Source organism: Cupriavidus taiwanensis (genome assembly GCF_900249755.1).
In the GTDB taxonomy this organism is placed as follows: domain Bacteria; phylum Pseudomonadota; class Gammaproteobacteria; order Burkholderiales; family Burkholderiaceae; genus Cupriavidus; species Cupriavidus taiwanensis_D.
Genome location: NZ_LT976853.1, coordinates 2,560,157 through 2,673,170 on the forward strand (window position 1 = coordinate 2,560,157; position 113,014 = coordinate 2,673,170).

General features: G+C 67.2%; 96 protein-coding genes, 2 tRNA genes and 2 pseudogenes (1 of these 100 only partly in view). 49 read left to right on the top strand and 51 right to left on the bottom strand.

The genetic code is table 11. The features are described 5' to 3' along the window. Positions 1-65 precede the first annotated feature (65 nt). The 7 genes from gltA to CBM2594_RS11740 form a co-directional block, all read right to left on the bottom strand. The gene (gltA, locus tag CBM2594_RS11710) at positions 66-1,367 is read right to left on the bottom strand and encodes a citrate synthase (protein ID WP_116356962.1); all 1,302 of its coding nucleotides are present in this window, start codon (positions 1,365-1,367) and stop codon (positions 66-68) included. Between the two features lie 43 nt (positions 1,368-1,410). Next, a complete protein-coding gene (locus tag CBM2594_RS11715) occupies positions 1,411-1,698 on the bottom strand; it encodes an FAD assembly factor SdhE (protein WP_012353370.1) in 288 nt (95 codons plus the stop codon). Between the two features lie 79 nt (positions 1,699-1,777). Beyond that, positions 1,778-2,479 (bottom strand): succinate dehydrogenase iron-sulfur subunit, encoded by a 702-nt coding sequence (locus tag CBM2594_RS11720; RefSeq protein ID WP_010814619.1) that lies wholly within the window; start codon positions 2,477-2,479, stop codon positions 1,778-1,780. A gap of 34 nt (positions 2,480-2,513) precedes the next feature. Then, a complete protein-coding gene (gene sdhA, locus CBM2594_RS11725; protein WP_116356963.1) occupies positions 2,514-4,292 on the bottom strand; it encodes a succinate dehydrogenase flavoprotein subunit in 1,779 nt (592 codons plus the stop codon). Between the two features lie 3 nt (positions 4,293-4,295). Beyond that, on the bottom strand, positions 4,296-4,661 hold the full coding sequence (sdhD, locus tag CBM2594_RS11730) for a succinate dehydrogenase, hydrophobic membrane anchor protein (RefSeq protein ID WP_116356964.1): 366 nt from the start codon (positions 4,659-4,661) through the stop codon (positions 4,296-4,298). A gap of 11 nt (positions 4,662-4,672) precedes the next feature. Next, a complete protein-coding gene (sdhC, locus tag CBM2594_RS11735; RefSeq protein WP_116357775.1) occupies positions 4,673-5,083 on the bottom strand; it encodes a succinate dehydrogenase, cytochrome b556 subunit in 411 nt (136 codons plus the stop codon). A gap of 278 nt (positions 5,084-5,361) precedes the next feature. Next, the gene (locus tag CBM2594_RS11740; RefSeq protein ID WP_116356965.1) at positions 5,362-6,267 is read right to left on the bottom strand and encodes a GntR family transcriptional regulator; all 906 of its coding nucleotides are present in this window, start codon (positions 6,265-6,267) and stop codon (positions 5,362-5,364) included. Between the two features lie 413 nt (positions 6,268-6,680). Here CBM2594_RS11740 and CBM2594_RS11745 point away from each other — a divergent pair, with 413 nt between their 5' ends. The 7 genes from CBM2594_RS11745 (at position 6,681) to CBM2594_RS11775 (ending at position 15,480) form a co-directional block, all read left to right on the top strand. Further along, positions 6,681-7,664, top strand: coding sequence for a malate dehydrogenase (locus CBM2594_RS11745; RefSeq protein WP_012353375.1), 984 nt, complete (start codon positions 6,681-6,683; stop codon positions 7,662-7,664). A gap of 129 nt (positions 7,665-7,793) precedes the next feature. Further along, the gene (locus tag CBM2594_RS11750) at positions 7,794-8,774 is read left to right on the top strand and encodes an HpcH/HpaI aldolase/citrate lyase family protein (protein ID WP_116356966.1); all 981 of its coding nucleotides are present in this window, start codon (positions 7,794-7,796) and stop codon (positions 8,772-8,774) included. Between the two features lie 48 nt (positions 8,775-8,822). Further along, positions 8,823-10,037, top strand: a complete 1,215-nt coding sequence (gene prpC, locus CBM2594_RS11755) for a bifunctional 2-methylcitrate synthase/citrate synthase (protein ID WP_116356967.1) — start codon at positions 8,823-8,825, stop codon at positions 10,035-10,037. Between the two features lie 173 nt (positions 10,038-10,210). Beyond that, on the top strand, positions 10,211-10,792 hold the full coding sequence (locus CBM2594_RS11760; RefSeq protein ID WP_116356968.1) for a hypothetical protein: 582 nt from the start codon (positions 10,211-10,213) through the stop codon (positions 10,790-10,792). A gap of 282 nt (positions 10,793-11,074) precedes the next feature. Next, positions 11,075-13,780, top strand: coding sequence for an aconitate hydratase AcnA (gene acnA / locus CBM2594_RS11765; protein WP_116356969.1), 2,706 nt, complete (start codon positions 11,075-11,077; stop codon positions 13,778-13,780). Between the two features lie 233 nt (positions 13,781-14,013). After that, the gene (locus CBM2594_RS11770) at positions 14,014-14,169 is read left to right on the top strand and encodes a hypothetical protein (protein ID WP_198048121.1); all 156 of its coding nucleotides are present in this window, start codon (positions 14,014-14,016) and stop codon (positions 14,167-14,169) included. A gap of 108 nt (positions 14,170-14,277) precedes the next feature. Next, entirely contained in the window at positions 14,278-15,480 is a 1,203-nt protein-coding gene (locus tag CBM2594_RS11775; RefSeq protein ID WP_116356970.1) for a DUF2863 family protein, read from the top strand. A gap of 85 nt (positions 15,481-15,565) precedes the next feature. On the opposite strand, the gene trmB is transcribed toward CBM2594_RS11775, so the two are convergent. Next, positions 15,566-16,243, bottom strand: a complete 678-nt coding sequence (gene trmB, locus CBM2594_RS11780) for a tRNA (guanine(46)-N(7))-methyltransferase TrmB (protein WP_116356971.1) — start codon at positions 16,241-16,243, stop codon at positions 15,566-15,568. Between the two features lie 124 nt (positions 16,244-16,367). On the opposite strand from trmB, the gene CBM2594_RS11785 reads away from it, so the two are divergent. Further along, on the top strand, positions 16,368-17,993 hold the full coding sequence (locus tag CBM2594_RS11785) for an ABC transporter substrate-binding protein (RefSeq protein WP_116356972.1): 1,626 nt from the start codon (positions 16,368-16,370) through the stop codon (positions 17,991-17,993). A gap of 261 nt (positions 17,994-18,254) precedes the next feature. On the opposite strand, the gene CBM2594_RS11790 is transcribed toward CBM2594_RS11785, so the two are convergent. The 6 genes from CBM2594_RS11790 to CBM2594_RS11815 form a co-directional block, all read right to left on the bottom strand. Then, entirely contained in the window at positions 18,255-19,127 is an 873-nt protein-coding gene (locus tag CBM2594_RS11790) for a spermidine synthase (protein WP_116356973.1), read from the bottom strand. A gap of 57 nt (positions 19,128-19,184) precedes the next feature. Then, positions 19,185-19,937, bottom strand: a complete 753-nt coding sequence (locus tag CBM2594_RS11795) for a tetratricopeptide repeat protein (RefSeq protein WP_116356974.1) — start codon at positions 19,935-19,937, stop codon at positions 19,185-19,187. 214 nt (positions 19,938-20,151) lie between these two features. Then, on the bottom strand, positions 20,152-20,589 hold the full coding sequence (locus CBM2594_RS11800; RefSeq protein ID WP_116356975.1) for a universal stress protein: 438 nt from the start codon (positions 20,587-20,589) through the stop codon (positions 20,152-20,154). A 232-nt stretch (positions 20,590-20,821) separates the two neighbouring features. After that, positions 20,822-21,325, bottom strand: coding sequence for a DNA-deoxyinosine glycosylase (locus CBM2594_RS11805; protein WP_116356976.1), 504 nt, complete (start codon positions 21,323-21,325; stop codon positions 20,822-20,824). Positions 21,326-21,583: 258 nt separating this feature from the next. After that, positions 21,584-23,485, bottom strand: coding sequence for a molecular chaperone HtpG (htpG, locus tag CBM2594_RS11810; protein WP_116356977.1), 1,902 nt, complete (start codon positions 23,483-23,485; stop codon positions 21,584-21,586). A gap of 117 nt (positions 23,486-23,602) precedes the next feature. Next, a complete protein-coding gene (locus CBM2594_RS11815; RefSeq protein ID WP_116356978.1) occupies positions 23,603-25,156 on the bottom strand; it encodes an aminotransferase-like domain-containing protein in 1,554 nt (517 codons plus the stop codon). 84 nt (positions 25,157-25,240) lie between these two features. Here CBM2594_RS11815 and CBM2594_RS11820 point away from each other — a divergent pair, with 84 nt between their 5' ends. The 7 genes from CBM2594_RS11820 (at position 25,241) to CBM2594_RS11850 (ending at position 30,745) form a co-directional block, all read left to right on the top strand. Further along, positions 25,241-25,918, top strand: coding sequence for a VOC family protein (locus tag CBM2594_RS11820; protein WP_116356979.1), 678 nt, complete (start codon positions 25,241-25,243; stop codon positions 25,916-25,918). A 32-nt stretch (positions 25,919-25,950) separates the two neighbouring features. Next, the gene (locus tag CBM2594_RS11825) at positions 25,951-26,664 is read left to right on the top strand and encodes an alanyl-tRNA editing protein (protein WP_116356980.1); all 714 of its coding nucleotides are present in this window, start codon (positions 25,951-25,953) and stop codon (positions 26,662-26,664) included. Next, positions 26,661-27,314: a LysE family translocator gene (locus CBM2594_RS11830; RefSeq protein ID WP_116356981.1), complete on the top strand. Its 654-nt coding sequence runs from the start codon at positions 26,661-26,663 to the stop codon at positions 27,312-27,314. The genes CBM2594_RS11825 and CBM2594_RS11830 overlap by 4 nt, the downstream gene beginning before the upstream one ends. A 30-nt stretch (positions 27,315-27,344) precedes the next feature. Then, complete coding sequence (locus tag CBM2594_RS11835) at positions 27,345-28,319, top strand: DMT family transporter (RefSeq protein ID WP_116356982.1); 975 nt, start codon at positions 27,345-27,347, stop codon at positions 28,317-28,319. An 11-nt stretch (positions 28,320-28,330) separates the two neighbouring features. After that, a complete protein-coding gene (locus tag CBM2594_RS11840) occupies positions 28,331-28,798 on the top strand; it encodes a RidA family protein (RefSeq protein WP_116356983.1) in 468 nt (155 codons plus the stop codon). A gap of 79 nt (positions 28,799-28,877) precedes the next feature. Further along, positions 28,878-30,062 carry an aminotransferase-like domain-containing protein gene (locus tag CBM2594_RS11845; RefSeq protein ID WP_116356984.1) on the top strand — a complete coding sequence of 395 codons (1,185 nt, stop codon included), beginning with the start codon at positions 28,878-28,880 and terminating at the stop codon, positions 30,060-30,062. Between the two features lie 38 nt (positions 30,063-30,100). Then, a complete protein-coding gene (locus CBM2594_RS11850) occupies positions 30,101-30,745 on the top strand; it encodes a glutathione S-transferase family protein (RefSeq protein ID WP_116356985.1) in 645 nt (214 codons plus the stop codon). Positions 30,746-30,797: 52 nt separating this feature from the next. On the opposite strand, the gene CBM2594_RS26825 is transcribed toward CBM2594_RS11850, so the two are convergent. Next, positions 30,798-30,968, bottom strand: coding sequence for a hypothetical protein (locus CBM2594_RS26825; protein ID WP_232346602.1), 171 nt, complete (start codon positions 30,966-30,968; stop codon positions 30,798-30,800). 287 nt (positions 30,969-31,255) lie between these two features. On the opposite strand from CBM2594_RS26825, the gene CBM2594_RS11860 reads away from it, so the two are divergent. Both CBM2594_RS11860 and CBM2594_RS11865 read left to right on the top strand, forming a co-directional pair. Continuing rightward, the gene (locus tag CBM2594_RS11860; protein WP_116356986.1) at positions 31,256-32,938 is read left to right on the top strand and encodes a lactate permease LctP family transporter; all 1,683 of its coding nucleotides are present in this window, start codon (positions 31,256-31,258) and stop codon (positions 32,936-32,938) included. Between the two features lie 206 nt (positions 32,939-33,144). Continuing rightward, the gene (locus CBM2594_RS11865; RefSeq protein ID WP_116356987.1) at positions 33,145-34,974 is read left to right on the top strand and encodes an ABC transporter ATP-binding protein; all 1,830 of its coding nucleotides are present in this window, start codon (positions 33,145-33,147) and stop codon (positions 34,972-34,974) included. 68 nt (positions 34,975-35,042) lie between these two features. Here the strand turns inward: CBM2594_RS11865 and parC are convergent, their stop codons facing one another. The 3 genes from parC to CBM2594_RS11880 all read right to left on the bottom strand — a co-directional run bounded on the left by parC (position 35,043) and on the right by CBM2594_RS11880 (position 40,362). After that, positions 35,043-37,382 carry a DNA topoisomerase IV subunit A gene (gene parC, locus CBM2594_RS11870; RefSeq protein WP_116356988.1) on the bottom strand — a complete coding sequence of 780 codons (2,340 nt, stop codon included), beginning with the start codon at positions 37,380-37,382 and terminating at the stop codon, positions 35,043-35,045. 81 nt (positions 37,383-37,463) lie between these two features. After that, positions 37,464-38,282, bottom strand: a complete 819-nt coding sequence (locus CBM2594_RS11875; RefSeq protein ID WP_116356989.1) for a lytic transglycosylase domain-containing protein — start codon at positions 38,280-38,282, stop codon at positions 37,464-37,466. 76 nt (positions 38,283-38,358) lie between these two features. Then, positions 38,359-40,362, bottom strand: coding sequence for a DNA topoisomerase IV subunit B (locus CBM2594_RS11880; protein WP_116356990.1), 2,004 nt, complete (start codon positions 40,360-40,362; stop codon positions 38,359-38,361). Positions 40,363-40,707: 345 nt separating this feature from the next. On the opposite strand from CBM2594_RS11880, the gene CBM2594_RS11885 reads away from it, so the two are divergent. Together CBM2594_RS11885 and CBM2594_RS11890 are read left to right on the top strand one after the other, a co-directional pair. Further along, on the top strand, positions 40,708-41,919 hold the full coding sequence (locus CBM2594_RS11885; RefSeq protein WP_116356991.1) for an MFS transporter: 1,212 nt from the start codon (positions 40,708-40,710) through the stop codon (positions 41,917-41,919). Beyond that, positions 41,919-42,059 (top strand): hypothetical protein, encoded by a 141-nt coding sequence (locus CBM2594_RS11890; protein ID WP_198048122.1) that lies wholly within the window; start codon positions 41,919-41,921, stop codon positions 42,057-42,059. The genes CBM2594_RS11885 and CBM2594_RS11890 overlap by 1 nt, the downstream gene beginning before the upstream one ends. Before the next feature lie 123 nt (positions 42,060-42,182). Here the strand turns inward: CBM2594_RS11890 and CBM2594_RS11895 are convergent, their stop codons facing one another. Beyond that, complete coding sequence (locus tag CBM2594_RS11895; RefSeq protein WP_116356992.1) at positions 42,183-44,117, bottom strand: ATP-binding cassette domain-containing protein; 1,935 nt, start codon at positions 44,115-44,117, stop codon at positions 42,183-42,185. A gap of 340 nt (positions 44,118-44,457) precedes the next feature. On the opposite strand from CBM2594_RS11895, the gene CBM2594_RS11900 reads away from it, so the two are divergent. Beyond that, a complete protein-coding gene (locus tag CBM2594_RS11900) occupies positions 44,458-45,636 on the top strand; it encodes a benzoate/H(+) symporter BenE family transporter (RefSeq protein WP_116356993.1) in 1,179 nt (392 codons plus the stop codon). A 16-nt stretch (positions 45,637-45,652) separates the two neighbouring features. On the opposite strand, the gene CBM2594_RS11905 is transcribed toward CBM2594_RS11900, so the two are convergent. Next, on the bottom strand, positions 45,653-46,162 hold the full coding sequence (locus tag CBM2594_RS11905; RefSeq protein ID WP_116356994.1) for a hypothetical protein: 510 nt from the start codon (positions 46,160-46,162) through the stop codon (positions 45,653-45,655). Positions 46,163-46,417: 255 nt separating this feature from the next. On the opposite strand from CBM2594_RS11905, the gene CBM2594_RS11910 reads away from it, so the two are divergent. Then, the gene (locus tag CBM2594_RS11910) at positions 46,418-46,750 is read left to right on the top strand and encodes a DMT family transporter (protein WP_012353408.1); all 333 of its coding nucleotides are present in this window, start codon (positions 46,418-46,420) and stop codon (positions 46,748-46,750) included. Here the strand turns inward: CBM2594_RS11910 and CBM2594_RS27065 are convergent. Further along, complete coding sequence (locus CBM2594_RS27065; protein WP_345775024.1) at positions 46,698-47,333, bottom strand: DUF2188 domain-containing protein; 636 nt, start codon at positions 47,331-47,333, stop codon at positions 46,698-46,700. The two genes, CBM2594_RS11910 and CBM2594_RS27065, sit on opposite strands and share 53 nt — an antisense overlap. On the opposite strand from CBM2594_RS27065, the pseudogene CBM2594_RS11920 reads away from it, so the two are divergent. Together CBM2594_RS11920 and CBM2594_RS11925 are read left to right on the top strand one after the other, a co-directional pair. Then, positions 47,265-47,752, top strand: a pseudogene (locus CBM2594_RS11920) (DNA cytosine methyltransferase); the annotation flags it as partial. The gene CBM2594_RS27065 and the pseudogene CBM2594_RS11920 sit on opposite strands and share 69 nt — an antisense overlap. Positions 47,753-48,129: 377 nt before the next feature. Next, a complete protein-coding gene (locus CBM2594_RS11925) occupies positions 48,130-49,062 on the top strand; it encodes a class I SAM-dependent methyltransferase (protein WP_116356996.1) in 933 nt (310 codons plus the stop codon). Here CBM2594_RS11925 and CBM2594_RS11930 read toward each other — a convergent pair. The 4 genes and pseudogenes from CBM2594_RS11930 to CBM2594_RS11945 all read right to left on the bottom strand — a co-directional run bounded on the left by CBM2594_RS11930 (position 49,049) and on the right by CBM2594_RS11945 (position 54,379). Next, positions 49,049-50,818: a glycosyltransferase family 4 protein gene (locus CBM2594_RS11930; RefSeq protein WP_116356997.1), complete on the bottom strand. Its 1,770-nt coding sequence runs from the start codon at positions 50,816-50,818 to the stop codon at positions 49,049-49,051. The two genes, CBM2594_RS11925 and CBM2594_RS11930, sit on opposite strands and share 14 nt — an antisense overlap. Beyond that, positions 50,812-52,746, bottom strand: a complete 1,935-nt coding sequence (locus CBM2594_RS11935; RefSeq protein ID WP_147310419.1) for a glycosyltransferase family 4 protein — start codon at positions 52,744-52,746, stop codon at positions 50,812-50,814. The genes CBM2594_RS11930 and CBM2594_RS11935 overlap by 7 nt, the downstream gene beginning before the upstream one ends. A gap of 269 nt (positions 52,747-53,015) precedes the next feature. Then, positions 53,016-54,137: pseudogene (locus tag CBM2594_RS11940) on the bottom strand (tyrosine-type recombinase/integrase); the annotation flags it as partial. 167 nt (positions 54,138-54,304) lie between these two features. Continuing rightward, positions 54,305-54,379: transfer RNA gene (locus tag CBM2594_RS11945), tRNA-Arg, on the bottom strand. A 152-nt stretch (positions 54,380-54,531) separates the two neighbouring features. Between CBM2594_RS11945 and CBM2594_RS11950 the strand changes: the two genes are divergently transcribed. Next, the gene (locus CBM2594_RS11950; RefSeq protein WP_116356998.1) at positions 54,532-55,263 is read left to right on the top strand and encodes a PP2C family protein-serine/threonine phosphatase; all 732 of its coding nucleotides are present in this window, start codon (positions 54,532-54,534) and stop codon (positions 55,261-55,263) included. Between the two features lie 823 nt (positions 55,264-56,086). Further along, positions 56,087-58,006, top strand: a complete 1,920-nt coding sequence (locus CBM2594_RS11955) for a DEAD/DEAH box helicase (protein ID WP_116356999.1) — start codon at positions 56,087-56,089, stop codon at positions 58,004-58,006. Between the two features lie 81 nt (positions 58,007-58,087). Here the strand turns inward: CBM2594_RS11955 and CBM2594_RS11960 are convergent, their stop codons facing one another. Further along, positions 58,088-59,344: an SUMF1/EgtB/PvdO family nonheme iron enzyme gene (locus CBM2594_RS11960; protein WP_116357000.1), complete on the bottom strand. Its 1,257-nt coding sequence runs from the start codon at positions 59,342-59,344 to the stop codon at positions 58,088-58,090. 130 nt (positions 59,345-59,474) lie between these two features. Continuing rightward, positions 59,475-60,569: an L-histidine N(alpha)-methyltransferase gene (egtD, locus tag CBM2594_RS11965; protein WP_116357001.1), complete on the bottom strand. Its 1,095-nt coding sequence runs from the start codon at positions 60,567-60,569 to the stop codon at positions 59,475-59,477. Between the two features lie 525 nt (positions 60,570-61,094). Here egtD and CBM2594_RS11970 point away from each other — a divergent pair. From CBM2594_RS11970 to CBM2594_RS11980, 3 genes are all read left to right on the top strand, one after another. Next, the gene (locus CBM2594_RS11970; protein ID WP_116357002.1) at positions 61,095-61,802 is read left to right on the top strand and encodes a TerC family protein; all 708 of its coding nucleotides are present in this window, start codon (positions 61,095-61,097) and stop codon (positions 61,800-61,802) included. Between the two features lie 140 nt (positions 61,803-61,942). Then, the gene (locus tag CBM2594_RS11975) at positions 61,943-62,737 is read left to right on the top strand and encodes a thymidylate synthase (protein ID WP_116357003.1); all 795 of its coding nucleotides are present in this window, start codon (positions 61,943-61,945) and stop codon (positions 62,735-62,737) included. Continuing rightward, positions 62,734-63,234, top strand: coding sequence for a dihydrofolate reductase (locus tag CBM2594_RS11980; RefSeq protein WP_116357004.1), 501 nt, complete (start codon positions 62,734-62,736; stop codon positions 63,232-63,234). The genes CBM2594_RS11975 and CBM2594_RS11980 overlap by 4 nt, the downstream gene beginning before the upstream one ends. A gap of 63 nt (positions 63,235-63,297) precedes the next feature. On the opposite strand, the gene pmbA is transcribed toward CBM2594_RS11980, so the two are convergent. Next, positions 63,298-64,665, bottom strand: coding sequence for a metalloprotease PmbA (gene pmbA / locus CBM2594_RS11985; RefSeq protein ID WP_116357005.1), 1,368 nt, complete (start codon positions 64,663-64,665; stop codon positions 63,298-63,300). A gap of 50 nt (positions 64,666-64,715) precedes the next feature. On the opposite strand from pmbA, the gene yjgA reads away from it, so the two are divergent. Together yjgA and mog are read left to right on the top strand one after the other, a co-directional pair. After that, on the top strand, positions 64,716-65,336 hold the full coding sequence (gene yjgA, locus CBM2594_RS11990; protein ID WP_116357006.1) for a ribosome biogenesis factor YjgA: 621 nt from the start codon (positions 64,716-64,718) through the stop codon (positions 65,334-65,336). Next, positions 65,333-65,971, top strand: coding sequence for a molybdopterin adenylyltransferase (mog, locus tag CBM2594_RS11995; protein WP_116357007.1), 639 nt, complete (start codon positions 65,333-65,335; stop codon positions 65,969-65,971). The genes yjgA and mog overlap by 4 nt, the downstream gene beginning before the upstream one ends. Before the next feature lie 61 nt (positions 65,972-66,032). On the opposite strand, the gene CBM2594_RS12000 is transcribed toward mog, so the two are convergent. Then, positions 66,033-66,914, bottom strand: a complete 882-nt coding sequence (locus tag CBM2594_RS12000; protein WP_116357008.1) for an AEC family transporter — start codon at positions 66,912-66,914, stop codon at positions 66,033-66,035. Positions 66,915-66,995: 81 nt separating this feature from the next. Beyond that, positions 66,996-67,682: an oligoribonuclease gene (orn, locus tag CBM2594_RS12005; RefSeq protein WP_116357009.1), complete on the bottom strand. Its 687-nt coding sequence runs from the start codon at positions 67,680-67,682 to the stop codon at positions 66,996-66,998. Positions 67,683-67,903: 221 nt separating this feature from the next. Between orn and CBM2594_RS12010 the strand changes: the two genes are divergently transcribed. The 3 genes from CBM2594_RS12010 to CBM2594_RS12020 are packed head-to-tail and all read left to right on the top strand — an operon-like array spanning position 67,904 to position 70,468. Then, positions 67,904-69,151 (top strand): M48 family metallopeptidase, encoded by a 1,248-nt coding sequence (locus CBM2594_RS12010; RefSeq protein ID WP_116357010.1) that lies wholly within the window; start codon positions 67,904-67,906, stop codon positions 69,149-69,151. Continuing rightward, positions 69,148-70,119, top strand: coding sequence for a ribosome small subunit-dependent GTPase A (gene rsgA / locus CBM2594_RS12015; RefSeq protein WP_116357011.1), 972 nt, complete (start codon positions 69,148-69,150; stop codon positions 70,117-70,119). The genes CBM2594_RS12010 and rsgA overlap by 4 nt, the downstream gene beginning before the upstream one ends. Before the next feature lie 43 nt (positions 70,120-70,162). Beyond that, positions 70,163-70,468 carry a putative signal transducing protein gene (locus CBM2594_RS12020; RefSeq protein WP_116357012.1) on the top strand — a complete coding sequence of 102 codons (306 nt, stop codon included), beginning with the start codon at positions 70,163-70,165 and terminating at the stop codon, positions 70,466-70,468. A 52-nt stretch (positions 70,469-70,520) separates the two neighbouring features. Here CBM2594_RS12020 and CBM2594_RS12025 read toward each other — a convergent pair whose 3' ends face one another. Both CBM2594_RS12025 and CBM2594_RS12030 read right to left on the bottom strand, forming a co-directional pair. Then, positions 70,521-71,525, bottom strand: coding sequence for a CobD/CbiB family protein (locus CBM2594_RS12025; RefSeq protein ID WP_116357013.1), 1,005 nt, complete (start codon positions 71,523-71,525; stop codon positions 70,521-70,523). A 191-nt stretch (positions 71,526-71,716) separates the two neighbouring features. Continuing rightward, complete coding sequence (locus CBM2594_RS12030) at positions 71,717-72,415, bottom strand: pirin family protein (protein WP_116357014.1); 699 nt, start codon at positions 72,413-72,415, stop codon at positions 71,717-71,719. A 152-nt stretch (positions 72,416-72,567) separates the two neighbouring features. On the opposite strand from CBM2594_RS12030, the gene CBM2594_RS12035 reads away from it, so the two are divergent. Together CBM2594_RS12035 and gluQRS are read left to right on the top strand one after the other, a co-directional pair. Then, entirely contained in the window at positions 72,568-73,488 is a 921-nt protein-coding gene (locus CBM2594_RS12035) for a LysR family transcriptional regulator (protein WP_116357015.1), read from the top strand. A gap of 11 nt (positions 73,489-73,499) precedes the next feature. Then, positions 73,500-74,444 (top strand): tRNA glutamyl-Q(34) synthetase GluQRS, encoded by a 945-nt coding sequence (gene gluQRS / locus CBM2594_RS12040; protein ID WP_116357016.1) that lies wholly within the window; start codon positions 73,500-73,502, stop codon positions 74,442-74,444. A gap of 58 nt (positions 74,445-74,502) precedes the next feature. On the opposite strand, the gene CBM2594_RS12045 is transcribed toward gluQRS, so the two are convergent. Next, positions 74,503-76,005, bottom strand: a complete 1,503-nt coding sequence (locus tag CBM2594_RS12045; RefSeq protein WP_116357017.1) for a DEAD/DEAH box helicase — start codon at positions 76,003-76,005, stop codon at positions 74,503-74,505. Between the two features lie 357 nt (positions 76,006-76,362). Here CBM2594_RS12045 and CBM2594_RS12050 point away from each other — a divergent pair, with 357 nt between their 5' ends. Then, positions 76,363-76,527 carry a hypothetical protein gene (locus tag CBM2594_RS12050; protein WP_198048124.1) on the top strand — a complete coding sequence of 55 codons (165 nt, stop codon included), beginning with the start codon at positions 76,363-76,365 and terminating at the stop codon, positions 76,525-76,527. A 36-nt stretch (positions 76,528-76,563) separates the two neighbouring features. Here CBM2594_RS12050 and CBM2594_RS12055 read toward each other — a convergent pair whose 3' ends face one another. Both CBM2594_RS12055 and CBM2594_RS12060 read right to left on the bottom strand, forming a co-directional pair. Beyond that, entirely contained in the window at positions 76,564-77,562 is a 999-nt protein-coding gene (locus CBM2594_RS12055; protein WP_116357018.1) for a Bug family tripartite tricarboxylate transporter substrate binding protein, read from the bottom strand. Between the two features lie 176 nt (positions 77,563-77,738). Then, complete coding sequence (locus tag CBM2594_RS12060; protein WP_116357019.1) at positions 77,739-79,394, bottom strand: acyl CoA:acetate/3-ketoacid CoA transferase; 1,656 nt, start codon at positions 79,392-79,394, stop codon at positions 77,739-77,741. Positions 79,395-79,586: 192 nt separating this feature from the next. Between CBM2594_RS12060 and CBM2594_RS12065 the strand changes: the two genes are divergently transcribed. Then, positions 79,587-80,366 carry an IclR family transcriptional regulator domain-containing protein gene (locus CBM2594_RS12065; RefSeq protein ID WP_116357020.1) on the top strand — a complete coding sequence of 260 codons (780 nt, stop codon included), beginning with the start codon at positions 79,587-79,589 and terminating at the stop codon, positions 80,364-80,366. Positions 80,367-80,890: 524 nt separating this feature from the next. On the opposite strand, the gene CBM2594_RS12070 is transcribed toward CBM2594_RS12065, so the two are convergent. Further along, a complete protein-coding gene (locus CBM2594_RS12070; RefSeq protein WP_116357021.1) occupies positions 80,891-81,244 on the bottom strand; it encodes a DUF1428 domain-containing protein in 354 nt (117 codons plus the stop codon). Positions 81,245-81,428: 184 nt separating this feature from the next. On the opposite strand from CBM2594_RS12070, the gene CBM2594_RS12075 reads away from it, so the two are divergent. From CBM2594_RS12075 to CBM2594_RS12085, 3 genes are all read left to right on the top strand, one after another. Continuing rightward, positions 81,429-81,938 carry a nucleoside deaminase gene (locus CBM2594_RS12075; protein ID WP_116357022.1) on the top strand — a complete coding sequence of 170 codons (510 nt, stop codon included), beginning with the start codon at positions 81,429-81,431 and terminating at the stop codon, positions 81,936-81,938. A gap of 141 nt (positions 81,939-82,079) precedes the next feature. Then, on the top strand, positions 82,080-82,277 hold the full coding sequence (locus tag CBM2594_RS12080; protein WP_116357023.1) for a hypothetical protein: 198 nt from the start codon (positions 82,080-82,082) through the stop codon (positions 82,275-82,277). A 37-nt stretch (positions 82,278-82,314) separates the two neighbouring features. After that, the gene (locus tag CBM2594_RS12085; protein ID WP_116357024.1) at positions 82,315-84,561 is read left to right on the top strand and encodes a phosphocholine-specific phospholipase C; all 2,247 of its coding nucleotides are present in this window, start codon (positions 82,315-82,317) and stop codon (positions 84,559-84,561) included. 74 nt (positions 84,562-84,635) lie between these two features. On the opposite strand, the gene CBM2594_RS12090 is transcribed toward CBM2594_RS12085, so the two are convergent. Next, a tRNA-Ile gene (locus tag CBM2594_RS12090) sits at positions 84,636-84,714 on the bottom strand. Between the two features lie 10 nt (positions 84,715-84,724). Then, complete coding sequence (gene rpoD / locus CBM2594_RS12095) at positions 84,725-87,001, bottom strand: RNA polymerase sigma factor RpoD (protein ID WP_232346603.1); 2,277 nt, start codon at positions 86,999-87,001, stop codon at positions 84,725-84,727. Here rpoD and CBM2594_RS26830 point away from each other — a divergent pair. Next, positions 86,991-87,350 carry a hypothetical protein gene (locus CBM2594_RS26830; RefSeq protein WP_232346604.1) on the top strand — a complete coding sequence of 120 codons (360 nt, stop codon included), beginning with the start codon at positions 86,991-86,993 and terminating at the stop codon, positions 87,348-87,350. The two genes, rpoD and CBM2594_RS26830, sit on opposite strands and share 11 nt — an antisense overlap. A 161-nt stretch (positions 87,351-87,511) precedes the next feature. Here CBM2594_RS26830 and dnaG read toward each other — a convergent pair whose 3' ends face one another. The 4 genes from dnaG to CBM2594_RS12115 all read right to left on the bottom strand — a co-directional run bounded on the left by dnaG (position 87,512) and on the right by CBM2594_RS12115 (position 91,705). Further along, a complete protein-coding gene (gene dnaG, locus CBM2594_RS12100) occupies positions 87,512-89,323 on the bottom strand; it encodes a DNA primase (RefSeq protein ID WP_116357026.1) in 1,812 nt (603 codons plus the stop codon). Positions 89,324-89,522: 199 nt separating this feature from the next. Next, positions 89,523-89,972, bottom strand: coding sequence for a GatB/YqeY domain-containing protein (locus tag CBM2594_RS12105; RefSeq protein WP_116357027.1), 450 nt, complete (start codon positions 89,970-89,972; stop codon positions 89,523-89,525). 126 nt (positions 89,973-90,098) lie between these two features. Continuing rightward, the gene (gene rpsU / locus CBM2594_RS12110; RefSeq protein WP_012353470.1) at positions 90,099-90,311 is read right to left on the bottom strand and encodes a 30S ribosomal protein S21; all 213 of its coding nucleotides are present in this window, start codon (positions 90,309-90,311) and stop codon (positions 90,099-90,101) included. 134 nt (positions 90,312-90,445) lie between these two features. Beyond that, the gene (locus tag CBM2594_RS12115; RefSeq protein ID WP_116357028.1) at positions 90,446-91,705 is read right to left on the bottom strand and encodes an NAD(P)/FAD-dependent oxidoreductase; all 1,260 of its coding nucleotides are present in this window, start codon (positions 91,703-91,705) and stop codon (positions 90,446-90,448) included. 155 nt (positions 91,706-91,860) lie between these two features. Between CBM2594_RS12115 and tsaD the strand changes: the two genes are divergently transcribed. Continuing rightward, the gene (gene tsaD, locus CBM2594_RS12120; RefSeq protein WP_116357029.1) at positions 91,861-92,895 is read left to right on the top strand and encodes a tRNA (adenosine(37)-N6)-threonylcarbamoyltransferase complex transferase subunit TsaD; all 1,035 of its coding nucleotides are present in this window, start codon (positions 91,861-91,863) and stop codon (positions 92,893-92,895) included. 151 nt (positions 92,896-93,046) lie between these two features. On the opposite strand, the gene folE2 is transcribed toward tsaD, so the two are convergent. The 4 genes from folE2 to CBM2594_RS12140 all read right to left on the bottom strand — a co-directional run bounded on the left by folE2 (position 93,047) and on the right by CBM2594_RS12140 (position 97,190). Then, positions 93,047-93,850: a GTP cyclohydrolase FolE2 gene (gene folE2 / locus CBM2594_RS12125; protein WP_116357030.1), complete on the bottom strand. Its 804-nt coding sequence runs from the start codon at positions 93,848-93,850 to the stop codon at positions 93,047-93,049. Positions 93,851-94,061: 211 nt separating this feature from the next. Further along, positions 94,062-95,978, bottom strand: coding sequence for a 1-deoxy-D-xylulose-5-phosphate synthase (gene dxs / locus CBM2594_RS12130; protein WP_116357031.1), 1,917 nt, complete (start codon positions 95,976-95,978; stop codon positions 94,062-94,064). A gap of 25 nt (positions 95,979-96,003) precedes the next feature. Then, positions 96,004-96,888, bottom strand: a complete 885-nt coding sequence (locus CBM2594_RS12135) for a polyprenyl synthetase family protein (RefSeq protein ID WP_116357032.1) — start codon at positions 96,886-96,888, stop codon at positions 96,004-96,006. Beyond that, positions 96,885-97,190 carry an exodeoxyribonuclease VII small subunit gene (locus tag CBM2594_RS12140; protein WP_116357033.1) on the bottom strand — a complete coding sequence of 102 codons (306 nt, stop codon included), beginning with the start codon at positions 97,188-97,190 and terminating at the stop codon, positions 96,885-96,887. Before CBM2594_RS12140 ends, CBM2594_RS12135 begins: the two co-directional genes overlap by 4 nt. 387 nt (positions 97,191-97,577) lie before the next feature. Here CBM2594_RS12140 and CBM2594_RS12145 point away from each other — a divergent pair, with 387 nt between their 5' ends. The 3 genes from CBM2594_RS12145 (at position 97,578) to CBM2594_RS12155 (ending at position 100,708) form a co-directional block, all read left to right on the top strand. Next, entirely contained in the window at positions 97,578-98,681 is a 1,104-nt protein-coding gene (locus CBM2594_RS12145; RefSeq protein WP_116357034.1) for an aromatic ring-hydroxylating oxygenase subunit alpha, read from the top strand. A gap of 187 nt (positions 98,682-98,868) precedes the next feature. Further along, positions 98,869-99,792 carry a DMT family transporter gene (locus CBM2594_RS12150; protein ID WP_116357035.1) on the top strand — a complete coding sequence of 308 codons (924 nt, stop codon included), beginning with the start codon at positions 98,869-98,871 and terminating at the stop codon, positions 99,790-99,792. A 58-nt stretch (positions 99,793-99,850) separates the two neighbouring features. Beyond that, positions 99,851-100,708 carry a sulfurtransferase gene (locus CBM2594_RS12155; RefSeq protein ID WP_116357036.1) on the top strand — a complete coding sequence of 286 codons (858 nt, stop codon included), beginning with the start codon at positions 99,851-99,853 and terminating at the stop codon, positions 100,706-100,708. A 2-nt stretch (positions 100,709-100,710) separates the two neighbouring features. On the opposite strand, the gene CBM2594_RS12160 is transcribed toward CBM2594_RS12155, so the two are convergent. The 4 genes from CBM2594_RS12160 to polA form a co-directional block, all read right to left on the bottom strand. Continuing rightward, positions 100,711-101,592: a ZIP family metal transporter gene (locus CBM2594_RS12160; RefSeq protein WP_116357037.1), complete on the bottom strand. Its 882-nt coding sequence runs from the start codon at positions 101,590-101,592 to the stop codon at positions 100,711-100,713. Positions 101,593-101,702: 110 nt separating this feature from the next. Then, positions 101,703-102,581 carry a dienelactone hydrolase family protein gene (locus tag CBM2594_RS12165; RefSeq protein WP_116357038.1) on the bottom strand — a complete coding sequence of 293 codons (879 nt, stop codon included), beginning with the start codon at positions 102,579-102,581 and terminating at the stop codon, positions 101,703-101,705. A gap of 133 nt (positions 102,582-102,714) precedes the next feature. Then, positions 102,715-104,040 carry an NAD(P)/FAD-dependent oxidoreductase gene (locus CBM2594_RS12170; protein WP_116357039.1) on the bottom strand — a complete coding sequence of 442 codons (1,326 nt, stop codon included), beginning with the start codon at positions 104,038-104,040 and terminating at the stop codon, positions 102,715-102,717. Between the two features lie 191 nt (positions 104,041-104,231). Next, positions 104,232-107,051, bottom strand: a complete 2,820-nt coding sequence (gene polA / locus CBM2594_RS12175; RefSeq protein ID WP_116357040.1) for a DNA polymerase I — start codon at positions 107,049-107,051, stop codon at positions 104,232-104,234. Between the two features lie 4 nt (positions 107,052-107,055). On the opposite strand from polA, the gene CBM2594_RS12180 reads away from it, so the two are divergent. From CBM2594_RS12180 to CBM2594_RS12195, 4 genes are all read left to right on the top strand, one after another. Further along, positions 107,056-108,003, top strand: a complete 948-nt coding sequence (locus CBM2594_RS12180; protein ID WP_232346605.1) for a TIGR00730 family Rossman fold protein — start codon at positions 107,056-107,058, stop codon at positions 108,001-108,003. A 223-nt stretch (positions 108,004-108,226) separates the two neighbouring features. Beyond that, a complete protein-coding gene (locus CBM2594_RS12185; RefSeq protein WP_116357041.1) occupies positions 108,227-108,652 on the top strand; it encodes a hypothetical protein in 426 nt (141 codons plus the stop codon). Between the two features lie 129 nt (positions 108,653-108,781). After that, positions 108,782-109,786: a homoserine kinase gene (locus CBM2594_RS12190; protein WP_116357042.1), complete on the top strand. Its 1,005-nt coding sequence runs from the start codon at positions 108,782-108,784 to the stop codon at positions 109,784-109,786. Positions 109,787-109,791: 5 nt separating this feature from the next. Further along, positions 109,792-110,589 carry a BPSS1780 family membrane protein gene (locus CBM2594_RS12195; RefSeq protein ID WP_116357043.1) on the top strand — a complete coding sequence of 266 codons (798 nt, stop codon included), beginning with the start codon at positions 109,792-109,794 and terminating at the stop codon, positions 110,587-110,589. Positions 110,590-110,841: 252 nt separating this feature from the next. On the opposite strand, the gene CBM2594_RS12200 is transcribed toward CBM2594_RS12195, so the two are convergent. Then, positions 110,842-113,014: the 3' portion of a UvrD-helicase domain-containing protein gene (locus CBM2594_RS12200; RefSeq protein ID WP_116357044.1), read on the bottom strand. It continues 176 nt past the right edge of the window; only the last 2,173 of its 2,349 coding nucleotides appear in the window; its start codon lies beyond the right edge, outside the window; the stop codon is at positions 110,842-110,844.

Consider the following 113,014-nt stretch of genomic DNA (forward strand, 5'->3'; position numbering starts at 1 on the left):
CCAAGACAAACGCCCCGGCGGGGCCGGGGCGTCTGGATTGCTGCACTGCGCAGCGGCGGGCCAGCTTAGCGCTTGGCCACGTCCGGCACGTCGCGGGTGGCGGCGCCGACGAACAGCTGGCGCGGACGGCCGATCTTGTATTCCGGATCGGTGATCATCTCTTCCCACTGCGAGATCCAGCCCGGGGTGCGGGCCAGCGCGAAGATGCAGGTGAACAGCGAGGTCGGGATGCCCAGCGCGCGCTGGACGATGCCCGAGTAGAAGTCGACGTTCGGGTACAGCTTGCGGCTGACGAAGTACTCGTCTTCCAGCGCGATCTTTTCCAGCTCCATGGCCAGCTTGAACAGCGGGTCGTTGTGCAGGCCCAGCTCGTTCAGCACTTCATGGCAGGTTTCGCGCATCAGCTTGGCGCGCGGATCGTAGTTCTTGTACACGCGGTGGCCAAAGCCCATCAGGCGCACGCCCGAGTTCTTGTCCTTGACCTGCTTGATGAACTCGCTGATGTTGTCGACGCTGCCGATTTCTTCCAGCATCTTCAGCGCGGCTTCGTTGGCGCCGCCGTGGGCCGGGCCCCACAGGCAGGCCACGCCGGCGGCGATGGCTGCGAACGGGTTGGTGCCCGACGAACCGGCCAGGCGCACGGTCGAGGTCGACGCGTTCTGCTCGTGGTCGGCGTGCAGGATGAAGATGCGGTCGAGCGCGCGCTCCAGCACCGGGTTCACGGTGTACGGGGCGCACGGCGTGGCGAACATCATGCGCATGAAGTTGCCCGAGTAGGACAGGTCGTTCTGCGGGTAGATGTACGGCTGGCCGATGTTGTACTTGTACGCCATGGCGACCAGGGTCGGCATCTTGGCGATCAGGCGGATGGCCGAGATCTCGCGCTGGTGCGGATCGTCGATGTCCATCGCGTCGTGGTAGAACGCGCTCATGGCGCCGACCATGCCGGTCAGCACGGCCATCGGGTGCGCATCGCGGCGGAAGCCGCGCATGAAGAACTGCATCTGCTCGTGGACCATGGTGTGGTTCATCACATGGCCGACGAATTCTTCCTTCTGCTTGGCGTTGGGCAGCTCGCCCTTGAGCAGCAGGTAGCAGGTCTCGAGGTGGTCGCACTTCTGCGCCAGCTGCTCGATCGGGTAGCCGCGGTACAGCAGCTCGCCCTTGTCGCCGTCGATATAGGTGATCTTGGAATTGCACGAAGCCGTCGACATGAAACCGGGGTCGTAGGTGAACTTACCGGTTTGTCCGTACAGCTTGCGAATGTCGATCACGTCCGGGCCAACCGTACCCTTGTAGATCGGCAGCTCAACGCTGGGGGAACCATCGGAGAACGATAGCGTGGCTTTCACATCGGACGGCGTCATGTCGGATCCTTCAAATGCTGTGAATAATAATGTTGACCAAAACTCAGACCGTACGCAGCAGGGCAATCACTCGCTGCATCGGGGGCGTGTCGAGCTCACCGTCCAGCTCCTTGCGCGCAAGCAGCAGGTCCATCAACTCGTTGTCGCTGAGTTCGAACAGCTGGCTCAGCGCAGCCACGTCCTCGTCGGACAGGCTCTCCTCGTAACGGTTGAAAAAACGTTCGACGATGATGTCGTTCTCCAGCAGGCCGCGGCGGGCGCGCCAGCGCAGACGTGCGCGCTTGTGCGGGTCGGCCTGATGCGAGAAGGTGGTGGCAGGACTCTCAGTCATGGCTTCCTACTTTCGGCGCGCCAGCCAGATATAGCCGCTCTGGCTGACGCGCCGCTTACTACTGCAGACAGCCGCAGGATCAGACCGCGCGGCGGACCATCAGCTCCTTGATCTTGCCGATGGCCTTGGTCGGGTTCAGACCCTTCGGGCACACGTCGACGCAGTTCATGATGCTGTGGCAGCGGAACAGGCGGTACGGGTCGTTCAGGTTGTCCAGGCGCTCGTTGGTGGCCTGGTCGCGGCTGTCCGCAATAAAGCGGTAAGCCTGCAGCAGGCCGGCCGGGCCGACGAACTTGTCCGGGTTCCACCAGAACGACGGGCACGAGGTCGAGCAGCTGGCGCAGAGAATGCACTCGTACAGGCCGTCCAGCTCGTCACGCTCTTCCGGCGACTGCAGGCGCTCTTTCTCGGGCGGCGGCTCGTCGTTGATCAGGAACGGCTTGATCGAGTTGTACTGCTTGAAGAAGTTCGTCATGTCGACGATCAGGTCGCGCACCACCGGCAGGCCGGGCAGCGGACGCAGCACGATGCGGTCCGGCAGCTCGCGCATATTGGTCAGGCAGGCCAGGCCGTTCTTGCCGTTGATGTTCATCGCGTCCGAGCCGCACACGCCTTCGCGGCACGAACGGCGGAACGAGATGGTCTCGTCCAGCTTCTTCAGCTTCACCAGCGCGTCCAGCAGCATGCGCTCGTGACCGTCCAGCTCGACCTCGTAGGTCTGCATGCGCGGCGCCGCATCCTTGTCCGGATCGTAGCGGTAGACTTCGAAAATACGCTTCATTTCTGTGGGTCCTGTTGTCTCTACGATGCGGTGCTCAGAAGGTACGAGCCTTGGGCGGCACGCTTTCCACCGTCAGCGGCTCCATCTTCACCGGCTTGTAGTCGAGGCGGTTGCCTTCGCTGTAGAACAGCGTGTGCTTGAGCCAGTTCTGGTCGTCGCGGTTGGGGAAGTCGCTGTGCGCGTGGGCACCGCGCGATTCCTTGCGGGCCGCGGCCGAGATCATGGTGGCCTTGGCCACTTCCACCAGGTTGGCCACTTCCAGGGCTTCCACCAGCGCGGTGTTGAAGACCTTGGACTTGTCCTTCAGGTGGATGTTGGCGGCACGCTCGCTCACTTCCAGGATGCGCTCGACACCCTCGTCCATCAGCTTCTGGGTGCGGAACACGCCGGCATGCGACTGCATGTTCTTGCGGATGTCGTTGGCGACGTCCTGCGTGTACTCGCCCGACGACGACGACTGCAGCTTGGCCAGGCGCGACAGCGCCAGGTCGGCGGCATCGGCCGGCAGCGGCTTGTGCTCTTTCTGCTTCAGGTTCTGCGCGATGATGTGGTTGCCGGCGGCGCGGCCGAACACCACCAGGTCGAGCAGCGAGTTGGTGCCCAGGCGGTTGGCGCCGTGCACAGACACGCACGAGCATTCGCCGATCGCGTAGAAGCCGTTCAGCACTTCGTTCGGGTTGCCGTTCTTCGGCACCACGACCTGGCCGTGATAGTTCGTGGGGATGCCGCCCATCTGGTAGTGGATGGTCGGGACCACCGGAATCGGTTCCTTGATCGCGTCGACGTTGGCGAACTTCAGGCCGATTTCGCGGATCGACGGCAGGCGCTTCATGATGGTCTCGGCGCCGACGTGGGTCAGGTCGAGCAGCACGTAGTCGCCGTTCGGGCCGCAGCCGCGGCCTTCCTTGATTTCCTGGTCCATCGAGCGCGAGACGAAGTCGCGCGGCGCCAGGTCCTTCAGCGTCGGCGCATAGCGCTCCATGAAGCGCTCGCCGTCCTTGTTGCGCAGGATACCGCCCTCGCCGCGCACGCCTTCGGTGATCAGCACGCCCGCGCCGGCCACGCCGGTCGGGTGGAACTGCCAGAACTCCATGTCTTCCAGCGGCACGCCGGCGCGCGCTGCCATGCCCAGGCCGTCACCGGTGTTGATGAAGGCGTTGGTGGAAGCGGCGTAGATGCGGCCGGCACCGCCGGTCGCGAACAGCGTGGTCTTGGCCTCGAGGATGTAGACCTCGCCGGTTTCCATTTCCAGCGCGGTCACGCCCAGCACGTCGCCGTCCTGGTCGCGGATCAGGTCCAGCGCCATCCATTCGACGAAGAAGTGGGTCTTGGCGCGCACGTTGCGCTGGTACAGCGTGTGCAGCAGCGCGTGGCCGGTACGGTCGGCCGCGGCGCAGGCGCGCTGCACGGGCTTTTCACCGTAGTTGGCGGTGTGGCCGCCGAACGGGCGCTGGTAGATGGTGCCGTCGGGGTTGCGGTCGAACGGCATGCCGAAGTGCTCGAGCTCGTACACGACCTTCGGGGCTTCACGGCACATGAACTCGATCGCGTCCTGGTCACCCAGCCAGTCCGAGCCCTTGATGGTGTCGTAGAAGTGATAGTGCCAGTTGTCCTCGCTCATGTTGCCGAGCGAGGCACCGATGCCGCCCTGCGCCGCCACGGTGTGCGAGCGGGTCGGGAACACCTTGGACAGCACGGCCACGTTCAGGCCGGCTTCCGCGAGCTGGAGGGATGCGCGCATCCCGGCGCCGCCAGCACCGACGATGACCACGTCAAAGCGGCGACGCGGCAATCCAGTCTTGACTGCGACCATTTATTACACCCTCCAGAGAATCTGAGCAGCGTAGCCCGCGCAACCGACGAGCCACAGAATCGTAAGAACTTGCAGCACGAGGCGAACCGCCATCGGACGCACATAGTCCATCCAGATATCGCGCACGCCGATCCAGGCGTGATACAGCAGCGACAGGATGGTCAGGAACGTGAGGATCTTCATCCACTGGTTGGCGAAGAGCCCTGCCCACGCTTCGTACGAAGCGCCGTTCGACAGCAGGAAGGCAATGGCCAGGACCACGGTGAAGACCACCATGACCACGGCCGTGACGCGTTGCGCGAGCCAGTCTTTCAGGCCGTAGTGCGCACCGACGACAAGACGCTTGGGACCGATATTGTTATTTGCCACCTTGATTCTCCTCAGAACAGGCCGAACAGCTTCAGGCCGAAAATCAGGGTAAGCAGCAGGCTGACAACCAGCACGCTGATGGCAGACTTGGCCGAGGCGGGCTTGGAGACACCAACGTGCACATCCAGCAGCAGGAAGCGGATACCAGCGCAGAAGTGATGCAGATAACCCCAGATCAGGGCCAGCACAACCAGCTTGACAAAGCCGCCGGACATCAGGGCCGAGAACTTTGCGAAGCTCAGTTCGGAGGTGATGCTCTGCTCAAACAGATACAGGACGAAGGGAAGGAGGAGGAACATCAATGCACCGCTCACGCGATGCAGGATGGATACCTTGCCGGCCCAGGGCAACCGGTATTTCGCGATCTGCGAAATACCGATATTCCGGAACTCCGGCCTGGCTTGTTTGACGGCTTCAGCCATGCGAGACCCCATTAGCGGTAAACAAAGAAACGAAACTGCCATTGCCTGCATGCAACGGGATGCACTAGGGCAAATCCATGAGATTTTAGCGCCTTTGTTGCGCGCTGCACCAATAATTTTCAGCTATCACGACCCGACAAGCGCCGCCCGACAATCGCACACAAAGCACATTCGCCGACCCGCGCCACGCGACAACCACCGCGCCGCGCAACAGCCCGCATGACCATGGCCAAAGCCACAATAATCGGCGCGCGCGCCCATGGCGCGGGGCCGTTATTTCAGCTCAGGTCGTTCTGGTAATAGTGCCGCGTGGTCACGTACAGCCCGCGGCGCACTTCCACGGGGCGATCGCCATAGGTGTAGGAAACGCGCTCGACCGACAACAGCGGCGAGCCCACCGGCACCGACAGCAGCTCGGCCGCGGTTTCATCGGCGGGCACGGCGCGGATTTTTTCCGAGGCGCGAATCATGCGCGTACCGAATTCGGCCTCGAACAATGCATACATGGGCCCCTTCCACTCGGTCAGCTTTTCCGCGGTCAGGCCCTTGAAGTTGGCGCCGAGCAGCCAGATTTCATCCAGCACGGTCGATTCGCCCGAGAAAGTCAGCACGCGGCGGATCTGCACCACGCTGTCGCCGGTGCGGATGTCGAGCAGCCGAGCGATTTCAGCGGGGGCGCGCAGGCGCTTGCATTCCAGCACATGGCTGGCGCCATAATGGGGTTCACCCTCGTCCGGGACGAGGCGCAGGAAGCGAAACTTGACCACGTCTTCATGGTGCGTGGTCACGAAGGTGCCCTTGCCCTGGCGGCGCGCCACCAGGTTGTCGGCGGCGAGTTCGTCGATGGCCTTGCGCACCGTGCCCTGGCTGACCTTGTAGCGCGACGCCAGCTCCATTTCGCTGGGAATCATCTCACCCGGCTTCCATTCGCCGGATTGCAGGCTGCGCGTGATCAGCGCCTTGATCTGCTGGTAGAGCGGGCTGAACGTGGGCGATGGCACTGACTGCAGACCAGGAGCGGGCCCCGCGGCGGGGCCGGTTGGCGGGGCGGCCTGCGGCGCGGCGGCCGGCGCGGACGGCGCAGGCGGCGAATGCGGCTGCGTCCCGGCGCCAGGCGTGGCGGCGCCAGATTCCTGCGCGCCGGGGGTGGCTGCGCCGGTCAGGGACGTAGGCAGGGAGGACATAGCGCGATTTCACCACAAAAGGGCGCGCAACGTCCAGCCTTACGTTAATTGTCTTATGTCTTATATAAGACATATGAATTGACAGACCGGAGAGGCCGGGCCTACACTCGCGCTGGTCCACGCCCGCGATGGCCCGCCCTCACCGGCCCGCCGGCTGCCGCCCATGGCGCAAATCTGCCGCGCCGGCGGCAACCCGCTCTGGAAAAGGCGCCTCGCTTCGCAGTAGACTAACGCTTTGTTGCATCACCATGACCCGTTGTGGCTCTCCCCCACCGGCCCCGCCACCTGGCTCCGGCGGACGGCCGCTCCCCGCTGTGGCGACAACCAGCACCCGGTGACACACCGCGCGCCTCTGTCTGGCGCCGGCGCGCCGCCGACCGGCATCCCCCCTTCTATCGTTTGGAGATTTACTCATGGCTAAAGCCCCAATGCGCGTCGCAGTGACCGGCGCCGCTGGCCAGATCGGCTACTCCCTGCTGTTCCGCATCGCCAACGGCGACATGCTGGGCAAAGACCAGCCGGTCATCCTCCAACTGCTCGACCTCCCGCAAGCCCAGCAAGCCGTCAAGGGCGTGGTGATGGAACTGGAAGACTGCGCCTTCCCGCTGCTGGCCGGCGTGGTCATCACCGATGACCCCAAGGTCGCCTTCAAGGATGCCGACGTGGCCCTGCTGGTGGGCGCCCGTCCGCGCAGCAAGGGCATGGAGCGCAAGGACCTGCTCGAAGCCAACGCCCAAATCTTCACCGTGCAGGGCAAGGCACTGGACGAAGTCGCCAGCCGCAACGTCAAGGTGCTGGTGGTCGGCAACCCGGCCAACACCAACGCCTACATCGCCATGAAGTCGGCCCCCAACCTGCCGCGCGAGAACTTCACCGCGATGCTGCGCCTGGACCACAACCGCGCGCTGTCGCAGATCGCCGCCAAGACCGGCAAGCCGGTGTCGTCGATCGAGAAGCTGTTCGTGTGGGGCAACCACAGCCCGACCATGTACGCCGACTACCGCTACGCCACCGTCGACGGCCAGAGCGTCAAGGACCTGATCAACGATCCGGTGTGGAACAACGACGTGTTCCTGCCGACCGTCGGCAAGCGCGGCGCCGCCATCATCGAGGCCCGTGGCCTGTCGTCGGCCGCCTCGGCCGCCAACGCCGCCATCGACCACGTGCGCGACTGGGTGCTGGGCAGCAACGGCAAGGTCGTCACCATGGGCATCCCGTCCAACGGTGAATACGGCATCCCGGCCGACACCATGTTCGGCTACCCGGTGACCACCGCCAACGGCAAGTACGAGATCGTCAAGGGTCTGGAGATCGACGCCTACAGCCAGGAAAAGATCAACATCACCCTGAAGGAACTGGAAGAAGAAAAGGCCGGCGTGCAGCATCTGCTGGGCTGATCTTCCGAACGCTCGAGCAAAGGCCGGGGTTCCGCAACGATTCAAGAATCGGCGCGGACCCCGGTTTTTTCATAGGCAGCGGCCATGGCGGCCCTGCCCTGTCCGCCAACTTCAACTTTCCGAATCAACGTGCATCCTTCCGAGGTCTTGTTCCAGGGCGAAGCCATCCCGGTCCAGTTGCCGGTGTGTGACCATTACGCGGGCAGCGAAAAGCTGATGCGCAAATCGCTGGCCCTGCAGCAAGAGCTTGGTCCCGTCTTCGACATCACCTTCGACTGCGAGGACGGCGCCGCCGTCGGCCACGAGCGCGAGCACGCCGAACTGTGCGCGCAGCTGGTCAACGGCCCGCTCAATGCGCACAACCGCGTCGGCGTGCGCATCCATGACCCGGCCCATCCCAGCTGGCGCCAGGATGTCGACGTGCTGGTGCGCGCCGCCGGCGCGCGCCTGGCCTATGTGGTGGTGCCCAAGGTCACCGACGTGGTCGAGGTGGCGCGCGTGACCGACCATGTCAACCAGGTGGCGCGCAGTGCCGGCATTGCGCGCCATATCCCGATCCATGTGCTGATCGAAACCCACGCCGCCCTGGAGCAGGCCTTCGATATCGCCGCGCTGGTGCAGGTGGAATGCCTGAGCTTCGGCCTGATGGACTTTGTCTCGGCCCACCATGGCGCGATTCCGGGCGATGCCATGCGCTCGCCGCAGCAGTTCGAACACCCGCTGGTGCGCCGCGCCATGCTGGAAATCTCCGCCGCCTGCCACCGCCACGGCAAGGTGCCGTCGCACAATGTCAGCACCGACGTGCAGGCGCCGCAGCGCGCCGGCGACGATGCGCTGCGCGCGCGCAGCGAATTCGGCTACCTGCGCAAGTGGAGCATCCACCCGGGCCAGATTGCCCCGATCGTCGCGGCGTTCCGTCCCGGCGCGGACGAGATCGGCGCGGCCAGCCAGATCCTGCTGGCGGCGCACGAGAACAACTGGGCGCCGATCCGCCATGAAGGCCAGCTGCACGACCGCGCCAGCTACCGCTATTACTGGTCGCTGCTGCAGCGCGCGCAGGCCACCGGCACGCCGCTGCCGGCCAACGTGGAAACGCTGTTCTTCGGCTGAAGCCGGGTCCGCCCACCCTCACCATCCGCAGTGCCCAAGGAGACACGGATGTCCGCCTCGAAGCTCGCCGCAAGCGACACCGCAACTGAAGCCGCAACCGAAGCCGCAACCGGCGCCGGCACGCCGGCCGCGCCGCGTGCCAAGAAATCCGTCGCGCTGTCGGGCGTGACCGCCGGCAACACCGCGCTGTGCACCGTCGGCCGCACCGGCAACGACCTGCACTACCGCGGCTACGACATCCTCGATATCGCCGAGACCTGCGAGTTCGAGGAAATCGCCCACCTGCTGGTGCACGGCAAGCTGCCGACCAAGTCCGAACTGGCCGCGTACAAGGCCAAGCTGAAGTCGCTGCGCGGCCTGCCCGCCAATGTCAAGGCCGCGCTCGAATGGGTGCCCGCCAGCGCGCACCCGATGGACGTGATGCGCACCGGCGTGTCGGTGCTCGGCACGGTGCTGCCGGAGAAGGAAGACCACAGCACCCCGGGCGCGCGCGATATCGCCGACCGCCTGATGGCCAGCCTCGGTTCGATGCTGCTGTACTGGTACCACTACAGCCACAACGGCCGCCGCATCGAAGTAGAAACCGACGATGATTCCATCGGCGCCCACTTCCTGCACCTGCTGCACGGCGAGAAGCCGTCGGCGCTGTGGGAGCGCGCCATGAACACCTCGCTCAACCTGTACGCCGAGCACGAGTTCAACGCGTCGACCTTCACCGCGCGCGTGATCGCCGGCACCGGCTCCGACATGTACTCGTCGATCGCCGGCGCGATCGGCGCGCTGCGCGGCCCCAAGCATGGCGGTGCGAACGAGGTCGCGTTCGAGATCCAGAAGCGCTACGACAACCCCGATGAGGCCCAGGCCGACATCACCCGCCGCGTCGAGAACAAGGAAGTCGTGATCGGCTTCGGCCACCCGGTCTACACCACCGGCGACCCGCGCAACCAGGTGATCAAGGAAGTGGCGAAGAAGCTGTCGAAGGATGCCGGCTCGATGAAGATGTTCGACATCGCCGAGCGCCTGGAAACGGTGATGTGGGACATCAAGAAGATGTTCCCGAACCTGGACTGGTTCAGCGCGGTGAGCTACCACATGATGGGCGTGCCGACGGCGATGTTCACGCCGTTGTTCGTGATCGCGCGCACGTCGGGCTGGGCCGCGCACATCATCGAGCAGCGCATCGACAACAAGATCATCCGCCCCAGCGCCAACTACACCGGGCCGGAGAACCTGAAATTCGTGCCGATAAAGCATCGCAAGTAAACCGCGCAAGTGAACCCGGCCCAACAGCGGCGCCGATTATGTAACCAAAGCCCAGAGCAGTACGCCGCCCTGGGCAAATCGTAGAGAATAGCGGCGGCAATGATCCCAGCGCCGCCCGCTGCCGGCGGCACATGACCATAACTCGATTTCAGTATCCGAAAGGCACTCACAAAATGAAACATCTTGTCCTTGCCGCCTGCATCGGCGCCTTCAGCCTGACCACTGCCACCGCCGTGATGGCGCAGGAACCTGCCAAGAAGACCACCACCAAGAAGAAGTCATCGACCAAGAAGAAGGCCGCCGCCGGCGCGGCCGCCGCGGCCGGCACCGCTGCGGCGGTGGCCCCGAGCGGCGAGAAGTGGCAGTGCGAGCTGGGCAACAGCCTGTATATCGCCGGCGACATGCTGCGCGACGAAATCCTGACCGTGCACTGGCAAGGCCGCGACTACAAGCTGCCGCGCCAGCCCACCGTGACCGGCGCCGACCGCTACTACGACGCCCGCACCGGCCTGGACCTGGTGGTGATCCCGAGCAAGGCCATGCTGTTCAACAAGAACCTGGGCCAGCGCCTGGCCGACGACTGCCAGAGCGCCGCCATGCAGGCCGGCGCCGCGGCGCCGACGCAGGCCGGCGGCCTGCGCGCGCCGGCGACCACGCCGCTGCTGGTCACGCCCCCGGGCGGCCCGACCCAGGTGCCGGGCGGTCCGCTGCTGCAGACCGAAGGCAGCCAGCAGCCGACTTCGCCCAAGCAGTAAGTCCTTGATGGGGGCGCTGGCGGCCGCATGCACGGCCGCCAGCGCCCTTTTTGCCTTGCCGGGGCGGTCTTCCCTGGCCGGGCAGGCGGTCGCGCCGGGGCAGTTTTTTGGCCGGCCGGTTGCCGCGCCGGGTGGCGGCGACGCCGCGCGGCGGTTAGAGTATGCAGTTGCAGTGCGCTGCCGGCCTCGGACCGCGGTCAAAAGACCGCGGCAGCGCACCGGGGGTCCCGATTCAGGTCCGAGCCAAATGCCATCGCATCATCCTTCGATCGGAGTACGGCAATGCCCCACAACCTCAAGAACACGCTAAAAGAATTCAGGATCGGCTCTTCCGGCAAGGGCCAGTATTACTCCCTGCCCCAGCTGGGCGAGGCGCTGGACCTGGACATCGGCCGCCTGCCGGTGTCGATCCGCGTGGTGCTGGAATCGGTGCTGCGCAACTGCGACGGCAAGAAGGTCACCGAGGAACACGTCCGGCAGCTGGCCAACTGGAAGCCCAACGCCGATCGCGTCGACGAGATCCCGTTCGTGGTCGCGCGCGTGGTCCTGCAGGATTTCACCGGCGTGCCGCTGCTGGCCGACCTGGCGGCAATGCGCAACGTCGCCGAGAAGATGGGCAAGAACCCCAAGCAGATCGAACCGCTGGTGCCGGTGGACCTGGTGGTCGACCACTCGGTGCAGGTCGACCACTTCCGCGAAAAGAAGGCGCTGGACCTGAACATGCAGCTGGAATTCCAGCGCAACAACGAGCGCTACCAGTTCATGAAGTGGGGCATGCAGGCCTTCGACACCTTTGGCGTGGTGCAGCCGGGCTTCGGCATCGTGCACCAGGTCAACCTGGAATACCTGGCACGCGGCGTGCACAGGAAGGACGGCGTCTACTACCCTGACACGCTGGTCGGCACCGATTCGCACACCACCATGATCAACGGCATCGGCGTGGTCGGCTGGGGCGTCGGCGGCATCGAGGCCGAGGCCGGCATGCTGGGCCAGCCGGTGTACTTCCTGACCCCTGACGTGGTCGGCGTGGAACTGAAGGGCCGCCTGCGCGAAGGCGTCACCGCCACCGACCTGGTGCTGACCATCACCGAGATGCTGCGCAAGGAGAAGGTGGTGGGCAAGTTCGTCGAGTTCTTCGGCGAAGGCACCGCCAGCCTGGCCCTGCCCGACCGCGCCACCATCGGCAACATGGCGCCCGAATACGGCGCCACCATGGGCTTCTTCCCGGTGGACGAGAAGACCATCGAATACTTCCGCGGCACCGGCCGCACCGACGAAGAAATCGCCGCATTCGAAGGCTATTTCCGCGCGCAGGACATGTTCGGCATCCCCAGGGCCGGCGAGATCGACTACAGCAAGGTGGTGACGCTGGACCTGGGCACGGTGGCGCCGTCGCTGGCGGGGCCGAAGCGTCCGCAGGACCGCATCGAGATCGGCAACGTCAAGAGCACCTTTGCCTCGCTGTTCAGCAAGCCGGTGGCCGAGAACGGCTTCAACAAGGACCCCGCCGAGCTCGAGCGCAGCTACAGCACCGCCGACGGCATCGAAGTCCGCAACGGCGACGTGCTGATCGCCGCCATCACCTCCTGCACCAACACCTCCAACCCCAGCGTGCTGCTGGGCGCCGGCCTGCTGGCCAAGAAGGCGGTCGAAGCCGGCCTGAGCGTGGCGCCGCACATCAAGACCTCGCTGGCGCCGGGCAGCCGCGTCGTCACCGAATACCTGAAGGCCGCGGGACTGCTGCCGTACCTGGAAAAGCTGGGCTTCGGCGTGACCGCCTACGGCTGCACCACCTGCATCGGCAATGCCGGCGACCTGACCCCGGAACTGAACGAGGCCATCACCAGCAACGACCTGGTCGCCGCCGCGGTGCTGTCGGGCAACCGCAATTTCGAGGCCCGCATCCACCCGAACATCCGCGCCAACTTCCTGGCCTCGCCGCCGCTGGTGGTGGCCTATGCCATCGCCGGCAACGTCACGCGCGACCTGATGACCGAGCCGGTCGGCAAGGGCAAGGGCGGCCGCGACATCTGGCTGGGCGACATCTGGCCGAGTTCGGAAGAAATCCATGCGCTGATGAAGTACGCGATGGACGCCAAGACCTTCAAGGGCAACTACGAGCAGGTGAAGAAGCCGAGCAAGCTGTGGGGCGCGATCCAGGGCACCAAGGGCCAGGTCTACGACTGGCCCAAGTCGACCTATATCGCCGAGCCGCCGTTCTTCCAGGACTTCAGCATGGAGCCGTCGGCCGCCTCGGCCAGCGTGCGCGGCGCGCGCGCGCTGGGCATCTTCGGCGATTCGGTGACGACCGACCATATCTCGCCGGCCGGTTCGATCAAGGACACCTCGCCCGCCGGCAAGTACCTGCTGGCGCACGGCGTGCTCAAGGCCGACTTCAACAGCTACGGCTCGCGCCGCGGCAACCATGAAGTGATGATGCGCGGCACCTTCGCCAACGTGCGCATCAAGAACCTGATGATCCCGCCGACCGCGGACGGCGCGCGCGTGGAAGGCGGCATCACCCTCCACCAGCCCACCGGCGAACAGATGTCGATCTATGACGCGGCGATGAAGTATGTCGCCGAGGGCACGCCCACGGTGGTGTTCGGCGGCGAAGAGTACGGCACCGGCTCGTCGCGCGACTGGGCGGCCAAGGGCACGCAGCTGCTGGGTGTGAAGGCCGTGATCGCGCGCAGCTTCGAGCGCATCCACCGCTCCAACCTGGTCGGCATGGGCGTGCTGCCGCTGCAGTTCAAGGGCAGCGACAGCGCCCAGACGCTGGGCATCACCGGCAACGAGACCTTCGACATCGAAGGCATCGAGGGCGACCTGAAGCCGCAGCAGGACGTGGTGCTGGTGATCAAGCGCGCCAACGGCGACGTGCAGCGCGTGCCGGTGCTGCTGCGCATCGATACGCCGATCGAGGTCGACTACTACAACCACGGCGGCATCCTGCCGTTCGTGCTGCGCCAGCTGCTGGCCGCCTGAGCGCGCTGGGAGCCTTCAGCGCCGTGAACGCCGCCCGCGCCATGTCCCTTCGGGGCCGTGAGCGGGCGGCGCTTTTTATTGGCGCCTGCGACCCGGGCATCACCCGCGGCACCGTGCGGCGCGTGTAAGCTCCACGCAAGCCATCGCTGTCAAACTGTGTCGCACAACAACGCGGCCGAAAGAATGAATGGCTGCAAGCCGGACCCCGGCATCACCCAGAACCAGGAGACACCATGGTCAAGATCCTTATCGCATTCATCGTGGTCGCCGGCGCGGCCCTCTACCTGCTGACCAAGGGCGGCAGCGACGTGTCGATGTCCGGCGAGTCGCACAGCGTCGAAAGCCACGCGCCCGCGGCCGCCGCAGCCTCCGCCCCCGCCGAGAAATAATCCCCTCGCAGGCAGCAGCGTTCACAGCGGTCGCACGCATATAGCGATCTCCCTGTCAACGCAACGAGTAGAATACCGTTTTACGCAAAAAACGGACGGTTTCTTTCTATGGCAGGTTTTCGCCCCAAGGCTTCCCCGCGACTCTCTCCCGACGCCGAGCGTCTGGTGGCCGATGCGCTCGCTCTCGACGCATCGGGCAGCCGCATGGAGGACGGATACTGGGAGCGGCGGCTTTCGCAGCGCCTTGGCCGCCTGCTGAAGAACGGTAGCCAGACCGCGCTCGACGCGGCGCTGGAGCACCTGTTCAAGCACAATGCCGACGCCTCCGACGTGCTCGCCGAACAGGCCGAGACGCTGGCCGAATCCGCCACCATCGAGGTCGACGGCCAGCCCTATGACGCGCTGCTGATCGCCGCGCCCATCCTCGCGCACACCCGCTACGCGATCCCGTCCGGCGCGCTCAAGCCGGAACTGGCGCAGACGCTGGCCGTGCACCTGCAGGCACACGTGCTCGCCAACGGCACCAAGGTGTCGTTGTCGCCTTATCTTTACAGCATCGACCAGCTGCCGCGCACGCACAGCGACACCTTCGCGCTGACGCACAAGCTGGCCGCGGCGGCGCTGGCCGGCACCGTGCCCAAGGTCGACTTGCGCGACCTGCCCGAGACCGCGCCGATCCTGGCCGACCCGCGCTACCTGCTGGCGGTGGTGGTGGCGCCGCGCGAACAGGCGCTGTTCCGCTGGCAGGAAGACGCCAAGGACCACCACGCCGAGCGCTCGACCTGCCTGGAGCAATGGCGCAGCCAGGTGCAACCGTCGGTGGCGCTGCTGCTGCCGGGCTGCGAGTTCGAGCTGCTGCTGCCGGACGCGTTCTTCCTGTCGTGCCGCGAGTCCGACAAGAGCATCCGCCCGCTGACCGTGCGCGCCGCCGTCAACTACCTGTGCGGCACGCTCGATATTTCCGCGGGGCAGCTGGCCGCGGTGGTCGCCGCGTTCGGCGAGGAAGTGGTCGAGGAATACCGTGTCGGCTTCACCATGCGCGGCGAGAAGGATGTGATCTACGGCATCGTCTGGCCGGTCTACGGCCGCGAAGCCGGCGAGGTCGACGCCGACGAAAAGGGCAATCCGCTCGAGCAGATCTGCGAGGAACTGCGCAACGCCGGCGTCGAGGATATCTTCCGCCACGCCGCGCTGTTCGACCCGGAATACTGCGAAGACTGCGGCACGCCGCTGTACGCCGACCGCAATGGCGAAATCGTGCACGCCGAACTGCCCGAGGACGCGCCCACGCAACAGCCGCTGTTCCACTGACGCGCACTGGCCCCGCCAGTTGGCAGAACGGCCCGCATCGCGGGCCGTTTTCCTTGGGCGCTCACATCGGACGTTCACATTGGGCTCAAGCGGGCTGCCGCTCGCTGACGCAGCGCCACAAGCCGTGGCCGGAGGCCGCGTACTTGCGCTCGAACGGCGTCATCGGCTGCGCCGGCGCCCAGGCCTCGACCCGCGCCGGGCGCCCCGCCAGCGCCAGCGCCTGCGCGAACTCGTCGATATAGATGCGCCAGTTGCTGCGGCATTCCAGGTAGTCGCCGCACGCGGCCAGCGCCGGGAACACCGCGTGCCCCTGCCAGCGCCGCCCCAGGTGCCCGATCTTCGGCCACGGGTTCGGGTACAGCACATAGTGGCGCGCCACCGGCACCGCATCCGCCTGCAGCAGCCGCCAGACATCGACCAGGTCGGCGCGGGCCCAGCAGAAATTGGCCGGCATCGGCGCGTCGCCCCACCAGTCCTTGCCCGCGGCGAGGCGCTTCTCGGACTGGTCGACGCCGATCACGAAGTGGTCCGGAAACTGCGTGGCCAGGCGCAGCGTGCTTTCGCCCACGCCGCAGCCGGCATCGAGGACCAGCGGCGCGCCGCCGGCCTGCTGCCAGCGCTGCAGCGCCGCGGCCAGCTCGCGTCGGCTGGGCTCGCCGATGGGCTTGCGGAAGGGCTCGGCCAGGTGGCGCGCGACGCGCGCGGCCAGGTGTTCGTGGACATCGGACTGCGCCGAGACGATGGTGCGGGAATTGGCAAACATGCGCGCATTTTACCGGGCGGGCCTGGCGCGAAGGCTGCAACCATGCCACTTTAGCGGCACAATGCGGGACAAACCCGTCTGAGCACCGTCCGCGCCCGCGCTGACCCGTACCAGGAGCCCGTCCATGAAACCGATTTCCCGCCGTCCCGCCCACCCCGCCCAGCCCGCCCGCCGTGCCCTGCTCCATGGCGCGGCCGCGCTGGTGCTGGGCAGCGCCGCCTTCACGCTGCTGCCGGCGGGCGCTGCCCATGCCGAGGACCTGCGCATTGGCCTGGCCGCCGACGTCACGTCGATGGACCCGCACTGGAACAATGCCGGCCCCAACAACGCGATCGCGCTGCATGTGTTCGAGTCGCTGGTGTTCATGGACAAGAACGCCCGCTACATCCCGGGCCTGGCGCTGTCGTGGAAGCCGGTCAACGCCATCACCTGGGAAATCAAGCTGCGTCCCAACGTGAAGTGGCACGACGGCTCGCCCTTTACCAGCGAGGACGTCAAGGCCTCGCTGGAGCGCCCGGAGAAACTGGTCAACAGCCCGGGCTCGTTCACCAGCTACACCAAGCCGATCGCGCGCATCGATACGCCCGACCCGCTGACGGTGCGCCTGACCATGAGCGTGCCCAACTACGCCAACCTGGCCAACGACCTGAACAGCGTGCCGATCATGCCGAAAAAGGTCGCCGCCACGCTGACCCAGACCGATTTCGATTCGGGCAAGGCCATGATCGGCACCGGCCCGTTCAAGTTCGTGCGCTTTGCGCGCGGGCAGGAAATCGTGATGGAGCGCAACCCCAACTACTGGGGCCCCAAGCCCGAGTGGGACCGCGCGGTGTTCCGCATCATCACCGACAACGGCGCGCGCAGCGCCGCGCTGCTGGCCGGCGATGTCGACGTGATAGAGAGCGTGCCGTCGGCCGACGTGGCCAAGCTGAAGCAGAACCCGAAGTTCAGGATCGAGCAGCAGGTGTCGTGGCGCACCGTGTTCTGGCAGATGGACCAGTCGCGCGACAACCCGCCCTTCGTCACCGACAAGGCCGGCAAGCCGCTCGGCAAGAACCCGTTCAAGGATGCGCGCGTGCGCGCCGCGGTCAGCAAGGCGCTGAACCGCGACGCCATCGTCAGCCGCATCATGGAAGGGCTGGCGGTGCCGGCGTCGTCGATCGTGTCGCCGCAGATCTTCGGGCATCCCGGCACCAGGCCCGAAGCCTACGACCCGGAAGGCGCGAAGAAACTGCTGGCCGCGGCGGGCTACCCCGACGGTTTCGGCCTGACGCTGCACGCCACCAACAACCGCTACCTGAACGACGCCGCGGTGGCGCAGGCCACCGCCAGCATGCTGACCCGCATCGGCATCCAGACCAAGGTCGAGACCATGCCGGTGGCGGCCTACTTCACGCGCGCGCGCCAGGGCGAGTTTGCCTTCCAGATGCTGGGCTGGGGCTCGGCCGCCGCCGACGTGGCGCTGCGCTCGATCACCGGCACGCCCAATCCCAAGACCGGCTACGGCACCTGGAACTGGGGCAAGTACAGCAACCCGCAACTCGACCAGCTGATCGAGAAGTCGCTGACCACGGTCAGCAGCGACAAGGACCGCGAGGAGAATGCCCGCGCCGCGGCAAAGTTCGCGCTGGCCGACCACGCGATCATCCCGTCGCACAGCCAGCTGGCGATGTGGGCGATGAAGAAAGGACTGAAGTACGAGGCGCGCACCGACGAGTGGTCGCTGGCGCAGTTTTTCCACAAGGAGTGAGGGGCGGCGCAACCACCCGACCGCCGCTTGCAGCAAGCTCCCCTCTCCCGCGCGCGGGAGAGGGGTGGGGGTGAGGGCCGGGAGTTTCCATGGCTGAGGGCCGCGAGTTAAAACCGTTGGCCTTGTTTGAAGTGGCTCCTCGCCAAACCACCCCTCACCCCGACCCTCTCCCCATGAGGGGAGAGGGAGAACACCTTGCCCGGGCGAGTTCGCGCGGCTTGGGCGCACCCAACACCGACCGGGCCTTCTGGCGCCTGGGAATCAGATCCTCAGCCGCTCTTCCTGCCGCGCGTTCGCCGCGCGCAGCTTCCGCACCCAGTCCCGCGCCGGCAGCCCGGTGCTGTCCTCGACCACGTCGGCGCGCGCTTCCAGCACTTCCCAGGCCACATCGATCCGCGGCCCGTTGAAGGCCAGCGCGATGACATTGCCGTCATGCACTTCCGGAAACACCAGCACGCGGTTGTCGAAGGCATCGCAGATGCGTTCGATGTTCTTCGGAAAGCTGTCGTGGTCGCCGAACAGGTTGATCGTCATCACGCCGGGCGCCTTCAGCGTGCGGCGGCAGGCGCGGTAGAACGCGGTGGTGTCCAGCACCGGGCCGCGCGCGGTGGCGTCGTACAGGTCGACCTGCAGCACATCGATGGCGCCGGCGTGGGCGCCGTCCATCACGTAGTCCCAGGCGTCCTGCTCGCGCACGGTCAGGCGCGCGTCGTCCTCGCGCAGGCCGAACATGCTGCGCCCGGCGATGATCACGGCGGGGTTCAGTTCCACCGCGGTCACGCGCGCGCGGCTGAACTGGCGATGGCAGAACTTGGTCAGCGCGGCGGCGCCCAGCCCCAACTGGACCACGTGGAATTCTTCCACCGACGGCGACAGGAACAGCAGCCACGCCATCATCTGCTGCGCGTATTCCAGCTCGATCGCGTCGGGCTTGCGCAAGCGCATCGCGCCCTGTACCCACTCGGTGCCGAAATGGAGGTAGCGCACGCCTTCCATTTCCGAGAACGTCACCGGCGCGAAGCGCGGCGTCATGCGTTTTTCTTCGCGGGGCGGCGCCTCGCCACGGGTACGGGTACCGCGTGCCGGACGGCGCGAGGCCACGGCTTCGATCGATTTGCGTTTCAGTAGGGTCATGTCGTCGGGAAAGGCGTTTGCCAGCCGCGCCAGCCGGCGGCGGGAACGAACGCGGATTTACTTGCCCAGCGCCGCCTGCGCCCGCTGCAGCCATTCGCGATTGTGTTCGCGGGCATGGCGCGGCCAGTGGCGGGCGTCGTGGACGATGTCGGCATAGAGCTGCTGCGCGCGCTCGCGGTCGGCGGCGTCGGGCTGGGCGGCCAGCCAGTCGGCGAACAGGCAGCGCGGCGCGGCGTCGCTGGCGCTGGTCAGCGCCTGCTCGAAGGCGGCGCGCGTGCTGGCCGCGCCGGTCGCGGCCAGCGCCCGCGCGTACAGCAGCGCCGGCTCGGGTTGCTGGCGCGCCTGCGAATTGGCTGCGAACAACTTTTCCAGCGTTGCCAGCGCGCCAGGCGCATCGCCGGTGGCGAACTGCGCCTGCGCCAGCCCCTGCAGCAGCGCAGGGTCGGTCGCGAACGGGCCGTTGGCCGCCGCCTGGTAGTGCTGCAAGGCTTCTGCCGGCGCACCGGCTGCCAGCAGCGCGGCGCCCAGGCGCATGCGGTGCGCTACCGTCGGGGCACGGTCGAAATCCGAGCGCGCTTCGCGCACCGCGCGGTTGGGATCGACCAGCTGCGTGATCGCGCGCGTGGCCGCGCGCGCGCCGCGCGACTGGCGCAGCTCGGGCAGGTAGATCGCAAAGAAATAGACCACGCTGCCGAGGCCGGGGAACAGGAACAGGATCAGCAGCCAGTACATGTTCTGGTGCGTGCGCACCGCGTGCACGGCAAAGAACAGTGCGACGATGATATGGATGCTGATGCCAAAAATACGCATAGGGAGATCACCTTTGAAACCATGGCGGGCGCGCCAGCCGCCGGCATTGTGACAGAAAGGCGCGACGGCGGGCACGGGCGCCCCCGCAGGATGCCAGAAGCCGGCGGCGGCGGCAAAAACACGGCCCCGAAAATACGGCCCCAAAAATACGGCCCCGGCGGCGCCGGTTTCGCAACCGGCGCTGCCGGGGCCTGTGCCCTGCCGCGTTCCCGGGCTAGCGGTAGACCAGCACCGGGATCTTGCTGTGCGTCAGCACCTTCAGCGTCTCGCTGCCGATCAGCATGCCCTGGATGCCGCGCCGCCCGTGCGACGCCATCACGATCACGTCGCAGCCCTTGTCCTCGGCGGTCTTGATGATGGCTTCGTAGGGATGGTCGTTGACGGCGTAGGCGATGTCGCACGGCACGCCCGCGGCGCTGGCTTCCTCGGCCCGCTCGCGCAGGTACTGCGTGGCGCCCGCCGCGGCTTCCTTGACGTAGGTTTCGCGCGTGTCCTCCAGCATCTCGACCTGGTAGGTCAGCACGTGGTAGTTCGGACAGACGCGCACCGCGGTGAGTCGCGCGCCCATGTTCCGCGCCAGCACGAGCGCCTTGCGGAACGCCGCTTCAGACAGGTCGGAGCCATCGACCGCCACCAGCAGATGCTTGAACATGATTGCCTCCTTGCCTGCATGGTTGCCGGCTCAGGCATTCACTTCCGGTGCATTCACGCCATGCGTCCGAAAGTGCGAGCCCGCAAGGCGCACATGGAGCGGCCGATACTCCCGGTTTGGATTCATGGGCCGGCCCGCTTCCAGTATAGGTGCGCGATGGCCCACGACAATCCGGAAGGCATCACTTCCGGGCAGGCCGGTTCCTTACACGCGATGCCGGCGGCAAGCCCACTCAGGCCAGCAGGCTGCGCCACAGGGCAAGCTTCTGCTCGAAGCTGCGCGCGGCATGCGCCGGGCTGGACGATGGCAGCACCACGGTCTCGTAGCCCTGCGCGGCAAACCGGGGCGCAAAGCGCCCGGAGGTGCCGCCATTGAAGCCGATGCGCCGCAGCGCCGGCGCCAGCGCGCGCAGGCGCGTGAAATCGTTGGCCTGCGGGTAGCGGATATTGCTGTCGAGGCTGCCTTCGCGCTGGCACGCGCCCAGCACGTCCCACACGCCGATGCGATGCGCCAGCAGCCGCACCAGCCGTTCGGCATAGGGCAGCTGCGCCAGCGGCTCGCCGGTCAGCGCGCCCAGCAGCGGCCAGAACTGGTTGCGCGGATGGGCGTAGTACTGGCGCGCGGCGAGCGACGCGGCACCGGGGAAGCTGCCGAGCACCAGCACGCGGGTGTGGGTGTCGATGACGGGCGGCAGGCCCTGGTGGAGGTCGGGTTGAGAGGGGGTGGTGTCGGGCATGGCAAGAACGCAGGGGCTCGGTTGCTGACCAAGGCGGAACGACGCGTGTTGCAGGCCGCCGGTTTGCGAGAACGTTTGCGCTGCCACGAACTCCGGCAAACGCTCCCCTCTCCCGCGAAGTGGGAGAGGGGTGGGGGTGAGGGCCGGAGCGTCAACGAAGTCCGGCGGTCGGTATGCCAGCGCCCTGCCCTCACCCCCGGCCCCTCTCCCGCGAGCGGGAGAGGGGAGCAAACCGGTAGCTTTGCCAGTCAGCGGCCTTCAGGCCAGCAGCTTGTTCACGCGCTGCACGTAGGCCGCCGGGTCCTCCAGCATCCCGCCTTCGGCCAGCAGCGCCTGGTCGAACAGCACCTGCACGCGGTCGCTGAAGGCGTCGCCCTCCGGCAGATCGCGCAGCTTCTGCACCAGCGCGTGGTCCGGGTTCAGCTCCAGGATCGGCTGCGCATCAGGCGCCTTCTGGCCGGCCTGCTTCAGCAGGCGCTGCAGGTAGCCGCTCATGTCGCCTTCGTCCGAGACCAGGCACGATGCCGATGCGGTCAGGCGCAGCGTCACGCGCACGTCCTTGGCCTTGCCTTCCAGCACGGCCTTGGCGCGCTCGACCACGTCCTTCCAGTCGGCTTCGGCCTTCTGCTGCTCGGCCTTCTCGGCTTCGTCGGCGAGCTTGCCCAGGTCGAGGTCGCCGCGCGCCACCGAGACCAGTTCCTTGCCGTCGAACTCGCGCAGGAACGACAGCATCCATTCATCGACGCGGTCGGTCAGCAGCAGCACTTCGATGCCCTTCTTGCGGAACACTTCCAGGTGCGGGCTGTTCTTCGCCGCGGACCAGGTGTCGGCGGTGACGTAATAGATCTTGTCCTGCCCTTCCTTCATGCGCCCGACGTAGGCGGCCAGCGCCACGTTCTGCTCGGCGGTGTCGTTGTGGGTCGAGGCAAAGCGCAGCAGCCTGGCCACGCGCTCCTGGTTGGCCTGGTCCTCGCCGACGCCTTCCTTCAGCGCCTGGCCGAACTGCTGCCAGAAGGTGGCGTACTTGGCGCGTTCGGCTTCGTCCTCGCTGTCGGCCAGCGCTTCCAGCATCGACAGTACGCGCTTGGTGCAGCCTTCGCGGATCGCCTTGACGTCGCGGCTCTCCTGCAGCAGTTCGCGCGACACGTTCAGCGGCAGGTCGGCCGAATCGACCACGCCCTTGACCCAGCGCAGGTAGCCCGGCAACAGCTGCTCGGCGTCGTCCATGATGAAGACGCGCTTCACGTACAGCTTCAGCCCGGCCTTGTGGTTGCGGTCCCACAGGTCGAACGGCGCGCGTGCCGGGAGGTACAGCAGCTGGGTGTACTCGCTGCGGCCTTCGACGCGGTTATGGGTCCACGCCAGCGGCGCCTCGTTGTCGTGCGCGATGTGCTGGTAGAAGGCGGTGTACTGCTCGTCGGTGATGTCGGACTTGGCGCGGGTCCACAGCGCGCTGGCCTGGTTCACGCTCTCCCACTCGTCGGTGCGCTGGTAGCTGCTGGCTTCGGCGTCCCACACTTCCTTGGGCATGCGGATCGGCAGCGAGATATGGTCCGAGTACTTCTGGATGATGCCCTTCAGGCGCCAGGCCGACAGGAAATCGTCCTCGCCCTCGCGCAGGTGCAGCGTGATGGTGGTGCCGCGCTCGGCGCGCGCGATGGTGTCGATGGTGAACTCGCCGTCGCCGGTGCTTTCCCAGCGCACTGCTTCCTCGGCGCCCAGGCCGGCGCGGCGCGTTTCCACGGTGACCTTGTCGGCGACGATAAAGGCCGAGTAGAAGCCCACGCCGAACTGGCCGATCAGCGCGGCGTCCTTCTGCTGGTCGCCGGACAGCTGCTGGAAGAACTCCCTGGTGCCCGAACGCGCGATGGTGCCGAGGTTGCGGATGGCCTCGTCGCGGCTCATGCCGATGCCGTTGTCGGTGATCTTGAGCGTGCGCGCCTTGCTGTCGGCCTCGATGCGGATCGCCAGGTCGGCGTCGTTCTCGAGCAGGGAGGGATTCGCGATCGCCTCGAAGCGCAGCTTGTCAGTGGCGTCCGAAGCATTCGAGACCAGCTCGCGCAGGAAGATTTCCTTGTTGCTGTACAGCGAGTGGATCATCAGGTGCAGCAGCTGCTTCACTTCCGCCTGGAAGCTCATCGTCTCGTGCGGTGCGGTCATGGTTCTCCTCTTGAAAACAGGCAAGTCTGGATGGGTTGGATGGCCGCGGGGGCCGTGCCGGCAAAAATAGGGACGCCCGGGCCATTTTCAAGACCCGGGACACGCCGGACGCCCCCGCTACAGCCGTTCGAGCTGGCGCGCCAGGAAGCGCAGCATATCGGGGTCGCCGCTGCTGGCGACGTTGAAGCGCATCCACCCCGACGGCATCTGCGATGGCGAAAACAGGCTGCCGGGGGCGAACAGGTAGCCCTCTTCGTGGCCGGCGGTGGCAATGGCGTTGGAATCGCGGCCGCTGTCGGCCCACAGGTACATGCCGGCATGCTGGCCGGGGAACAGGCGCAGGCCCAGCCGTTCCAGCGCGCGCCGGGTGTCGTCGCGGGCGCGGTCCAGCCGCGTGCGCACGCGCTCCACATGCTTGCGGTAATGCCCTTCGGTCAGCACCTTGTACAGCACCCGCTCGTTGATCTCGGGCGTGGCCAGCCCGGCCAGCAGCTTGCTGTCGGTCAGCGCCGCCGCCATCTCGGGATGCGCGGCGATAAAGCCGACGCGCAGGTTTGCCGCCAGCGTCTTGGAGAAGCTGCCCAGGTAGATCACCCGGCGCAGCTGGTCCAGGCTGGCCAGCCGGGTGGCGGCGTGGCCGGGCGGGCACAGGTCGCAGTAGATGTCGTCCTCGACGATCAGGAAGTCGTACTGCTCGGCCAGGCGCAGCAGCTGGAACGCCTTGGCCGCCGACAGCGAGGTGCCGGTCGGGTTGTGCAGCACGGAATTGATCACGAACAGCCTGGGGCGGTGCGCCTGCACGATGCGCTCCAGCGCCTCCAGGTCCGGCCCTTCCCCGGTGTAGGGCACGCCGATCACCTGCGCGCCCTGCGCGGCAAAGCGGCCGAACATCACGAACCACGCCGGGTCGCCCACCAGCACCGCGTCGCCGGGCTGCAGGTAGAGCCGGGCGATCAGGTCGAGCGCCTGGGTGATGCCCGAGGTCAGCACGATCTGCTCGGCGCCGGCGCGGATCTCCAGTTCTTCCAGCCGGGTGCGCAGCTGCTGGCGCAGCGGCAGGAAACCCTGCGGCGTGCCGCTGGCGAGGAAGTGGTTGCCGGGCTGGCGGCCTAGCCCGCGCAGCGCGCTGGCGATCAGCTCGCCGTCGAGCCAGTCGTTGGGCAGGAAGCCCAGCCCGGGCGCCTTGTGCGCCTCGGCGGTATGGAACATGCTGCGCAGCAGCCAGGTCACGTCGATCTTGCGCGCCGGCGGCGCCGCGTCGCGCGCGACCGGCGCCGCCGGCGCGGCCGGGGCCCGCTCGCGCACGTAGAAGCCCGAGCCCCGGCGCGATTCCAGGTAGCCCAGCGCCACCAGGCGCTCGTAGGCCTCGACCACGGTAAAGCGCGAGATGCCCTTCTCCTGCGCCAGCTGCCGGATCGACGGCATGCGCATGCCGGCGCGGAACACGCGCTCGTCGATGCGCATGCGCGCCCATTCGGTCAGCTGCCCGACCAGCGTCATCTGCGCCGACGGGACCGGGTCCGGCAGCCGCTCGGTCGGCGGCAGCACCAGCTGCAGCGCGCGCGCCGGCGCGGCGCCGGCTGTAGCTTGCCGGCCGCCTCGGCTATCCTTCTGGCGGGCCATCGCGGCGCTTTCGCCGCCGGCGTCGCCCTTGCGGGTATGGGCATCCATGTGCTGCTCCTGCAACTGTACTGAAGACGATCCGCTGAACTGTACCGGTACTGTACCGAGTACCTTGTCTACCATCAAGCCAAGATGAAGCTAGCCCTCGATCACCTCGTCGTTGCCGCCCCCGACCTCGACGCCGGCACCGATTACGTTGCCGGCGTGCTGGGCATCGCGCCCCAGGGCGGCGGCGCGCATGCGGCCATGGGCACGCACAACCGCGTGCTCGGCCTGTTCGGCGGCATCTACCTGGAAGTGATCGCGATCGATCCCGCCGCCGCCGCGCCGGCGCGGCCGCGCTGGTTCGGGCTGGACACCGAAGCCGTGCAGCAGCGCCTGCGCGACGGCCCGTTCCTGCTGCACTGGGCCGCGCGCGTGGAGCGGCCCGCCGACCTGGGCCGATGGCAGGCGCAGTATCCCGAACGCATCGCCCCGGTGATCCCGATGAGCCGGGGCAGCCTGCACTGGCGCATCACCGTGCCCGCCGACGGCAGCCTGCCCGCCTGGGCCGGCGAAGCCGGCAGCGCCGGCGACGGCGCGCTGCCCAGCCTGATCCAGTGGGACGTGGCCGCCCACCCCGGCGCCAGCCTGCCGCGGCAGGACCTGGCGCTGCGCCGGCTCGGCGCGCGCCATCCGCGCGCCGAGCTGCTGCGCCAGGGGCTGGCCTGGCTGGGCGCCGACCACCTGGTCGCCGTCGAGCAGGACGACGGCGCCCCTGAACTGATTGCCGAAATCGAGACGGCGCAGGGCATCCGCACCCTGCGCTAGCCATCCCCATAACAAGCCAAAGGAGCCCCCCGATGTCCGCGACCCGCAAGCGTTTCGACGAAGACCCGTACCTCGGCCACTGCAGCGCCACCGTGGTGGCCGCCAGCGCCGACGGCATCGAGCTCGACCAGACCGTGTGCTATGCGCGCAGCGGCGGCCAGGCCGGCGACACCGCCACGCTGGCGCTGGCCGACGGACGCACCGTCGCCATCGTCGACACCGTCTATGCCGACGACCGCAGCCGCATCCTGCACGTGCCGGCCGCCGGGGCGCCGCTGCCGCGCGCCGGCGAGCCCGTCACCGTGACGATCGACTGGGGCCGCCGCCACCGGCTGATGCGCCTGCACACCTGCCTGCACCTGCTGGGCTCGCTGATCCCGGTGCCGGTGACCGGCTGCGGCATCTCGCCGGATGCCGCGCGCATCGACTTCGACCTGCCCGAAGCCACGCTCGACAAGGCTGACCTGACCGAGCGCCTGAACGCGCTGATCCGCGCCAACACCGCGGTGCGCACCACCCTGATCACGCCGCAGGAACTGGCCGCGCAGCCGGACCTGGTGCGCACCATCGGCGCCGCCCCGCCGGCGGGCACGGCCAGCATCCGCATCATCGAGATCCCCGGCGTCGACCGCCAGCCGTGCGGCGGCACGCACGTCGCCAACACCGGCGAGATCGGCGCGGTGGTGGTGACCAGGATCGAAAAGAAGAGCCGCACCAACCGGCGCGTGGCGGTGGCGTTCGCATGACCGGCGCCGGACTGCCAGGGCAGCTGCTGACCGGCCTGAGCGCCGCGCAGTTCGCGGCGCTGCTGACGCTGCTCACGGTCGGCCTGTTCACCCCGGGGCCGAACACCACCATCGCCGCGGTCACCGGCGCCAACTTCGGCCTGCGCGCCACGCTGCCGCACTGCGTCGGCGTCGCGTTCGGCTTTGCCAGCATCCTGGCGCTGTGCGCGCTGGGCGTGGGCGCGCTGATCCTGGGCCAGCCCGCGCTGGCCGCCGCCGTGCACGCGGCCGGCGTGGCCTACCTGCTGTGGCTGGCATGGAAAATCGCGCGCAGCACGGCGCTGGCGGAAAAACAGGTGCTGCGCCCGCTCAGCGTGTGGCAGTCGGCGGCGCTGCAGTACGCCAACATCAAGGCGTGGATGCTGGCGCTGGCGGTGGCGGCGTCGTACATGGCGGGCGCGCCGGCGCCGGCGCAGCGCATGCTGCTGGTGTGCGGCGTGTTCGGCGTGCTGGGCTTTGTCAGCAACGGCGTCTACGGCGCGGTGGGCGCGTCGCTGCGGCAATGGCTGCAGCAGGGCCGGCGCGTGCGCTGGTTCAACCGGGCCATGGGCGCGGCGCTGGCGCTGACCGCGCTGTGGATCGCCGTCAGCGCCCGCCCCGGCGGGCATTGAATCGAACGACAGGAACCCAGGAGGCCAACCATGCCCGCTCCCTCCCCCGCTTCCCCGCCTTCGCCACCCCCGTCCGGCGGCATGCTGCTCGGCTTTATCGGCGTGGCGATCTTCAGCCAGACGCTGCCGTTCACGCGCATGGCGGTGGCGGAACTGGACCCCATCTTCGTCGCGCTGGCGCGGGCGGTGCTGGCCGCGCTGCTGGCGCTGGCGCTGCTGGCCTGGCGCGGCGCGCTGCGCGCGGGCCGGCGCCCGCGCGGCGGGCAATGGGCGCGGCTGGCGGTGACCGCGCTGGGCGTGGTGGCGGGCTTCCCGCTGTTTTCTTCGCTGGCCATGCGCGAGGTGCCGGCCAGCCATGGCGCCATCGTGATCGGGCTGCTGCCGCTGGCGACCGCGGTGTTCGCCGCATGGTTCGGGCGCGAGCGGCCGTCGCCAGCGTTCTGGCTGTCGGCCGTGGCCGGCAGCGCGCTGGTGGTGGGCTTCGCGGTCTGGCAGGGCGCCGGCGGCCTGCAGCATGCCGACTGGTACCTGTTCGCCGCCGTGGTGCTGGGCGCGCTGGGCTATGCCGAGGGCGGCAAGCTGTCGCGCGAGCTGGGCGGGCTGGAAACCATCAGCTGGGCGCTGGTGGTATCGCTGCCGGTGCTGGTGCCGGTGGTGGCCTGGCTGACGCTGCGCGACCTGCCGGCGATTTCCGCGGCGTCGCCGCGGGCCTGGGGCGGCATGGCCTATGTTTCGGTGTTCTCGATGTTCGTGGGCTTCCTTTTCTGGTACGCCGGCCTGGCAAAAGGCGGCGTGGCCCGCGTCGGCCAGATACAATTGCTGCAGCCGTTCCTGACGCTGGCGGGCGGCGCGCTGATCCTGTCCGAGCCGCTTGACGCTGCCACCATCGCCTTCGCGGTGGCGGTGATCGCCGTCGTGGCCCTGGGCCGCCGCGCCGCCGTGCAGCAATCCGCACCTGCCCCCGCCCCGGAACCCCCACCGATCCTTCCCGGACGCATTCACTGACTGGAGCCTACATGTCCCAAACCTCGGTCTACGATACCCTTGCCCGCCTCGGCATCGAACTGCCGGCCGTCAGCGCCCCCGCCGCCGCCTATGTGATGGCCGCGCAGACCGGCAACACCGTGTTCCTGTCGGGCCATATCGCGCGCAAGGACGGCAAGGTATGGACCGGCAAGCTGGGCCAGGACATCGACACCGAAACCGGCAAGGCCGCCGCCCGCGCCGTCGCCATCGACCTGCTGGCGACGCTGCATGCGCATGTCGGCGACCTGAACCGCGTCAGCCGCATCGTCAAGGTGATGAGCCTGGTCAATTCGACCACCGACTTCACCGAACAGCACCTGGTCACCAACGGCGCCTCCGAGCTGCTGGCCGAAGTCTTCGGCGACAAGGGCAAGCATGCGCGCAGCGCGTTCGGCGTGGCGCAGGTGCCGCTGGGCGCGTGCGTCGAGATCGAGCTGATCGCCGAAGTGCAGGGCTGAATATTTTTCGTTGACCGGGCGGCCGGCCGCAGCCGTGGCCGCTCTCCCAAGAATCACCGCAGACCACAAGAGACACATCATGAAATGGGCCATCTCCCGCCGGGCGCAGCAACTGACCAGCTCGGCCATCCGCGAAATCCTCAAGGTCACCGAGCGTCCGGAAGTCATTTCGTTCGCCGGCGGCCTGCCGTCTCCGGCGTCGTTCCCGGTAGCGGCGATGGAAGCCGCGACGGCCCGCGTGTTCGCCGACAACCCGCAGGCGGCGCTGCAATACGCCGCGACCGAAGGCTACCTGCCGCTGCGCGAGTTCGTCGCCAGGCGCCATGACGTGGCGGTCGAGCGCGTGCTGATCACCACCGGCTCGCAGCAGGCGCTGGACCTGATCGCCAAGGTGATGATCGACCCGGGCAGCAAGGTGATGGTGGAAACCCCCAGCTACCTCGGCGCGCTGCAGGCGTTCTCGCTGTTCGAACCTGAGTTCGTCTCGATCCCCAGCGACGACAAGGGCCTGCTGCCCGAGGCGCTGACCCCCGAACTGACCGCCGGCGCGCGCTTCCTGTACGCCCTGCCCAACTTCCAGAACCCGACCGGGCGCCGCCTGCCGCTCGAGCGCCGCCAGGCGCTGGTGGCGCGCGCGCAGCAACTGGGCGTGCTGCTGGTCGAGGACGACCCGTACGGCGCGCTCAGCTACACCGGCGACCAGTTGCCCAGCCTGCTGTCGATGAACCCGGACGGCGTGATCTACATGGGCTCGTTCTCGAAGATCCTGGCTCCCGGCATGCGCCTGGGCTACGTGATCGCCCCGCCCGAGCTGCATTTCAAGCTGTGCCAGGCCAAGCAGGCGTCGGACCTGCACACGCCCACCTTCACCCAGCGCGTGGCCTACGAGACCGTGCGCGACGGCCTGCTCGACACCCACATCCCGACCATCCGCGAGCTCTACGGCAAGCAGTGCCAGACCATGCTGGATGCGCTCAAGCGCCACATGCCCGAAGGAGTCAGCTGGAATACGCCCGAAGGCGGCATGTTTATCTGGATGGAGCTGCCCGAGGGCCTGGACAGCATGGCGATCCTGGAAGAAGCGGTGAAGCGCAACGTCGCCTACGTGCCGGGCGCCCCGTTCTACGCCAACAACCCGAAGCGCAACGCGCTGCGCCTGGCCTTCGTGACGGTGCCGGCAGAACGCATCGAGCAGGGCGTGGCGATCCTCGGCGAGCTGTTCCGCGAAGCCATCGCCGCGGCGCGGCAGCCGCGCGCGGCCTGAAGCCACGGCAAGCGGGCGCACCTCATTCAGGAGACGACATGTTGCGTATCTGGGGCCGACTCTCTTCCATCAACGTGCAGAAGGTGGTCTGGTGCGCGCGCGAGCTGCACCTGGACCATGAGCGCGTCGATATCGGCGTGACCAAGGGCGACCTCGACACCGAGGCCTACGTGCGCCTGAACCCGAACCGCCAGATCCCCGTGATCGAGGATTTCCGCGGCACCGATGTCGGCGGCGAACCCTTCGTGCTGTGGGAGTCCAATGCGATCGTGCGCTACCTGTGCGCGCGCTACGGCGAAGGCACGCTGTGGCCCGAGGACGTGAAGGCACGCGCCTCGGCCGACCGCTGGATGGACTGGCAGACCACCGCCTTCAGCCCGGCGATGGTGACAGCGTTCCTGAACCTGGTGCGCAAGCCCGAAGCCGAACGCGACCCGGCCGCCATCGAAGCCTCCTGCGAGCGCACCGAGCCGCTCGCCGCGCTGCTGGACCAGGCGCTGGCCGGGCGCGAGTTTATCGGCGGCGACCGCTTCACCATGGCCGACATCTCGCTGGCCTGCGCCGCGCACCGCTGGATGGGGCTGCCGCGCCAGCACCAGCCGCGTCCCGAGCTGGAACGCTGGCTCAACGCCATGCGCGCCCGCCCCGCCGCGGGCGGCATCCTGGAACTGCCGCTGCGCTAAGCTCCGTCGTCCCCGCGCAAGCGGGGACCCAGCGGCTTTAAGCGTGCCGCGGTCAACGACACTGGGCCCCCGCGTTCGCGGGGGCGACGTGCCGGACGACTTCCCTGCTTCCCTGCTTCGCGGGCCGCGATCCCGACGCGGCCGAAAACATCCACAGCCCGATAAACGCCGCGGCCATCACGTAGCACGCGTCGGTGGTCGCGGCGATCAGCGCGAAGGCCACGCCCGGCTTTTGCAACGGGCGCCGTTTAGAGTACTCTGGCCGGGTGTGCTGCAAGGGCCGCAAGGGCCGCATGTGCGCCGCCGTGCTCTCCGGGCAAACCCTGATCCCTGAATGTGGCTCATCGCGGTCATGACGCGATGTACGGCGGGCCCGGGCGGTCCCTTTCTTAAAATCCTTGTTCTTTGCCGGCGCGGCGGATAGCGCACGCCGGTGCAAAGTGCATGCGGGAGTTCCAGGGCACGCAGATCGCCCGGGCACCCGAGCCAAACCAGAGGAGGATTTCGATCGTGTGGAGTCAAGTCTATGACCCGCTAGGCAATATGGCGCTGTCGACCATTGCCGCGGGCATTCCCGTCGCCGTGCTGCTGGCAGCGCTGGCGTTCTTTCATATGCAGGCGCACCTGGCCGCCGGCCTGGCGCTGCTGATCGGCATCGTGGTCGCCTCCACGGTGTTCGGCATGCCGGCGGCGATGGCGGGCAAGGCGGCGGGGCTGGGCATCGTGTCCGGGCTGTTCCCGATCGGCTGGATCGTGCTGAACATCATCTTCCTGCACCGGCTGACAACCCTTAACGGGTCATTCAAGGTCTTGCAGAACTCGATCTCCGGCATCACCGAAGACCGCCGCCTGCAGCTGCTGCTGGTGGCGTTCAGCTTCGGCGCCTTCTTCGAGGGCGCGGCCGGCTTCGGCACGCCGGTGGCCGTGACCGGTGCCATCCTGATCGGGCTGGGCTTCTCGCCGCTGGCGGCTTCGGGCCTGGCGCTGATCGCCAACACCGCGCCGGTGGCGTACGGCGCGCTGGGCGCGCCGATCATCGGGCTGGCCTCGGTGACCGGGCTGGACCTGCTCGACCTGTCGGCAATGATCGGCCGCCAGCTGCCGTTCTTCTCGGTGATCGTGCCGTTCTGGCTGATCTGGGCCTTTGCCGGCTTCCGCGGCATGCTGGCGATCTGGCCGGCGATCCTGGTGGCGGGCGTGAGCTTCGCCATCCCGCAGTTCCTGGTGTCGAACTTCCACGGCCCGTGGCTGGTGGACGTGATCGCCGCGCTGGTGTCGATGGGCGCGCTGACGCTGTTCCTGAAGGTCTGGCATCCGAAGGAAATCTGGACCTCGACCAAGATCCTGGGCCGCCACGACGACTCCAAGGTCGACCACCCCGAGGCGCTCGAAGCCGACGCCCGCGCCAGCGCCGCCTCGGCCGGCATCTCGGTGGCCAGGGCCTGGATGCCGTGGGTGATCCTGACGGTGTTCGTCTTCGTCTGGGGCATCCCCGAGTTCAAGAAGCTGATGGACAGCCTGTGGGCCTGGAAATTCGCGATCCCGGGCCTGGACAAGGCCATCGTCAAGGTGCCGCCGGTGGTGCCCAGGGAAGTGGTCGAGGGCGCGGTGTTCAACTTCAACGTGCTGTCGATGGCCGGCACCGGCATCTTCGTCTCGGCCATCGCCGGCGGCCTGCTGATGGGCTATACGGTGCCGCGGCTGCTCAAGGAATACTGGGAGACCATCAAGCTGGTGCGCTACTCGCTGCTGACCATCTGCGCCATGTTCGGCGTCGGCTACCTGACGCGCTACTCGGGCCTCGATGCCACGCTGGGACTGGCCTTTGCGCACACGGGCGTGTTCTACCCGCTGTTCGGCACCATGCTGGGCTGGCTGGGCGTGGCGCTGACCGGCTCGGACACGGCCTCGAACGTGCTGTTCGGCGGCCTGCAGAAGACCACCGCCGAGCAGCTGGGGCTGTCGCCGGTGCTGATGGCTTCGGCCAACAGCTCGGGCGGCGTGATGGGCAAGATGATCGACGCGCAGTCCATCGTGGTGGCCTCGACCGCCACCAAGTGGTACGGCCACGAGGGCGACATCCTGCGCTACGTGTTCTTCCACTCGATCGTGCTGGCGATCCTGGTGGGCCTGTTCGTGACGCTGCAGGCCTACGTGCCGCCGTTCACGCATATGGTGATCCATCACCCCTGAGCCGGCGGCCGCGCCTGCCGCGCGCAGGCGCGCCAGGCAGGCACGCACCGCAAGCAGCTTCGCGCTGCCGTGCAGAACAGGCCCCGCCCCGGCGGGGCTTTTTCCATTGGGCGAGGCGCGTATCATGTTGCGTCTCTCTACGCCGCATGCGGGCCGCGCGTCCCACCAGGACACCGCGGCACGCCTGGCACAACTGGAACCCTGCCATGTTGCGTCGCCTGGAAAGACTGATCGACCCTTTTCGCCATATGCCCGACCGCGAGCCGCCGGGCCAGGTGATGCGCTTCTACACGTGGTACCTGCGCGAGGTCTGGGGCGTGTTCGTGCTGCTGTTGCTGGTGGGCCTGGTCGGCGCGCTGATCGAGGTGGCGCTGTTCAGCTTCCTGGGGCGGCTGGTCGACATGGCGCAGACCACCCCCGGCGCCGAATTCTTCAGCCGGCACCGCAACGAGCTGGTGTGGATGGCGGTGGTGGCGGTGCTGCTGCGCCCCGTCTTCTTCGGCCTGCACGACGTGCTGGTGCACCAGGTGATCAGCCCCAGCCTGTCCAACCTGATCCGCTGGCAGAACCACCGCTACGTGCTCAAGCAGAGCCTGTCGTTCTTCCAGAACGACTTTGCCGGGCGCATTGCCCAGCGCATCATGCAGACCGGCTTCTCGCTGCGCGACTCCGCGGTGCAGGCGGTCGATGCGCTGTGGCATGTGGTGATCTACGCGGTCAGCTCGCTGGTGCTGTTCGCGCAGGCCGACTGGCGGCTGATGATCCCGCTGCTGCTGTGGATCGCCTGCTACGTCGCCGCGCTGCTGTACTTCGTGCCGCGCGTGAAGCAGCGCTCGGTGGTCGCGACCGAATCGCGCTCGCGGCTGATGGGGCGCATCGTCGACGGCTACACCAATATCACCACGCTCAAGCTGTTCGCCCATACCCGGCAGGAAGAAGACTACGCGCGCGACGCCATGGCCGAGCAGACCGAGAAGACGCGCCAGGCCGGGCGCATGGTCAGCGGCATGGACGTCACCATCACCGCGATGAACGGCGCGCTGATCGCCGGCACCACCGGGCTCGCGGTATGGCTGTGGAGCACCGGGCATGTCACCACCGGCGCGATCGCGCTGACCACCGGGCTGGTGATCCGCATCAACAATATGTCCGGCTGGATCATGTGGGTGGTCAACGGCATCTTCGAGAACGTCGGGCAGGTGCAGGACGGCATGAAGACCATCGCGGTGCCGCGCCAGGTCACTGACCGCCCGGGGGCGCAGCCGCTGCGCGTCACCCACGGCGAAGTCCGCTTCGAGCAGGTGGCCTTCCACTACGGCAAGGGCTCGGGCGTGATCGAGGGCGTCAACCTGACCGTGCGGCCGGGCGAGAAGATCGGACTGGTCGGCCCTTCCGGCGCGGGCAAATCGACGCTGGTCAACCTGCTGCTGCGGCTCTATGACGTGGAAAGCGGGCGCATCCTGATCGACGGGCAGGACATCGCCGGTGTTACGCAGGAAAGCCTGCGCGCGCAGATCGGCATGGTCACGCAGGACACCTCGCTGCTGCACCGCTCGATCCGCGAGAACCTGCTCTACGGCAAGCCCTCGAGCACGGAAGCCGAACTGGCCGCCGCGCTGCACCGCGCCCGCGCCGACGCGTTCATCCCGCACCTGGTCGATGCCCACGGCAACACCGGGCTGGAGGCGCAGGTCGGCGAGCGCGGCGTGAAGCTGTCAGGCGGCCAGCGCCAGCGCATCGCGATCGCGCGCGTGCTGCTGAAGAACGCGCCGATCCTGATCCTGGACGAAGCCACCTCGGCGCTGGACTCCGAAGTGGAAGCCGCGATCCAGGAAAGCCTGGAAACGCTGATGCAGGGCAAGACCGTGATCGCGATCGCGCACCGGCTCTCGACCATCGCGCGGATGGACCGGCTGGTGGTGCTGGACAACGGGCATATCGTGGAGAGCGGCACGCATGCGCAATTGCTGGCGCACGGGGGGTTGTATGCGCGGCTGTGGGCGCATCAGACTGGGGGGTTCGTGGGGGTGGATTGAGACGTTGCCCGCCGGATTGGGGGCTCCCTCTCCCGCAGGCGGGAGAGGGGAGCAAACCCGCGGGCCACTCAGTTGCCTGCCGGCATCTCCACCCGCACCGGGTCGATCCTCGGCTCCTTCAGCTTGGCCTCGATCGCCTTGCCCTTGCGCGCGCGCTTGCCCACGTACGGCAGCAGCGACTGCCCGGCCAGCTTCTGCGACGACGGCTTGCCGCCGCGGCCCGCGCCGGACAGCACCAGGCCAGGCGCGCCGACAGCAATCGCCTGCAGCAGCTTCTCCTTCGGCTCCAGCTCCATCAGGATCACGCCGCGCCCGCCGGCGGACAGTACCTTCACTTCATCCAGCGCCACCAGCAGCAGGCGGCCGTTGCCGGACAGGCAGGCGGCATGGGTGGCCTCGTCGCCCAGCGGTGCCGGTGCCAGCGGGGTGTCGCCGTCATCGAGCGTCAGGAACGACTTGCCGCCCTTCTGCCGGCTGATCATGTCGCCCACCCGGGTCTGGAAGCCGTTGCCGCCCGCGGTGGCGATCAGCATGCGCTGCTCGGCACTGCCGGCAAAGGTGTGCGCCACCTGGCTGCCCGATTGCAGCTCGATCAGCGTGGTGATGGGCACCCCGTCGCCGCGCCCGCCCGGCAGGGCGGACACCGGCACCGAATAGACCCGGCCGTTGGTGCCGAACACCAGCAGCACGTCGACGGTGCGGCAGTCGAAGGTGTTGTAGAGCGCATCGCCCGCCTTGAAGGTGAACTGCTGCGGATCGTGGCCATGGCCCTGGCGCGTGCGCACCCAGCCCTTCTGCGACATCACCACCGTCACCGGCTCGTCGATCACGCGCACTTCGGCGGCGGCGCGGCGCTCTTCCTGGATCAGCGTGCGGCGCGGGTCCTTGTCTTCCGGGCTGTACTGCTTGGCATCGGTCTCGATCTCCTTGATGATGCGGCGGCGCATCATGGTCTCGGACTTGAGCAGCACGTCCAGCTCGGCCTGCTCCTCGCGCAGCTCCTTCAGTTCCTTCTCGATCCGGATCGCTTCCAGGCGCGCCAGCTGGCGCAGCCGGATTTCCAGGATGTCCTCGGCCTGGCGGTCGCTCAGGCCGAAGGCCTCGATCAGCGCGGGCTTGGGCTCGTCGCTCTCGCGGATGATGCGGATCACCTCGTCGATATTGAGCAGCACCAGCATCCGGCCTTCGAGGATATGGATGCGGTCCTCGACCTTGCCCAGGCGATGGCGCGTGCGGCGCGTGACGGTGTCGAAGCGGAACGCGATCCACTCGCCCAGGATCTCGCGCAGGCCTTTCTGGCGCGGACGGCCGTCGGTGCCGATCATCACCAGGTTGATCGGCGCGCCGGACTCCAGGCTGGTATGCGCCAGCAGCGTCTGGATGAACTCCTGCTGGCCCACGTTCTTGCTCTTGGGCTCGAACACCAGCCGCACCGGCGCGTCCTTGCCCGATTCATCGCGCACCGCGTCGAGCACCGCCAGCACGGTGGCCTTGAGCTGCTGCTGGTCCGGCGTCAGCGCCTTCTTGCCGGTCTTGATCTTCGGGTTGGTGATTTCCTCGATCTCTTCCAGCACCTTCTGCGCCGACGTATTCGGCGGCAGCTCGGTCACCACCAGTTGCCACTGGCCGCGCGCCATTTCCTCGATGGTCCAGCGCGCGCGCACCTTCAGGCTGCCGCGGCCGTTCTCGTAGATCTGCGCGATATCCGATGCGGGCGAGATGATCTGGCCGCCGCCGGGATAGTCCGGCCCCGGCATCAGCGCCAGCAGCTCGGCCAGCGAGATATTCGGGTTGCGGATCATCGCCACGGTGGCGGCGGCGACCTCGCGCAGGTTGTGCGGCGGGATCTCGGTCGCCATGCCCACCGCGATGCCCGAGGCGCCGTTGAGCAGCACGAACGGCAGCCGCGCCGGCAGCAGCTTCGGCTCCTGCATCGAGCCGTCGTAGTTGGGGATGAAATCGACCGTGCCTTCGTCGATCTCGTCGAGCAGCAGCCGCGAGATCGGCGTCAGGCGCGCTTCGGTGTAGCGCATCGCCGCGGCGCCGTCGCCGTCGCGCGAGCCGAAGTTGCCCTGGCCGTCGATCAGCGGGTAGCGCAGCGAGAAGTCCTGCGCCAGCCGCACTAGCGCGTCATAGGCGGACTGGTCGCCGTGCGGGTGGAACTTGCCCAGCACGTCGCCGACCACGCGCGCGGACTTGACCGGCTTGGCGTCGGCGCGCAGCCCCATTTCGTGCATCGCGAACAGGATGCGCCGCTGCACCGGCTTCTGGCCGTCGGCCACCTCGGGCAGCGCGCGGCCCTTGACCACGCTGACGGCGTAGTCCAGGTAGGCGCGTTCGGCGTAGCGCGCCAGCGTCAGCGAATCGGCCGGCTCTTCAGGTTGAAACGTGATGTCTTGTTGTTCCATGGATAGGCAAGGATTCGGCGCGCCACGCGTTGGACTTCAACGGCCGGGCTCACCGGGTTGCTTGTGATTCGTGGGTGCCGCTCAGGGCATAGGCCGGCGCGCGCCGATCACCATCTTCACGCGCGGGCCGTCGTCGGCGGCACCGCTGCCGGCACTGGCGCTGGCGTGCTTGAGCACCACGCCCTGCTGCGGCTGGTACAGCCGGTAGAACTGCAGCACGGTGCTGACATACTGCCGGGTCTCCGGATAGGGCGGAATGCGGTTGTTGTAGCGCTGCACCGCGCCCTCGCCGGCGTTGTACGCCGCCAGCACCAGCTCGAGGTTGTTGGGGAACTGCTGCATCAGCCAGCTCAGGTAGCGCACGCCGGCGGTGATGTTGGTGCGCGGATCGGCCAGCTTCTGCTCGATGGTGCGGCGCGCATCGGCGGCCACGCCAAAGCGCGCGCCGGTGTCGGGAATCACCTGCATCAGCCCGATCGCGCCCTTGGGCGACACCGCCGCCGGGTTGAAGCCGGACTCCACCGCCATCACCGCCTTGACCAGCGCAGGATCGACATCCTGCTTGCCGGCGATCTGGTGGATCAGCGGCTCGACGGTCTTGATATTGGGATGGTTGACGACGTAGCGGTACAGCTTGTGCTGCTCGAGATCGATGTCGGACCCGCCAGCGGGTGGGGTGCCGCGCCGCACGGTCAGCCGCGCGCTGTCGAGCTTGCCGCCGTCCTTCATGAACAGCTTGTAGCGCGCATCGAGCTTCTGGTCGGCAAAGTGCGCCACGCCGTCGGCGTCGATATACCCCCACAGTTCGGCATGCGCCGCCGGCACGCAGGCGAGCCCCGCCAGCGCCAGCAGCGTGGCTGCGAGGTTGCGCCTGAGTTTGCCGGAGGGTCTCGTCGTCATCGTGCGTTCCAGGGTGCGGCAGGCCGGAGCCGGCATTATGCGCCAAACGCGGCGGACCGGCGCGGTGGCCGCGGCCTCAGATATCGGCCTCGACCTCGTTGCCCTTCTCTTCCAGCCAGCTGCGGCGCTGCGCGGCCTCGCCCTTGCCCATCAGCATGTTCATCATCTCGACGGTCTGCGGCAGGTCGTATTCGCCCAGCATCACCGGCAGCAGGCGCCGCGTGTCGGGGTTCATGGTGGTTTCCCACAGCTGCTCGGCGCTCATTTCGCCCAGGCCCTTGAAGCGCGAGATCTGCCACGAGTTTTCCTTGACGCCGTCCTTGAGCAGCTTGTCCTGGATGGCCAGCAGCTCGCCTTCGTCGAGCGCGTACAGCTTCTGCGCCGGCTTCTTGCCGCGCGCCGGGGCATCGACGCGGAACAGCGGCGGGCGCGCCACATAGACGTTGCCGGTCTCGATCAGCTTGGGGAAGTGCCGGAAGAACAGCGTCAGCAGCAGCACCTGGATATGCGCGCCGTCGACGTCGGCATCGGACAGGATGCAGATCTTGCCGTAGCGCAGGTTGGACAGGTCGGGCTCGTCGTTGGCGCCGTGCGGGTCCACGCCGATCGCCACGGCGATGTCGTGCACCTCGTTGTTGGCGAAGAGGCGGTCGCGCTCGGTCTCCCAGGTGTTCAGCACCTTGCCGCGCAGCGGCAGGATGGCCTGGAATTCCTTGTCGCGGCCCATCTTGGCCGAGCCGCCGGCGGAGTCGCCCTCGACCAGGAACAGCTCGTTGCGGGTCACGTCGGTGGATTCGCAGTCGGTCAGCTTGCCGGGCAGCACGGCGACGCCGGAGCCCTTCTTCTTCTCGACCTTCTGCGCCGCGCGCGTGCGCGCCTGGGCCTGGCGGATCACCAGCTCGGCCAGCTTCTTGCCGTACTCGACATGGTGGTTCAGCCACAGCTCCAGCGCCGGGCGGCTGAAGGTCGACACCAGCCGCACCGCGTCGCGGCTGTTCAGGCGTTCCTTGATCTGGCCCTGGAACTGCGGGTCCAGCACCTTGGCCGACAGCACGAACGAGGCGCGCGCGAACACGTCTTCGCTCATCAGCTTGACGCCCTTGGGCTGCAGCGCGTGCATCTCGATAAAGCTCTTGACCGCCTGGAACAGCCCCTCGCGCAGGCCGGACTCATGCGTGCCGCCGGCCGGCGTGGGGATCAGGTTGACGTAGGACTCGCGCACCGGCGCGCCGTCCTCGGTCCACGCCACCACCCACGACGCGCCTTCGCCGTCGGCAAAGCCTTCCTCGCCGGGGTTGGCGTCGGGGTCGGCAAAGTGCTCGCCCTCGAACATCGGGATCACCAGCTCGCGATCTGGCCCCTGAGCGCTGCCCTGCGCCAGCGCCTCGACCAGGTAGCCCTTCAGGCCCTGGTCGTACTGCCAGGTCTGGCGCTCGCCGGTCTTCTCGGTCACCAGCGTGACCTTGACGCCCGGCAGCAGCACCGCCTTGCTGCGCAGCAGGCGCTGCAGCTCGGCCAGCGGGATCGCGGCCGAGTCGAAATACTTGGCGTCCGGCCACACCTGCACGCGGGTCCCGCTCTTCTTCTCGCCGCGCTCGATCTTGCGCGACGCCAGCGGCACGGTCACGTCGCCGCCGGAGAAGGTCAGCGTCGAGCACATGCCGTCGCGCCAGACGGTCACGTCCAGCTGCGTCGACAAGGCATTGGTCACCGACACGCCGACGCCATGCAGGCCGCCCGAAAACGCATAGGCGCCGCCCTTGCCCTTGTCGAACTTGCCGCCGGCATGCAGCCGGGTAAACACGATCTCGACCACCGGCACGCCCTCTTCCGGGTGGATCCCCACCGGGATGCCGCGGCCGTCGTCTTCCACGCTGAGGCTGCCGTCGCGATGCAGGGTCACCAGGATCTCGGAGCCGTGGCCGCCGAGGGCCTCGTCCGAGGCGTTGTCGATCACCTCCTGCACGATATGCAGGGGGTTGTCGGTCCGGGTGTACATGCCGGGGCGCTGCTTGACCGGCTCCAGGCCCTTCAGGACCCGGATGGAAGATTCGCTGTACTGACTGGTTTTGCTCGCCATGGAGTCGCTACGAAAGTGATGGTCCGGCTGCCGCGAGGCGCACAACTGTGCACGCGACGGGGCACCGGGCACTGCATTGTAATGGAAGCGCGCGGCGCCAATCCCGCGGAAAAGGCTAGTGCCCTCGCTGGCTGCGGCGACCCCGCCTTGCCGGGCCGCCGGCACTTTTTGCCGGGACGCCGCCACCGCCGGCGGCGCCGTACGCGTTTTCCCGAGCCGGAGTAAACTGCCCACCACCCGGCCCCGGCAAGCCTGATTGCCGTTCCGGCGCGGTAAAACAACAAGCACAGACCATCCTGTCGGCGCCGCCGCACCCGGCGCGGCCGCCGCACACCGAGCCAAGACATGCAGAACCGACAACTCTCCCTGACCACCGTGCTTGTGTGCGGTGGCTTGCTGGTCACGCTTTCGATGGGCATCCGGCACGGCTTCGGCCTGTTCAACCTGCCGATCACGCAGGCGCACGGCTGGAACCGCGAGACCTTCGCCTTCGCGCTGGCGCTGCAGAACCTGATGTGGGGCGCCAGCCAGCCCTTTGCCGGGGCGCTGGCCGACAAGTACGGAGCGCTGCGCATCATGCTGCTGGGCGTGGCGCTGTACGTGGCCGGGCTGGTGGTGATGGCGCTGGCGACCAGCGGCACCGCCTTCGCCACCGGTGCCGGCGTGATGATCGGCATCGCCCAGTCCGGCACCACCTACAGCATCGTCTACGGCGTGATCGGCCGCGTGGCCAGCCCGGAAAAGCGGGTCTGGGCCATGGGCATCGCCGCCGCGGCGGGCTCGTTCGGCCAGTTCCTGATGATCCCGGTGGAACAGGGGCTGATCTCGGGCCTGGGCTGGCAGAACGCGCTGTACGTGATGGCGCTGATGGCCTGCGTGATGCTGCCGCTGGCGCTGACCCTGCGCGAGCCGCGCGAGGCGGCACCCACCGGCGGCCAGCACCAGACCATCGGCCAGGCCATCCATGAAGCCTTCGGCAACCGCAACTTCCAGCTGCTGACGCTGGGCTATTTCGTGTGCGGCTTCCAGGTGGTCTTTATCGGCGTGCACCTGGCGCCGTACCTGAAGGACCAGGGCCTGACCGATCCCAAGGTGGCCGTGGTGGCGCTGGCGCTGATCGGGCTGTTCAATGTGTTCGGCACGTACACGGCGGGCGCGATGGGCCAGCGCCTGCCCAAGCGCTACCTGCTGGCGGCCATCTACCTGGCGCGCTCGGTGGTGATCGCCGCCTACCTGCTGCTGCCGCTGACGGTGGCCAGCACCTGGGTATTCGCGGCGGTGATGGGCTTCCTGTGGCTGTCGACGGTGCCGCTGACCAACGGCATCATCGCGCAGGTGTTCGGGGTGAAATACCTGTCGATGCTGTCGGGCGTGGTGTTCTTTTCGCACCAGATCGGCAGCTTCCTGGGCGCATGGCTGGGCGGCTACCTGTATGACCGCACCGGCGGCTACAACACGGTGTGGATGATCGCGATCGGGCTGGGCGTGCTGGCGGCGCTGGTCAACCTGCCGATCCGCGAGCAGGCGCTGGTGCGGGCGCAACCGGCGGCGGCGTGATGCGCACGACCCAGGCGCGCATGGCGAAAACGGCCGGGCTGGCGGTGCTGGCCGGGGTGCTGGCGCTTGGGTTCGTGGGGTATCTGCGGCCTACGTTTGTGGTCGATCTGACCAATATGGTGCTGGCGTGGTGTGGGTGAGCTTCACACCTGACACGTCTTACCCTGGCTGACTGTGTACTCCCTCTCCCGCGCGCGGGAGAGGGAGCAAACCCGCAGCGGGCGAGAGGCCCTCAGATGGCTCTCAGGCACCCGCAGCCGTCTTCACACCCCCTCCCCCTTCGACTTAGCCTCCAGCACCTCCCACCGCTCCAGCGCCTCCAGCAACTCCATCTCGATCTCGTCATGCCGCGTCCCCAGCAACGCGGCCTTGGCGGCATCGCTGACATAGAGCGAGCCATCCGCCAGCTGCGCCGAGATCGTCTTCTGCTCGGTTTCCAGCGCGGCAATGCGCTCAGGCAGCCCATCCAGTTCGCGCTGCTCCTTGTACGACAGCTTGACGGTGCGGTTGGCCCCGCGCGCCTCGCGCGAATCCTTGCCCTTGGCCGGCTCCGCCGCCTTCTGCTCCGCGGGCTTGCGCGCCGCCTGCAGCGCGGCGCTGCGGGCCGACTGCTCGACCCAGTCCGAATACCCGCCCACCGATTCACGCCAGACGCCGTCGCCTTCGGCGGCCAGCGTCGAGGTCACCACGTTGTCCAGGAACGCGCGGTCGTGCGACACCAGGAACACGGTGCCGCTGTAGTCCTGCAGCAGTTCTTCCAGCAGTTCCAGCGTGTCGATGTCGAGGTCGTTGGTGGGCTCGTCCAGCACCAGCACATTGGCCGGCCGCGCGAACAGGCGCGCCAGCAGCAGCCGGTTGCGCTCGCCGCCCGACAGCGACCTGACCGGCGAGCGCGCGCGCTCCGGCGCGAACAGGAAGTCGCCCAGGTAGCTCATCACGTGCTTGCGCTGGCCGTTGACCTCGACCCAGTCGCTGCCCGGGCTGATGGTGTCGGCCAGCGAGCGCTCCAGGTCCAGCGCGGTGCGCATCTGGTCGAAGTACGCCACCTGCAGGTTGCTGCCATTGCGCACGGTGCCGCTGTCCGGCGCCAGCTCGCCCAGGATCAGCCGCAGCAGCGTGGTCTTGCCGGCGCCGTTGGGGCCGATCAGGCCGACCTTGTCGCCGCGCATGATGGTGGCGGTGAAGTCGCGTACCACCACCTTGTCGCCATACGCCTTGCTGACATCGGTCAGCTCGGCCACGATCTTGCCCGAGCGGTCGGCCTGCGACACCTCCAGCTTCACGTTGCCCTGCACCTCGCGGCGCGCGGCACGCTCGTTGCGCATCGTCACCAGCCGCTGGATGCGCGACACGCTGCGCGTGCGGCGCGCTTCCACGCCCTTGCGGATCCACACTTCTTCCTGCGCCAGCAGCTTGTCGAACTTTGCCTGCTCGACCTGCTCGGCCGCCAGCATCTCTTCCTTGCGCGCCTGGTAGGCGGCGAAGTTGCCGGGAAAGGACACCAGCCGCCCGCGGTCCAGTTCGACGATGCGCGTGGCGACGCGATCGAGGAAGGCGCGGTCGTGGGTGATCAGCAGCACGCTGCCGCGGAATTGCAGCAGCAGGTCTTCGAGCCAGCGGATCGCCTCGACGTCGAGGTGGTTGGTGGGCTCGTCGAGCAGCAGGATGTCCGGCTCGGCCACCAGCGCCTGCGCCAGCGCGACGCGCTTCTGCAGGCCGCCGGAGAGCGCGTCGACGCGTGTGTGCGAATCCAGCCCCAGACGCGCCAGCGTGGTTTCCACGCGGGTGCGCAGCTGCCACGCGTCGGCCGCGTCGAGTTCGGACTGCAGCCGATGCAGCTCGGCCAGCGCCGCTTCGTCGTCGTGGTGCTCGGCGACGCGATCGGCGGCGGCCTCGTAGCGGACCAGCAGGTCGTGCGCGTCGCCCATGCCCTGCGACACCGCGTCGAACACGGTGATGCCGGGCGCGAACTGCGGCTCCTGCGGCACGTAGGCGCTGGTCACGCCGCTCTGGCGGGCAATCAGCCCGTCATCCGGCGCCGCCAGCCCGGCCACGATCTTCAGCAGCGACGACTTGCCCGAACCGTTGCGACCGATCAGCCCCACGCGCTCGCCGGCCTCCAGCGAAAAGTCGGTGTGGTCGAGCAGGGCCACGTGCCCGAAGGCAAGCTGGGCGTCGGTAATGGAAAACAGGGCCATGGGAAGGAAGACGAGACAGCGAGGGAAGAAGGGACGGGCCGGCGGCGCGGGCGCGCCCGGCGGCAGCCCGCATTGTAGACGACCGGCAGCGCGAGCCGGCGGGGCAAAAAAGAAGGGCCCGCGCACTGCGGGCCCAAGAGTCTCTCCTCGGTGCCCTGCTCGCAAGGCACGAAACCAGCATAACAACGGCCCACGGCCCGCTCCAGTCGGACAAGTCCGTAAGGGAAAGCCCCGTCAACGGCGCCGCCCGCGCCCCGCCCGGGCCTAGCCGGCCAAATTGGTACGGACCAGGCACTCATGCGAAGATGGCGGCCGTACCCAAGTGCCTGCCGCCCGTCCCATGACCACCGCTGCCCTGAAATTTTCCGACCTGTCCGTGTCGGCGCTCGTCGCCGGGCTGGTCGCCACGCTGACCGGCTACACCAGTTCGCTGGTGCTGATGATCCAGGCGGGACACGCGGCCCACCTGAGCGACGCGCAGATCTCGTCGTGGATCTGGGCGCTGTCGATCGGCATGGGCATCACCACCATCGGCCTGTCGCTGGCATTGCGCGTGCCGGTCGTGGTGGCATGGTCCACGCCGGGCGCGGCGCTGCTGATCGCCAGCCTGCCCGGCGTGCCCTACGCCGAAGCGATCGGCGCCTTCCTGCTGGCCGCGCTGCTGATGACGGCGGCCGGCATGACCGGCTGGTTCGACAAGCTGATGCGCGCCCTGCCGGCCAGCATTGCCTCGGCGCTGCTGGCCGGCATCCTGTTCCGCATCAGCGTGGACGTGTTCGTGCAGGCGCAGCACCAGACCGTGCTGCTGCTGGCGATGTTCGCCGCCTTCCTGCTGGGGCGGCGGCTGTGGCCGGCCTATGCGGTACCGGGGGTGCTGCTGGCCGGCGTGGTGGTGGCAGGAGCATTGGGGCGGCTCGACTTCTCGGGCGTGCGGCTGGAGCTGGCGGTGCCGGTGTGGACCACGCCGGCGTTCTCGATGCCGGCCTTTATCAGCCTGGCCATCCCCTTGTTCATCGTCGCGCTGGCGTCGCAGAACATTCCCGGGCTGGCGGTACTGCAGGCCGATGGCTACCACGTGCCGGCCTCGCGGCTGATCACCGTCACCGGGCTGGCCTCGGCCGCGCTGGCGCCGTTCGGCTCGCACGGCATCAACCTGGCGGCCATCACCGCGGCGATCTGCACCGGCCCGCAGGCCGATCCCGACCGCCACCGCCGCTATACCGCGGCGGTGGTCTGCGGCGTCGGCTACCTGGTCGCGGGCACGCTGGCCGCCAGCATCGCCGCGCTGTTCGCCGCCTTCCCGCAGGCGCTGGTGGTGGGCGTGACCGCGTTCGCGCTGATGGGCTCGATCGCCAACGGCCTGACCGTCGCCATGCAGGTCCCGGCCGAGCGCGAAGCCGCCCTGCTGACCTTCATGATCACGGCCTCGGGCATGACCCTGGCGGGCATCGGCTCGGCGTTCTGGGGCGTGGTGGGCGGCGTGCTCGCCTACCACGTGCTGCGCCGGCGCACGGCCTGACGGCCGCGCCGGCGCGCTACAGCAGCAGGAAAGCCAGGTCGGACAGGCCGATGTCTTCGGGCGGCACGCCCTTGCGGCGCTGGAACAGGATGTGCTGCAGCACGCGGTCGCGGTTGCCGGCAAAGGTCTCCGCGTCAAGCCGCAGCGCCACGCGCGCGTAGTGCTCGGCCAGCAGCCGGTAGACCCGGTGCCGCACCCGCAGCATCTCGTTGTCGGCATGCAGCTGGCTGACGGCGCTTGCGTGTTCTTCTTCGAGCTGGCGCATGCCCACGACCACCCGCGCGTGCATGCCGCGGTAGCGGTCGGCCTCGGCATGGGCCTTGCGCAGTTCTTCGCGCAGCGCGCGTACGTCCTGCATCAGCTTCAGGTTGTGCTGCACGCCGCGCTGGATGCGCGCGGCTTCCTCCAGCGCCTGGTCCGCTGCCGCAATCGTGTCTTGCCAAGGAGTGACGTCCGGCGCGATGCCCGTGTCCCCGGACGCCGATGGCGCCGGGACGGCCACGCCGTCGATGCCAGTGTGTTGCATACCGCTCCCCTTACCCCAAGCCCGCCGCCGGCATCGTCATGTGCCGGCCTGGTCAGGCAAACTGCCGCGACTGCCTGGACAACCGTCCTGCCGCGGGCCAGCATGCGCCCGCCTGTTCTCATTTTGATCGGCACATTGAATCCCGCATTGCCGTCTCGCACAACCACCGCGAGGGAGGGACGCGGCTTTGGCGCAACATGCGCGGGACGCTAAGATGCCGGCTCAGGCCCATGCCGGCCAGCCATTTTCTGCACCATGAACGGATACCTGTTGCTCGCCCTCGCCATCGTCGCCGAAGTCATTGCCACCAGCAGCCTGAAAGCGTCGCAGGGTTTTACCCGGCTGCTGCCCAGCGTGCTGGTGGTCACCGGCTACGTCGCCGCCTTTTACCTGCTGATGCTGGTGATGCGCACGGTGCCGGTCGGCATCGCCTATGCCATCTGGAGCGGCGCGGGAATCGTGCTGGTCTCGCTGATCGCGGTGGTGCTGTACCGGCAGGTGCCGGACCTGGCGGCGTGTGTCGGGATCGGGCTGATTATTGCCGGGGTGGCGGTGATCCAGCTGTTTTCGAAGACGAGCGCGCATTGACGAGCATCACGCGCGGATCCCTGCCACCATCGCCGAAGGAAATGCGCCGGCCGATACGGCCATCGCGCGTGTGGACGACCAGGTCGACCCGCTCTTGCTGCGCCTTCGCCGTGCCGGCCGCAATGGCGGCTTCGCGGCTGGGAAAAACGAGACGGCCCTCGCCGTCGCAGGCGCTTTCCACCACCCACTGAAGCCCCTCGATTCGCAAAACGTGAATGTGCCGGTCCGACATGGCTGCTCCAAAGCTGACGGAGTGAGTATCAGTAGTCGGCAGCATGGCCGGTATCGGATTTTGTCCGACATGGCGTTGTCGTAACGGACGGATTATTTTCCGCTTGCAATCCAACCCGGCCTGTGCAGCGGCCAAAGGCGGCAACCCGCGGACGGTGATGCCGCGCAATCGCCAAAATGACGTGGGAGCAAGAACTTTGGCAAACTGTTGCCAGGTGAACCGGTGGTCCCGCCGACAGGATTCATAAGAACGCCTGAAATCCTTTATCGGCGCGGAATAACATACGCGGTGGCTGACCGTCGCCCGGGCATGCGGCGCGAGCGTGGCGATCGCTACCTGACTGGCGGGCATTACGGCATGGTGGGCTGGAATCAGCCGAGCGGCGCAGTGTCGGCAGTGCTGGCCACGACAACGGCCGTTGGTCAGTCGCCGACCCTCGGCTACCGGCAGCGAACGACAAGCTGGTGGCCATCATCCGCGCGCTCGACGGCACCTGGCATCGCACCTTCACCACGCTGGAGCTGGCCGCGATCCGGTCGCTGATCGAGCCGGAGGAATACCTGGAACTGGACGGACTGAGCGATCAGGCGTGGCGCGAGCGCATCGGCAACGCGGTGCCGCAGGACGCCGCTCAGGCGATTGCCGAGGTGATGGGCACCACGCTGCTGCTGGCCGAGACCGGCGAGGCAATCATGCTGTCCGCAACGCCAGTGTGGGTGCGGCCGGTGGCTGTGGCGTTGTCAGTTGCACAGCATGCTGAGGCCGCATGAGCACCGAATCGTAACGCCGATTATCCGGCTGCCGGGATCCGGCAGCTTGTCGTCTCGGCAAAACCGGGATCCAATAGCTTGGAGTGGTACTGTCCGCCGGCCACAACGTGCTTTAATCATCGCAAATCTGAGCACGAGTCGGCTAAGCACCACCGGGCAAGTTACACTAAGCCGTACCCGTCGCCCGAACTAAGGCACTCCGCTACAGGTCCAAAGCAGCAAATCTGCGGCCACAGTTGAGGAAACGCTGGCGAAGGATACAGCCTCTGTTATGAGCATTTTATTTGGCGCCTAACAGGCGGCACGACACGAGCCTGATCAAACACGCCCGTTATTACTCAGAATACTAACTGGCAAAGTATTAATTGAGGATCAATATGAGCGGAGAAATCTGGCAGCAAATCACTTGTCGCCCACTGGTGCCCGGTCTACAGCCGGCTCTTTCTACCATTGATCTACAGGAAACGGAGCCGGATGTTGAGCATCAGATAAGTGAAGCCGAAAACGACTGGATCATCAGATATTTCAGGCAATTTCACCTCCCAATATTCCAAAGCACCGGAATAAATTTAGATGACCTTAGAATTCTAGAAGTCGGAGCTGGGTTTGGGCAACTTGCATACGGAACAGCAAGAAATGTGTGCCCGAAATTTTATACAGCAACCGATATTTTTCCGCAACTGGTATCACGGCTTGAAGATAATTTCAAGAAATGGGAAGCGAACAATTTCGTTGCTGCCTTACTAGACCCAAATAAAGACGATATTCACGTAAAGGACGGAGCTTTCAACGTAATTCAATCCCACTCCGTTCTGCACCATATTCTCCACTACGAGGATGCGCTGGCACGCCTCTACGGAAAGTTGGACTCCCCCGGAGTCATGATTTTCTGTGAGCCTTGCCTTGATGCTTACGTCTATTTTCAAACTCTAACCAAGGTCTTTCGGCGCGAAGCAAAAATATCTAATGAACTGAAGGATCAGCTTCATTATTTAGATATATATATAGACCAGAGATGTGGCTCAGAACGTCGGAACGCAGATTTCCTTGCCCAATTTGGCGCCGGAGACAAATATCTATATAGCCCCTTCGATCTTCAAGACATAGCAGAAAAGCTCGGCGCAAATTTACATGTCTGGAAAGACAAACGAAAGGCACGCGGAAATTTCAGATTTGAACTCAGCATCCGAGGCGCATCTGAAGAGGAACTACTACAATTCGACGCCTTGTTAGATGAGATCCTGCCCACGGGCGTGGACGAAGCCTATTTCGCCGACCTAAGGCAGGTATTCTCTCTCACGAAGTTCTGACAACGCCCCCCAGCCTCTTCAAAATCCTAAGATGGCTGGGGAGCCTTCTAGAGTCGTTACGAGGCAAGGGACTTAGTGGGGCCTCACTCAGATACCCGTTTTCGATCATTAGCGAACCGACGGGGTACGCGAAGTTTCCATCGTTCCATTCCAACAGTCTGAGGGACTTAATCATATTCCTGCAGGAGAATCGGATATCGACCTTGTCATTCTCCCGAATATCGAGCCTTGCAGGCCAGCGAGCGGCACATGTCGTTTGGGGTCGGATGCTCTCGATGGTGACTAGTGCTTGCGCCGCGATGCCTCCATTCTTTACCACCTCCACGAGGATCTCAGCACCTTGCGCAAAAGGCTCGTAGATTGCAGAAAACTCCACACCATACCAGCCAACATTCGCCTGAGAAACAAAGCTGTACCAATGAAACGGGATGCTCGACAAATCCTCACTCTGCTTAGCCACCGCTCGACTATGCGCCTTTTGCTCCGCTATTGGAGAAAATGGCACATATGCCATCTGATTTTCTATCAGCAACACTGTAGGGGCCGGGGTCGTAGCATGGACACCACTCGAAGCTTTACTCTTCAGCAAATATAGCAAATCAATTAAAAAACGCGCTTCATCTCGATATGGAGATGTGATTTTAGAAATCTTGCCAAGCACTTGAGAAAAATCGTCAATCGCTCTACTCGCAGCAAAGAACGTTGAAACACGCTGCTTTCCACCGCTTACCAACTTTTTGTGCAACACCTCGTCTTCGAAAACCTTACGCATTGCCCCTGCGAGGGCTACAGCATCGCCAGGGGGCACCAAAATTCCGCTAATGCCGTCCTCAATGATCTCTGTTAAGCCGCCGGCAGCCGAGGCGATGACAGGCGTCCCAACAGACATTGATTCAATCGCAACCATTCCGAACGGCTCAACAAATGAAGGCATTATCGTTGCGGTGCAGCTCTGATATACGCGTTGCACATCAGAGACGCGCCCACGGAACTCCACAACATCGTCGACGCCCAGTTGAGACGTAAGCCCTCTAAGTTGCTTCTCGCTGTGTCCCGCAGCGTAGAGTTCCACCTTGACTGGCAGACCCTGCTCCTTGAGTATGGCGGCGGCCTCGATCAATATATCGATGCCTTTGTGAGGTTCTAGTGTTGAGAGCGCGCAAAAGGTAGCGGGCCGCCTCTGGACCTCACCGTCGGCTCGCATGTCGGTCCAGTTGTGAATCGTCTGTACCGGTTTGTGAGGAACCAGGTCTTGAAAGAACGCTGACGTCCACTCTGAGCACGTGACAATATGCGATGCCAGATTAAGAGCGACTTTGTCAAATGACGCGCGTACTGCCGGAGTCCCGGCACTCATACTTGAGTCAATCACGCCATGTGCCCAAAGTACATAGGGCAAATTTGCCTCAAAGCACCCAAGTGCACCCTCAAGATTCGTAAGAGTGTTAACGATAGCAATATCGGCTTGAATGAGCCGTAGAGCCTCTGCATATTCTTCCGCTCTTGGAAGCAACTGACTCACATAAGCCGGAACATCATGCGCCTGCTGAGCGATATACCATTTCATCGATGGAACCTCGCACCACATTATCCCGTGCTGAGCCAGGACCTCCGTCATTTTTCCATGCGAAGGATTTGGGATCAGAACAATCGGCTCATAGTCAACGTGCTGCTTAAGGAGAATCGCCAAATTGGTCAGCATTCGCTCCGCGCCGGTCATATGCGGAGAATGAGAAATCAGCGCGACATTTAGCATTTCTTTTTACCTTCTGCGATAACACGCTTGACCATTTCGATAAACGGTTTAGCAACAACTGGAACGGTATAGTGCTTTGCAACGTCATCCCGAGCCGCGGAGTACATTCGAGACAACTTAGCATGATCCAATGCTGATTTTATGCAACCGTACCAGTCCAATGCGGTTTCCGGACCGTTGACGAGGAATCCATTCTCTTGGTCTTTAATAAACCACCGATACGGCTCCACATCAGAATAGATACCAACGGCGCCGAGTGCCGTTATTTCTAGATATTTGTTAGGGCACTTCGAAGCGGAGGTGCGGGAACTGTCTAGCGGCGCAACTAATAAATCAACCCCTAATTTTCTCAATTCACGAGCATAGTTGGAATAGGACATATGTGGTCGACGGATGACCCGGCAACCATCCAAATAGCTCGCTTGATTAGGCAATACGGTGCCGGATAAGAGAATATCGACATCACGGCGCTCGCGCCCAATCATTCCTAGCGCCTGAAATGGCTCGTCGGTATAGCGCGGGGATCCGGAATAGCCAATCAGAAATCGTGATTGTGAATTCGGACGTGGCGTCTTTTCGAATTGATCCAGATCAACGCTATTGGGGAGGGAAAGGATATTATTATTATAGGGCGACAGATCTTCCATCAGATGCTTATTGTAGGTAAGCACGTAGTCAGCACCCACAATACCTGCTATAAAATTCCTGAAATACTCTGAGTGCTCGCCAAACGCCTCACCATATTGCTCAGGCCAGTCTTTTGCAACTGAGAACCAGTTGTCATCTATCATGTAGACCGTCGGGATCTTAAGCTCGTCGCACCACTTAAGAATATTGTGAATATTCTCGACTTTGGTTCGAGACAGGAAAACAATATCGCTTCCGTAAAAGTCGGATTTCTTGGCCGTATGATCAAAAATAGACTTATAGCTAGCCACCGAAGCCCCGGCAAGATGATCTAAATAATTAAAAAAACATAGCCGATTGTGATGGTATCCCCAAACTCCACCGGTAACGACAACTTTTATAGGACAATCCGCGAGCGGGAATGATGCCGTGGTCTGAACGAGATTTTTGTTACTGAAAAGATCGATTTGCCTCAGGTGATAGGCTCGTTCATTGGTCGGCAAATCTTGCAACACCAATGCTTGGTCAAAAGATGTAGACGGAGTGACGGCATCAAGCCATGGCTGTTTAGAAACATACCTCTGACGAACGTCTTCCGATGCGGGATACACACGACCGTAAATGGAATAAAGCCCAAAATCGTGATCAGCGTGTATATGATCGCCTGTTTCTACCGTCATCGGGCTGTTGGCTGTCAGACGTGTTAGCATCGCCCACTCTGCCGACTGTTGCAGTATCGGAGAGCTGTCGAAGCCGCCAACATTTTCCAGCAAGGCCCTTGGAATTAGCGAATCGGCGACTGAGGCGATATCAGCCGTCGAAAGCAGCGTATGCAAGATGTGGCTATTAGGGGCATGAGGTAACCCACACCGCTGTAGTCGATCGTTGGAAAGAATAAAATGGATACTCTTACCATCCTTATCTTCCTGCGCCAAATTGATCAATCTCTTCATTACATCAGAATTGATTGACATCGTTGGGCGACTGAATAGCATAAATCTTCCCGTCGCCCGCTTTAACCCTAGGTTAAACAACTCTGATGGCAGATATTGCTGGCGCGATGTGTAGAGAAACGTTGCACTCGGATACCGATGCTTGAACCCCTGCAAGGCGGGCATGGTAGACCATAGACTACCATCAAAAACGAATATCATTTCGAAGTTCTGGCAATCGATCTTGGAGAGCTCTTCTTGCATTCTCAAAAGAAAGGCCTCGCCGGAGATCAGATCACCAAGCACCGCAGTGATCATCGAGATGGTGCCTATGCCGCCATTGGTTTCTGTAGGGACTGCGTGGTTCATAGAGGAGCAATCAGGGGCAATCTTGGTAAAAAAGTTCAGCACTCGAGTGGGGGAATCTTATCTCGAAGAGCAGCCAAGCATGCTGTTAGTGTTACGTGTACGCCGCACGACGTTTCCTTTGCCGTGGCCTACCCGCTTCTATTGAATCCATCATTGACGGACATGGTTTGGCGCCCAACACCATGGATCTCACTGCAAACCGTCATTAGAAGCACTGCGAGGTGATCGGCCCACGCCTGCATCATTTGCCGGCGCGCGGCCAAATACTAGGCGTGATTGTAAGCGGCTCGGACCTTGTTGCGCTCCACATGCCCCAACTGGCGCTCGATCATGTCTGGCCGGAACCCTAGCTCATTGAGCGCGGTCGAGGCCACCCCACGAAAGCCGTGCCCCGTCATCCGGGAGTGATATCCCATCCGGTACAGCGCATAGAGCATCGTGTTGTTGCTGATGTGGCCGGTTTTGCCCCGCGGGCTGTAGAACAGGAAGTCGCGGTGGCCAGTGATTTCGCGGAGCTCCGCCAGCACGGCCAGCGCCTGCGTCGACAGCGGCACGATGTGTGGGTCGCGCATCTTCATCCGTTCGGCCGGGATGCGCCATTCGGCCTTGGCCTCATCGATCTCGCCCCAGCGCGCCTGGATCATCTCAGTGGTGCGCACGAACGTCAGCGTCATGAACTGGAGCGCCAGGCGGGTTACGGCGTCACCCTCGTATGCATCAATGTCTCGCAGCAGGTGCGGCAACTCGAGATGCGAGACGCGCGCCTGGTGCTGGACCGGCTCTGACCTGAGCGCTGCGGCGCTATCGATGTCCGCCGCCGGGTTGCGGTCGCACAGGCCGTAGATGATCCCGTACTGGAACACCGCGCGCATACGCTGCAGGATGCGCTTCGTCGTATCGCGGACGCCGCGGGCCCCCACCTTCCTGAGAAGGTCCAGGACGGCCGACGCCTTGATGTCCGCGATAGGCGTGATGCCCAGCACCGGGAAGACGTCGTTCTCCAGCGAGGCCAGCACCTTGCCGGCGTAGACCTCGTTCCAGCTACTCTTCTGAGTGGCGTGCCAGTCTCGCCCCACGGCCTCGAACGAGTTCCCCACGGCAATGCGCGCGGCGCGGCGTTCTTCCTGCTTCACGGCCCCAGGATCGCCCGACGATGGCGCGCGCGGTCTCGCGCTGCGACCTAGCCTGCGCCAAGGTCACGCCCGGGTACACACCGAAGCCGAGCCGGCTCTCGCTGCCGGAATGCCGTACATACTTGAAGCGCCAGAGCTTCCGGCCATCGGGCATTATCTCGATGTAGAGGCCTCCACCGTCGAAACCTTATAGGCCTTCTCGCGCGGCTTGGCGTTACGGATTTTGGTATCGGTTAGGGGCTCGACCGTGCGGGGCATCGCGTTAGGGGCACTGAAAACAGGGCATTCGGAGATGCCCCGAAGAATGCCCCAAAAAGTGACGGATGCAAACGGCCAAAGGCGAACTGCGGCGAACGCCGTATCGGCTGAAAGCCTTGATTTACAGGGGATGGAAGGACGTTGGCGGACTGCCATGAACCATTCTGTGGTCCCGCCGACAGGAATCGAACCTGTATCTAGCGCTTAGGAGGCGCTCGTTCTATCCATTGAACTACGGCGAGGGACAGGACTGCCAGGATGGATGGTGAGCCGCGGGCGCGGTGATCCTGGAGACGGGCGGGAGTATATCAAAATCCGCACCCGGCCGGCCCGGCAAAGTGGCCGTGCGTCGGTGCACTGGCGCCATGGGCGCGCAGCGGAAACAAGATCAGGCATGGACTCGCAGTTTCAATGGACCTCGGCGGCGTGCACGGACGTCGGCCATGTGCGCGCGCGCAATGAGGACGCGTGCCTGGACCGGCCCGCGCAGGCGCTGTGGGCTGTGGCCGATGGCATGGGCGGGCACGCGCTCGGCGATGTCGCCAGCCAGGCGGTGGTGGCAGCGCTGGCGGCGCTGCCCGCGCAGGGACCGCTGGAAGACCGGCTCGGCGCCACGCACGCGGCGCTGCAGGCGGTGAACCGGGAGCTGGTCGATGAGGCTGCGCGGCTGGGCGTGCGCTGTATCGGCAGCACGGTGGTAGTGCTGCTGGCCACGGACGGCCGCTGTGCCTGCGTGTGGGCTGGCGACAGCCGGCTGTACCGGTTGCGCGGCGGGCAGCTGGCGCGCCTCACGCGCGACCACAACTACGCCGGGCAGCTGCTGGCAACCGGATGGATCACGGAAGAGCAGGCGCGCCGCCATCCCACGCGCAACACCATCACGCGCGCGGTGGGCGCGACGCCGGCACTGGAGCCGGAGCAATGGCTGGACGACGTCGCCGATGGCGACATCTTCCTGCTGTGCAGCGACGGCCTGAGCAACGAGGTCGACGACGACACGATCGCGGCGGTGCTGGCGCGGCACGATGTGGCGCAGGCCGCGCCGGAGCTGGTGCGCCTGGCGCTCGACGCGGGCGGGCGCGACAACGTGTCGGTGGTGGTGGTGCGCGCGGCAAGGGCCGGATGAAAGCGGCTACCGCCGCTCGTGACATGCCCCAAATGAAAAGCCCGCCATCGCTGGCGGGCTTTGGATGCGGACGGGCCCGGACCGCCCGGGTCACGCGGTCAGCAGTTCGGTCATTCTGTATCCATGCAGGCTTCCCATGATTCCGCCCATGACGCGGACGCCCATCCGGACCACCCGGAGAGTCGCAGGAAGACTGGCGACTGGAGTCAATGACCGCAGTGCTTGCCGCGAACAGCGGCGCAATGCCGCTGAAGGAGGTCAAGCGGGAACGTTTTCGTCCGCCCCGTGCGGGCATCCTGTGTGCTCGCGCCTAAAGTATAGGCGGGGCGTTTCCGCTTTCAACCAGCCGGCAAGCGCCCGCTGCGCGGGTGCAGCGCCGCTGACATATCCGGTTACGTTTTCGCAGTGCAACAAAATTCTGGCACTCTGCTATAATCCGCGCCGTGAGTTTCGCAACTGTGAGATCCGCCAAGCGCCCGGCTTCCTGCCGCGGCGAATCCGCTGCCCTCCCAAGCTCTGTTTCCTCGCTGCCGGACGCCTAGTCATCACAATATGGCCCCAGCCGCCCAGCAGAACGCACCGCTCACCTGACGTCGCCTCGTCTCCGATCCTGTTGAACAGCCTGAAACCTGAGCTGTTTGCCTGCCAGGGATACGGCCGGACCGCCTAGCGGGACCAGCCACCGCCCTGCCTGCCGCCGTACTGCCAGCTGTGTCTGTCGTAACGGCCTCACCGATTGGCGCCGAAGCCTTTTTAAGACTTTGCACTGCGCCCACCCCATGATGCGTTTCGGGGTGCCATGCATTTATTTGACCATTCCGACATGACCCAGCACGACATTCGTGCGGAGCAAGCTATTGCCTCCGCGACCGACGCTTCGATCACTTCCGACGCTGCCCAGAGCCCGCTCGACAAGCTCGACGCCCTGCTCAACCCCAGCCCGGCAGTTGAAGAAGCCCCGGCCGTGGAAAGCGGTTTCGCCACGCTTGGCCTCGACGCGGCCATCCTGCGCGCGCTCTCCGAACTGAACTACAACACGCCCACGCCGGTGCAGGCCCAGGCCATCCCGGCCTTCCTGGCCGGTCGCGACCTGCTGGTCTCGAGCCAGACCGGCTCGGGCAAGACGGCGGCGTTCATGCTGCCGGCGATCCAGCGCATCAGCGAAATGCCCGCGCCGCAGCGTGCCACCGAGCCCGCCAAGCGCATGAAGGGCAAGCGCCCGCGCCCGTCGCCGGCCCAGCCGGCACTGCTGGTGCTGACGCCGACGCGCGAACTGGCGCTGCAGGTGACCGAGGCTGCCGCCAAGTACGGCCGCAACCTGCGCCGCATCGTCTGCGCCAGCATCCTGGGCGGCATGCCCTACCCCAAGCAGCTGGCCGCGCTGGCCAAGATGCCTGACATCCTGGTGGCGACGCCGGGCCGCCTGCTCGACCATATCGACGCCGGCCGCATCGACCTGTCGGCGCTGCAGATGCTGGTGTTCGACGAGGCCGACCGCATGCTCGACATGGGCTTTGCCGACGACATCGACGCCATCGTCAATGCCACCCCGGCTTCGCGCCAGACGCTGATGTTCTCGGCGACGCTGGATGCGCGTATCGCCCAGCTGGCCTCGCGCCAGCTGAAGGATCCGCAACGCATCGAGATCGCCGCGGCCCGCGCCGACCAGAGCCATATCGAGCAGCGCCTGCACTTCACCGACGACATGTCGCACAAGGAGCGCCTGCTGGACCACCTGCTGCGCGACGCGACGCTCAAGCAAGCCATCGTCTTCACCGCGACCAAGCGCGATGCCGATTCGCTGGCCGAGCGCCTGTCGGACACCGGCTTCTCCGCCGGCGCGCTGCACGGCGACATGACCCAGGGCGCGCGCAACCGCACCCTGACCGCGCTGCGCCGCGGCAACCTGCGCGTGCTGGTGGCCACCGACGTGGCCGCGCGCGGCATCGACGTGCCCGATATCACCCACGTGGTCAACTTCGACCTGCCCAAGCAGGCCGAGGACTACGTGCACCGCATCGGCCGTACCGGCCGCGCGGGCCGCTCGGGCACCGCCATCAACCTGGTGAACCACAACGACATGTTCCAGTGGAAGCGCATCGAGCGCTTCACCAACCAGCGCATCGACGCTTCGGTGATCGAAGGCCTGGAGCCGCGCCGCTCGCCCAAGCCGCGTTCCAACTTCGGCGGCAAGCCGGGCGGCGGCCGCGGTGATTTCCGCGGCGGCAATGGCGGCGGCTACCGTGGCGGCGAACGCAGCTTCGGCGACCGCAAGTTCGGCGGCGGCGAGAACCGCACCGGCTTCGGCGAGCGCAAGTTCAGCGGCGAGAGCCGTGGCTTCGGCAACCGCACCGAAGGCGCGCGCCCGTTCGGCGACGACAACCGCGGCGGCTTTGGCAACCGTGAAGGCGGCTACCGGGGCCAGGGCGGCCAGGGCACCGGCTACCGCGGCGCCAGCGACGGCGCCCGCGGCTTCGGCAACCGTGAAGGCGGCCGCCCGTTCGGCGACGATAACCGCGGCGGCTTCGGCAACCGCGACGGCGCGCGCAGCTTCGGCGACAGCCGTGGCAACGGCGGCGGCACCGGCGGCGGCTACCGCGGCAATGCCGGCAACGGCGAAGGCCGCAGCTTCGGCAACCGCGACGGCAACCGTGGCTTTGGCGGCAATGGCGGCGGCTTCGGCGGCAACGGCGGTGGCAATGGCGGCGGCAACCGCAACAGCCGCTCGCGCTACGAGCGCTGATCGCGCGGTGCGCTGAGCGCACCCGCTGCGCAGCACACAGGGCACCCTCGGGTGCCCTGTTTTTTTATGGCCGGCGCCGCGCTACAGCGCGCAGGTGCGGAAGCCGATGAAGGACAGGTCGTCCTCGGGCAGCCGCGCCCAACGCGCGCGCACATGCCGCAGCCGTGCCGGGCTGGCGAACGACACGCCGCGCACCGCCTGGTGCGTGCCGAAGCGCCCCGCCATCTCGCCGTCGGACGGCGCGGCGACAAAGCCGGCGTAGGGTTCGTACGGCGTCGCGGTCCACTCGCGCAGCGCGCCCCACTGCAGGCCGCGGTTCTGGGTCGCGGCGAGTTCCCATTCCGATTCCGCCGGCAGGCGCCGCCCGGCCCAGACGCACCACGCCTGCGCTTCGTACAGCGTGACATGGCGCACCGCTTCGTCGGGATTGAGCGTGCGCAGCGTGCCGAAGCGTTCCAGCATCCACGCGCGCGACTCCGGATGGCGCGACCAGTAGCGCGGCGCCGAGCGTTCCTGCGTCATCAGCCACTGCCGTCCCGCCGACGACCACCAGGCCGGATGCTCGTAGCCGCCGTCCTCGACGAACTCGAGGAACTGCGCGTTGCTGACCAGCGCCATGTCGATTTCAAACGCGGGCACGTAGGTCGGCTGGGGCGGCAGTTCGTCGGGCCAGGCAAAGCCGTCGGCATCGCTCCAGCCCAGCGTGAAGCGACCGCCCGGGAAATGCAGCGTGCCGCCATGCCCGGCCGCCGGCGCGGCAGTGGCGCCGGCGCCCTCCGCGGGGGCCAGGCCGAGCGCCTGCAGCAGCGCGGCCACGCCTTCGCCCTGCGCGTCTTCATGCAGCAGCGCGCGGCGGTAGGGGTACAGGGTCAGGTCGGTGTCGTCGGGCAGCAGCGCGATCCGGCGCAGCACGCCGTCGAGCACGTCGGCGGCATAGCGCTTGACCACGGCGACGTCGGGCAGCGTGATCTCCCAGCGCTCGTCGGGCCCGATGCGGTCGGGGTCGAACCATTCATCGGCGCCGTCCAGCAGCGACGGCTCGGACGCCACCGGCACCGGCACGCCGCCGCGGTCGACCTGGCGCACGCCGCGCAGGCACCACCACTCCGCATGCCAGGCCACATGGCCGAGCGTCCACAGCGGCGGGTCGGCATCGTACTGGCGCGGCACGTCCCAGGCGCGGCGCGTCTGCCCGAACGGCGCCAGCCACGCGAGCGTGCGCGCGCGCGCGTCGACCAGTGCCTGCGCCAGCGCTTCGCGCGGCAGCCGGCGCGGGTCCGACCACGTCGCCTTGCCGCCGGTGAAGTAGAGATCGGGAAGCATGGGAAAGCCGCTCATCGGGGAAGTCCGCGCAGGGAAATGGGGGTGGACAGGCAGGCATCCGGACACGCCGCGGCCCGGCCCCGGCGCGCCGTGGCACGCCACGCCGGACTGCGGCCATTATGACACTACCGAACCTGCGCGCTGCTCAGCCGCGCGCGTGGAACACCGCGAACCAGCCGCGCGGGTCGGACCAGTACACCGGGTCGTCGAAGCCGGCGGCTTCGAGCAGCAGCGCGAAATCGTCCGGGCGGTACTTGTACGAATCCTCGGTATGGATGCGCTCGCCGGCGGCGAACTCGCGCGTGCCGCCGTCCCATTGCACGCGCACGTCGCGGCACGCCTGCAGGTGCATCTGGATGCGCGAGGCCGCGCGGTCGAAGCTGGCCTGGTGGCGCCAGTCGTCGAGCGCGAAGTCGGTGCCGACGATGCGGTTCACGTTGCGCAGCACGTTGCGGTTGAACGCCGCGGTCACGCCCAGCGCATCGTCGTAGGCCGATACCAGCGTGGCTTCGTCCTTGTGCAGGTCCACGCCGATCAGCACGCCGTCGCCGCGCCCGGCCGCGCCGCGCAGGCGCTGCAGCAGCGCCAGGGCCTCGACCGGGGCGAAATTGCCGATGCTGGAGCCCGGGTAGAAGAACAGGCGCCGGCCGCGCCTGACCTTGGCCGGCAGGTCGAACGGCGTGCACAGGTCGGCGCCCAGCCCCAGCATCGGGATCTCGGGATGCTGCTGCTGCAGCGACGACAGCGTCGCGCGCAGGAACTCGACCGAGATATCCACCGCCACGTACTGCGCCGGGCGCAGGCTGCCGAACAGCCGCGCCGCCTTCTCGCAGTTGCCGGCGCCCAGGTCCACCAGCACGCAGCCGCTGCCGGCGCGCGCCGCGATGGCCGGCGCGGCGCTGGCAAAGATCGCGGCTTCGGTGCGGGTCGGGTAGTACTCGGGCAGGTCGGTGATGGCTTCGAACAGGCGCGAACCCAGCACGTCGTAGAAAAACTTGGGACTGATCGCCGCCTGCGCGGCGCGCAGGCCGGACAGCACCTGCTCGCGCAGCGCGCCGCTGTCTTCGCGGTACTGCTGCACGAACTCGGGCTGCGGCGGGCGCTGCGCGCGGCCATTGGCCAGCGCCACCAGCGCGGGCGGCGCCGCGGCGTGGCCGTTATGGTGGTTCAGGGGCGGGAGGGATGTCTGCGGGGTCTTGTGATGTGAGGGCGGGTTCGGCGGGTTCGGGACAGCCGGCATGTCGTTTCCTTGTGTGGTCGCAAATGGGCACTGCTTCACTGCGTATTCCCCAAGGCCGCGCTGTGCATGTCGTGCGCGCCGGTCTCCGCAATGCGCCCCCTGTGCTGTCCGGGACGCATCGGTCGGAGCCGAACCTAAAGGATAGGCCGATCCCGCGGATCGCGCAGCCCCTATGGCCGCCGCGGCATGCCGATTACGCCATCCCGGCGAACTTGAGTCAGTATCTTTCCTAATGCGGCATGTCCCTTGCAGTTCGTTTATAATCCGGCCCAGCGCGGCCCCTGAACGGGCCGTGTCCCTCAAAGGGGAGTAGCTCCGGGGCTTATGCCCTTAGCACAATCGTCATTCCGGGACCGCAGTCCCCGGTTGTGCTGACTACCGGCGTGCATACCGCGCCCGTGGTCGAGCAAGACCTTTGCAACCTGGACTTCATGGTTTGCAAAGGCGCCCCCATGCTCCCATGCACGTGAATCCAGTCGAACCCAATGCGCGCGCTTTGCGCTGATTCGTACCTGAGGAGAGTTCATGGAGTGGTTTACCGATCTGTTCACGATGCAGTTCCTGACGGCCCTGCTGTCGATCGTCGTCATTGACCTGGTGCTGGCCGGGGACAATGCCATCGTGATCGCGCTGGCGGCACGCAACCTGCCGCCCCACCTGCAGAAGAAGGCCATTATCTGGGGTACCGTGGGTGCCGTGGTGGTGCGCTCGGCCATGACGATCGGCGTGGTCTGGCTGCTGAAGATTCCGGGGCTGATGCTGGTGGGCGGCCTGGCGCTGGTGTGGATTGCCTACAAGCTGCTGTCCGACGACAGCGGCGAAGAAGGGCATGGCTCCGGCGCGTCGACGCTGTGGGGTGCGATGAAGACCATCATCATCGCCGACGCGGTGATGGGCGTCGACAACGTGCTGGCCGTGGCCGGCGCCGCGCACGGCAGCTTCCTGCTGGTGGTGCTGGGCCTGCTGATCAGCATCCCCATCGTGGTGTGGGGCTCGAGCCTGGTGCTCAAGCTGATGGCCCGCTTCCCGGTCATCATTTACGTGGGTGCCGGCGTGCTGGCGTTCACGGCGGTCAAGATGATCGTGCACGAGCCGATGGTCAAGGCGTTCTTCGAAGCCAACCCGGTGGTCAACTGGGGCCTGTACGTGCTGATCGTCGGCGGCGTGCTGGGCGCCGGCTACCTGGTGCAGAAGCGCCGCGGGCAGCAGCAGGAACCGGCCGGCAGCCACTAAAGCTGCCCCGGCGCCAGGGCCTGGTGCCCTGGCCCTGCCGCAAAAGAAGGGCCGTCCGAAAGGGGCGGCCCTTCTTGCTTTAAAATGCCAGCTTTGCGGGCCCAGGGCCCGCGCCACCTCTTCCATCCCGCCCCGCGCCGATGAAACAGTACCTCGACTTCATGCGCCATGTTTACGAACATGGCACCGACAAGGCCGACCGCACCGGCACCGGCACGCGCTCGGTGTTCGGCTACCAGATGCGCTTCGACCTGCGCGAAGGCTTCCCGGTGGTCACTACCAAGAAGCTGCACCTGAAGTCGATCATCTATGAACTGCTGTGGTTCCTGCAGGGCTCGACCAACGTGCGCTGGCTTCAGGAGCACGGCGTCACCATCTGGGACGAGTGGGCCGACGAGCATGGCGAACTGGGCCCGGTCTACGGCTCGCAATGGCGCTCGTGGCCGGCGCCGGACGGCCGCCATATCGACCAGATCTCCGAGCTGGTGGCGCAGATCCGCGCCAACCCGGACTCGCGCCGGCTGATCGTGTCGGCCTGGAACGTGGCCGACATCCCGCGCATGAAGCTGCCGCCCTGCCATGCGTTCTTCCAGTTCTATGTGGCCGACGGCCGGCTCTCGTGCCAGCTGTACCAGCGCAGCGCCGATATCTTCCTGGGCGTGCCGTTCAATATCGCCAGCTATGCGCTGCTGACCCACATGATGGCGCAGCAGACCGGGCTGGAAGTGGGCGACTTCATCTGGACCGGCGGCGACTGCCACCTGTACAACAACCACTTCGAACAGGTGCAGACCCAGCTGGCGCGAGAGCCGCTGGCGCTGCCGCAGCTGAAGATCCTGCGCCAGCCCGACAGCCTCTTCGACTACCGCTACGAAGACTTCGAGCTGGTTGGCTACCAGTCGCACCCCGCCATCAAGGCACCGGTGGCCGTATGACGCTGCTGACCCTGGTTGTCGCCCGCGCCCGCAACGGCACCATCGGCCGCGACAACACGCTGCCGTGGCGCCTGCCGGAAGACCTGGCGCATTTCAAGCGCACCACCATGGGCGCGCCCGTGATCATGGGGCGCAAGACCTGGGACTCGATCGGCCGCCCGCTGCCGGGGCGCCGCAACATCGTGGTCAGCCGCAACCCGGACCTGCGCATCGAGGGCGCCGAGGTGGCGACGTCGCTGGAAGATGCGCAGCGGCTGTGCGTCGGCGCCGAGCAGATTTTCCTGATCGGCGGCGCGCAGCTGTATGCCGAAGCCATGCCGAGCGCGGACCGGCTGGTGGTGACCGAGATCGATGCGGATGTGGAAGGCGATGCGTTCTTCCCGCCAATCGACCGCACCCAGTGGATTGAAACCGCGCGCGAAACGCATCATTCGGAGGCCAATGGCTTCGACTATGCCTTCGTCACGTATGAGCGGCCGCCTTCGGACGAGTCGTAAGGCATTGCGCAAATAAAAAAGCAGGCCGTCCGGCCTGCTTTTTCTTTGGGCGGCGCGCGCGGATCAATTGCCGGCGATCGTCATCTGCTCAAGCAGGATCGACCCGGTTTCCTTGGTGCCCCGCACCAGCGCATCGGCGCCGATCGCGACGATCTGCCGGAACATCTCGGCCATGTTGCCGGCGATGGTGATTTCCTCGACCGGATACTGGATCACGCCATTCTCGACCCAGTAGCCCGACGCGCCGCGCGAATAGTCGCCGGTCACGTAGTTGACGCCCTGCCCCATCAGCTCGGTCACCAGCAGGCCGGTGCCGAGCTTGCGCAGCATCGCGGGGAAATCGTCGCCGGGCTGGGTCAGGTTGCTGGAAAGCGTCAGGTTGTGCGAGCCGCCGGCATTGCCGGTGGTCTGCATGCCGAGCTTGCGCGCGGAATAGGTGGAGAGGAAGTAGCCCTGCACCACGCCGTCCTTGACCACGTCGCGCTCGCGCGTGCGCACGCCTTCTTCGTCGAACGGGGCGCTGCCCATGGCGCCGGGAACATGCGGCTGCTCATGGATCTGGACATGGGGAGCGAACACCGCCTGGCCCAGCGAATCGCACAAAAAGGTGGACTTGCGGTACAGCGCGCCGCCCGACACCGCCTGCACGAAGGCGCCCAGCAGCCCTGCTGCCAGCGGCGCCTCGAACAGCACCGGGCAGCGGCGCGTCGACAGCTTGCGCGCCTGCAGCCGTGCCAGCGCGCGCTCGGCGGCGTAGCGGCCGATGTCCTCGGGCGCGGCCAGCGCCAGCGGCGTGCGCTTGGACGAATACCAGTCGTCGCGCTGCATGCCGCTGCCGCTGCCGGCGATCGGCGCGCACGAGATGAAGTGGCGCGAATACGGGTAGCCGCCGCTGAAGCCGCGCGTGGTTGCCAGCACGAACTGCGAATGCTGGGCCGACACGCTGGCGCCGTCGCTGTTGCGGATGCGCGGCGAGACCGCGAACGCCGCGGCCTCGGCACGCGCGGCGATGTCGATCGCGGCTTCGGCGTCGAGCGCCCACGGGTGGAACAGGTCCAGGTCCTGCGGCGCACGCTCCAGCAGTTCTTCTTCGGCCAGGCCGGCGCAGTCGTCCTCGGCGGTGAAGCGGGCGATGTTGTAGGCCGCCTCGGCGGTGGCGCGCAGCGCGGCGGGAGAGAAGTCCGAGGTGCTGGCGTTGCCGCGGCGCTTGCCGATCATCACCGTGACGCCGACCACCTTGTCGCGGTTCTGCTCGATGGTCTCCACCTGGCCCTTGCGCACCGACACCGACAGGCCGCTGCCTTCCGAGATCTCGGTGGCGGCGTCGGTCGCCCCCAGTTCGCGTGCCACCCGCAGCACATCGGCGGCCATCTCGCTGAGCTGGGCCTGGGTGTAGGTGAAATGCGCGGTCTGTTCGGCGATCTGGTCCATGCTGGGCGGGGTGTCATCAAAAGTCCAAGCGGCAATCATAGCAAGATAAAATGCCGGGCATGACGCGAAATTCCCGTAACCCACAAGGCTCGCGCTTTCCCGGAGGCTTTGCGCCCGAACCGGAAGACGACGAACCGAAAAGCAAGTCGCAGCGCAAGCGCGACATGACCGCGCTGCAGGACCTTGGCGCCGAGCTCGAGGCACTGGCCAAGGACCGCCTGGCGCGCGTGCCCATGCCCGAAGCGCTGGCCGACGCCATCCACGCGGCGCGCCGCATCAACAGCCACGAAGGCAAGCGCCGCCAGATGCAGTATGTCGGCAAGATCATGCGCGGCCTCGAGGACGAAGAGGTCGAGGTGATCCGGCAAGCGCTGGAGGGCTTCAAGGGCACCAGCAAGGCCGAGACCGCGCGCATGCATCTGATCGAGCGCTGGCGCGAGCTGCTGCTGGCCGACGACGCGGCGCTGACGCGCTTCCTCGCCGAGCATCCCGGCATCGACGTGCAGGCGCTGCGCAATACCATCCGCAATGCGCGCAAGGAAAAAGAGCTGGGCAAGCCGCCGCGCTATTTCCGCGAGCTGTTCCAGGCGATCAAGTCGGCGCTGGACGCGAAGGACGGCAAGGCCGGCGCCGCCGCGGACCAACCCCCTACCCCGGAGCCCGAGGCATGACCCAGACCACGCAGCCGGTTGTCCGCAACCATCCCGACGAACTCGTCGTCGGCTTCGTCTCGATCTCTGACCGCGCCTCGGCCGGCACTTACCAGGACGAGGGCATCCCGGCGCTGCGCGACTGGTTCGGGCGCACGCTGACCTCGCCCTGGCAGGCGGTCGAGCGCCTGATCCCCGACGAACAGGCGCAGATCTCGCGCACGCTGATCGAGCTGGTCGACGTGGCCGGCTGCGACCTGGTGCTGACCACCGGCGGCACTGGCCCGGCGCGCCGCGACGTGACTCCCGAGGCCACGCTGGCGGTGGCGACCAAGGAAATGCCCGGCTTTGGCGAGCAGATGCGCCAGGTCAGCCTGCATTTCGTGCCGACCGCGATCCTGTCGCGCCAGGTCGCGGTGATCCGCGAGACCGCCAGCCGCGCCGCGCTGATCATCAACCTGCCCGGCCAGCCGCGCGCGATCCGCGAAACGCTGGAAGGCCTGCGCGACGCCGACGGCAAGCCGGTGGTGCAAGGCATCTTTGCCGCGGTCCCGTATTGCATCGACCTGATCGGCGGCCCCTACATGGAAACCGACGAGGCCATCGTCAAGGCGTGGCGTCCCAAGAACGCCGTGCGCGCCAAACCCGCGGCCTGACCGAACGCCCCCCGCCCGCCGGCACGCGCCGCGCGGGCCGCCCGCCTGGCGCAGGCCCTGATCAGCGCAGGCCCAGGTACAGCCCCACCGGCACGAACACCACCGCGGCGATATTGCCGAGCAGCACGATCGACGCCACCTGGTCCGGCTCCTGCCGGAAGTGGTCCGCCACCAGGAAATTCAGCACCGCCGGCGGCAGCGCCGCAAACACGAACAGCAGCCCGCGCTGCAGTTCGGTCAGCGGCACCCACTGCACCAGCGCCAGCGCCACCGCAATGCCCGCCAGCGGACACACCGCCGCACCCACCAGCCCCATGCCCCAGTTGCGCAGGCTCACGTCCTTCATGCGCACGCCCAGCGCAAACAGCATCAGCGGCACGGTGGCATCGCCCAGCAGCTTGACCGACTGGTAGACCGGGTCCGGCAGCGTGAACCACGGCCGCGCCAGCGCCAGCGCCACGCCCGCAACGGTGGCCAGCACCATGGGGTTGCGTGCGATCTGCGCCAGCGACGCATGCCGGTTGACGATCTTCATGCCGATGGTGAAGTGCATCAGGTTCGACGCCGCGAACAGCGCCACCGCGGGCGCGAGGCCCGCCGGGCCGAAGGCGAACACCGACAGCGGCAAACCCATATTGCCGCAGTTGTTGAACATCATCGGCGGCACGAAGGTGCGCGGATCGACCTGCATCCAGCGCGCCAGCGCCCACGCCAGCACGCCCGAGCCCAGCACCACCGCCACCGCGCAACCCAGCAGCACCAGCTGCTCGGCCAGCACGAAGTCCTTGCTGACGAAGGCCGACACCACCAGCAGCGGCGCGATCACGTCCAGCGTGGCGCGGTTGATGCCCGCCATGTCCGGATGGGCCTTGCGCCCGTACAGCCACCCGACCAGGATGATCAGGATGACCGGCGTGATGATGGAAACGATGCGCTCGAACATGGGCAGGCGGACGGGCAGCGCGCCGCCTGCATGGGGACGGCGCGGGGAATGGAAGGTGTACTGGCGGGAGCCGCGCTGTGCTTACTGCGCCGGCGTATCGGCGGCTGGCGTATCGGCGGCCGGCGTATCGGCGGCCGGCGTATCGGCGGCCGGCGTATCGGCGGCCGGTGCCTCGGCAGCCGGCGCCGCGCCGGGCGCGGCGTGGCGGATAAAGTGCGTGCGGTAGTAGCGCAGCTCTTCGATCGATTCCAGGATGTCGGCCAGCGCCGTGTGCAGCTGGCGCTTGACGAAGCCCTTGTGGACGGCCGGCTCCCAGCGCTTGCACAGCTCCTTGAGCGTCGACACGTCGAGGTTGCGGTAGTGGAAGAAGGCCTCCAGCTTGGGCATGTAGCGCGCCATGAAGCGGCGGTCCTGGCAGATCGAGTTGCCGCACATCGGCGACTTGCCGGCCGGCACCCAGCGCTTGAGGAAGGCCAGCAGCTCGGCCTCGGCCTGCGCTTCGGTCAGGGTCGAGGCCTTGACCTTGTCGATCAGGCCCGAGCGGCCGTGGGTGCCCTTGTTCCAGTTGTCCATGCCGTCGAGCACGGCATCGCTCTGGTGGATCACCAGCACCGGGCCTTCGGCGAGGATGTTGAGCTCGGAGTCGGTAATCACCACCGCCACTTCGATGATGCGGTCGGTATCCGGCTGCAGGCCGGTCATTTCCATGTCCAGCCAGATCAGGTTGTTTTCGCTTTTGACGGATTTGGCGGCGGCTTGGCTTGTCATCAGGACTGCGGCAGATAGGGATTTGGGGAAAGCGGCCGCGGCGGCGCCGGGCGCGAACAATTTATAATTCTCGCATATCCGTCCGGAACGGCCCGCCTGCGCACCTGCGCGGCGCCGTTTTCGGAATTCCCGGACCGCCGCCTGCCCCACCCCGCGGCGCGGTCCCCACGGGCACCCGTCGGCTGCAACGCCGGGGGCCCGCACCCACAAGGCGCTTGCCGATGTTCACGATTGTCTTTCTCGCCGCCCTGGTGCTGATGGTGCTGACCAAGCTGTGGCTGGCCGCGCGCCAGGTGCGCCATGTCGCGCAGCACCGCCATGCGGTGCCGGCACGCTTTGCCGACACCATCAGCCTGGCCTCGCACCAGAAGGCGGCTGACTACACCATCGCCCGCACGCGGCTGTCGATGCTTGAAGTGCTGGCCGGCGCCGCGGTGCTGATCGCCTTCACCATGCTGGGCGGGCTGCAGTGGCTCAACCAGTTCTGGCTGGAAGCCTTCGGCCCGGGCTATGCCTACGGCGTGGCGCTGGTCGCCAGCGTGGCGGTGATCGGCGGCCTGGTCGACCTGCCGTTCTCGCTGTATGGCCAGTTCGGCATCGAGCAGCGCTTCGGCTTCAACAAGATGACCTTCGGGCTGTGGCTGGTCGACCTGGTCAAGATGCTGCTGGTGGCCAGCGCGCTGGGCCTGCCGCTGCTGCTGGCGGTGCTGTGGCTGATGGACCGCGCCGGCTCGCTGTGGTGGGTGTGGACCTGGCTGGTGTGGATGGCCTTCAACCTGTTCCTGCTGGTGGTGTTCCCCACCTTTATCGCGCCGCTGTTCAACAAGTTCGAGCCGCTCGACGACGCCTCGCTGCGCCAGCGCATCGAGCGCCTGATGCAGCGCTGCGGCTTTGCCAGCAAGGGGCTGTTCGTGATGGACGGCAGCAAGCGCAGCGCGCACGGCAATGCGTACTTCACCGGCTTCGGCGCCGCCAAGCGCATCGTCTTCTTCGACACGCTGCTGGCGCGCCTGTCCGGCGACGAGATCGAGGCGGTGCTGGCGCACGAGCTGGGCCACTTCAAGCGCCGCCACGTGGCCAAGCGCATCGTCGTGACCTTCGCGCTGAGCCTGGTGTTCCTGGCGCTGCTGGGCTGGCTGGCCACGCGCAGCTGGTTCTACACCGGGCTGGGGGTGGCGCCCAACCTGGGCGTGTCCAACAGCGCGCTGGCGCTGGTGCTGTTCTTCCTGACGCTGCCGGTGTTCACCTTCCTGCTGGGGCCGCTGTCGAGCCAGTCGTCGCGCCGCCATGAATTCGAGGCCGACGCCTTTGCCGCCGACCAGACCGACGCCAACCACCTGGTCTCGGCGCTGGTCAAGCTGTACAAGGACAACGCCTCGACGCTGACGCCCGACCCGCTCTACAGCGCCTTCTACTACTCGCATCCGCCCGCCGCGCAGCGGATCGACCGCCTGCTGGCGCACGCATGAGCCGCGCCACGCGTCACCGCAACGCCGGCGGCGGCACCGGCGCCGGCAACCCCACCGAATCCGCGCTGATCATCGCCGCCCATGGCCGCCACTACGTGGTCGAGCTGGGCGACGGCATGCGCATGCATGCCTTCCCGCGCGGCAAGAAGAGCGACTGCGCGGTGGGCGACCACGTCAGCGTCGAGCGCGCCGCCGCCGACCAGTGCGTGATCACCCGGGTCGCGCCGCGCAAGAACCTGCTGCACCGCTCGGACCAGTTCAAGTCCAAGCTGCTGGCGGCCAATATCGACCAGGTCATCATCGTGCTGGCCACCGAGCCGGGCTTCTCCGAAGACCTGCTCGGGCGTGCACTGGTCTCGGCCGAGGCCCTGGAGATCCGGCCGCTGGTGGTGCTCAACAAGACCGACCTGCCCGAGCGGCTGGAAGAAGCGCGTGGGCGCCTCGCGCTGTACCGCGGGCTGGGCTACGACACGCTGGAACTGTCGGTGCGCGCCGACCCGGTGCAGGCGCTGGCCGCGCTGAAGCCGCGCCTGGCGGGGCTGTCCAGCATCCTGATCGGCCAGTCTGGCATGGGCAAGTCGTCGCTGCTGAACCTGCTGATCCCGGGCGTCGATGCGCAGACGCGCGAGATCTCGGCCAAGCTCGATTCCGGCAAGCACACCACCACCTTCACCCGGCTGTATCACCTGCCGCAGGACTGGGGCACCGTGGATGGCCGCCTGGGCGCGCTGATCGATTCGCCGGGCTTCCAGGAATTCGGCCTCTACCACCTCAGCGAGGGCATGCTGGAACGCGCGTTCCCGGAATTCCGGCCGCGGCTGACGGCGTGCCGCTTCTACAACTGCCACCATGTGAACGAGCCGGGCTGCGGCGTGCTGGCCGCGGTGGCGTCCGGCGCCATTTCCGAGCGCCGCCACCAGCTCTACACGCAGCTGCTGCACGAATCCAGCCAGCAGAAACCGTGGTGAAGCCGTGGTAAGGTGAGTGCACCTGGGTTCCCGGTGCGCCGCCATGAAACTGCTGCTGTCCGCCACGTCCCTCGTTCACGCGGCCCATTGCCAGAATGTGCTGCGCGCGGCCGGCATTCGCGCGGAATTGCGCAATACCTGGCTGGCCGGCGCGACCGGCGAGATCCCGTTCCGCGAGAGTGCGCCGCAGGTGTGGCTGGTCGATGACGAGATGGAGGCGCAGGCGTGGGCGGTGCTCAATGCCGCGGCCAACCCGGTGCCGGGGCCCAGCTGGCAATGCCGCCATTGCGGCGAATGGCACGAGTCGCAGTTTGGTGCGTGCTGGCGCTGCGGAGCGGCGCGCGACTAGCAGGTGTCAACCATCCGGCCGCAACCGGCCGGGCGGGCTTGCAAAACGCCGCTCAGCCCACCCACAGCGCCAGCGACAGCATCGCCAGCAGCAGCATCCACAGCACCACCGCGCGCCACACCAGCCCCACCGCCGACTGCAGCGTGCGCACGCCGGGTTCGGTGCCGAACTCGGGCGGCGCCGGCTCCGGGCCGCCGTTGATGCCTTCGGCGTCTTCCATGCCGGGCGCGTAGTCCACCGCCGGGCCGGCCACGCTGGTGCGCAGCACCACGGTGGAATCGTCCTCGGCCAGCGGCGTGCCCAGCCGCACGCCCAGCGCACCGCCGCCGCTCGCCAGCAGGATGCCGTTGACGGCATCGTTCCACTTGCGCGCATGGTTGCGCCAGGCGTAGACCGCGTCCTCGAAGTTGCCGACGATGGCAAAGCCGATCGAGGTCAGCCGCGACGGGATCCAGTCCAGCAGGTAGAAGGCGCGCGCGGCGAAGCGTCCCAGCGCCGGGCTGCGCTCGGTCGACGGCAGGTTCCAGTGGCGGCCCAGGTATTCGGCGGTGCGGTACAGCACCACGCCACCAGGGCCGACCGGCACCAGGAACCAGAAGAACACGCCGAACACATGCCGGTGCACGGCGATGATCGCCGCTTCCAGCGTATGCCGGACGATTTCGGACACCGGCATCTCGACGGTGTCGAGCCCGGTCCACTCGTGCAGCAGCGTGCGCGCGGTGTGGACATCGTCGCGGTTGAGCGCCTCGTGGATATCGGTGAAGTAGTGGCTGAACTGGCGGAAGCCCAGCGTCATGTACAGCACCAGCACATTCCACGCGAGCGTCAGCGCCACGCTGATCGAGGCCAGCAGGTAGTGCACCACGATCACCGCCAGGGTCAGCGGCAGGACCACGGTGAGCCACGCCAGCGCGGCGTCGCGCGGGCGGCCGGTGTCGAAGGCGTGCTCGGCGCGGTCGCCGAGCGCGCGCACGATCTCGTAGATCGGGTTGTTGCGGCCCAGGGCGCGGAACTGCTCGGCAATCAGCGCCAGGAGAATGGAAACAAAGGTCATCTTGGTACGGGGTGCTCCAAGGGCACGCCGGCCCGTTCTGGCTGCCGGCGCGGGCTTGCCGGTGATGTGCCGGCACAGGCGCAATGCATAGCGAGAAGATAGCACAGCGCTCCCCGCAGGCACCCCCGGCGCGCCGTGCAAAAGGCAAAAGCCCGCCATGGGGCGGGCTCTCGCTGCGGCTGTAAACAATGTCAGGGCAGGTCGAACACCAGCACCTCGGCGCCGTCGCCGCCCGACAGTCCGACCTCGGCCACGTCTTCCAGCCGGGCCGCGTCGCCGGCCTCGAGCGCCTTGCCGTTGACCGTCACCCGGCCGCGCGCCACATGCACATAGGCGCGGCGGCCCGGCGCCAGCGCCAGCGCGGCGGCCTCGTCGCCGTCGAACAGCCCGGCGTAGAGCCGGATGTCCTGGTGCACCAGCACCGAGCCGTCGGCGCCGTCGGCACTGGCCACCAGGCGCAGCTTGCCGCGCTTGTCAGCCGCGTCGAAATGCTTTTCCTCGTAGCCGGGATCGATGCCGTTCTCCGCCGGCACGATCCAGATCTGCAGGAAGTGGGTGGTGTCGTGCGCGGCGTGGTTGTACTCCGAATGGCGCACGCCGGTGCCGGCGCTCATGCGCTGCACGTCGCCGGGGCGGATCACGCTGCCGTTGCCCATGCTGTCCTTGTGCGCCAGCTCGCCTTCCAGCACGTAGCTGATGATTTCCATGTCGCGGTGGCCATGGGTGCCAAAGCCCATGCCCGGCGCGACGCGGTCTTCGTTGATCACGCGCAGCGGCCCGAACTGCACATGCTGCGGGTCGTAGTAGTCGGCGAACGAGAACGAATGATAGGACTTCAGCCAGCCATGATCGGCGTATCCACGCTCTGCGGACTTTCTGATTTCAATCATTTTGATGGCCCCCCTTGAGCCTTTTCGCCGACAGCACCGTCTGGAGAACCGTGCTGCGGCATACGTCTTCGCTTTGGATGCTAGGCAGTTTAGGCCTTCAGGCGTATATTTACGGGGATCGCCTTAGAAGCAGTCATTCAGAATTTCTGAACATGGCCCTCTCGCTAGAATCCCTCGAAGTCCTCGACGCCATCGAACGCAAGGGCAGCTTTGCCGCCGCTGCCCACGAGATGGGCAAGGTCCCCTCCGCGCTGACCTACGTGGTGCGCAAGCTGGAAGAAGACCTGGACGTGCTGCTGTTCGACCGGCGCCGCCATCGCGCCGAGCTGACGCCCGCCGGCCGCGCCCTGCTCGACGAAGGCCGCCACCTGCTGCACGCAGCCGACGACCTGGCCCGGCGCGTCAAGCGCCTGGCCACCGGCTGGGAGGCCACCCTCACCCTCGTGGTCGACGACCTGATCAACTTCCGCGCCCTGCTGCCGGTGATCCACGACTTCTATGCCGAAAACACCGCCACCCGGCTGCGCTTTTCCAAGGAAGTGCTGGGCGGCGCGTGGGACGCGCTGGTCAGCAACCGCGCCGACCTGGTGATCGGCGGCGCCTACGACGCGCCCAGCACGCAGGGCTTCCAGATCCGGCCGCTGGGGACCATGCCCTTCGTCTTCGCCGTGGCCGCGCACCACCCGCTGGCGACCGAGGAAGGCCCGCTCACCACCATCCAGATCGCCAAGCACCGCATCGTCGCGGTGGGCGATACCTCGCGCAACCTGCCGGCCCGCACCCATGGCGTGCTGGCCGGGCAGGACGTGCTGGTGGTCCCCACCATGCGCGACAAGCTCGAAGCGCAGATCCGCGGGCTGGGCTGCGGCTGGCTGCCGGCGCCGATGGCGCAGCCGCATATCGAGAGCGGCGTGCTGCAGGCGCGCGAGACCGTCGAGGTGCGCGCGCCCGGCAATTTCAAGGTGGCCTGGCGCACCAGCAACCGCGGCAAGGCGCTGCAGTGGTGGGCCGGCAAGCTGGAAGACCCGCGCCTGGCGCAGGCGCTGCTGCAGCAACCGGACTTCGCCGGCTGAGGGGTGGCCTGATGGCAGGAACGGCCGCAAGCGCAAGAATTCCCGCAACGGCGGCGCCGGAGGTCGCCGCGCCCGGCTATCGCGGGCGCTTCGCACCCTCGCCCACCGGGCCGCTGCACATGGGTTCGCTGGTCACCGCACTGGCCAGCTGGCTCGACGCCCGCGCGCACGGCGGGCAATGGCTGGTGCGCATCGAAGACATCGATACGCCGCGCTGCGTGCGCGGCGCGGACCACGACATCCTGCACACGCTGGCGCGCGTCGGCATGACGCCCGACGAGCCACCGGTGTGGCAGAGCCGGCGCGAACGTCACTATGCCGAAGCGCTGCGCCGGCTCGATGCCGCGGGGCAGCTTTACCCGTGCGGCTGCTCGCGCAAGGAGATCGCCGATTCGCTGGTGCACGTGCGCGAGCGCCACCAGACCCTGGGCTATCCCGGCACCTGCCGCCACGGCCTGAACGGCAAGCTGCCGCGCGCATGGCGCGTGCGCGTGCCGGACGGGCCGGCCGCGATGGTCTGCTTCGACGACCGCTGGCAGGGACGCCAGTGCCAGGACCTGGAAACCGAGCTGGGCGACTTCGTGCTGCGCCGCGCCGACGGGCTGTGGGCCTACCAGCTGGCGGTGGTGGTCGACGACGGCCTGCAGGGCATCACGCATATCGTGCGCGGCGCCGACCTGCTCGACTCCACGCCGCGGCAGATCCACCTGCAGCACCTGCTGGGGCTGCCCACGCCGGCTTACCTGCACGTGCCGGTGGTGGTGAACCGGCTCGGGGAGAAGCTCAGCAAGCAGAGCGGCGCGCAGGCGATCGATACCCACGCACCGCTGGAGGCGTTGCGCGAAGCCGGTGCCCACCTGGGGCTGTCGAACCCCGCCGGCAATGTTGCCGACTGGCTGGCGCGGGCCACCGATGGCTGGCGCGCGCGGCTGGCCGCGCTGCCCGCCCAGGTCTAGCCCCAAAAAACAAATGGCCCGCGCAGGCGGGCCATCATTCATCGGAACAACGCTCGGTTCAGGACTTGCGCGGCACGCCGCCCAGCAAGGCCGCCACCGGCCGCTTGGGCGCCTGGCGGCCGCGCGTGAGCGCGGCGGCGACTTCGTCGGCGGCCTTGGCCTGCGCCGCGCTGGCGGGGCTGGGCTCATACGGGCGCGAGAAGAACGGGTCGTCCGAGGCGCGGAAGGTCTGGCGATTGGCGCCGTGGTCGTGGCGGCGCGGACGCTCTTCGCTGTCGCCGTTGCCGCGCGGGCGGCGCACGTCGCTGCGTTCGCGGCGGCGCTCGCCGTCGGCCTGGCGGGTGCGCTCGCCGGTGGGGTCGAAGCCCTCCAGCTTGCCGCGCGGGATGCTGCGCTTGATCAGCTTTTCGATATCGGACAGCAGGCGCTCATCGTTGCCCGGCACATAGATCGACAGCGCGTCGCCGCTGGCGCCGGCGCGGCCGGTACGGCCGATGCGGTGCACGTAGTCCTCGGCGCTGTAGGGCACGTCGAAGTTGATCACGCACGGCATGTCGGGGATGTCGAGCCCGCGCGCGGCCACGTCGGTGGCAACCAGCGCATCGATGGTGCCGCTCTTGAAGCCGTCGAGCGTCTGCATGCGCTCGGTCTGGGTCTTGTCGCCGTGGATCGCGGCGGCGTTGATGCCTTCGCGTTCCAGGTGCCGCGCCAGCCGCGAGCAGCCGATCTTGCTGTTGACGAAGACGATGCACTGGCGCGACAGCCCCTGCGCCGCGCGCTGCTTCAGCAGGTGCACCACGGCGGCCTGCTTGTGGCCGTCCTCGACCTGGTACACCGCCTGGCGCACGTTCTCGTTGGTCGAGTTGCTGCGCGCCACTTCGATGGTGACCGGCTGCTTCAGGTAGCTGGACGCCAGCCGCTTGATTTCCGCCGAGAACGTCGCCGAGAACAGCAGCGTCTGGCGCTGCGCCGGCAGCAGGTTGATGATGCGCTGCAGGTCCGGCAGGAAGCCCATGTCGAGCATGCGGTCGGCTTCATCGAGCACCAGCATCTGCACCTGCGACAGGTTCACCGACTTCTGCTGCACGTGGTCGAGCAGGCGGCCGGGCGTGGCCACCAGGATCTCGACGCCGCGGCGCAGCGCGTCGGTCTGCGGGTTCATGTCGACGCCGCCGAACACCACGGTGCTGCGCAGGTCGGTGTGCTTGGCATAGCGGGCGACGTTGTCGTAGACCTGGTCGGCCAGCTCGCGCGTCGGCGTCAGCATCAGCGCGCGCACCGGGTGGCGCGCCGGCGAGGCGCTGGCGTTGGCCAGCGGCAGCAGGCGCTGGATGATGGGAAGCGCGAAGCCCGCGGTCTTGCCGGTGCCGGTCTGCGCGGCGCCCATCACGTCCTTGCCCATCAGTACCACCGGAATGGCCTGCGCCTGGATCGGCGTGGGAGAGGTATAGCCCTGCTCGGACAGGGCGCGCAGGATGCGCGCGTCCAGGCCGAAGCTGTCGAAGGTCTGCACAGCGGCGGGAACCGCGGTGGTAGGTTCTGGTGCGTTCGTAGTGGTCATGGGTATCGGTATTGGCGGGAGGCGAACCCGGCACAAACGGATACGCGTCTGGAACTCATCTCGCCCTGAATCTCGCCCGGCGCCAGGAAGTTCCGGCGCGGCCCTGCTGGCTACAGCATTTGGCCAAGAGAATCAAAGACTTAGATTTTAGCATCTCTGCCCGCGCAGTGGGCGTTCCGGCGCCGCCGTGCGGCGGCCGCGACAATGGGCGCCCGATAGGCACCCCACGGGCACCACACGGCCGCCACACGGCGGACCGGCCGGGGCATTGTCAAGACATTGTCATATCGGCCAAGCAAGATGCCGGCGGCGCGGCGCCCCTGCCGGACCGCGCGGCTTCTTCACATCGAGACTGACATGGACTTTGAGCTGTTTCGCCAGACCTGCCAGCAATTCCTGCGCACCTCCAGCCTGTTCCTGGGACTGGCCGCGGCCAGCCGGCCGGCGGCGCTGCCGATGCTGCCAGGGCCGTCGCTCCCCGCGCTGCCGGCCAGCCAGCCCACGGGCCGGCAGCGCGCCTGAACCGCAGCAGGGCTGCCAACGCGCGCTCCGCGCCACTCAGTCGCCGCGGATGCCGTTGTCCTGGATCACCTTGCCCCACTTGCTGTAGTCGGCCTTCATGCGCGCGGCCAGTTGCTCGGGCGGCATATAGGCGGCCACGGTGCCGGCGCCCAGCATCTTCTGCTGAACGGTCGGATCGGCCAGCGCCTGCTTCAGCTCGGCCGACAACTTCGCCACCACCTCCCTGGGCGTGCCGGCCGGCGCCAGCAGCCCGCCCCAGGCGGTGGCATCGAAGCCCGGGAAGCCCTGTTCGGCCACGGTCTTGACCTCCGGCGTAAAGCTGACCCGCTTGCTGGAGCCGACCGCTATCGGGCGCAGCTTGCCAGCCTTGATATGCGGCAGCGCCGCGATCATGTCCGAGAACATCATCGGCACCTGGCCGGCCAGCAGGTCGGCGATGGCGGGAGCGCTGCCCTTGTATGGCACGTGCTGCACGTCGAAGTGGCCCAGGTTCTTCAGCAGCTCGGTCGACAGGTGGCCGAAGCTGCCGTTGCCGGCGCTGGTGTAGTTGAGCGCGCCCGGCCGGGCCTTGGCCTTGGCGATGTACTGCTGCAGGCTGGTCACGTCCGGCATCGCCTGCGCATTGACCACCATCACGATGGGCAGGTCATAGGCGGCGCCGATGGGCGTGAAGTCCTTGAAGATGTCATAGCCCTTGCGGTTGATCAGGTGCGGCGCGAGCAGCGTCGGCGTGGCCAGCACCAGCAGCGTGTAGCCGTCGGCGGGGCTCTTGGCGACGTTCTCGGCGCCGATGGTGCCCGAGGCGCCGGGGCGGTTGTCCACCACCACCGGCTGCTTCAGTGTTTCGCTCATCTTCTGGCCGATGATGCGCGCGGCGGTGTCGGTCGGACCGCCCGGCGGGAACGGCACCACCAGCCGGATCGGCTTGCTGGGATAGGTCTCGGCGAAAGCCGGTGCGGCGGCGAGCGGCAGCGTGGCGCTCAGGAGGATGGTGCCCAGGCGGCGCTGGAAGGTACGGCGGCTAGTGTTCTGCATGGTGTGGCTATGTCCTGCGGTAAATCGCGGTAAATCAGAATCGATGCGCGGCCCGGGGCCGCGCCGGGATGAAGCGGCAGCGGTGGCGTAACGTCATGACAGATCTTGGCGTGCCTCCTTGCGGACCGGTCATGGCCGGCCCGTCAGATGGAATGGGTGGTTTGCTGCGGCGGCCGTTACAGGCGCATCGGTCCGGCCTGGAACAGCCGCGCATCCATCTGGCGCAGGTCGGGCGCCACCGCTACCGGGGTGGCGCACTGGTCGAGCACATCGCGCTGCAGGTCGACGCCGGGGGCGATCTCGACCAGCGTGAGGCGGGCTTCACCGCCCTCGCTGCCCTCGGCGCCCTCACTGCCCTCACCCGCGCGCATCTCGAACACCGCGCGCTCGGTGATGTACACCACCGGGATGCCCAGCGATGCCACATAGGGGCCGTTGAAGCTCAGGTGCGACACCTCCGGCACGATCTTCTTCACGCGGCCTTCGCGCACGATCTGCAGGCTGCCGTCGCCCGCGCGCACTTCCAGCCCGCCCGCGGTCAGCGTGCCCATGAACACCACCGCGCGCGCGCTCTGCGTGATGTTGATAAAGCCGCCGACGCCGGCAATCAGCGCGCCCTCGCCTTCGCCGAACTTGCTGACGTTGACGTTGCCCTGGCCATCCAGCTCGGCCAGGCCGAGGATCGCCAGGTCGATGCCGCCGCCTTCGTAGAAGTCGAACTGCGCGGGCTGGTCGACCACTGCTTCCGGGTAGGCCGAGGCACCGAAGCTGAGGCCATCCGCGGGCGTGCCGCCAATCGGCCCGGCTTCCACGGTCAGGGTGAAACCGTGCAGCCCGGCCTGGTGCGCCAGCATGCCCACCGCGGCCGGCATGCCCACCCCCAGGTTGACCACGCGCGGCGCGCGCCGGGCCAGTTCCATCACCGCGCGGCGCTGCACGATGGTGCGCGCGTCGAGCGGACCTGCCTCGGGCAACGGGGCGCACGCATCGTCGGCGCTGCCCTCGCCCCGCCAGGGTGTCACGTAGGCGGGGTTGAAGGCCTCGGCGAAGGTCATCTGGTGGTTGGCGGGGTTGTCGCAGACCACCACGTAGTCGACCAGGATGCCGGGCACGTGGATGGCCTGCAGGATCTCGTGGTGATCGACCAGGCTTTCCACCTGCGCGATCACGATGCCGCCGGAGTTGTGCGCGGCCTGCGCCAGCGCCAGCAGTTCATGGTGGAAGGCCTCGCGATGCGTGCTGAGGTTGCCGCGCGCATCGGCGGCGGTGCAGCGGATCAGCGCGCAGTCGATCGGGAAGCTGGGGTAGAACAGGTATTCGTCGCCGCGGAACTCGACCGCATCGACCCAGCACGCCTTGCCTTCGGCAATGGCGCGGCGCGCGCGCTGGTTGACGGCGGCGCCGTGGTAGCGCGCATCCTGCGCGGTGCGCGGGTCGACAAAGGTGTGCAGGCCGATTTTGGTCATCACGCCGGGCTTGCCGCCGGCGATGGCGCGGTACAGGTGCGTCAGCACGCCCTGCGGCAGGTTGTAGCCTTCGCACTGCTCCGCCATCGCCAGCGTGGCCAGGCGGGTGGCCGAGCGCCAGTGGCCGCCGACCACGGTGGCGGTCATGCCGGCGTTGCCGAAATGGTTGACGCCGCGCGCGCCGCGGTCGCCCTGCCCGGCCGAGTACACCAGCGTCAGGTCGCGCGGCAGGCCGCTCTGCAGGAAGCGCTGCTCCAGCGCCTCGGTCACGGCCTCGGCGTGGCCGGCGCCGACAAAGCCAGCGCTGGCCACGGTCCAGCCATCCTGCACCAGTGCCGCGGCTTCGCGCGCGGTGATTACCTTCATCGCTGTCTCCGGTTTTGAGTCATGCCGTCCCGCATCGCTGGCGGCATACTTTCCGTGAATTTTGTTTTGCGAACATTTGTTCGAAAAACGCTATCATACGGAGATGCTGGCGCTCGGCGCAAGCCCTGCGCTACGGCATCGACCGTGCGTGCCGGATCCTCCATTTCGCGACCGTTCCCAGCCAGACACCCTATGCCGCAAGCCGAAACCCCCAAGAAAGACGAACTGCTGGAATCGCTGAGCAAGGGCCTGGCGCTGCTGCGCCTGCTGGGCGCCGGCGCGGAGCGCCTGACCATGCAGGAAGTCGCCGAGCAGCTCGACGTGACCCGCGCCGCCGCGCGCCGGCTGCTGCTGACGCTGGAGCACAACGGCTACGTGGCGCAGGACGGCCGCCACTTCGCGCTGACGCCGCGGGTGATGGAGCTGGGCTACGCCTACTTTGCGTCGATGAGCCTGCCGCAGATGGCGCGGCCCTACCTGCAGCAGCTGTGCGAGACCCTGGGCGAAAGCTGCTCGCTGGGCGTGCTCGATGCCGACTCGGTGGTGCTGGTGGCGCGCGAGGAGCCGCGCCAGCTGCTGCGCGTGGACATGGCGCTGGGCCGCCGCATGCCGGCCTATGCGCATTCGCTCGGGCGCGTGCTGCTGGCCGGGCTGGACGACAGCGCGCTCGAGGCCTACCTGGCCGGCGCGACGCTGCGCAAGCTGACCCCCTTCACGGTCAGCTCGCGCGCCACGCTGGCGCGCACGCTGCGCCAGGTGCGCGCCGACGGCTACTGCGTGCTGGTCAGCGAACTGGTGGACGGCTACGCCGGGATCTCGGTGCCGCTGCGCGACCAGGCCGGCAAGGTGGTGGCCGGGCTGGGCTTCAGCATGGTGCTGGGCAGCCGCGACCGGGCCCATCTGGAAACGCGCTTCCTGGCGCCGCTGCGCGAAGCCGCCGCCCGCATCGAGGCCATCCTGCAGGCGCGCTGAACCGCGCCCGGCCCATGTAGAAAAGCCCCGCGTGCCGGGGAGGCAGCGGGGCTCAAGCGGTAGCGGGGCAATCTGTTCGACCACCCACGCTGTCGATCTTGGCGCATCGCGCCGGCGCGGGCATCCCCCAAATGTGGGCCATCGCATGCGCCGTGGCTGGCACGCTGCAGGCGTGTCCTGCAAAGCCAGTCAATCATGGCCCTGTCACAGGCTTGCAGGAATCCGGGTTTTCGCCGAGCGGGTTTTCGCCAGCTTCCGGCCAGCGCCCGGATGCGGTCTACTGGTCTCACATCGACGCCCCTGGCACCGTGCAACGCCGGATTGCCACCGCCGATGGTGCTGCAGAACTAGTCCAATGACCGGGAGACAGACCATGGTGACGAAGAAAGAAGAGGCTTTCGTACTGAAGAACCTTCTCGCCCTTGCCGCAGTGGAAACCCTGGGCGGCGCGATCGCCCTGGGCATGGTCTTCCACCTGATCTGACCTTTGCGCGCCGGCGCTGCCACGCCGGCGCCCGTCCGCGTCATTCGTCGACGATCACTTCGAACCCGCCGAAGATCATCCGCTGCGCGTCGAACGGCATCGTGTCCATGCCGGCCTTCAGGCGCGGGTCTTCCATCGCCGCCTTCATGCCGGCATCACGCTGCGCGCGCGACGGCCAGCGGATCCACGCGAACACCACCGCTTCATCGTCCTTGCGCTGGACCGCCATCGTAAAGGACGTCACCTTGCCTTCCGGCACATCGTCGCCCCAGCATTCCACCACCTGCAGCGCGCCGTGCTCCTTGAACACGGCGGCAGCCTGTTGCGCCACCTCGCGATAGCGCTCGCGGTTAGCCTGGGGAACCGCGATCACGAATCCGTCGATATAGGACATGGGCATCACTCCTGGTCAGGTTGATTCGGTCGCGTCGGTCAGGACGCGAATGCGTCTGACTACCATAGTCGATCGGCGCGCCGTCAGCGCATGGTCTGGCCGGTAGCATGGGACGGCAGCGACACAAAACGCTCGAGCACTGGCTTATCCTGCTAAATCCTTCCCGTTACCGGAGACTCCAGGCATGACCCGAATCACCGATCCGTCCGGCACTGAATTGTCACCGCTCGACCTGGCGCTGCTGCGCCAGTCGATCGCACTGTCCGACGACTCCCGGGCTCGCGGCCGCCACCCGTTTGCCGCGCTGGTGGCCGATGCCGCCGGCAATATCATCGCCAGCGCCGGCAACAACTCGATGCCGCCCGAAGGCGACCCGACCCAGCACGCCGAACTGGTCGCCGCCGCGCAGGCCGCGCGTGCGTTGCCGCCGGAGCAATTGGCCGACTGCACCCTCTACACCAGCGCCGAGCCATGCTGCATGTGCGCGGGCGCGGTCTACTGGACCGGCATCGGGCGCGTGGTCTATGCGCTGTCGGAACACAAACTGCTGGGCCTGACCGGCGACCATCCGGAGAACCCGACCTTTTCGCTGCCTTGCCGCGAAGTGTTTGCGCGCGGCCAGCGCAAGGTCGAGGTGGTGGGGCCGGTGCTGGAGGATGAAGCCGCGGCGCCGCACGCGGGGTTCTGGCAGTAGTGCGGCAGCCGCCGTCCGCCTTCCGTGGCGGGCGGCATCTTCAGCATCGAAGTCCCTGTCATCGGCACGTCACCGCCTCTTCCTACACTCGCCTGGCTCCGGCTCGCAGCGGCCGCCACCCCAACCCAGCCAGGTGACTCCATGCTTCCCCGCAGACTGCCCACTACCCAGGCCGCGATGCTGATCGCGGCGGCATTGCTCGCCGCTTGCGGTGGCGACGGCGGCCCAACGCTGTCGCCCACCGCAACGCTTGCGCCGAGCGCCCAGCCGGTCAAGCCGGGGCAGCCCGGCAACAAACCCGGCCAGCGGCCCGATCCGGTGATCCGCTGCGCGCCCTGACTCTTCCGCCAGTTCCCACGCCATTTCCGACAAGACCATGGTCTCTCGCCGCAATTTCCTGCAGGCCGCCGCCGGCACCGGTTTCGCCGCCGCCGCGCTGGCCGCGTTTCCGCCCAGCATCCGCAAGGCCTTGGCCATCCCGGCCAACAATGCCACCGGCACCATACAGGATGTCGAGCACGTGGTGATCCTGATGCAGGAGAACCGTTCGTTCGACCACTACTTCGGCACGCTGCGCGGCGTGCGCGGCTTCGGCGACCGCTTTGGCATCCCGCTGCCCGGCGCGCGCCAGGTATGGCAGCAACAGCGCGCCAACGGCGCGGTGCTGACGCCGTACCACCTCGACGGCACCAGCAACAACGCCCAGCGCGCCGCGGGCACCCCGCATGCATGGCTGGACAGCCAGCAGGCCTGGGACCACGGCCGCATGGCCAACTGGCCGACGCACAAGACCAGCACGTCGATGGGCTACTTCAAGGAACAGGAGATCCCGTTCCAGTTCGCGCTGGCCAACGCCTTCACCCTGTGCGACGCGTACCACTGCTCGATGCACACCGGCACGGACGCGAACCGCGCGTTCCACCTGACCGGCACCAATGGCCCGACCACCGCCAGCGTCGCCTTCGTCAACAATGAGTGGGACGCGATCGACGGCCTGCCGGCGTCAGCCAACACCGGCTACACCTGGAAGACCTATGCCGAGCGCCTGGAAGATGCCGGCATCAGCTGGATCTGCTACCAGAACATGCCGGACGAATGGGGCGACAACATGCTGGGCGCGTTCCAGCAGTTCCGCAAGGCCAACCTGGCGTCGGGGTATCCGGTGTCCAGCGGCGGCGCGCCGGGCGCGCCCTATGCCGACACCGGCCAGCCGCTGCCATACCACGCCTACGATGCCGCCACCGACAACCCCGGCAACCCGCTGTACAAGGGCGTGGCCAACACCCTGCCCGGCAGCCGGCCCGACGAATATCTCGACGCCTTCCGCCGCGACATTCGCGAAGGCCGGCTGTCGCAGGTATCGTGGATCAACGCGCCGTCGATCTACTGCGAGCATCCCGGCCCCTCCAGCCCGGTCCAGGGCGCCTGGTTCCTGCAGGAGGTGCTCGACGCCCTGACCGCGGTGCCCGAGGTCTGGAGCAAGACCGTGCTGCTGGTCAACTTCGACGAGAACGACGGCTATTTCGACCACGTCCCCTCGCCTTCGGCACCGTCGCTGAATCCCGACCGGACCCTTGCCGGCAAGTCGACGCTGAGCGATGCCGAGATGCAGCCCGAATACTTCAACCAGCCGGCGCCGCCGGGCAGCCGGACCCAGCCCGCGCCGGACGGCCGCGTCTTCGGCCCGGGGCCGCGCGTGCCGCTGTACGTGATCTCGCCGTGGAGCCGCGGCGGCTGGGTCAACTCGCAGGTGTTCGACCACACCTCGGTGCGGCGCTTCCTGGAAGCGCGCTTCGGCGTCGCCGAGCCCAACATCAGCCCGTTCCGCCGCGCGGTGTGCGGCGACCTGACCAGCGCCTTCAATTTCAGGACGCCCAATACCGAGGCGCTGCCCACGCTCGGCGGCCGCACCACGCGCACCGACGCCGACCAGTTGCGCCGCGCGCAGCAGGCCCTGCCCGCCGTGCCGCTGCCCGCCGACATGCAATTGCCGCAGCAGGCGCCCGGCACGCGCCCGTCGCGCGCGCTGCCGTATGAACTGCACACCAGCGCGCGCTGCAGCGCGGTAGGCCAGGTCGAACTGGTGTTCGCGAACACCGGCACACAGGCCGCGGTGTTCCACGTCTACGACCGCCTGCAGCTGGAACGCATTCCGCGCCGCTATGTGGTGGAAGCCGGCAAGTCGCTCAGCGACAGCTGGAATGCCTTCCAGGACAATGGTGGGCAATACGATTTGTGGGTGCTCGGCCCCAACGGCTTCCACCGCCATTTCCGCGGCGACACCCGCCGCATCGGCGAAACCGGCATCGCCCCCGAGATCCGCGTCTGCTACGACATTGCCAACGGCGACGTCTATGTCGACCTGATCAACGCCGGCGGCCGGGCCTGCCAATTCCAGATCGAAGCGCTGGCCTATCGCAGCGACGGCCCATGGAAAGCCACCGTCGGCGCCCGCGGCAGCAAGTCGCAGCACTGGCAGCTGGAGCAAAGCGGGCAATGGTACGACTTCGCGGTGACGTGCGACGCCGACCCCGCTTTCTATCGCCGCTTTGCCGGGCGGGTCGAGACCGGCCGGCATACGGTCAGCGATCCGGCGATGGGGGAGCCCGCAGCGCAGCGCTGAGCGGCTCCGGCACTCCGGAAACGACGGGCAAGAAAAAAGGGACTGCAGGTATCTCCTGCAGTCCCTTTTCACATTGGTGGGCCTCCCGTGAGTCGAACACGGCACCAACGGATTATGAGTCCGCTGCTCTAACCAGGCATGAGCTAGAGGCCCTTGGAAGCGTTTAGTTGCCTTCCAGGAAGCTCTTCAGCTTGTCCGAGCGGCTCGGGTGGCGCAGCTTGCGCAGTGCCTTGGCCTCGATCTGGCGGATCCGTTCACGCGTGACGTCGAATTGCTTGCCGACCTCTTCCAGCGTGTGGTCGGTGCTCATTTCGATGCCGAAGCGCATGCGCAGCACCTTGGCTTCGCGCGGCGTCAGCGAGTCCAGCACGTCCTTGACGACGTCGCGCATCGAGCCATGCAGCGCCGCCTCGGCCGGGGCCAGCGTGTTGGTGTCCTCGATGAAGTCGCCCAGATGGGAGTCGTCGTCGTCACCGATCGGCGTTTCCATGGAGATCGGCTCCTTGGCGATCTTCATGATCTTGCGGATCTTGTCTTCCGGCATCTCCATCTTCTCGGCCAGCGTTGCCGGATCCGGCTCGTTGCCGGTTTCCTGCAGGATCTGGCGCGAGATGCGGTTCATCTTGTTGATGGTCTCGATCATATGCACCGGAATGCGGATGGTGCGCGCCTGGTCGGCGATCGAGCGCGTGATGGCCTGGCGGATCCACCACGTGGCGTAGGTCGAGAACTTGTAGCCGCGGCGGTATTCGAACTTGTCCACCGCCTTCATCAGGCCGATGTTGCCTTCCTGGATCAGGTCGAGGAACTGCAGGCCGCGGTTGGTGTACTTCTTGGCGATCGAGATCACCAGGCGCAGGTTGGCCTCGGTCATCTCGCGCTTGGCTTCGCGGGCGCGGCGCTCGCCTTCCGACATCTTGCGGTTGACGTCCTTCAGTTCCTTCAGCGGCAGCACCACGCGCGCCTGCAGGTCGATCAGCTTCTGCTGCAGCTCATGCACGGCCGGCACGTTGCGCTCGACGATGGTGCTGTAGCCCTTGCCGTCGGCCACCACGGTGTGGATCCAGTCGAGATTGGTCTCGTTGCCCGGGAAGCGGGCGACGAAGTCCGCGCGCGGCATGCCGCACTTGTCGACCACGATGTTGAGGATGGCGCGCTCGAGCTTGCGCACTTCGTCCACCTGGCCGCGCAGCGTGTCGCACAGGCGCTCGACGTTGCGGGCGGTGAAGCGGATGCCCATCAGCTCGGCCTGGATCGCTTCCTGCGCCTTGACGTAGGGCTTGGACTTGTAGCCTTCCTTCTCGAACGCACGGCGCATCTTGTCGAACTGCTCGGCGATCACGCGGAATTTCTCCAGCGCGTTCTGCTTCAGTTCTTCCAGCTGGCGCGCGGACGCGCCGGCGCCGGCGCCGCCTTCGTCGTCATCGTCCTCGTCGGCTTCCTCTTCGTCGTCGGACTCGATGTCCTCGTCGTCAGCCGCCGCGGCCGGGGCCGCGGGCGCTTCGGGGGCTTCGTCGGCGTTCGGGTCGATCAGGCCGTCGACGAATTCGTCGATCTTGATCTCGTCGTTGGCCACGCGCTCGGCATGGGCCAGGATCTCGGAGATGGTGACCGGGCACGCCGAGATCGCCATCACCATGTCCTTCAGGCCGGCCTCGATGCGCTTGGCGATCTCGATTTCGCCTTCGCGCGTCAGCAGCTCGACCGTGCCCATCTCGCGCATGTACATGCGCACCGGGTCGGTGGTGCGGCCGAACTCGGAGTCGACCGTGGACAGGGCCGCTTCGGCCTCTTCCTCGGCTTCTTCCTCGCTGGTGGCGGACGGGGCGTTGTCGTTGAGCAGCAGCGTCTCGGCATCGGGCGCCTGTTCATAGACGGCGATGCCGATGTCGTTCAGCGTCGCGACCAGCGTGTCGATCGTTTCCGAATCGACCATGTCGTCCGGCAGGTGATCGTTGATTTCCGCATAGGTCAGGTAGCCGCGCGACTTGCCCAGCTTGATCAGCGCCTTGAGCTTCTGCCGACGCAGCTCGAGCTCTTCCTCGGTGCCTTGCTGGGTCGAGGCGAACTCCTTGAGCAGGGCCTTTTCCTTGGCCTTGCGGTCCTTGGCTTTCTGCTTTTCGGTCTTCGGCGCAACGGCGGGCGTGGCCGCCGGGCGCGTATCGTTCTCAAAAAACTCTTCAGTCACGTCTTCTGTTGTGCTGTCGTCGTGCTGCATCTCGGCCTTGGGCTTGCGGCCACGCTTTTTCGGCTCCGGCTTGATTGCCGGCGCAGCGGGACGCTCGGATGCAACGGATGCAGGTGTCGCGGCACGCGCCTTGGTTGCCGTCGCGGCAGCGCCTTGCTTGGCGCCTCCGCTCTTGGCGCCGGCGGCTGCCGCTCGCTTGCTCTCGACTTCGGTATTCTGCTGTTTCGCCACGGTGATACTCTTGCCTTTCACTGGTGCAGATGCTGCTGCAGACGCGGCAACCTTGCCGCTCGTACTGGCGCTCTTGCCGCTCTCGCGTGCCGAAGTCGAGGCCTTTGTCTTTTCGGATGTGCGGGTTCTGGTGGGAGTCGTCACGGCGGGCGCTTGCGCGCGGCGCACGGACTTTGATGGCGCAGACCGGGCTGGCGTCTTGACGGTCGCGGTCGATGTCTTCGCCGCCGTGGTTTTCACAGACGCCTTGCCGCTCCCTGATTGGGGAGCTTTAGAGGTAACCCTTTCGGTTGCTTTGGCCTTTGCCATTGGCACGCTCACTTTCACCAGAACTGGAGAGAGATTTCGCAATCCAAACCGGCTATTGTAGCACGCCACGCATAGCCAGCTCCCTGTCAGGTGAGGTTTTCACCTGAAAAATCAAGGCTTAAGCTCGGTACAGCCGGGCCCGGGCCCTGATCCAATGCTTGTCCAACGCGTGTTGCCGCCTCCCGGTTGAAGGTGCTGAAGGCCAGGGCGCCCGCCGGCGCCTCAGCCCAGTTGGCGCCGCCGGTGGATTTCCCCCACCAGCCAGCGCATGCGCTGCTTGGCTGCTTCGTCGGCCGTGCCGGCGATCACTTCCGCCTGCAGGCCGTCGAGCTCGCGCCGCAGCGGCTCGGCCAGCAGCTTGGTGATGGCCGCGTCGAATTCCTGTGTTGCGGGTGCCTCTTCAATCTCTTCACGCAATACCGCGGTGCGCGCCGCGGCGTAGACCTCGGCATAGGGCGACTGGGCCAGGTGTTCGCTGAAGGCCGCGAAATTCACCTCGCCCTGGACCCCGTCGCACGCGTTCACCAGATGCGCCAGCACTTCGCTGTCCGCGCTTTCCCCGTCCAGCAGCAACGCGCGCGCGTCTTCGTCCAGCCGCGCCGACAGCGCCGGGTAGCACATCAGCAGCTGGATTACCCGCTGCTCCAGCCCGGTCGGCGCCTGGCGGCGTGCGCGCGGGCGCGGCTGGGCGAAGCGGCCGACCCGGGCCGGATCGCTGCGCAGGCCGCAGATCGCCTCGATCTCGGCGGGCGTCGTTCCCGTGGCATCGGCAAGTTCGCGCACGATCTGTAGCCGCAATCCGCCCGCCGGCATCGCCTGAAGCAACGGTTTGGCCTCGTACTGGGCGCGGGCGCGGCCTTCGGGCTGGCGCAGGTCCAGTTCCTCGGTGACCGACTGCAGCAGAAAGCGCGACAGCGGCATGGCATTGCGCACCTGCGCGGCAAAGGCTTCGGTGCCCTCTTCGCGCACATAGCTATCGGGGTCGTGCTCGGCCGGCAGGAACAGGAAGCGGATGGTCTTGTTGTCGGCGACGTGCGGCAGGCAGGCTTCCAGCGCCCGCCTGGCGGCGCGCCGGCCGGCCGAGTCGCCGTCGAACGAGAACACCACCGCGTCGGTCTGGCGCAGCAGCTTCTGCACGTGCACAGGGGTGCACGCCGTGCCCAGGGTGGCGACGGCGTTGGCAAAACCGAGCTGGGCCAGCGCGACGACGTCCATATACCCTTCGACCACCAGCACATAGCCGGTTTCCCGGATCGCATGGCGGGCCTCGAACAAGCCGTACAGTTCTGTGCCCTTGCTGAACAGCGGCGTCTCCGGCGAGTTCAGGTACTTGGGCTCGCCCTGGCCCATGACGCGGCCGCCAAAGCCGATCACCGCGCCCTTGGTGTTGCGGATCGGGAACATGATGCGGTCGCGGAAGCGGTCGTAGCGGCGCGGCTTGCCGTCCGCGTCGCGCTTGTCGCTTTCGATCAGCAGGCCCGCCTCGACCAGCGGCGCTGCCACATGGTCGTCGCGGTAGCTGCCGAACACCGCTTCCAGCCCCTGCCAGTCATCCGGCGCATAGCCCAGGCCGAACTGGCCGGCAATCTCGCCGGTCAGCCCGCGGCCCTTCAGGTACTGGATGGCCTGCGGGGCGCCGCGCAGCTGGCGCCGGTAGAAATCGGTGGCCCGGGTCATGGCGTCGGACAGCGCCACCGAGCGCGCCTGCTGCTCGGCGCGCTGGCCGGGGGGCAGGCGGTCGCGCTCCTCGGGCACGGTCATGCCGACCGACTGGGCCAGTTCGCGCACGGCCTCCGGGTAGGACTGGCCGGAAAACTCCATCAGGAAGCCGATCGCCGAGCCATGGGCGCCGCAGCCGAAGCAGTGGTAGAACTGCTTGGTCGGCGACACCGTGAACGACGGGGATTTCTCGTTATGGAACGGGCACAGTCCCATGAAATTCGCGCCGCCCTTCTTCAGCTGCACATACTTGCCCACCACATCGACAATGTCGACACGGTTGAGCAGGTCCTGAATAAAGGATTGCGGAATCACCCGACTGACCGTCCTGAGGCTTGGCCGTCCCACGGCGGGCGGCCCTTTTTGGAATGCGTGACCGGTGCGGCGCCCGGCTGCTATCGGAATATTGTAGTGCAGCGCGCAACTGCCGCCCGGATTGCTTCACATCTGCGCGCAAGTGCTGCGATCCACAGCGATCTTGCGCGCATCGCGCTTGCAACGATTAAATCAGCACTTACTTTGGCGCAAGCGCGGCCTTTACCAGGGCGGACACGGCGGTCATGTCGGCACGGCCGGCCAGTTTGCCCTTCAGCACGCCCATGACCTTGCCCATGTCCTGCGGACCGGCGGCGCCGGTGGCGGCCACCGCCTGCTGCACCTCGGCTGCCACTTCGGCGTCGGACAGCGCGGCCGGCATGTAGACCTTCAGTACCTCGACTTCGGCGAGTTCCTTGTCGGCGAGGTCGTTGCGGCCGGCCTGCTGGAACTGCGCAATCGAGTCCTTGCGCTGCTTGATCAGCTTCTCGACCACGGCCAGCACGGCGCTGTCGTCCAGTTCCACGCGCTCGTCGACCTCGCGCTGCTTGATCGCCGCCAGCAGCAAGCGGATGGTGCCGAGGCGGTCCGTTTCACGGGCGCGCATGGCGGTCTTCATGTCTTCGCTGATACGGGCTTTGAGGGACATCGTGATCTTCCAGAAAGTGGGCGGGCACTCACACATGGCGACGGATGCCGCCCTCTGCAAGGCCCACAACGCAAAAACCCGCCGAGCGTACGCCACAGCGGGTCAGGGGCAAGCGCGAAGCCGGTGTCAGTACAGCTTCTTCGGCAGCATCTGGCTGCGGATGCGCTTGTAATGGCGCTTCTCTGCGGCAGCCTTCTTGCGCTTGCGCGCGGCGGTTGGCTTTTCGTAAAACTCGCGGGCCCGCAATTCCGGGAGCAGGCCGTTCTTCTCGATGGTGCGCTTGAAACGGCGCAGGGCAACTTCAAAAGGCTCGTTTTCCTTGAGACGGATCGTAGTCATTTGGCCGGAAATGAAGATATTTTCGGGATGGCTGCGTTACGAAGTAACGGATTGTAGCACCAACGATCCGGCGCGGAAGTGGCGCGCAACTGACGTGCAGCATGTGCCTTATGCGGCAGAAGTACAGCTTCGCCTCAGGCTGCCGACTGCCCGGCCCGCGCCTGCCGTGCCGCCTCGGCCGCGGCCTGCCCAGCCGCCACCGCCGACGCCCATGCCCACTGGAAGTTGTAGCCGCCCAGCCAGCCGGTCACGTCGACCACTTCGCCGATGAAATACAGGCCCGGCACCTCGCGCGCCATCATCGTGGTCGACGACAGCGCGCGCGTGTCGACCCCGCCCAGCGTGACCTCGGCCTTGCGGTAGCCCTCGGTGCCGGACGGCACGATGCGCCAGCCGTTGAGCGTGGCGCCGAGCTTGCGCAGGGCCTTGTCGGTCACATCATGCAGCGGCATGGTGGCATCCACGCCCGCGGCCGCGCACCAGGCATCGGCCAGCCGCGCCGGCAGCCGTTGCGCCAGCAGGTTGCCCAGGTGCTTGCGGCTGCCGGCCTTCTGCGCCAGCAGCCAGGCAGCGGCGTCCTCGCCATCGAACAGGTCGATGGCGATCGGCGTGCCGGGACGCCAGTAGCTGGAAATCTGCAGCACCGCCGGGCCCGACAGGCCGCGGTGGGTCCCCAGCAGGTCCTCGCGGAACGCGCCGGCGGCCTTGCCGCTGCCGGTGGCGATATCCACTTCCAGAGAGACCCCCGCCAGCGGCGCGAACGGCGCCCAGTCCTGGCCATCGAAGGTCAGCGGCACCAGCGCCGGCCGGGTCTCGACGATGCCCAGCCCGAACTGGCGGGCAATGCGGTAGCCAAAGTCGGTGGCGCCGATCTTGGGAATCGACAGGCCGCCGGTCGCCACCACCAACGCCCCGGCGCGGATCGGGCCCGTGGCGGTCAGCAGCAGGAAGTCATCGCCCTCGCGCCGGACCTCCGCCACCGTGCAGCCGGTCTGCCAGCGCACCTGCCCCGCGTCGCACTCGGCGCGCAGCATGGCAATCACGTCTTCGGCACTGTCGTTGCAGAACAGCTGGCCGCGGTGCTTCTCGTGCCAGTCGATGCCGTAGCGGCGCATCAGCGCGAGGAAATCCTGTGGCGTATAGCGGGCCAGCGCCGAGCGGCAGAAGTGCGGATTGGACGACAGGTAATTGGCCGGCCCCGCCTGCAGGTTGGTGAAATTGCAGCGGCCGCCGCCCGAGATGCGGATCTTCTCGGCGAGCCGGGTGGCGTGGTCGATCAGCACCACGCGCGCACCGCCCTGCCCCGCCACCGCGGCGCACATCATGCCCGCGGCGCCGGCGCCCAGTACCGCCACGTCATACCGGCCGGTCCGGGCCTGGGCTGCCCCGCTCATTGCACGCCTCGCGAATCCATGTGTCTTGCCACCGCCTGAGAAAGGGCAGATTGTAGCGAAAAGCGCGCCGCGCGCCGCTGTGCTACCCTGCGCGCTTCCCGCAAACCCTTGTTTCGACGGCTGTTTCCCTCACCGAGAACGGCGTCATGCCTCCCATGCTTGTCCTTGGCATCGAATCTTCCTGCGACGAAACCGGCCTCGCCCTCTATGACACCGGCGCCGGCCTGCTCGCGCACGCGCTGCACTCGCAGATCGCCATGCACCGCGACTACGGCGGCGTGGTCCCCGAGCTGGCCTCGCGCGACCATATCCGCCGCGTGCTGCCGCTGCTGGAGCAGGTGCTGGCCGACGCCGGCCGCACCCGCCAGGACATCGACGCCATTGCATTCACCCAGGGCCCCGGCCTGGCCGGCGCGCTGCTGGTCGGCGCCTCGGTGGCCAATGCGCTGGGCTTCGCGCTGAACGTGCCGATGGTGGGCGTGCACCACCTGGAAGGCCACCTGCTGTCGCCGCTGCTGACGCGCGAGCCGCCGCCGTTCCCGTTCGTGGCGCTGCTGGTGTCGGGCGGACACACGCAGCTGATGGAAGTGCGCGGCATCGGCGACTACACGCTGCTCGGCGAAACCCTGGACGACGCCGCCGGCGAAGCCTTCGACAAGACCGCCAAGCTGCTGGGGCTGGGCTATCCGGGCGGGCCCGAAGTGTCGCGCCTGGCCGAGTTCGGCGTGCCCGGCGCATTCGAGCTGCCGCGGCCGATGCTGCATTCGGGCAACCTGGATTTTTCCTTCGCCGGGCTCAAGACCGCGGTGCTGACGCAAACCCGCAAGCTGGCCAATACCTGCGAGCAGGACCGCGCCAACCTGGCGCGCGCCTTTGTCGATGCGATCGTCGATGTGCTGGCGGCCAAGTCGATGGCGGCGCTCAAGCAGACCGGGCACAAGCGGCTGGTGGTTGCCGGCGGCGTCGGTGCCAACCGGCAGCTGCGCGAGCGGCTGGACCAGATCGGCAAGCAGCGCAAGCTGGAGGTCTATTACCCGGACCTGGCGTTCTGCACCGACAACGGCGCGATGATTGCGTTCGCCGGCGCGATGCGGCTGCAGGCTGCTCCCGAACTGGCGCGGCATGAGTATGGCTATGGCGTGACGCCGCGCTGGGATCTGGCGGATATCCGGTTGCCGTCGGTGGCGTGAGGTGTGCCAGGCCCCAAGCGCATCCAATGACCGCTTGGGTACTCCCTCTCCCGCTCGCGGGAGAGGGGAGCAAACAAGCGCGAAATCAAGCCTCGTAGCCCAAGAAAAAAGCCACCGGATCCGGTGGCTTTTTTCTTGCACAACAACCCAATCAACCCACGCGCTTATCCCGCTCGATCACCGCATACGCGCTGTGGTTGTGGATCGACTCGAAGTTCTCCGCCTCGAGCACATAGGCCACGATGCGCTCGTCCGCATTGAGCCGCATGGCGATGTCGCGCACCAGGTCCTCGACGAACTTGGGGTTCTCGTAGGCGCGCTCGGTGACGAACTTTTCGTCGGGCCGCTTCAGCAGCCCCCACAGTTCGCACGAAGCCTCTTCCTCGGCCATGCGCACCAGCGCTTCCACCGGCAGTTCGCCGGCCAGCTCCACGTTCATGGTGATGTGCGAACGCTGGTTGTGCGCGCCGTACTGCGAGATCTTCTTCGAGCACGGGCACAGGCTGGTCACCGGCACCAGCGCCTTCAGGAACACCCGCGTGGCGCCGTTGCGCACTTCGCCGGTCAGCGTGACCTCGTAGTCCAGCAGCGACTCCACGCCCGACACCGGCGCGATCTTGCTGATGAAGTACGGGAACGTGACCTCGATGCGGCCGGCGTCGGCTTCGAGCTTTTCCAGCATCTTGTCCAGCATCAGCCGGAAGCTGGCCAGCTCCAGCGGCGCGCGCTCTTCTTCCAGCAGCGCGACGAAGCGCGACATATGCGTGCCCTTCTGGTCGGCGGGCAGGTGCACGTCGAGGTTGAAGGTGCCGACGGTCGGCACGATGCCGGCCGGGGTCTTCAGGGTCACGGGATAGCGCACGCCCTTCACGCCGACGCGCTGGATCGGGATCTGGCGGGTGTCGGGGCTCGACTGGACGTCGGGCATCACGAAGGCGGGGTTGATGTCATTCATCTACGGTTTCCTCCAGGGTTGCACCAGGCAGGCGCAGGCCCTTACGGTCGCGGCATTTTCGCAGTCCCTCCATGCCGCGCAACGAGTGTGAAACCACGGGACCCGGCACCGGCGTGCCGACCCGCAGCTGCGAACACAAAAAAGGGGAGTGTAAGGGAATTCGGACGCACCCGTGGCGCGGCGGCCCGAATCCCCTCGGGATGGCAGGTGATCAGGCCACGCGCGAGGCGACCGTCACCTGGGGCTGGTCCAGCCCGAAACGCTCGCGCACCGAGCGCTCGATGCCGGCCGCGTCGAGGCCGCATTGCTGCAGCAGGTAGGCCGGGTCGCCATGGTCGACGAAGCGGTCGGGCAGGCCCAGCGTCAGCACCGGCTTGTCGATGCCGGCCTCGGCCAGCGCTTCGAGCACGGCGCTGCCGGCGCCGCCCATCACGCTGCCCTCTTCCACCGTCACCAGGTAGTCGTTCTCCGCGGCCAGGCGCTTGACCAGTTCCACGTCGAGCGGCTTGACGAAGCGCATGTCCGCCACCGTGGCATCGAGCGCCTCGGCCGCGCCCAGCGCCGGATGCACCATCGAGCCGAACGCCAGCAAGCCGACGCGCTGCCCGGCGCGCGCGCCGCCGTCGCGGCGCACCACGCCCTTGCCCACCGGCACCGGCGCCAGGTCGGCGGCGATCGCCGCGCCCGGGCCGGAGCCGCGCGGATAGCGCACCGCGGTCGGGCAGTCCTGCTGGAATGCCGTGGTCAGCAACTGGCGGCACTCGTTCTCGTCGGACGGCGTCATCACCATCATGTTGGGGATGCAGCGCAGGTAGGCGATATCGTAGGCGCCCGCGTGCGTCGCGCCGTCGGCACCGACCAGGCCGGCGCGGTCCAGCGCGAACACCACCGGCAGGTTCTGCAGCGCCACGTCGTGGATCAACTGGTCGTAGCCGCGCTGCAGGAAGGTGGAATAGATCGCCACCACCGGCTTCAGCCCTTCGCACGCCAGGCCGCCGGCGAAGGTCACCGCATGCTGCTCGGCGATGCCGACGTCGTAATAACGCTCCGGGAAGCGCCGCTCGAACTCGACCATGCCCGAGCCTTCGCGCATCGCTGGGGTGATGCCGACCAGCCGCTTGTCGGCCGCGGCCATGTCGCATAGCCAGTCGCCGAACACTTGCGTGTAGGTCTTGCGCGCGGGCTTGGCGGCGGGGCGGATGCCTTCGGCCGGGTTGAACTTGCCCGGGCCGTGGTACAGGATCGGGTCGGCCTCGGCCAGCTTGTAGCCCTGGCCCTTCTTGGTGACCACGTGCAGGAACTGCGGGCCGCCGCCTTCGAGCGCGCGCTCGCGGATGTTCTGCAGCGTCGGCACCAGCGAGTTCAGGTCGTGCCCGTCGATCGGGCCGATGTAGTTGAAGCCGAATTCCTCGAACAGCGTGGCCGGCACCATCATGCCCTTGGCATGTTCCTCGAAGCGCTTGGCGAACTCCAGCACCGGCGGCGCCACCGACAGCACCTTCTCGATGCCCTTCTTGGTGGCGGCGTAGAACTGGCCGCTCAGCAGCCGCGCCAGGTGGCGGTTGAGCGCGCCCACCGGCGGCGAGATCGACATGTCGTTGTCGTTGAGCACCACCACCAGCGGCAGGTCCTTGTAGACGCCGGCGTTGTTCAGCGCCTCGAAGGCCATGCCGGCGGTCATCGCGCCGTCGCCGATCACCGCCACCGAGACCCGCTTCTGGCCCAGCGTGCGCGCGCCCAGCGCCATGCCCAGCGCGGCCGAGATCGAGGTCGACGAGTGCGCGGTGCCGAAGGTGTCGTATTCGCTCTCGCTGCGGCGCGGGAAGCCGGAGATGCCGCCCCACTGGCGCAGCGTGCGCATGCGCTCGCGGCGCCCGGTCAGGATCTTGTGCGGATAGCTCTGGTGGCCCACGTCCCACACCAGCCGGTCGTCGGGGGTGTTGAAGACGTAGTGCAGCGCGATGGTCAATTCCACCGTGCCCAGGTTGGACGACAGGTGGCCGCCGGTCTGCGAGACCGACTCCAGCACGTAGGCGCGCAGTTCGTCGGCCAGGGTCTGGAGCTCGCGCCGGTCCAGCTTGCGCAGGTCCGCGGGGGCGTCAATCTTGTTGAGGAGTGCGTAGGTCATGATGTCCGTTCGGCCGGCTCTCAGTTTAATGCGTGCGCAGCACGATCAGGTCCGCCAGGTCGCGCAGGCGCGCGGCACGCTCGCCGAAGCCGGCCAGCGCCTGGTACGCCTCGGCGCGCAGCGACCCGGCCAGTTCGCGGGCCGCGTCCAGCCCCAGCAGCGACACGTAGGTGGGCTTGTCGTGGGCGGCGTCCTTGCCGGCGGTCTTGCCCAGCGTCGCGGTATCCGCGGTGACGTCCAGAATATCGTCTACGACCTGGAACGCCAATCCCACGGCGGCCGCATAGCGGTCCAGCGCGGCCAGGCCCGGGGCATCGATCTCGCCACACAGGGCGCCCATGCGCACGCTGGCGCGCAGCAGCGCGCCGGTCTTCATGCGGTGCATGGCCTCGAGCGCGTCGCGCGTCATGGCGCGGCCCACGTTCTGCAGGTCGATCGCCTGGCCGCCGGCCATGCCGGTGGAGCCCGATGCCCGCGCCAGTTCCGCCACCAGCTGCAGCCGCACCGCGGGCGCGATCGGCCCGGCCTCGGCCAGCACCAGGAACGCCTGGGTCTGCAGCGCATCGCCGACCAGCAGTGCGGTGGCCTCGTCATAGGCCTTGTGCACGGTGGGACGGCCGCGGCGCAGGTCGTCGTCGTCCATGCACGGCATGTCGTCGTGGACCAGCGAGTAGGCGTGGATCATCTCGACCGCGCAGGCGGCGGCGTCGCAGGCCGCCGGGGCCGCGCCGCTGACTTCGCCGGCGGCATGGACCAGCAGCGGGCGCACGCGCTTGCCGCCGCTCAGCGCAGCATAGCGCATCGCTTCGTGCAGGGTGTGCGGCACCGTGCCGGCATCGGGCAGCGCGGCCTGCAGGGCGGCCTCGGTGCGCACGCCCTGCGCCTGCATCCATTGTGCGAAGTCGCTCATGCCTCGTCCGCCCCCTGTGATCCGTTGGCACCGTTGCCGTCGCCCGCCAGCGGCTTGAGCGCGTCGCCTTCCAGCACCCGCACCTGCTGCTCGACCCGCTCCAGCTTCTGCTGGCAGTAGCGCACCAGCTCGGCGCCGCGGCGGTACGCCGCCAGCGAGGCCTCGAGCGGCAGCTCGCCGCTTTCCATGCTGGCCACCAGCGTCTCCAGTTCGGCCATCGCCGCCTCGTACGAGGCGGGCGGCGCCGGGGCGGCGTCGGCGGGGTTGTCGGTCTGGACCGGAGCGGTCGTCGTTCTTGGCATATCAGGCCCTGGAATCTGGAACCGGGAATCCCGGATGGGTAAGCCCGGATGGGGAAGCCCGGATTTTACGCCAAAGCGCGCGCCTGCCCCCATCTTGCAGGGGGATACCGTGCCCCGATCAGGTGCTTCTGATGCAGAAGTGACTTGTGCGCTCGGGTCGTCTTTCCGAATGCGCCCGCTACGGCACCCGAAAGACGACCCGGGTCGACTTTTTCGCTAAAAAGGCAAAAAAATCAGTCCCTTAACTTTTCGGGTCGGGTACAATCCCCCGTTCGCCGCCAGGGGTTGCAACCGTGTCCCGCCGGGCGGCAGTCTTTCCCAAATCGATTCAATTTTCGATGGTTGGGTTGTTCACTGCTTTCACCTGTTCATCTGGGAGTGGGGATAATGTCCAATCTCAGCACCGCGCTCAAGCTGGCGCCGGCTGATTCGCAACTGCCCGTCGGCGTCTACTTCGACGAAGCGCTGCATCAACAAGAACTCGAACTGCTGTTCAGGAATGGCCCGGGCTATGTCGGCCATGAACTGATGGTTCCGGAAACCGGCGACTACCACACGCTCAAGGCCGAGGACGAAGGCCGCATGCTGGTACGCAACGCCGCGGGCGTCGAGCTGATGTCCAACGTCTGCCGCCACCGCCAGGCCATCATGCTGAATGGCCGCGGCAACCGGCAGAACATCGTCTGCCCCCTGCACCGCTGGACCTACGACCTGAAGGGCGAACTGCTCGGCGCGCCGCATTTCGAGCAGCAGCCCTGCCTGCACCTGAAGCGCTCGCCGCTGCAGAACTGGAACGGCCTGCTGTTCGAGGGCCCGCGCGACGTGCGCGCCGACCTGGCGCGGCTGGGCGTGGCGCAAGACCTGAACTTCGACGGCTACATGCTCGACCACGTCGAGGTGCACGAGTGCGACTACAACTGGAAGACCTTTATCGAGGTCTATCTGGAGGACTACCACGTCGTGCCGTTCCACCCGGGCCTGGGCAGCTTCGTCTCGTGCGACGACCTGAAGTGGGAGTTCGGCGAATGGCACAGCGTGCAGACCGTGGGCCTGCACGCCGGCCTGAAGCGACCCGGCAGCCCGACGTACCAGAAATGGCATGACGCGGTGCTGCGCTTCAACAACGGCGTGCTGCCCAGGCACGGCGCGATCTGGCTGACCTACTACCCCAACATCATGGTGGAGTGGTACCCGAACGTGCTGGTGATCTCGACGCTGCACCCGATGGGCCCGCGCAAGACCCGCAATGTGGTCGAGTTCTACTACCCCGAGGAAATCGCGCTGTTCGAGCGCGAATTCGTCGAGGCCGAGCGCGCCGCCTACATGGAAACCTGCATCGAGGACGACGAGATCGCCGAACGCATGGATGCCGGCCGGCTGGCGCTGCTCAAGCGCGGCACCAGCGAGGTCGGCCCGTACCAGTCGCCGATGGAAGACGGCATGCAGCACTTCCATGAGTGGTACCGCCGCGCCATGGCCTATGCCGGCTAGTGCGATCAGCGCACAAATCACTGCATAAAGCCTGCAGCAACGGACCGCCCCGGCGGTCCGTTTTGCTTTGGCGGGCGATGTGCGCTGCTAGAATCATTGTCCGGCGCGGTTGACGCGGAGCCGCAGAGCCCCGCTCGCGCGCCGGCCTCCTCTCCTTCGCTCCTGCTCGCTTTACCGCGCCCTCGCCATGCAATCGCTCTGGATGCTGTTCGCCGCCTTCGCCTTTTCGCTGATGGGGGTTGGCGTCAAGCTGGCGTCCGACCTGTACACCACCGGCGAGATCGTCTTCTATCGCGGCCTGATCAGCGTGGTGATCATGTGGGTGCTGCTGTCGTCGCGCGGGGTCTCGGTGCGCACGCCGTACATGCTGTCGCATATCAAGCGCAGCGTGTTCGGCGTGACCTCGCTGATGCTGTGGTTCACCTCGATCTCGCTGCTGCCGCTGGCCACCGCGATGACGCTGAACTACATGTCGCCGGTATGGATCGCGCTGATCCTGGGCGCCAGCGCGGCGCTGGCCGGCACCGGCGGCAACGCCGACCGCCGGCTGGTGCTGGCCATCCTGCTGTCGTTCGCCGGGGTGATCTGCCTGCTGCAGCCGTCGGTGGGCAAGGACCAGTTGACCGGCGGCCTGGTCGGGCTGATCTCGGGCGTCTTCACCGCGCTGGCCTATGTCGAAGTGCGCGCGCTCGGCCAGCTGGGCGAGCCCGAGGGCCGCATCGTGTTCTATTTCTCGCTGGTCGGCATGATCGCCGGGCTGGTGTGGATGCTGCTGGGCGGCACCAGCCCGCACACCTGGTACGGCGCCGGCCTGCTGCTGGCGATCGGCATCCTGGCGACGCTGGGCCAGACCGCGATGACGCGCGCCTACAAGCGCGGCAACACCCTGCTGACCGCCAACCTGCAATACGCCGGCATCGTCTTTTCCAGCATATGGGGCATGATGATCTGGTCCGATCGGCTGAACTGGCTGTCGTGGCTGGGCATGGGGCTGATCATCGCCAGCGGCATCGCCACCACGCTGATGCGCGCGCGCCAGGGCACCGACGCCAAGCCCACGCCCGCCACGCCGGTCAAGTCGCCGGAGGCGGAAGTGCACCCCGAGGTGTAGCATCTTCCGGTAAGCCGATCCGCACTGGATTTCTTCTTTCGACCGCTACAGGATTCCCATGCAGAAACCGCTGATTTCCGTCACCGCACTGCAGTCCCTGCTGGCCGGCCCCGGCCGCTGCGTCGTCATCGACTGCAGCTTCGACCTGGCCGACCCGGCCGCCGGCCGCGAGGCCTACCGCACCGGCCACCTGCCCGGCGCCTTCTACCTGCACCTGGACAACGAGCTGTCGGGGCCTAAGAACGGCCGCAACGGCCGCCACCCGCTGCCGGACGCCGACGACCTGGTCGCGCGCCTGCAGGCGCTCGGCATCGACGACGATACCCCGGTGGTTGCCTACGACGCCCAGGGCGGCATGTTCGCCGCGCGGCTGTGGTGGCTGCTGCGCTGGATCGGCCACGATGCCGTGGCCGTGCTCGATGGCGGCAAGGACGCCTGGGTCAAGGCCGGCCTGCCGCTGGAGCACGATGCCGCCGCCGAGCCGGAAATCCCGGGCAAGATCCGCCGCGGCAAGTCGCTGGTGCCGACCGTCGATGCCGACGCGCTGGTCGCCAATCTCGACAACGGCCGGCTGCTGGTGGTGGACGCGCGCGCGCCCGACCGCTTCCGCGGCGAGAACGAGACGCTGGACCCGGTCGGCGGCCATATCCCGGGCGCGGTCAATCGTTTCTTCAAGGACAACCTGGACGCGGAGGGCCGCTTCAAGCCGGCCGGGACGCTGCGCGCGGAGTTCGGCGCGGTGCTGGGCACGCACGCCCCGGCGCAGGCGGTGATGCAGTGCGGCTCGGGCGTCACGGCCTGCCACAACCTGCTGGCGCTGGAAGCGGCGGGCCTGGGCGGCGCGGCGCTGTATCCGGGGTCGTGGAGCGAATGGTGCGCCGACCCGGCGCGCCCAGTCGCCACCGGCGCGGCCTGAGCCTAGTGTGACGAAGCCGCGGGCGCGGCGTGGCCGTGCCCGCCGTGGCTGTGCCGTTCGTGCACGCCGTTGGTGATGTAGACGATGGCGGCGATGCCCGCGGCCACCAGCACCACCTGGATCGCCGATTCGCGCCAGCGCGGCTTGCGCTGCATCTGCGGCATCAGGTCGCTGACGGCGATATAGATAAAGCTGCTGGCCGCGATCACCAGCACGTAGGGAATCCAGCCGCTCAGCTGGTCGAGCAGGAAGTAGCCGACCACCCCGCCGGCGATCGCCGCCAGGCTCGACAGCAGGTTGAAGGCAAAGGCGCGCGCCTTGGAGAAGCCGGCGTTGAGCAGCACGATAAAGTCGCCCACTTCCTGCGGGATCTCGTGCGCCGCGATCGCCAGCGCGGTGACCACGCCGATATGCGGATCCGCCAGGAACGCCGCCGCGATCACGATGCCGTCGGCAAAGTTGTGGAAGGTGTCGCCGACCAGGATGGTCAGGCCGCTGCGCCCCGCTTCCTCGCGGTCATGGCCGTGGTGGTGATGGTGCCCGTCGCCCTCGTGGTGGTGCGAATGGCGCAGCAGCGACAGTTTTTCCAGCAGGAAGAAACCCAGCAGCCCCGCCAGCAGGGTGCCGAACAGCGCGCGCGGATCGGCGCCGGACTCGAAGGCCTCGGGCAGCGAATGCAGCAGCGCGGTGGCCAGCAGCACGCCCACCGAGAAGCTCACCATGCGCTCGACCGCGCGGGACGCCACCGTCAGCGACAGCAGCGCCGCCCCGAAGATGCTGCCCACCCCCGAGATCGTGGCGGCGAGCAGGATGTACAAAAGCGTCGAATGGATGATGGGCTCCCGGGGTGGCGGTGCCGGGCGGCCCCGCCGTTCCGCCCGCATCGCGCCGGGCGGCAAACGCAACAATGTTGCAATAACTCAAAGGCCGCATTGTACGTATCCGCCGGGACTTTGCAATCCTGCCGTCGGACGGCAGGCCCCGCGCTGCCGGGTCAGGCGACGCCGTGCTGCCTGAACCAGTCCAGGCACTTCTGCCAGCCGTCCCGGGCATCGGCCTCGCGGTAGCTGGGCCGGTAGTCGGCATGGAAGGCGTGGCCGGACTCGGGATAGACGATGAAGCGCGACTTCCTGGCATCCGGATCGGACGACGACGCCAGCGCGGCCTTCATCTTCTCCACCTGCTCCAGCGGGATGCCGGTGTCCTTGCCGCCATACAGCCCGAGCACCGGCGCATGGAGCTGGCCGGCCAGGTCGATCGGGTTCTTCGGCTTGAGCGGCGTCGGCTCCGGCGCCAGCTGGCCGTACCAGGCCACGCCGGCCTTCAGGCGCTGGCTGTGCGCGGCGTAGAGCCAGGTCATGCGGCCGCCCCAGCAGAACCCGGTGATGCCCACGCGCGCGATGTCGCCGCCGTTGGCACCGGCCCAGGCCACGGCGGCGTCCAGGTCGCCCATCACCTGCGCGTCGGGCACCTTGGCGATCACCTCGCGCTGCAGTTCCTGGATGGTGCCGAAGCTCTGCGGATCGCCCTGGCGCGCGAACAGCTCGGGCGCGATCGCCAGGTAGCCCTGCTTGGCCAGGCGCCGGCACACGTCGGCGATATATTCGTGCACGCCGAAGATCTCGCTGACCACCAGCACCACCGGCAGGTTCTTCTTGCCTTCCGGCTGCGCGCGATAGGCCGGCATGCTGAAGCCGCCCGAAGGGATCGTGACCTCGCCCGCGGTCAGGCCGGCAAAATCGGTCTTGATCGCCTGCTGCGCCATCACCGGCAGTGCCGCGGCGGCAAAGGCGGAACCCAGCGCGGTCTTGACGAAGCCGCGGCGATCGAAGGTCTGGCCGGGGACCAGGCTATCCACTTCTGGTTTGAGCATGCGTGTCTCCAGGATCGTTGGTGGCTGGGCCGCCATGCGGCGCCAGCGCCAGATTTTAAGCAGACATGGAGAAAACATGGCGGCGCATGCCCGCCGTTGCCCCCACCCGCAAGCGGGGGAACCCGGCAATGTGTCAGTGCAGCTTGACGCGCGGGCTGGTCTTGCTGCGCAGCCAGTGCGAGACCGTGTCCAGCGCCATCCCCACCGCGCCATGCAGCGCCATCACGTGCATCCGGTACAGCGAGGTGTACATGAAGCGCGCCATCAGCCCTTCGATAAACATCGAGCCGCCGATCAGCCCGCCCATCAGGCTGCCGACCGCGCTGAAGTGCCCCAGCGACACCAGCGAGCCGAAGTCCTTGAAGGTGAACCGCGGCAGCGGCCGGCCCGCCAGCCGTGCGCACAGCGCCTGGTAGAGGAAGGTGGCCTGCTGGTGCGCGGCCTGCGCGCGCGGCGGCACCGAGGTCTGCTTCTCCGGCCACGGGCAGCTGGCGCAATCCCCAAAGGCGAAGATGTCGGGGTCGCCCTCGCTCTGCAGCGTCGGGCCGACCACGATCTGGCCCTGGCGGCTGACCGGCAGGCCCAGGCTGGCCAGCACCGCGGGCGCGATGATGCCGGCGGCCCACACCGTCAGGTCGGCATCGATGGTCTTGCCGCTGGCGGTCAGCACGGCCTGCGGCGTGACCTCGGTGACGCGTTCGCTGGTGAAGACGTCGACGTCCAGCTTCCTCAGCAGCTTGGCGGTCTCGGCCGAGACCCGCTCGGACAGCGCCGGCAGGATGCGCGGACCGGCCTCGACCACATGGATGCGCACGTCGCGGCGCGGGTCGAGGCGGTGCAGGCCATAGGCGCTGAGCACGTGCGCGGTGTTGCGCAGCTCGGCCGACAGTTCGACGCCGGTGGCGCCGGCGCCGATGATGGCCACGTCCACGCGCGGACGGCCGTCGTCGCCCACGCGGCCGCGCCCGTTCTGCGCGCGCACGCAGGCCGCGATCAGCCGCTTGCGGAAGCGCTCGGCCTGCGCCACGGTGTCGAGCGCGATGGCATGCTCGGCCGCGCCCGGCACGCCGAAGAAATGCGTGACGCAGCCGATCGCCAGCACCAGCGTGTCGTACGGCAGTTCGCGCGCGGGCAGCAGCTCGGCGCCGTCCTGGTCGACGCAGGCGGATACGGAAATGGTCTTGCGGGTGCGGTCGATGCCGGTCAGCTCGCCCTGCTGGAACTCGAAATGATGCCAGCGCGCCTGCGCCGCGTATTCGAGCTGGTGGGTGTTGGGATCCATGCTGCCGGCGGCCACTTCATGCAGCAGCGGCTTCCAGATATGGGTGGGCAGGCGGTCGACCAGCACCACCTGCGCCGCGCCCTTGCGGCCGAGCTTGTCGCCCAGCCTGGTTACCAGTTCCAGCCCCCCTGCTCCGCCGCCGACGACGACGATGCGGTGCGTCCTTGTTTCTGTCATGGTCTACCTGCTGCGTTTTTATGAATGCTTGCCTGAGGCGTTTGCCACAGTCTGCTGCATTGCAGCATGGCTGGCAAGCGCCACACGCCGACTCAGCAGTCGCTTCATTCGATACCGCTGCGCAGGGGCGGCGAGCCGGCCGCGGCGCCGGCTCGCCAGGGGGAGGTCTTCAGCGCGCCTTCAGCGGGCGTTTAGTGCGCTTCCTCCCAGTTGGCACCGCTGCCCACTTCGGCCACCAGCGGCACGCGCAGTTCAGCCACCGTGCACATCAGCTCGGGCAGGCGCGCCCTGACCAGTTCCAGCTCGTGCTCGGGCACCTCCAGCACCAGTTCATCGTGCACCTGCATGATCTGCCGAGTCTGCAGGCCGTCGCGCTCCAGCCAGTCCTGCACCGCGATCATCGACAGCTTGATCAGGTCGGCCGCGGTGCCCTGCATCGGCGCGTTGATGGCGGCGCGCTCGGCGGCCTGGCGGCGCGGGCCGCTGCCGCCGTTGATATCCGGCAGCCACAGCCGCCGGCCGAACACGGTCTCGACATAGCCCTGCTCGCGCGCGGTCTGGCGCGTTTCTTCCATGTAATGGGCGACGCCCGGATAGCGCATGAAGTAGCGGTCGATGTAGTGCCTGGCCGCGTCGCGCTCGATGCCCAGGTTGCTGGCCAGCCCGAATGCGCTCATGCCGTAGATCAGGCCGAAGTTGATCACCTTGGCGTAGCGGCGCTGCTCGCTGCTGACCGCCTCGCGTTCGACGCCGAAGATCTCGCCGGCGGTGGCGCGGTGGATGTCCTCGCCGTTGGCAAAGGCGCGCAGCAGGTTCTCGTCGCCCGAGATATGGGCCATGATGCGCAGCTCGATCTGCGAATAGTCGGCCGACACGATCACGCTGCCCGGTTCGGCGATAAAGGCCTCGCGGATGCGGCGGCCTTCCTCGGTGCGCACCGGGATGTTCTGCAGGTTGGGCTCGGTCGACGCCAGCCGCCCGGTCACCGCGGTGGCCTGGCCGTAGCTGGTGTGCACGCGCCCGGTTCGCGGGTTGACCATCTTCGGCAGCTTGTCGGTGTAGGTGGACTTGAGCTTGGCCAGGCCGCGGTAGTCCAGCAGCAGCTTGGGCAGCGGGTAGTCCTCGGCCAGCTTCTGCAGCACCTCTTCGTCGGTCGACGGTGCGCCGCTGGCGGTCTTCTTCACCACCGGCAGCTTCATCTGGTTGAACAGGATCTCGCCGATCTGCTTGGGCGAACCGAGGTTGAAGGGCTGGCCCGCGGCCTCGTAGGCCGACTGCTCCAGCGCCAGCATGCGCAGGCCCAGCTCGGCGCTCTGCGCGGCCAGGCGCTCGGCGTCGATCAGCACGCCGTTGCGCTCGACCTTCTGCAGCACCACCGAGACCGGCATCTCGATCTCTTCATAGACGCGCCGCAGCCCCGCCGCGGCCTCGACCTGCGGAAACATCTTGCGATGCAGGCGCAGCGTCACGTCGGCATCCTCGGCGGCGTATTCGGTGGCGCGGGCCAGGTCGATCTGGTCGAAGCCGATCTGGCTGGCGCCCTTGCCGCAGACCTCTTCGTACGTAATGGTCTTCAGGCTCAGCAGGCGCTCGGCCAGGCTGTCCATGCCGTGGTTGCGGTGCGAGGCCAGCACGTAGCTCTGCAGCATGGTGTCGTGCGCCACGCCGCGCAGCTGGATGCCGTGGTTGGCGAACACATGGACGTCGTACTTCAGGTTCTGGCCGAGCTTGGGGCGGCTGGCATCTTCCAGCCATGCGCGCATGCGTTCCAGCACGAACTCGCGAGAGAGCTGGCCATGCTCGGGCAGGCCGGCCACGTCCGGGCCGCGATGCGCCACCGGGATATAGCAGGCCTCGCCCGGCGCCGCCGACAGCGAGATGCCGACCAGCTGCGCCTGCATCGGATCGAGCGAAGTCGTTTCGGTGTCGATCGCCACCAGCGGCGCGGACTCGATGCGCCGCAGCCAGTCTTCCAGCATGCCTTCGGTGGTGACGGTCTCGTAGCGGATCTCGGTCGGTGCGGCATCCTCGACCGGCGACGCTGCGGCGTCAGCCGCGGACGCAGGCCCATCGAACAGGCCGCCCTGCGCGGGCGCGCTGGCCGCGGCACGGGCGCGGGCCTGGGCGCGCGCATCGGGCAGGCTTTCGCCGGTGGCTTCGCGCAGCCAGGTCTTGAAGCCATAGCGCTGGAAGAACGTGACCAGTTGTTCCTTGTCCTCGCCGGTCTCGCGCAGCGCGTGGAAATCGGCGACCGACTTGCTCAGATCGCAGTCGGTCTTGACCGTGACCAGCCGGCGCGCCATCGGCAGCCATTCCAGCGTGTTGCGCAGGTTCTCCCCGACCACGCCCTTGATGCCGGGCGCGGCCGCGATCACGCCGTCGAGCGAGCCATGCTCGGCCAGCCATTTGACCGCGGTCTTGGGGCCGACCTTGGGCACGCCCGGGACGTTGTCGACGGCATCGCCGATCAGCGACAGATAATCGATGATGCGCTCGGGCGGCACGCCGAACTTGGCAACCACGCCGGGAGGATCGAGCACCTCGCCGCTCATGGTATTGACCAGCGTGACCTGCTCGTTGACTAGCTGCGCCAGGTCCTTGTCGCCCGTGGACACCACCGTGCGCACGCCCTGTGCCATGGCCTGGCGCGACAATGTGCCGATCACGTCGTCGGCCTCGACGCCGTCGACCACCACGATCGGCCAGCCCAGCGCGCGCACGGCCTCGTGGATCGGCTCGATCTGGCGCGCCAGGTCCTCGGGCATCGACGGGCGGTGTTCCTTGTAGGCCGGATAGAGGTCGTCGCGAAAGGTCTTGCCCTTGGCGTCGAATACGCACGCGCTATACTCTGCCGGGTAGTCGTTGCGCAACTTGCGCAGCATGTTGATCATGCCGTAGATTGCCCCTGTGGGCAGACCCTCCCCATTCCTCAGGTCCGGCAAAGCGTGATAAGCGCGATACAGATAGCTCGATCCATCGACGAGCAAGAGTGTTTTTGGACTATCCGACATTCCCATGGACTCAAAATTGACTGGTGCCGCTGCAGGCGGTGCCTCGACCGCCCCCCTTGCTGACCCGGATGTTGCTGATATCTCCGGCGATACCGTACAACCCCCGCCGGAGGCTGCCGCCGAGCACGCCGCGGCCGTAGCCGCCGCGGCCGATGCCGCCGCCGCGGGCAATCCGCCGGAAGTTGCTGCTGAAAAGGCTGCGGCGGCGGCGGCGCGCGCCAATCCGCGCAAGATGATCCCCAGCCTGCGTGCGCTGGCCGACGAAGACCGCGCTACCGCAAAGAAGGCGCGCGCCTCATGGCAAATGTTCACGATTATGGCAGAGTTCATCGAGGCCACCGAGTACCTGTCCGAGATCCGTCCGGCGGTGTCGATCTACGGCAGCGCGCGCCTGCGCGAGGATTCCCCGTACTACCAGCGCACCATCGAGATCGCCCGGCTGTTCTCGGACGCCGGCTTTGCCGTGATCTCCGGCGGCGGCCCCGGCATCATGGAAGCGGCCAACAAGGGCGCGCACGCCGGCAAGTCGGCCAGCGTCGGCCTGAACATCGAACTGCCGCACGAGCAGCAGGGCAATCCGTACCAGGACATTGCCATGCGCTTTCGCCATTTCTTCACGCGCAAGGTCACCTTCGTCAAGAATTCGGACGCCTTTATCGTGATGCCGGGCGGCTTCGGCACGCTCGACGAACTGGCCGAGGTGCTGACGCTGGTGCAGACCGGCAAGTCGCGCTCGGTGCCGGTGATCATGTTCGGCAGCCGCTTCTGGAAGGGGCTGCTGGACTGGTTCCGCTTCACGCTGCTGCCGATGGGCCTGATCGCCGAGCACGACCTGGACCTGATGAAGATCGTCGACGAGCCGCACGAAGTGCTGGAAGCGGTCTACGACTACTACGAGCAGCGCGGCGGCGACAAGCCGATTCCGCCAAAGGAAGAGATGTTCTACCTGTAAGGCCCGGGGGCTCGGCACGACCGGTGCGCCGCGGCCACGCATGCGCCACCCGGCACCGTGGCGCAGGTGCCCCGCGGGGCACGGCGGCGGCCTGTGCGGGGCAGGAATTGCTAGAATGGAACCTGTCCGTCTGCCAAGCCCGGCGCCGCCGGGTTGCAGTCCAACCGCCGCATGCCGCGGGGTTGCGCGCAAGCCGCGCCGCAGCCCCGCACAGGAGCCCCTGATGACCTCCCCCTCCACCGCCCGCCCGGTCCGGCCCACGCGGTCTGCCGACGTCGGCGAGCCTGAATCGCCTGCCAGGCGGCCCGTGTCCGGCCTGGCCGTGGCCGCCGCGCTGGCGCTGGCCTCCGGCTGGGCCGTCGCGCAGGAAAGCAATGCGCTGACCCAGCAGGAGCTGAACCAGATCAACAACCAGCCGATCGCCCCGGCCGCCAGGTCGCAGCTGAACCAGCCGCGCGAGCCGAGCTTCCAGCTGAACGAACGCGACGGCACCCAGGTGCGCGAGTACCGCGACAAGGGCCGCGCCACCGATATCCAGGTCAAATCGGGTTTCGGCACCAGGTACGAGATGAGCAAGCCGGAAGACAGCTCGCCCAAGATCCGCGAGCACGACGTCAACCGCGTGCCTTCGGTCAACCTGAAGTTCTGAACCCGCTTGCCCACGGCCTGGCATGAGCGCCAGGCCGCGCCGGCCCTCCGGCAGTCATGCCGCGGCGGCGGCCCGGACTTTGTCCGAAACAGGCGCCCGCCGCTTTCCGATTCGCTTCACACAACGAGTATGGCCGTATTCACCACGGTCTCGCAGGACGAGATCGCACGCTGGCTGCTGGATTTCGACCTTGGCGAAGTGCGCGAACTGCGCGGCATCGCCTCGGGCATCGAGAACAGCAATTTCTTCCTCACCATGGAGCACGAGGGCCAGACGCGCCAGTACGTGCTGACCATCTTCGAGCGGCTGTCGTTCGCGCAGCTGCCGTATTACCTGCACCTGATGGCGCACCTGGCCGAGCGCGGCATCCGCGTGCCCGCGCCGATCCCGGCGCGCGACGGCGAGATCCTGCGCCCGCTCAAGGGCAAGCCCGCCACCATCGTCACGCGCCTGCCGGGCGCGTCGCAGCTCGCCCCCGACGCGCAGCACTGCGCCGAGGTCGGCGACATGCTGGCGCGCATGCACCTGGCCGGCACGGACTACCCGCGGCGCCAGCCCAACCTGCGCAGCCTGCCCTGGTGGCAGCAGACCGAGCGCGAGATCCTGCCCTTCCTCGATGCCGGCCAGCGCGCGCTGCTGCAACGGGAAATCGCCCACCAGGCCGCGTTCTTCGCCAGCGCCGCGTATGCCAGCCTGGGCGAAGGCCCGTGCCACTGCGACCTGTTCCGCGACAACGCGCTGTTCGAGGAAGACGGCAGCGGCCGCCACCGGCTGGGCGGCTTCTTCGATTTCTACTTCGCCGGCCATGACAAGTGGCTGTTCGACGTCGCGGTCACCGTCAACGACTGGTGCATCGACCTGGCTACCGGCGAACTCGACCCCGCGCGCGCGCAGGCGCTGCTGCGGGCTTATCATGCGGTCAGGCCGCTGACCGAGACCGAGGCCGCGCACTGGCAGGACATGCTGCGCGCGGGCGCGCTGCGCTTCTGGGTGTCGCGACTGTGGGACTTCTACCTGCCGCGCGAGGCCGACATGCTGCAGCCGCACGATCCGGCCCATTTCGAACGCATCCTGCGCCGGCGCCTCGACGCACAACCCGCGAACCCTGCGAGCGCCCCGCTCCCCTGGATCTGACCCGTATGCAACTACTGGAAGTCCCCGCCAAGGAAGGCTACACCTGGTTCCGCCAGGGCATCTGGCTGTTCCGCAAGAACCCGCTGACCTTCCTGATGCTGCTGTTCGTCTACCTGATCGCCGCGCAGCTGGCCATCGTGGTGCCGCTGGTCGGCATCATCGCGCTGCTGGTGGTCACGCCCGGCCTGTCGGTCGGCGTGATGACCGCCTGCCGCGACGTGATCCAGAACAAGCGGGTGCTGCCCACCGTGCTGCTGGCCGGCTTCCGCGCCAACGGCAAGGAAGCCACGCGCAACCTGCTGGTGCTGGGCGGCATCTACGCCGGGCTGGTATTCGTGCTGGGCCTGATCGCCGGCGCGGTGGTCGACATGAGCGCGCTGGTGCCGATCGTGCTGAAAGAAGAGGCGCCCACCGCCGAGGCGGTGCGCCAGCTGTACTACGCCATGCTGATCGGCGCGCTGCTGTACACGCCGATCGCGATGATGTTCTGGTTCGCGCCGCTGCTGGCCGCCTGGCACGGCGTGCCGCCGGTCAAGGCGCTGTTCTTCAGCTGGACCGCGTGCTGGCGCAACCGCGGCGCGTTCTTCACCTACGCGGTGCTGTTCGCGATGCTGCTGGTGGCGATTCCGTTCTTCCTCGAAGCGGTGTTCAGCGCCTTCGGCGCCGAGACCGTGCTGTCGTTTTTGGTGACGCCGTATTCGCTGCTGATGCTGGCGATCCTGTATTGCTCGTTCTATGCGACGTACCGGGGCTGCTTCAACGTGACCCCGCCGGGAGTCGAACCGGCCGCGCCGGCGGTCTGAAGCGCAAGCTAGAGCGAGCGGTTTTGGGTGCTCCCAAGCCGCCCGCTCTGGCCCAGGCAAGGTGTTCTCCCTCTCCCCTCATGGGGAGAGGGTCGGGGTGAGGGGTGGTCTGGCTAGGCACCACATCAAGCGGGGCCACCGGTTTTAACCCACGGGCCTCAGCCTTTGACCCGCCTGCCCTCACCCCCGGCCCCTCTCCCGCAAGCGGGAGAGGGGAGCAAACCCGCGGCGCGCGAGACCGCGCGCGCTATCTCAATCGATCGCGTCCAGCTTCGCCACCGACAGCGCCAGCCACTTGGCCCCGTGGCGCTTGAAGTTGATATTGGCGCGCGCGTCCGCGCCCTCGCCCTCCAGCGCGGTGATCACGCCCTCGCCGAACTTGTTGTGGAACACCGACTGGCCCACGCGGAAGCCGGTGCCGGCCTCGCGCTTGGCATCGGCATAGCCGTTGCCGCGGTCCATGCCGCCGGTCGGCCTGGTGCCGGTATAGGGCACGTCCTCGGGCTTGCGGAACCAGTCGCGGCCCCAGGCGTTGTCGCGTTCCTGGCGGCGCACGCCGCCGTAGCTCTGCGCCGGCGGGGTCAGCCACTTGAGCGAGGCCTCGGGCAGTTCCTCGAAGAAGCGCGAGCGCACGTGGTAGCGGGTCTGGCCATGCAGCATGCGGCTTTGCGCGAACGACATATAGAGCCGCTTGCGCGCGCGCGTGATCGCCACGTACATCAGGCGGCGCTCTTCCTCCAGGCCGTCGGGATCCATCATGCTGTTCTCGTGCGGAAACAGCCCTTCTTCCATGCCGCTGATGAAGACCACGTCGAACTCCAGCCCCTTGGCCGCGTGCACGGTCATCATCTGCACCGCGTCCTGGCCGGCCTGGGCCTGGTTGTCGCCGGCCTCGAGCGAGGCGTGGGTCAGGAACGCGACCAGCGGCGTCATCACCACCGGCAGCGCCTCGGGATCGAGCAGCTGCTGCGACTGGTCGCCATCGGCCAGCACCGGCGTGGCGGGGCCGCGGTCGGCCGGGATCACCGCGGCCAGCGCTTCCAGGCCGTAGCCCTCCTCGACCACGAAGGCCTGCGCGGCGGTCACCAGTTCCTGCAGGTTCTCGATGCGGTCCTGGCCTTCCTTCTCGCCCTGGTAGTGGGTGATCAGGCCGCTGTGGTTGATTACGTATTCGACGGTCTCGGCCAGCGTCATGCGGCGCGTGTCGTCGCGCATCTTGTCGATCAGCCGCGTGAACGCGGCCAGCTTGCTGCCGGCCGCGCCGGGCACGTAGGCCACCGCCTCGGCCAGCGCGCAGTCATACTGGCGCGCCATGTCCTGCAGCACTTCCAGCGAGCGCGCGCCGATGCCGCGCGCCGGGAAGTTGACCACGCGGCCGAAGGCGGCGTCGTTGCGCGGGTTTTCCAGCAGCTGCATATAGGCCAGCGCGTGCTTGATTTCGGCGCGCTCGAAGAAGCGCAGGCCGCCGTACACGCGGTACGGGATGCCCGCCGAGAACAGCGCGTGCTCGATCACGCGCGACTGCGCGTTGCTGCGGTACAGGATGGCGATCTCGGCGCGGCTCGCGCCCTGCGCGATCTGGTCGCGGATCTCCTCGATGATCCAGGCCGCTTCCTGGCCGTCGGAGCCGCCCTGGAACACGCGCACCGGCTCGCCGTGGCCGGCATCGGTGCGCAGGTTCTTGCCCAGGCGGCGCGCGTTGTGCGAGATCAGGTGGTTGGCCGAATCCAGGATATGCCCGTGCGAGCGGTAGTTCTGCTCGAGCTTGATCATCCGGCGCACGCGGAACTCATGCTCGAAGTCGCGCATATTGCCGACGTTGGCGCCGCGGAAGGCGTAGATGCTCTGGTCGTCGTCGCCCACGGCAAAGACCGCGGCCGGGTTCTGCGTGCCGTGGCCGGCCAGCAGCTTGAGCCACTGGTACTGCAGCACGTTGGTGTCCTGGAACTCGTCGACCAGCACGTGGCGGAAGCGGTGCTGGTAGTGCTGGCGGATGGCGTCGTTGTAGCGCAGCAGCTCGTAGCAGCGCAGCAGCAATTCGGCGAAGTCGACCACGCCCTCGCGCTGGCACTGCATGTCGTAGGCGGCGTAGAGGTCGACGAAGCGCTTGTTGAAGTCGTCGTTGGCCTCGACATCGGCCGGGCGCAGGCCCTGCTCCTTGGCGTTGTTGATGAAGTACTGCAGGTTCTTGGCCGGGTATTTCTCGTCGTCGACGTTGAGCGACTTGAGCAGCCGCTTCAGCGCCGAGAGCTGGTCCTGGCTGTCCAGGATGGCAAAGGTCTGCGGCAGCCCGGCGTCGCGGAAATGCGCGCGCAGCATGCGGTTGCACAGGCCGTGGAAGGTGCCGATCCACATGCCGCGGGTGTTGATCGGCAGCATCGACGACAGCCGCGTCTGCATTTCCTTGGCGGCCTTGTTGGTGAAG

Bases quoted from the DNA above. Each gene is read 5' to 3' on its own strand.
- CBM2594_RS11840 (WP_116356983.1), top strand. From the start codon at position 28,331: ATGTCCCAAACCTCGGTCTACGATACCCTTGCCCGCCTCGGCATCGAA.
- CBM2594_RS12010 (WP_116357010.1), top strand. From the start codon at position 67,904: ATGTTCACGATTGTCTTTCTCGCCGCCCTGGTGCTGATGGTGCTGACC.
- CBM2594_RS12105 (WP_116357027.1), bottom strand. From the start codon at position 89,972: ATGTCCCTCAAAGCCCGTATCAGCGAAGACATGAAGACCGCCATGCGC.
- CBM2594_RS12070 (WP_116357021.1), bottom strand. From the start codon at position 81,244: ATGTCCTATATCGACGGATTCGTGATCGCGGTTCCCCAGGCTAACCGC.
- CBM2594_RS11845 (WP_116356984.1), top strand. From the start codon at position 28,878: ATGAAATGGGCCATCTCCCGCCGGGCGCAGCAACTGACCAGCTCGGCC.
- CBM2594_RS12165 (WP_116357038.1), bottom strand. From the start codon at position 102,581: ATGCTCAAACCAGAAGTGGATAGCCTGGTCCCCGGCCAGACCTTCGAT.
- CBM2594_RS12025 (WP_116357013.1), bottom strand. From the start codon at position 71,525: ATGACCTTTGTTTCCATTCTCCTGGCGCTGATTGCCGAGCAGTTCCGC.
- folE2 (WP_116357030.1), bottom strand. From the start codon at position 93,850: ATGAATGACATCAACCCCGCCTTCGTGATGCCCGACGTCCAGTCGAGC.
- rpsU (WP_012353470.1), bottom strand. From the start codon at position 90,311: ATGACTACGATCCGTCTCAAGGAAAACGAGCCTTTTGAAGTTGCCCTG.
- CBM2594_RS12150 (WP_116357035.1), top strand. From the start codon at position 98,869: ATGCAATCGCTCTGGATGCTGTTCGCCGCCTTCGCCTTTTCGCTGATG.
- CBM2594_RS11875 (WP_116356989.1), bottom strand. From the start codon at position 38,282: ATGACGACGAGACCCTCCGGCAAACTCAGGCGCAACCTCGCAGCCACG.
- CBM2594_RS12170 (WP_116357039.1), bottom strand. From the start codon at position 104,040: ATGACAGAAACAAGGACGCACCGCATCGTCGTCGTCGGCGGCGGAGCA.
- CBM2594_RS12060 (WP_116357019.1), bottom strand. From the start codon at position 79,394: ATGAAGGTAATCACCGCGCGCGAAGCCGCGGCACTGGTGCAGGATGGC.
- dxs (WP_116357031.1), bottom strand. From the start codon at position 95,978: ATGACCTACGCACTCCTCAACAAGATTGACGCCCCCGCGGACCTGCGC.
- CBM2594_RS11815 (WP_116356978.1), bottom strand. From the start codon at position 25,156: ATGGATGCCCATACCCGCAAGGGCGACGCCGGCGGCGAAAGCGCCGCG.
- CBM2594_RS12155 (WP_116357036.1), top strand. From the start codon at position 99,851: ATGCAGAAACCGCTGATTTCCGTCACCGCACTGCAGTCCCTGCTGGCC.
- gltA (WP_116356962.1), bottom strand. From the start codon at position 1,367: ATGACGCCGTCCGATGTGAAAGCCACGCTATCGTTCTCCGATGGTTCC.
- rsgA (WP_116357011.1), top strand. From the start codon at position 69,148: ATGAGCCGCGCCACGCGTCACCGCAACGCCGGCGGCGGCACCGGCGCC.
- CBM2594_RS11820 (WP_116356979.1), top strand. From the start codon at position 25,241: ATGAAGCTAGCCCTCGATCACCTCGTCGTTGCCGCCCCCGACCTCGAC.
- CBM2594_RS11880 (WP_116356990.1), bottom strand. From the start codon at position 40,362: ATGGCGAGCAAAACCAGTCAGTACAGCGAATCTTCCATCCGGGTCCTG.
- CBM2594_RS11950 (WP_116356998.1), top strand. From the start codon at position 54,532: ATGGACTCGCAGTTTCAATGGACCTCGGCGGCGTGCACGGACGTCGGC.
- CBM2594_RS11835 (WP_116356982.1), top strand. From the start codon at position 27,345: ATGCCCGCTCCCTCCCCCGCTTCCCCGCCTTCGCCACCCCCGTCCGGC.
- CBM2594_RS12045 (WP_116357017.1), bottom strand. From the start codon at position 76,005: ATGACCACTACGAACGCACCAGAACCTACCACCGCGGTTCCCGCCGCT.
- CBM2594_RS11720 (WP_010814619.1), bottom strand. From the start codon at position 2,479: ATGAAGCGTATTTTCGAAGTCTACCGCTACGATCCGGACAAGGATGCG.
- CBM2594_RS11850 (WP_116356985.1), top strand. From the start codon at position 30,101: ATGTTGCGTATCTGGGGCCGACTCTCTTCCATCAACGTGCAGAAGGTG.
- CBM2594_RS11770 (WP_198048121.1), top strand. From the start codon at position 14,014: ATGGTCAAGATCCTTATCGCATTCATCGTGGTCGCCGGCGCGGCCCTC.
- CBM2594_RS11800 (WP_116356975.1), bottom strand. From the start codon at position 20,589: ATGTTCAAGCATCTGCTGGTGGCGGTCGATGGCTCCGACCTGTCTGAA.
- yjgA (WP_116357006.1), top strand. From the start codon at position 64,716: ATGCCGGGCATGACGCGAAATTCCCGTAACCCACAAGGCTCGCGCTTT.
- orn (WP_116357009.1), bottom strand. From the start codon at position 67,682: ATGACAAGCCAAGCCGCCGCCAAATCCGTCAAAAGCGAAAACAACCTG.
- CBM2594_RS11960 (WP_116357000.1), bottom strand. From the start codon at position 59,344: ATGAGCGGCTTTCCCATGCTTCCCGATCTCTACTTCACCGGCGGCAAG.
- CBM2594_RS12185 (WP_116357041.1), top strand. From the start codon at position 108,227: ATGACCTCCCCCTCCACCGCCCGCCCGGTCCGGCCCACGCGGTCTGCC.
- parC (WP_116356988.1), bottom strand. From the start codon at position 37,382: ATGGAACAACAAGACATCACGTTTCAACCTGAAGAGCCGGCCGATTCG.
- CBM2594_RS11975 (WP_116357003.1), top strand. From the start codon at position 61,943: ATGAAACAGTACCTCGACTTCATGCGCCATGTTTACGAACATGGCACC.
- trmB (WP_116356971.1), bottom strand. From the start codon at position 16,243: ATGTTTGCCAATTCCCGCACCATCGTCTCGGCGCAGTCCGATGTCCAC.
- CBM2594_RS11885 (WP_116356991.1), top strand. From the start codon at position 40,708: ATGCAGAACCGACAACTCTCCCTGACCACCGTGCTTGTGTGCGGTGGC.
- acnA (WP_116356969.1), top strand. From the start codon at position 11,075: ATGCCCCACAACCTCAAGAACACGCTAAAAGAATTCAGGATCGGCTCT.
- CBM2594_RS12020 (WP_116357012.1), top strand. From the start codon at position 70,163: ATGAAACTGCTGCTGTCCGCCACGTCCCTCGTTCACGCGGCCCATTGC.
- CBM2594_RS12065 (WP_116357020.1), top strand. From the start codon at position 79,587: ATGCCGCAAGCCGAAACCCCCAAGAAAGACGAACTGCTGGAATCGCTG.
- CBM2594_RS11785 (WP_116356972.1), top strand. From the start codon at position 16,368: ATGAAACCGATTTCCCGCCGTCCCGCCCACCCCGCCCAGCCCGCCCGC.
- CBM2594_RS11740 (WP_116356965.1), bottom strand. From the start codon at position 6,267: ATGTCCTCCCTGCCTACGTCCCTGACCGGCGCAGCCACCCCCGGCGCG.
- CBM2594_RS11795 (WP_116356974.1), bottom strand. From the start codon at position 19,937: ATGCGTATTTTTGGCATCAGCATCCATATCATCGTCGCACTGTTCTTT.
- CBM2594_RS11865 (WP_116356987.1), top strand. From the start codon at position 33,145: ATGTTGCGTCGCCTGGAAAGACTGATCGACCCTTTTCGCCATATGCCC.
- CBM2594_RS11970 (WP_116357002.1), top strand. From the start codon at position 61,095: ATGGAGTGGTTTACCGATCTGTTCACGATGCAGTTCCTGACGGCCCTG.
- CBM2594_RS12055 (WP_116357018.1), bottom strand. From the start codon at position 77,562: ATGCAGAACACTAGCCGCCGTACCTTCCAGCGCCGCCTGGGCACCATC.
- CBM2594_RS27065 (WP_345775024.1), bottom strand. From the start codon at position 47,333: ATGCCCGCCAGTCAGGTAGCGATCGCCACGCTCGCGCCGCATGCCCGG.
- CBM2594_RS12080 (WP_116357023.1), top strand. From the start codon at position 82,080: ATGCTTCCCCGCAGACTGCCCACTACCCAGGCCGCGATGCTGATCGCG.
- sdhC (WP_116357775.1), bottom strand. From the start codon at position 5,083: ATGGCTGAAGCCGTCAAACAAGCCAGGCCGGAGTTCCGGAATATCGGT.
- polA (WP_116357040.1), bottom strand. From the start codon at position 107,051: ATGTCGGATAGTCCAAAAACACTCTTGCTCGTCGATGGATCGAGCTAT.
- CBM2594_RS12050 (WP_198048124.1), top strand. From the start codon at position 76,363: ATGGACTTTGAGCTGTTTCGCCAGACCTGCCAGCAATTCCTGCGCACC.
- CBM2594_RS12000 (WP_116357008.1), bottom strand. From the start codon at position 66,914: ATGTTCGAGCGCATCGTTTCCATCATCACGCCGGTCATCCTGATCATC.
- CBM2594_RS11745 (WP_012353375.1), top strand. From the start codon at position 6,681: ATGGCTAAAGCCCCAATGCGCGTCGCAGTGACCGGCGCCGCTGGCCAG.
- CBM2594_RS12195 (WP_116357043.1), top strand. From the start codon at position 109,792: ATGCAACTACTGGAAGTCCCCGCCAAGGAAGGCTACACCTGGTTCCGC.
- CBM2594_RS11775 (WP_116356970.1), top strand. From the start codon at position 14,278: ATGGCAGGTTTTCGCCCCAAGGCTTCCCCGCGACTCTCTCCCGACGCC.
- CBM2594_RS12035 (WP_116357015.1), top strand. From the start codon at position 72,568: ATGGCCCTCTCGCTAGAATCCCTCGAAGTCCTCGACGCCATCGAACGC.
- CBM2594_RS11825 (WP_116356980.1), top strand. From the start codon at position 25,951: ATGTCCGCGACCCGCAAGCGTTTCGACGAAGACCCGTACCTCGGCCAC.
- gluQRS (WP_116357016.1), top strand. From the start codon at position 73,500: ATGGCAGGAACGGCCGCAAGCGCAAGAATTCCCGCAACGGCGGCGCCG.
- mog (WP_116357007.1), top strand. From the start codon at position 65,333: ATGACCCAGACCACGCAGCCGGTTGTCCGCAACCATCCCGACGAACTC.
- CBM2594_RS12075 (WP_116357022.1), top strand. From the start codon at position 81,429: ATGACCCGAATCACCGATCCGTCCGGCACTGAATTGTCACCGCTCGAC.
- CBM2594_RS11935 (WP_147310419.1), bottom strand. From the start codon at position 52,746: ATGAACCACGCAGTCCCTACAGAAACCAATGGCGGCATAGGCACCATC.
- CBM2594_RS12180 (WP_232346605.1), top strand. From the start codon at position 107,056: ATGGACTCAAAATTGACTGGTGCCGCTGCAGGCGGTGCCTCGACCGCC.
- CBM2594_RS12160 (WP_116357037.1), bottom strand. From the start codon at position 101,592: ATGCGGGCGGAACGGCGGGGCCGCCCGGCACCGCCACCCCGGGAGCCC.
- CBM2594_RS11925 (WP_116356996.1), top strand. From the start codon at position 48,130: ATGAGCGGAGAAATCTGGCAGCAAATCACTTGTCGCCCACTGGTGCCC.
- CBM2594_RS11910 (WP_012353408.1), top strand. From the start codon at position 46,418: ATGAACGGATACCTGTTGCTCGCCCTCGCCATCGTCGCCGAAGTCATT.
- CBM2594_RS11980 (WP_116357004.1), top strand. From the start codon at position 62,734: ATGACGCTGCTGACCCTGGTTGTCGCCCGCGCCCGCAACGGCACCATC.
- CBM2594_RS11900 (WP_116356993.1), top strand. From the start codon at position 44,458: ATGACCACCGCTGCCCTGAAATTTTCCGACCTGTCCGTGTCGGCGCTC.
- egtD (WP_116357001.1), bottom strand. From the start codon at position 60,569: ATGCCGGCTGTCCCGAACCCGCCGAACCCGCCCTCACATCACAAGACC.
- CBM2594_RS12030 (WP_116357014.1), bottom strand. From the start codon at position 72,415: ATGATTGAAATCAGAAAGTCCGCAGAGCGTGGATACGCCGATCATGGC.
- CBM2594_RS11830 (WP_116356981.1), top strand. From the start codon at position 26,661: ATGACCGGCGCCGGACTGCCAGGGCAGCTGCTGACCGGCCTGAGCGCC.
- CBM2594_RS11905 (WP_116356994.1), bottom strand. From the start codon at position 46,162: ATGCAACACACTGGCATCGACGGCGTGGCCGTCCCGGCGCCATCGGCG.
- CBM2594_RS12140 (WP_116357033.1), bottom strand. From the start codon at position 97,190: ATGCCAAGAACGACGACCGCTCCGGTCCAGACCGACAACCCCGCCGAC.
- CBM2594_RS11715 (WP_012353370.1), bottom strand. From the start codon at position 1,698: ATGACTGAGAGTCCTGCCACCACCTTCTCGCATCAGGCCGACCCGCAC.
- CBM2594_RS12135 (WP_116357032.1), bottom strand. From the start codon at position 96,888: ATGAGCGACTTCGCACAATGGATGCAGGCGCAGGGCGTGCGCACCGAG.
- CBM2594_RS11930 (WP_116356997.1), bottom strand. From the start codon at position 50,818: ATGCTAAATGTCGCGCTGATTTCTCATTCTCCGCATATGACCGGCGCG.
- CBM2594_RS12145 (WP_116357034.1), top strand. From the start codon at position 97,578: ATGTCCAATCTCAGCACCGCGCTCAAGCTGGCGCCGGCTGATTCGCAA.
- CBM2594_RS12085 (WP_116357024.1), top strand. From the start codon at position 82,315: ATGGTCTCTCGCCGCAATTTCCTGCAGGCCGCCGCCGGCACCGGTTTC.
- CBM2594_RS11895 (WP_116356992.1), bottom strand. From the start codon at position 44,117: ATGGCCCTGTTTTCCATTACCGACGCCCAGCTTGCCTTCGGGCACGTG.
- CBM2594_RS11805 (WP_116356976.1), bottom strand. From the start codon at position 21,325: ATGCCCGACACCACCCCCTCTCAACCCGACCTCCACCAGGGCCTGCCG.
- CBM2594_RS12190 (WP_116357042.1), top strand. From the start codon at position 108,782: ATGGCCGTATTCACCACGGTCTCGCAGGACGAGATCGCACGCTGGCTG.
- CBM2594_RS11955 (WP_116356999.1), top strand. From the start codon at position 56,087: ATGACCCAGCACGACATTCGTGCGGAGCAAGCTATTGCCTCCGCGACC.
- htpG (WP_116356977.1), bottom strand. From the start codon at position 23,485: ATGACCGCACCGCACGAGACGATGAGCTTCCAGGCGGAAGTGAAGCAG.
- tsaD (WP_116357029.1), top strand. From the start codon at position 91,861: ATGCTTGTCCTTGGCATCGAATCTTCCTGCGACGAAACCGGCCTCGCC.
- CBM2594_RS11760 (WP_116356968.1), top strand. From the start codon at position 10,211: ATGAAACATCTTGTCCTTGCCGCCTGCATCGGCGCCTTCAGCCTGACC.
- pmbA (WP_116357005.1), bottom strand. From the start codon at position 64,665: ATGGACCAGATCGCCGAACAGACCGCGCATTTCACCTACACCCAGGCC.
- CBM2594_RS11790 (WP_116356973.1), bottom strand. From the start codon at position 19,127: ATGACCCTACTGAAACGCAAATCGATCGAAGCCGTGGCCTCGCGCCGT.
- sdhA (WP_116356963.1), bottom strand. From the start codon at position 4,292: ATGGTCGCAGTCAAGACTGGATTGCCGCGTCGCCGCTTTGACGTGGTC.
- prpC (WP_116356967.1), top strand. From the start codon at position 8,823: ATGTCCGCCTCGAAGCTCGCCGCAAGCGACACCGCAACTGAAGCCGCA.
- CBM2594_RS11890 (WP_198048122.1), top strand. From the start codon at position 41,919: ATGCGCACGACCCAGGCGCGCATGGCGAAAACGGCCGGGCTGGCGGTG.
- CBM2594_RS12115 (WP_116357028.1), bottom strand. From the start codon at position 91,705: ATGAGCGGGGCAGCCCAGGCCCGGACCGGCCGGTATGACGTGGCGGTA.